The 82,305-nt window shown below is 63.1% G+C and carries 74 protein-coding genes and 3 pseudogenes (1 of these 77 only partly in view); 45 read left to right on the top strand and 32 right to left on the bottom strand.

All coding sequences use genetic code 11. The features are described from left to right. The first annotated feature begins 157 nt into the window (after positions 1-157). The 9 genes from N5D20_RS03625 to N5D20_RS03585 all read left to right on the top strand — a co-directional run bounded on the left by N5D20_RS03625 (position 158) and on the right by N5D20_RS03585 (position 6,414). A complete protein-coding gene (locus tag N5D20_RS03625) occupies positions 158-991 on the top strand; it encodes an RHS repeat-associated core domain-containing protein (protein ID WP_231298850.1) in 834 nt (277 codons plus the stop codon). Next, positions 988-1,455: a hypothetical protein gene (locus tag N5D20_RS03620; protein WP_019337102.1), complete on the top strand. Its 468-nt coding sequence runs from the start codon at positions 988-990 to the stop codon at positions 1,453-1,455. Before N5D20_RS03625 ends, N5D20_RS03620 begins: the two co-directional genes overlap by 4 nt. A gap of 485 nt (positions 1,456-1,940) precedes the next feature. Beyond that, positions 1,941-2,384, top strand: coding sequence for a hypothetical protein (locus tag N5D20_RS03615; RefSeq protein ID WP_279915087.1), 444 nt, complete (start codon positions 1,941-1,943; stop codon positions 2,382-2,384). Positions 2,385-2,454: 70 nt separating this feature from the next. After that, positions 2,455-2,649 (top strand): hypothetical protein, encoded by a 195-nt coding sequence (locus N5D20_RS03610; protein ID WP_019337101.1) that lies wholly within the window; start codon positions 2,455-2,457, stop codon positions 2,647-2,649. 540 nt (positions 2,650-3,189) lie between these two features. After that, positions 3,190-3,696 carry a hypothetical protein gene (locus N5D20_RS03605; protein WP_279915086.1) on the top strand — a complete coding sequence of 169 codons (507 nt, stop codon included), beginning with the start codon at positions 3,190-3,192 and terminating at the stop codon, positions 3,694-3,696. Positions 3,697-4,003: 307 nt separating this feature from the next. Then, positions 4,004-4,267 (top strand): hypothetical protein, encoded by a 264-nt coding sequence (locus tag N5D20_RS03600; RefSeq protein WP_138984351.1) that lies wholly within the window; start codon positions 4,004-4,006, stop codon positions 4,265-4,267. 113 nt (positions 4,268-4,380) lie between these two features. Beyond that, positions 4,381-4,863: a hypothetical protein gene (locus tag N5D20_RS03595; RefSeq protein WP_019337099.1), complete on the top strand. Its 483-nt coding sequence runs from the start codon at positions 4,381-4,383 to the stop codon at positions 4,861-4,863. A gap of 31 nt (positions 4,864-4,894) precedes the next feature. Further along, entirely contained in the window at positions 4,895-5,356 is a 462-nt protein-coding gene (locus tag N5D20_RS03590; RefSeq protein WP_279915085.1) for a hypothetical protein, read from the top strand. A 755-nt stretch (positions 5,357-6,111) separates the two neighbouring features. Then, on the top strand, positions 6,112-6,414 hold the full coding sequence (locus N5D20_RS03585; RefSeq protein ID WP_279915084.1) for a hypothetical protein: 303 nt from the start codon (positions 6,112-6,114) through the stop codon (positions 6,412-6,414). A gap of 176 nt (positions 6,415-6,590) precedes the next feature. On the opposite strand, the gene N5D20_RS03580 is transcribed toward N5D20_RS03585, so the two are convergent. The 5 genes from N5D20_RS03580 to N5D20_RS03560 all read right to left on the bottom strand — a co-directional run bounded on the left by N5D20_RS03580 (position 6,591) and on the right by N5D20_RS03560 (position 11,892). Then, complete coding sequence (locus N5D20_RS03580; protein ID WP_010483557.1) at positions 6,591-7,847, bottom strand: cysteine desulfurase; 1,257 nt, start codon at positions 7,845-7,847, stop codon at positions 6,591-6,593. Then, positions 7,844-9,106, bottom strand: coding sequence for a Fe-S cluster assembly protein SufD (sufD, locus tag N5D20_RS03575; RefSeq protein ID WP_043396957.1), 1,263 nt, complete (start codon positions 9,104-9,106; stop codon positions 7,844-7,846). Before sufD ends, N5D20_RS03580 begins: the two co-directional genes overlap by 4 nt. After that, on the bottom strand, positions 9,106-9,870 hold the full coding sequence (gene sufC, locus N5D20_RS03570; RefSeq protein WP_279915083.1) for a Fe-S cluster assembly ATPase SufC: 765 nt from the start codon (positions 9,868-9,870) through the stop codon (positions 9,106-9,108). The genes sufD and sufC overlap by 1 nt, the downstream gene beginning before the upstream one ends. 73 nt (positions 9,871-9,943) lie before the next feature. Next, positions 9,944-11,419 (bottom strand): Fe-S cluster assembly protein SufB, encoded by a 1,476-nt coding sequence (sufB, locus tag N5D20_RS03565; RefSeq protein ID WP_005408435.1) that lies wholly within the window; start codon positions 11,417-11,419, stop codon positions 9,944-9,946. A 17-nt stretch (positions 11,420-11,436) separates the two neighbouring features. Continuing rightward, a complete protein-coding gene (locus tag N5D20_RS03560) occupies positions 11,437-11,892 on the bottom strand; it encodes an SUF system Fe-S cluster assembly regulator (protein ID WP_005408436.1) in 456 nt (151 codons plus the stop codon). Between the two features lie 209 nt (positions 11,893-12,101). Here N5D20_RS03560 and N5D20_RS03555 point away from each other — a divergent pair, with 209 nt between their 5' ends. Both N5D20_RS03555 and N5D20_RS03550 read left to right on the top strand, forming a co-directional pair. Continuing rightward, complete coding sequence (locus tag N5D20_RS03555) at positions 12,102-12,569, top strand: SET domain-containing protein-lysine N-methyltransferase (protein ID WP_191862952.1); 468 nt, start codon at positions 12,102-12,104, stop codon at positions 12,567-12,569. Positions 12,570-12,698: 129 nt separating this feature from the next. Then, positions 12,699-13,241: a type 1 glutamine amidotransferase domain-containing protein gene (locus tag N5D20_RS03550; protein ID WP_010483547.1), complete on the top strand. Its 543-nt coding sequence runs from the start codon at positions 12,699-12,701 to the stop codon at positions 13,239-13,241. A gap of 38 nt (positions 13,242-13,279) precedes the next feature. Here N5D20_RS03550 and N5D20_RS03545 read toward each other — a convergent pair whose 3' ends face one another. The 4 genes from N5D20_RS03545 to N5D20_RS03530 form a co-directional block, all read right to left on the bottom strand. Further along, complete coding sequence (locus N5D20_RS03545; RefSeq protein ID WP_197653851.1) at positions 13,280-13,876, bottom strand: DUF1439 domain-containing protein; 597 nt, start codon at positions 13,874-13,876, stop codon at positions 13,280-13,282. A gap of 82 nt (positions 13,877-13,958) precedes the next feature. Next, positions 13,959-14,507, bottom strand: a complete 549-nt coding sequence (locus tag N5D20_RS03540; RefSeq protein WP_191862950.1) for a hypothetical protein — start codon at positions 14,505-14,507, stop codon at positions 13,959-13,961. 55 nt (positions 14,508-14,562) lie between these two features. Further along, a complete protein-coding gene (locus tag N5D20_RS03535) occupies positions 14,563-14,871 on the bottom strand; it encodes a DUF3861 family protein (RefSeq protein ID WP_010483541.1) in 309 nt (102 codons plus the stop codon). Positions 14,872-15,125: 254 nt separating this feature from the next. Next, complete coding sequence (locus N5D20_RS03530; protein ID WP_010483539.1) at positions 15,126-15,524, bottom strand: HU family DNA-binding protein; 399 nt, start codon at positions 15,522-15,524, stop codon at positions 15,126-15,128. Between the two features lie 372 nt (positions 15,525-15,896). Between N5D20_RS03530 and N5D20_RS03525 the strand changes: the two genes are divergently transcribed. After that, complete coding sequence (locus tag N5D20_RS03525) at positions 15,897-16,328, top strand: OsmC family protein (RefSeq protein WP_005408443.1); 432 nt, start codon at positions 15,897-15,899, stop codon at positions 16,326-16,328. Positions 16,329-16,427: 99 nt separating this feature from the next. Here N5D20_RS03525 and N5D20_RS03520 read toward each other — a convergent pair whose 3' ends face one another. Further along, positions 16,428-17,306, bottom strand: coding sequence for a PhzF family phenazine biosynthesis protein (locus N5D20_RS03520; protein ID WP_191862949.1), 879 nt, complete (start codon positions 17,304-17,306; stop codon positions 16,428-16,430). A 90-nt stretch (positions 17,307-17,396) separates the two neighbouring features. Continuing rightward, positions 17,397-18,269 (bottom strand): PhzF family phenazine biosynthesis protein, encoded by an 873-nt coding sequence (locus N5D20_RS03515; RefSeq protein WP_043396944.1) that lies wholly within the window; start codon positions 18,267-18,269, stop codon positions 17,397-17,399. Positions 18,270-18,344: 75 nt separating this feature from the next. On the opposite strand from N5D20_RS03515, the gene N5D20_RS03510 reads away from it, so the two are divergent. The 3 genes from N5D20_RS03510 (at position 18,345) to murD (ending at position 23,758) form a co-directional block, all read left to right on the top strand. After that, a complete protein-coding gene (locus N5D20_RS03510) occupies positions 18,345-20,939 on the top strand; it encodes a bifunctional aspartate kinase/diaminopimelate decarboxylase (protein WP_279914250.1) in 2,595 nt (864 codons plus the stop codon). 76 nt (positions 20,940-21,015) lie between these two features. Then, positions 21,016-22,368: a UDP-N-acetyl-alpha-D-muramoyl-L-alanyl-L-glutamate epimerase gene (murL, locus tag N5D20_RS03505; RefSeq protein ID WP_279914251.1), complete on the top strand. Its 1,353-nt coding sequence runs from the start codon at positions 21,016-21,018 to the stop codon at positions 22,366-22,368. Beyond that, positions 22,349-23,758: a UDP-N-acetylmuramoyl-L-alanine--D-glutamate ligase gene (gene murD / locus N5D20_RS03500; protein WP_279914252.1), complete on the top strand. Its 1,410-nt coding sequence runs from the start codon at positions 22,349-22,351 to the stop codon at positions 23,756-23,758. Before murL ends, murD begins: the two co-directional genes overlap by 20 nt. Before the next feature lie 124 nt (positions 23,759-23,882). Here murD and N5D20_RS03495 read toward each other — a convergent pair whose 3' ends face one another. After that, positions 23,883-24,479, bottom strand: coding sequence for an SMI1/KNR4 family protein (locus N5D20_RS03495; RefSeq protein WP_197579132.1), 597 nt, complete (start codon positions 24,477-24,479; stop codon positions 23,883-23,885). A gap of 133 nt (positions 24,480-24,612) precedes the next feature. Between N5D20_RS03495 and N5D20_RS03490 the strand changes: the two genes are divergently transcribed. Continuing rightward, the gene (locus N5D20_RS03490; protein WP_049434513.1) at positions 24,613-25,398 is read left to right on the top strand and encodes a dienelactone hydrolase family protein; all 786 of its coding nucleotides are present in this window, start codon (positions 24,613-24,615) and stop codon (positions 25,396-25,398) included. A gap of 114 nt (positions 25,399-25,512) precedes the next feature. Here the strand turns inward: N5D20_RS03490 and N5D20_RS03485 are convergent, their stop codons facing one another. After that, positions 25,513-26,511 (bottom strand): polyprenyl synthetase family protein, encoded by a 999-nt coding sequence (locus N5D20_RS03485; protein ID WP_054171191.1) that lies wholly within the window; start codon positions 26,509-26,511, stop codon positions 25,513-25,515. A 215-nt stretch (positions 26,512-26,726) separates the two neighbouring features. On the opposite strand from N5D20_RS03485, the gene N5D20_RS03480 reads away from it, so the two are divergent. Continuing rightward, positions 26,727-28,340, top strand: a complete 1,614-nt coding sequence (locus N5D20_RS03480) for an alpha glucosidase (RefSeq protein WP_279914253.1) — start codon at positions 26,727-26,729, stop codon at positions 28,338-28,340. Positions 28,341-28,630: 290 nt separating this feature from the next. Here N5D20_RS03480 and N5D20_RS03475 read toward each other — a convergent pair. Continuing rightward, positions 28,631-31,398: pseudogene (locus N5D20_RS03475) on the bottom strand (TonB-dependent receptor). A 277-nt stretch (positions 31,399-31,675) separates the two neighbouring features. Next, positions 31,676-33,730 carry a glycoside hydrolase family 97 protein gene (locus N5D20_RS03470; protein ID WP_279914298.1) on the bottom strand — a complete coding sequence of 685 codons (2,055 nt, stop codon included), beginning with the start codon at positions 33,728-33,730 and terminating at the stop codon, positions 31,676-31,678. A gap of 237 nt (positions 33,731-33,967) precedes the next feature. Between N5D20_RS03470 and N5D20_RS03465 the strand changes: the two genes are divergently transcribed. The 5 genes from N5D20_RS03465 (at position 33,968) to N5D20_RS03445 (ending at position 40,328) form a co-directional block, all read left to right on the top strand. Then, positions 33,968-36,160: a Six-hairpin glycosidase-like protein gene (locus N5D20_RS03465; protein WP_279914254.1), complete on the top strand. Its 2,193-nt coding sequence runs from the start codon at positions 33,968-33,970 to the stop codon at positions 36,158-36,160. Then, on the top strand, positions 36,157-37,644 hold the full coding sequence (locus N5D20_RS03460) for an MFS transporter (protein ID WP_279914255.1): 1,488 nt from the start codon (positions 36,157-36,159) through the stop codon (positions 37,642-37,644). The genes N5D20_RS03465 and N5D20_RS03460 overlap by 4 nt, the downstream gene beginning before the upstream one ends. Continuing rightward, entirely contained in the window at positions 37,644-39,356 is a 1,713-nt protein-coding gene (locus N5D20_RS03455; protein WP_279914256.1) for an alpha-amylase family glycosyl hydrolase, read from the top strand. Before N5D20_RS03460 ends, N5D20_RS03455 begins: the two co-directional genes overlap by 1 nt. Before the next feature lie 126 nt (positions 39,357-39,482). Beyond that, positions 39,483-39,869, top strand: coding sequence for an SseB family protein (locus tag N5D20_RS03450; RefSeq protein WP_010483507.1), 387 nt, complete (start codon positions 39,483-39,485; stop codon positions 39,867-39,869). Between the two features lie 141 nt (positions 39,870-40,010). Further along, positions 40,011-40,328, top strand: coding sequence for a hypothetical protein (locus tag N5D20_RS03445; RefSeq protein ID WP_279914257.1), 318 nt, complete (start codon positions 40,011-40,013; stop codon positions 40,326-40,328). 133 nt (positions 40,329-40,461) lie between these two features. Here N5D20_RS03445 and N5D20_RS03440 read toward each other — a convergent pair whose 3' ends face one another. From N5D20_RS03440 to N5D20_RS03430, 3 genes are all read right to left on the bottom strand, one after another. Further along, on the bottom strand, positions 40,462-44,046 hold the full coding sequence (locus N5D20_RS03440) for an ABC transporter permease subunit (RefSeq protein WP_279914258.1): 3,585 nt from the start codon (positions 44,044-44,046) through the stop codon (positions 40,462-40,464). Between the two features lie 12 nt (positions 44,047-44,058). Then, on the bottom strand, positions 44,059-44,961 hold the full coding sequence (locus N5D20_RS03435; protein WP_279914259.1) for an ABC transporter ATP-binding protein: 903 nt from the start codon (positions 44,959-44,961) through the stop codon (positions 44,059-44,061). A gap of 131 nt (positions 44,962-45,092) precedes the next feature. Further along, positions 45,093-46,124, bottom strand: a complete 1,032-nt coding sequence (locus N5D20_RS03430; RefSeq protein WP_191850814.1) for a LacI family DNA-binding transcriptional regulator — start codon at positions 46,122-46,124, stop codon at positions 45,093-45,095. A 138-nt stretch (positions 46,125-46,262) separates the two neighbouring features. On the opposite strand from N5D20_RS03430, the gene N5D20_RS03425 reads away from it, so the two are divergent. From N5D20_RS03425 to N5D20_RS03400, 6 genes are all read left to right on the top strand, one after another. Continuing rightward, positions 46,263-46,658, top strand: a complete 396-nt coding sequence (locus N5D20_RS03425) for a hypothetical protein (protein ID WP_197579141.1) — start codon at positions 46,263-46,265, stop codon at positions 46,656-46,658. Positions 46,659-46,828: 170 nt separating this feature from the next. Beyond that, positions 46,829-47,371: a single-stranded DNA-binding protein gene (locus N5D20_RS03420; RefSeq protein ID WP_279914260.1), complete on the top strand. Its 543-nt coding sequence runs from the start codon at positions 46,829-46,831 to the stop codon at positions 47,369-47,371. 163 nt (positions 47,372-47,534) lie between these two features. Next, positions 47,535-48,770: a site-specific integrase gene (locus N5D20_RS03415; RefSeq protein WP_180866789.1), complete on the top strand. Its 1,236-nt coding sequence runs from the start codon at positions 47,535-47,537 to the stop codon at positions 48,768-48,770. Further along, complete coding sequence (locus tag N5D20_RS03410; RefSeq protein ID WP_180866791.1) at positions 48,754-50,307, top strand: site-specific integrase; 1,554 nt, start codon at positions 48,754-48,756, stop codon at positions 50,305-50,307. The genes N5D20_RS03415 and N5D20_RS03410 overlap by 17 nt, the downstream gene beginning before the upstream one ends. A 128-nt stretch (positions 50,308-50,435) precedes the next feature. Beyond that, positions 50,436-52,250 carry a hypothetical protein gene (locus N5D20_RS03405; RefSeq protein ID WP_180866793.1) on the top strand — a complete coding sequence of 605 codons (1,815 nt, stop codon included), beginning with the start codon at positions 50,436-50,438 and terminating at the stop codon, positions 52,248-52,250. A 29-nt stretch (positions 52,251-52,279) separates the two neighbouring features. Then, positions 52,280-52,693 carry a hypothetical protein gene (locus N5D20_RS03400; RefSeq protein ID WP_180866795.1) on the top strand — a complete coding sequence of 138 codons (414 nt, stop codon included), beginning with the start codon at positions 52,280-52,282 and terminating at the stop codon, positions 52,691-52,693. Between the two features lie 287 nt (positions 52,694-52,980). On the opposite strand, the gene N5D20_RS03395 is transcribed toward N5D20_RS03400, so the two are convergent. After that, a complete protein-coding gene (locus N5D20_RS03395) occupies positions 52,981-53,118 on the bottom strand; it encodes an integrase core domain-containing protein (RefSeq protein ID WP_279914261.1) in 138 nt (45 codons plus the stop codon). A 137-nt stretch (positions 53,119-53,255) separates the two neighbouring features. Here N5D20_RS03395 and N5D20_RS03390 point away from each other — a divergent pair, with 137 nt between their 5' ends. From N5D20_RS03390 to N5D20_RS03380, 3 genes are all read left to right on the top strand, one after another. Then, positions 53,256-53,621: a dihydrodipicolinate synthase family protein gene (locus N5D20_RS03390; protein ID WP_219627931.1), complete on the top strand. Its 366-nt coding sequence runs from the start codon at positions 53,256-53,258 to the stop codon at positions 53,619-53,621. A gap of 105 nt (positions 53,622-53,726) precedes the next feature. Next, complete coding sequence (locus N5D20_RS03385; protein ID WP_180866797.1) at positions 53,727-54,452, top strand: hypothetical protein; 726 nt, start codon at positions 53,727-53,729, stop codon at positions 54,450-54,452. A gap of 257 nt (positions 54,453-54,709) precedes the next feature. Further along, the gene (locus N5D20_RS03380) at positions 54,710-56,056 is read left to right on the top strand and encodes a hypothetical protein (protein WP_279914262.1); all 1,347 of its coding nucleotides are present in this window, start codon (positions 54,710-54,712) and stop codon (positions 56,054-56,056) included. A gap of 393 nt (positions 56,057-56,449) precedes the next feature. Here N5D20_RS03380 and N5D20_RS03375 read toward each other — a convergent pair whose 3' ends face one another. After that, entirely contained in the window at positions 56,450-56,842 is a 393-nt protein-coding gene (locus tag N5D20_RS03375; RefSeq protein ID WP_180866800.1) for an antitoxin Xre/MbcA/ParS toxin-binding domain-containing protein, read from the bottom strand. Between the two features lie 434 nt (positions 56,843-57,276). Here N5D20_RS03375 and N5D20_RS03370 point away from each other — a divergent pair, with 434 nt between their 5' ends. After that, positions 57,277-57,717, top strand: a complete 441-nt coding sequence (locus N5D20_RS03370) for a cyclin-dependent kinase inhibitor 3 family protein (RefSeq protein ID WP_258010362.1) — start codon at positions 57,277-57,279, stop codon at positions 57,715-57,717. 1,087 nt (positions 57,718-58,804) lie between these two features. Then, a pseudogene (locus N5D20_RS03365) lies at positions 58,805-58,909 on the top strand (transposase); the annotation flags it as partial. A gap of 116 nt (positions 58,910-59,025) precedes the next feature. Here N5D20_RS03365 and N5D20_RS03360 read toward each other — a convergent pair. Together N5D20_RS03360 and N5D20_RS03355 are read right to left on the bottom strand one after the other, a co-directional pair. Next, positions 59,026-60,360, bottom strand: a complete 1,335-nt coding sequence (locus N5D20_RS03360) for a type II toxin-antitoxin system HipA family toxin (protein ID WP_180866802.1) — start codon at positions 60,358-60,360, stop codon at positions 59,026-59,028. After that, positions 60,357-60,617 carry a helix-turn-helix domain-containing protein gene (locus N5D20_RS03355; RefSeq protein ID WP_258010363.1) on the bottom strand — a complete coding sequence of 87 codons (261 nt, stop codon included), beginning with the start codon at positions 60,615-60,617 and terminating at the stop codon, positions 60,357-60,359. The genes N5D20_RS03360 and N5D20_RS03355 overlap by 4 nt, the downstream gene beginning before the upstream one ends. Before the next feature lie 155 nt (positions 60,618-60,772). Here N5D20_RS03355 and N5D20_RS03350 point away from each other — a divergent pair, with 155 nt between their 5' ends. The 6 genes from N5D20_RS03350 to N5D20_RS03325 all read left to right on the top strand — a co-directional run bounded on the left by N5D20_RS03350 (position 60,773) and on the right by N5D20_RS03325 (position 69,640). Then, positions 60,773-61,546 carry a hypothetical protein gene (locus tag N5D20_RS03350; protein WP_180866804.1) on the top strand — a complete coding sequence of 258 codons (774 nt, stop codon included), beginning with the start codon at positions 60,773-60,775 and terminating at the stop codon, positions 61,544-61,546. 554 nt (positions 61,547-62,100) lie between these two features. Further along, positions 62,101-64,221, top strand: a complete 2,121-nt coding sequence (locus N5D20_RS03345; protein WP_219627920.1) for an AAA family ATPase — start codon at positions 62,101-62,103, stop codon at positions 64,219-64,221. Next, positions 64,218-66,140 carry a UvrD-helicase domain-containing protein gene (locus N5D20_RS03340; RefSeq protein ID WP_279914263.1) on the top strand — a complete coding sequence of 641 codons (1,923 nt, stop codon included), beginning with the start codon at positions 64,218-64,220 and terminating at the stop codon, positions 66,138-66,140. Before N5D20_RS03345 ends, N5D20_RS03340 begins: the two co-directional genes overlap by 4 nt. 501 nt (positions 66,141-66,641) lie before the next feature. Beyond that, on the top strand, positions 66,642-67,100 hold the full coding sequence (locus N5D20_RS03335; protein WP_180866806.1) for a hypothetical protein: 459 nt from the start codon (positions 66,642-66,644) through the stop codon (positions 67,098-67,100). 416 nt (positions 67,101-67,516) lie between these two features. Further along, positions 67,517-68,995 carry a SulP family inorganic anion transporter gene (locus N5D20_RS03330; RefSeq protein WP_219627921.1) on the top strand — a complete coding sequence of 493 codons (1,479 nt, stop codon included), beginning with the start codon at positions 67,517-67,519 and terminating at the stop codon, positions 68,993-68,995. Positions 68,996-69,106: 111 nt separating this feature from the next. Continuing rightward, a complete protein-coding gene (locus N5D20_RS03325; RefSeq protein WP_180866807.1) occupies positions 69,107-69,640 on the top strand; it encodes an arsenate reductase ArsC in 534 nt (177 codons plus the stop codon). On the opposite strand, the gene N5D20_RS03320 is transcribed toward N5D20_RS03325, so the two are convergent. Genes N5D20_RS03320 through N5D20_RS03305 form a run of 4 tightly spaced genes read right to left on the bottom strand, consistent with a single transcriptional unit; the run spans position 69,601 to position 72,630 of the window. After that, positions 69,601-70,686 (bottom strand): ArsO family NAD(P)H-dependent flavin-containing monooxygenase, encoded by a 1,086-nt coding sequence (locus N5D20_RS03320; RefSeq protein ID WP_279914264.1) that lies wholly within the window; start codon positions 70,684-70,686, stop codon positions 69,601-69,603. The genes N5D20_RS03325 and N5D20_RS03320 overlap by 40 nt on opposite strands. A 33-nt stretch (positions 70,687-70,719) precedes the next feature. Beyond that, complete coding sequence (arsB, locus tag N5D20_RS03315) at positions 70,720-71,778, bottom strand: ACR3 family arsenite efflux transporter (RefSeq protein WP_180866811.1); 1,059 nt, start codon at positions 71,776-71,778, stop codon at positions 70,720-70,722. Between the two features lie 20 nt (positions 71,779-71,798). Next, positions 71,799-72,290 (bottom strand): arsenate reductase ArsC, encoded by a 492-nt coding sequence (locus N5D20_RS03310; protein WP_032954697.1) that lies wholly within the window; start codon positions 72,288-72,290, stop codon positions 71,799-71,801. Between the two features lie 25 nt (positions 72,291-72,315). Beyond that, entirely contained in the window at positions 72,316-72,630 is a 315-nt protein-coding gene (locus N5D20_RS03305) for a metalloregulator ArsR/SmtB family transcription factor (protein WP_005420865.1), read from the bottom strand. Positions 72,631-72,669: 39 nt separating this feature from the next. On the opposite strand from N5D20_RS03305, the gene arsH reads away from it, so the two are divergent. The 3 genes and pseudogenes from arsH to N5D20_RS03290 all read left to right on the top strand — a co-directional run. Beyond that, positions 72,670-73,410 carry an arsenical resistance protein ArsH gene (arsH, locus tag N5D20_RS03300; protein WP_031269347.1) on the top strand — a complete coding sequence of 247 codons (741 nt, stop codon included), beginning with the start codon at positions 72,670-72,672 and terminating at the stop codon, positions 73,408-73,410. After that, complete coding sequence (arsC, locus tag N5D20_RS03295; protein WP_065178723.1) at positions 73,407-73,826, top strand: arsenate reductase (glutaredoxin); 420 nt, start codon at positions 73,407-73,409, stop codon at positions 73,824-73,826. The genes arsH and arsC overlap by 4 nt, the downstream gene beginning before the upstream one ends. Positions 73,827-73,943: 117 nt before the next feature. Further along, positions 73,944-74,087 (top strand): annotated as a pseudogene (locus tag N5D20_RS03290) (chromate transporter); the annotation flags it as partial. 425 nt (positions 74,088-74,512) lie between these two features. Here the strand turns inward: N5D20_RS03290 and N5D20_RS03285 are convergent. Next, complete coding sequence (locus tag N5D20_RS03285) at positions 74,513-74,881, bottom strand: H-NS histone family protein (RefSeq protein WP_134967888.1); 369 nt, start codon at positions 74,879-74,881, stop codon at positions 74,513-74,515. Between the two features lie 298 nt (positions 74,882-75,179). Here N5D20_RS03285 and N5D20_RS03280 point away from each other — a divergent pair, with 298 nt between their 5' ends. From N5D20_RS03280 to N5D20_RS03270, 3 genes are all read left to right on the top strand, one after another. Then, positions 75,180-76,277 (top strand): hypothetical protein, encoded by a 1,098-nt coding sequence (locus N5D20_RS03280; RefSeq protein ID WP_180866813.1) that lies wholly within the window; start codon positions 75,180-75,182, stop codon positions 76,275-76,277. A gap of 51 nt (positions 76,278-76,328) precedes the next feature. Continuing rightward, positions 76,329-78,308, top strand: a complete 1,980-nt coding sequence (betT, locus tag N5D20_RS03275) for a choline BCCT transporter BetT (RefSeq protein WP_180866815.1) — start codon at positions 76,329-76,331, stop codon at positions 78,306-78,308. Between the two features lie 122 nt (positions 78,309-78,430). Further along, positions 78,431-79,702, top strand: a complete 1,272-nt coding sequence (locus tag N5D20_RS03270) for a DUF2254 domain-containing protein (protein ID WP_180866817.1) — start codon at positions 78,431-78,433, stop codon at positions 79,700-79,702. Positions 79,703-79,774: 72 nt separating this feature from the next. Here N5D20_RS03270 and N5D20_RS03265 read toward each other — a convergent pair whose 3' ends face one another. The 5 genes in view from N5D20_RS03265 to N5D20_RS03245 are tightly spaced (at most 18 nt apart) and all read right to left on the bottom strand, a layout consistent with a single transcriptional unit that may run on beyond the window. Beyond that, positions 79,775-80,536: a sulfite exporter TauE/SafE family protein gene (locus N5D20_RS03265; protein WP_279914300.1), complete on the bottom strand. Its 762-nt coding sequence runs from the start codon at positions 80,534-80,536 to the stop codon at positions 79,775-79,777. An 18-nt stretch (positions 80,537-80,554) separates the two neighbouring features. Then, entirely contained in the window at positions 80,555-80,992 is a 438-nt protein-coding gene (locus N5D20_RS03260; RefSeq protein ID WP_180866819.1) for a TIGR01244 family sulfur transferase, read from the bottom strand. After that, positions 80,989-81,420 (bottom strand): YeeE/YedE family protein, encoded by a 432-nt coding sequence (locus N5D20_RS03255; protein ID WP_180866821.1) that lies wholly within the window; start codon positions 81,418-81,420, stop codon positions 80,989-80,991. Before N5D20_RS03255 ends, N5D20_RS03260 begins: the two co-directional genes overlap by 4 nt. Then, positions 81,417-81,857 (bottom strand): YeeE/YedE family protein, encoded by a 441-nt coding sequence (locus N5D20_RS03250; protein ID WP_180866823.1) that lies wholly within the window; start codon positions 81,855-81,857, stop codon positions 81,417-81,419. The genes N5D20_RS03255 and N5D20_RS03250 overlap by 4 nt, the downstream gene beginning before the upstream one ends. Continuing rightward, on the bottom strand, positions 81,854-82,305 hold the final stretch of the coding sequence (locus tag N5D20_RS03245) for an MBL fold metallo-hydrolase (protein WP_258010364.1). The gene runs 490 nt beyond the window's last position; only the last 452 of its 942 coding nucleotides appear in the window; the start codon falls outside the window, past its right edge; the stop codon is at positions 81,854-81,856. Before N5D20_RS03245 ends, N5D20_RS03250 begins: the two co-directional genes overlap by 4 nt.

Raw genomic sequence — 82,305 nt, 5'->3', positions numbered from 1 at the left:
TCACCCGCGGCGTATTGAATTGGGACTAAGCCATGAATGGACTCTGTTCGCTGTTGATTCGGGCGGTGCCCACGGTGGTGCTGCTGGCGGCCTGTGTGGCTCCGGCGGTCGCACAGGAAGTCGTCGAGTACATCCACACTGACGCACTGGGTCACCTGTGGCGATCACCGATGCCAGCGGAAACGTCATCGAGCGTACGGTGTATGAGCCGTATGGGGCGGTGGTGAATCGGCCGTTGAAGGATGGGCCGGGATATACGGGGCATGTGACGGACTCCGGGACCGGGCTGAGTTACATGCAGCAGCGGTACTATGACTTCCAAACTGTCGCATTTCTGGGGGCTGATCCAGTTGCAGCTAGTTCGGAAGGGGCTTCATTCAATCGCTATCGCTACGCTTCTGCCAATCCGTATAAGTTCAAGGATCCGGACGGCAGGGCAGACATGAACGTGTTCAGTGAAGCTGATCCGAACGGGCTGAGAGCGGCAGGAGATGCGCTCAACATTCCGGGCAAGTTCACGGTCGGAGGGCACGCCAATAACATGGTCATTCAGGACCAGCGAGGGGGGCGCATGGAAAACTACTCCACAGTCAGCTCATGGAATATGGCTCGGACCCAGTTTGGGCTAAAACAGGGCCAGGAAATATTCATGGCAGGTTGCCACCTTGGGGCGGAAATCGGTCAGGCAAAGGCTTTTGCTCAGGGATGGGCGAACCTGAATAAGTCGTCCGTATATGCTCCCAACGGATTCGTTCGCTATCCAAAAAACTACAAGCCTGGAGATGACATGACGCTCCGTGTCAGTATGGGTGAGAACGGAACCGGAGGTGCAGGTGTATGGCAAAGGTTCTCGCCTGGAGGGACGGGGCCGACGGGTCCAGCTATTCGTTCGATTACGATCAAAGCTGATGGTTCAATATCCTATCAGTTTGCTGAGCCTGAATTGGGGTCCGGAATTCGTAGAATGGAAACGGTGAAGGTGAAGCAATGAAAATTCTTTCGAATTCCGTTGTTTTGTCTTTGCTGCTTGTTGGCTGCGGTAACGGGGAGCCCCAGGAAGAGCGGCTTTCCCGAAATGAGAAGCATGATGAAGCGCCAAGTTTGGCCCTTTCCGAGGAAGAGTTGGAACGTCAGATTTCGATGGCTGAAAACGGGAATGCAGGGGCCCGTCTTAAGCTTGAATGGCACTACTCGACGCGTGGCGACATGGAGCGGTATCGCTACTGGCTTGAGGAGGGGGTCGCACGAATGGACGTTAGTTCAATGCAGCGATTGGCACTGTTTCTCTCCCTTGAGCAAGGCGGGGGAGACTGTAAGCGCGCGATGCAAATCCTCGAGGAAGGTTTGCGTCTTGATCCGCCGGAGACTACGCGCGAACTGATGGAGATGGATCTTCAGAGATTGCGGCATGAACGGGTCGGGGTTCCACCTTGCGGGGTGGGGCTCTCCAATTAGAGGCAGCAGTTGCGCGAATGCCGATAATAATTCGTTTGGATTCGATGATAGGAACGGGTGGTGCGGAGCGCATTCTGGTTTGAACTCGAGGTTATTGGTTGGGCAGGTCTCGATGAAGATCATAATTTCTCTATCTGCTGCCTTACCGATGCTGCTTCTTGCCTCCTGTGTGCAGGACCGCGGTTGTCTTCTTCGGGTGGCCAACCAGGACCACGACAGCTCCTCATCTCAGAAGATCCATGCTGATATGGATGAACTCATACATTCGCGCCCTGTGGATGGGGAGCGGGAAGTGAATGCAGAGTTAGTGGTATCGCAGCTCGAACTCTCTCGGGAGGGGCGGAGAAATAGAAGGATTTTCTATGTATTGACTGATGGTAGCGGGAAACTCTTGACTGCGGGGACTTGTGGTATTGACGAACGCCAGTGTGCCTCGATCATTGTGAAGCGAATGCTCAGGTTCTGTGAAAGGATGTAGATTGCGGGTGCGCCAAGTTTTGGGAGGTATTTCAGTGAGAAATTCCCAAGTGCTTGATCGCTTTGGGTGGCTGGCCGGTATTATTGTGGCGGCGCTTTGTTTTTTAGGAATTGCCGCCTGTGGCGGAAGAGATGAAGGTTTGGGTGTGGTCATAAATCATGAGCCGGGAAACGCAGCGGCTAATCACTACGCACTTGCGCTTGAGTCAGTTTTTAGTGCTTCCGGGAGCGTGCCAGAAGCGCAAATATGCAGGGTACATTTAATTGATGTCAGGAAATCATTTGATCAGGCTGGAAGCGAAAGGGTGGGGGTATATTTCGTCTTGGCCGATCATCAAGGTGTCGTCAGGTCGGCGGACACCTGTGGGCTTCCTTTGAATGAGTGTGTGACGATTATTGCCGAGAGGTCGAGGGTGGGCTGTCGGAAGGAAAAAGGGCTGGCTTTCCACTGATTCGGGCGGCACTCGCGGTGTTGGTGCGCATAGCCTGTATATAGTGCTGGGCGCTGCCGATGAAGTGGTCATGTACACTTGCACCGATGCGTTGGCTTCACCGGCGGTGATTACCGCTGTCAATGGAAATGTCATCGAGCGTACGGTGTATGAGCTTTCTGGTGAGGTGGTTCGGATGGTCATGGCTGAAGGGGTGATGGGCGAATGGCTATCCCAAGTAGAATGGGAGCACGTTGTCGCCAAACAGTGGCTGACGCGCTATTGATAGAATCACCACCGCAAACGCGGGTGGACACGCGGCCCACGGTGTTCCTTCCTGGGTTTCTCGACAAGTGGCGGGAGTGCTGTGAAATCTACAAGTTCATCTCGATGCCGACGACCAGCGATGGTTCTTCAAGGGTTTGCGCGCACTTCAGTGCTATGTCTTGTATCTGTCGCTGGTTGTTCGCTACATGAAATAGGAAGCGGTCGGCTGGATGACAACTGTCTTTTGGTGGTGGCCGACTATGTAAAGTCGTCGCGGGGGTGGGGTGGGGATGTCTACGACATTGCTCCTGAGGGGACGGTGGCAGGGCTGCGAGGATATGCAGTAATGCATCGCTCGGACGACGGAAAACTGCCGTCCGGGGAGTTGAAATCATTTCATGTCGATTTGGATCCCGAGTGCAAGGCTATTGTTGATGAGCTTGGCTATCAATGATTCCGCGCACTTTTCGGCTGGCAGGAGGAGCTTGGGTTTATGGGTGTGGAGCGAAGAAGGTGAGCGGTATCCCATGGCGCTGGATGGCGACGCAGAGGTGTGGGCGTGAATGTTGATTTCCGGTTTTTCATGGTTATTTTTTTTATTTTCTACGGGGCTGGTTGCAGGCATCAAGAAGGCGGGGGCGAACCGTCTGGAAAGAGCTGTGGGGTCGAGGGCAGCTCCGCTTGCCGAGTCAGCTTCCGGGAACTAGCTGCTACGCCCCGGCTATTCAATGGAAAGTTGGTGCGGATGGAGGGCTATCTCGGGGTGAGCCGGGAGCTCTTTGTACTGAGTTCAAGCAAAGAGTTGTTTGAGGCCGGAGTGACTGAGGAGACTCAAGTTCGAATTAGAGGTCCAGTAGATATGCAGCAAGGCGTATTTGACGAATACGCGTATTCATGGGTTTCGATAATTGGGTTGTTCAGGACAAGAGAAGCTGACAATTCGACAGGTGATCTGCTGCTTGGCGAAATTCACGCCCCCCTTGAAGTTCGCTCCCTACGAATCCCTGGTCCCGTGCCACGTGCGAAATTTGGAGATGTGCTCGTCAATCTTGAAGATCTGAAGTGAGTGATAGGTTGTGGAAATGACGTCATGTGCTTTCATTTCTGCCTTCTATGGCAGGAAAGCGGGATGATTCAAAGGCGCGCCTAACATGTGATCACATGGTCCCCGTCTTAGGGGTGACACTTGCCAGGAAGGGGCTTCGGAACATTCTCGATCGCTGGTAGAGTCGCAGATGTCACATTACGCCATGGCACTCCTGGGCAGCTCAGTTCTCCTCGTTGCGCGATTGCGTCTGTGTCATTGCGAGCTGATCGATCACGTCGATAGGCTTTGGGGGGGGCGCCTTGGTTGAAGAATATGAGGTATCGCATTGAGCGCTATCGATGAAAAGAATCTCGTTTTAGCCTGTCTGTGGAGGCTGTTGGAATCCGAGCCTGCTTCCGAGGAACAGGTGTCTGGCTGGTACCAGAGGGCGCAATTTATCAAGAACGTGATTCGGTCAAGTTCGTATGAAATCGGGGTTCCTCACGTGATATGGCACTATCTTGATGATGCCGATATCCGTATTCGCGATCCCCGCTATGCCGAAGCACAGGTGTTGGCCGTTAGGCGGAGTATTGATGAGTGGGCTTGAGTGCACTCAGAGAAGCCATGAGCATTACATGTTGCTGGCCAGATTTCATTGCGGCATCCCTCTCGGATGCTAACCCTCCGGATCTCCCTCTCCTCCGGGAGGACTGGGCAGGGATGGCGTTTGATCGCAACCTGTATGAGGATTTTGCTCCGAACGATGTTTGGGCGGCGTGGCTGAGCGCACTTTCGGAGCACTTTGCAGATATCGCAATGTGCGCGGTTCGATGTTCAGAGTGCTCCGACGGTGGAAGCTCTGTGGAAATTGAGCGAGGGCTGGATAGCCTGCGCTTCTACTGGCTGGAAGATGGGAACTTCATGCGTGATCATTTCTTGTTTTCGCGTGATGGTCGCTGGGTCGTAAAGCTGGATCAGGACGTGACGTTATTTGCGGGAGATGTCACTTTCCTTGCGGATGTTGTCGCGCGACTTGGTGGTGTAGAGCATGTCGAGAAGATGATGCGACGGGACCTGATTGGTACAGCTGAGGACGTAGTTGGCCTCGGTGGGTACGTCAAGGGTCTTCTTGCGCCCTTGAACGCATCGACTCCTCAGCCCGGCTCAGCGCTGAACGAACCGGAACCAAGATTAAAGAGGTGATTAAGGTTGGACTTAAGGAGGAGTAGGTTGCATGTTTGGTGATGATTCCCTGCTTTTTATGAAATATGTGAAAGGGCGGAGCAACGCTGTATACCCGTGGTCGTTGTCAATTGTGGATTGCTATTTTATATGGCTCGCATTTTGCAAGGTCTCTGGCAGTGACCGGCCGCTGCTGTCGAGGATATCTGCGGACGGCGAGCAGATTGAGGATGTTCTCATTGCTGATGCCTACGATATTTACGAGATTGATAGTCGCGCTGAAGGTTTCGAAGTTGTGCTGCGCCACCATTCGTCCGGCTCACTGTGCTATTGGGATATTCATGAGCGTTTTGTTGTAGCTGTTGGTGGTCGTGATTTTCTTGAGGTGGTAAGCCCCTATCCTGGGGGCATAGAAAAACATCGCTATATTGAGGAGATGATGCATAGAGAGGCGTTCGGAATTGATGAGCCGCCTGAAGTGATTTATGCGGCCATCTCCAATCCGTTCTCTTGAAGGAGTGGCTAGCGTCGTTGTTCAGCACTTCAGTTGATCAACTCGCTGTGATAGTTAGGCTCGCCGGGTGAGAGACTAAACACCCGTGGGAGGGTGAACCCTGTCGGGCATCGTGAGAATCTCTGTCGCGCTTCCCGAGCTGATCAGTGCTCGCGAACGGTGCCAGCTTCTCGCTTCAGCTGAGCAGGGTGTAAGTGTGGCGGCTGAGTCATCGAGCGCCGTCGCGTTGTTGATGGCTTTGGAACACTGGCCGGGGCGGTACATCAGTTCGGGAGGTGCAGATTCTTCTCCATGTTCGGAGGCTGCAAGAAATGGCGAACTGCAAGTTGGATGCTGAGCACTCAGCCGCGTGGAGTGGTCGAATCCACTCATGCCTGGCTGCTGTGGTTCTTTCGCTGGGGTTGCAAGGTTGTGATTGGTTGTCGGATCCGGTGATTGTTGGAATGTTGGAAGGGAGGTGATTTATGACGTCAGCTTGGAGGTTGGCGCTGGTGGTAGGCGTAGGATCAATTCCTGTCGGTGAAAGCAGGGTTGTGAAGCCTGAGGTCGCTACTGATTCCTCACTTCTTTTAACTTACTACGAGAGCAGTGTCCGAGTGGTCTGCCATGGGGATGTGTATTTTACGAATAATCTCCACGTCAAGGTTGAGGCGGATGTGGGTGGAGGGGTTTGCCGTATTGCAGAAATTGCGGAATGATTTGATCTGCGGAGCGTGTTTGACGATTTTTATAGCGCGGTGCCAGGGTGAAGAACGATGAAAAGCCTTGTTGAGAGCTTCCCCATTTTGGCTTCCATCATTCTAGGCGCCATGTGGATAAACGCATTTGCGGCTCACAGGATGTTGCTGAAAATCGAGCGTGAACGGCCGGAAGTACTCGCTGCAGTCGGAATCATCAAGGTTGATTGGTGGATTAGGTGCTTGCGCGGTATTGCAGTGCTTGCCCTTACTTCAAAAGGGCAGACGCTCCATCAGGGGGAACGGTGGGTGCTGAGGGGCGTCGTGATGATGTACGTCTTCTTGATTGCATCCGGGGTATCCATGCTTGTTGGCATGTAGGAGACGGTGCCTCAAGGCCGTTGATGGTGGACGGATCGGCATTACGGTGAGATTGCCCGTTCCTGGCATCACTCGGTGCTTCCCGGTCACGCCTCTGCTTGGTTGCGTTCAGTGCGCAATAAAAAACGCCGCAGTTTCCTGCGGCGTTCTCATACTTCCTCGATTCTGGCGAATCTTCAGCCCAGCAGCTTTCGCACCTTCGTCAACGCCGTCATGAACCGCTCGATCTCGGCATGCGTGTTGTAGAACGCGAGCGAGGCGCGGCAGGTAGCCGCGACGCCGAAGTACTGCAGCAGCGGGTGTGCGCAGTGCTGACCCGAGCGCACGGCCACGCCTTCCAGATCCAGAAGGGTGGCCAGATCGTGCGCATGCGCGCCATCGATCAGGAACGAGACCACCGCAGCCTTCTCCGGCGCTTCGCCGATGATGCGCAGGCCGTCGACGCGGCGCAGTTCTTCGGTGAAGTGCGCCAGCAGTTCGGCTTCGCGTGCTTCCACGTTCTCCTGGCCAAGCTGCTGCAGGTAGTCGGCAGCCACACCCAGGCCGATGAAACCGGCGATGTTCGGGGTGCCGGCTTCGAATTTGTGCGGGGCATCGTTGAACACGGTGCCGTCGAAGCTGACTTCCTTGATCATCTCGCCGCCACCGAGGAACGGCGGCATCGCGTCCAGGTGCTCGCGGCGCGCCCACAGCGCACCGGTGCCGGTCGGGCCGCACATCTTGTGGCCGGTGATGGCGTAGAAGTCGCAGCCGATCGCGGCCACGTCGACCTTGCGGTGCGGTACGGCCTGCGAGCCATCGACCACGGTGATGATGCCGCGCTTGCGCGCTTCGCGGCAGATCTCGCGCACCGGATTGACCGTGCCCAGCACGTTGGAGACATGAGTAACCGCCAGCAGCTTGACCTCCGGGGTCATCGCCGCGCGCAGCGCATCCAGGTCCAGCGCGCCATCGGGGGTGATCTCGGCCACGCGGATGGTGGCGCCGGTACGCTGCGCGACCAGCTGCCACGGCACGATGTTGGCGTGGTGCTCCATGCGCGTGATCAGGATCACGTCGCCGGCCTTCAGCCGCGGCAGCGCCCACGAATAGGCCACCAGGTTGATGGCGAAGGTGGTGCCACTGCACAGCACCAGGTCGCTGGGCCGCACGTTGAGGAAGCGCGCCAGCGTGTTGCGTGCGCCTTCGTAGGCGTCGGTGGCTTCGCTGCCCAGTGCATGCACCGCGCGGCTGACGTTGGCGTTGTAGCGGCGGTAGAACTCGTCCACCGCGCCGATCACCTGCACCGGCTTCTGGCCGGTGTTGGCATTGTCGAAATAGACCAGCGGCTTGCCATGCACTTCACGCATCAGCAGCGGGAAGTCGAGGCGGACGCGGTCCCAGTCGGGGGCGCCGGTGCGTTCTTCGATCGGTCGCGGCGTGGACAGGTTCATGCCACACCTGCCTCGGCCAGCGCCTTGTCCAGACGGTGTGCCAGCTGCGCACGCAGTGCGTCCGGCAGGATCTTCAACGGCTCGTGGCAGAACGCGGCGCTCAGCAGTGCCTGCGCCTGTGCCTGCGGCAGGCCGCGCGAGCGCAGGTAGAACAGCGCGTTGGCATCGAGCTGGCCGACAGTCGCACCGTGCGCGGCCTTCACTTCATCGGCGTCGATCACCAGCGTTGGCTGGGTGTCGATCTCGGCATCGGCCGACAGCAGCAGGTTCTTGTTGGACAGGTTCGCGTCGGTGCCATCGGCGCCTTCGCGGATCTGGATGCCACCATGGAACACCACGCGGCTGCGGTTGGCGGCGACGCCGCGCCACAGCAGTTCGCAGCTGGTATCGCGCGCGATGTGGTCGATGCCCAGGCGGGTTTCGACGTGGCGGCGGCCATTGCCAAGCAGCACGCCGTTGGCGGTCAGCTGGGCATTGTCGCCTTCGAGGCGCACGTTCAGTTCATGGCGGCTGAGCGCGGCGCCCAGTTCCAGGTCCACGCGGTGGTACTGCGCGTCGCGGGCCAGCACGGCGTCGGTGCGCAGGAAGCTGGTCTGGCGCGCGCTGCCGGCCTGCACGCGGGCGTGCTTGAGCACGGCATCGCGAGCGACGTGGGCATGCAGCACGGTGTTGTCCAGGTGGGCGGAGTCACCCACGCTGAAGCGGTGCTCGACCACGCCCAGGCTGGCGCCGGCACGCAGTTCGATCAGGTGGCGGTGATGCCAGGCCAGGTCGGTGTCACCGGCGACGCTGGCGAACACCAGCTGCAGCGGCACGTCGACCTGCACGCCTTCATCCACGCGCAGCACCACGCCTTCATCGGCCAGCGCGGCATTCAGGCGGGCGAAGATCTCCTCGCTGCGCTCGTAGCGGCGGCCAAGGAAACGCACGGCGTCTTCGCCGGCGGCCAGTGCGGCCGACAGCGGCTGCAGCTGCACGCCGGCCGGCAAGGCCTGCACGTCGCTCAGCGCGGCGTCCAGGCGGCCGTTGACGAACACCAGGCGCGGTGCCGGGATGTCCTCCAGCAGCGCGGCATCCAGGGCCGGCGGGGACAGCGGTGCAGCCGCGAACGCACGGCGCTCCAGCTGGCGCAGCGAGGTGTACTTCCAGGCCTCGTTGCGGGCGGCCGGCAGGCCATCGCGCAGGGCCGCATCCAGCACTTCGCGGCGCGCATCGCTGCCGCAGAAGGCCTGGGCCATCGAATCAAGCAGGGCGCTCATCAGACCGCCGCCTCGGGCACGACCCGGTCCTTCAGGAAATCATAGCCGTGCGCTTCCAGTTCCAGTGCCAGCTCCGGGCCGCCACTTTTGACGATGCGGCCATCGGCCAGCACGTGCACCACGTCCGGCTTGATGTAGTCCAGCAGGCGCTGGTAGTGGGTGATGACCAGGAACGAGCGATCAGCAGCGCGCAGTGCGTTGACACCATCGGCCACGCTCTTCAGTGCATCGATGTCCAGGCCCGAGTCGGTTTCGTCCAGGATCGCCAGCTTCGGTTCCAGCACGGCCAGCTGGAAGATCTCGTTGCGCTTCTTCTCGCCACCGGAGAAGCCTTCGTTGACGCCACGGTGCAGCAGTTCGTCCTTCAGGTGCAGCACGGCCAGCTTCTGGCGCACCAGCTTGAGGAACTGCATGGAATCGAGTTCTTCCTCGCCGCGTGCCTTGCGCTGGGCGTTCAGTGCCGCGCGCAGGAAGTAGGTGTTGTTCACGCCCGGGATTTCCACCGGGTACTGGAACGCCAGGAACAGGCCGGCGGCGGCGCGTGCTTCCGGGTCCTGGTCGAGCAGGTTGACGCCGTCGAACTGCACGCTGCCTTCGGTCACTTCGTAGCCGTCGCGGCCGGCCAGGACATTGCCCAGGGTGGACTTGCCGGCGCCGTTCGGGCCCATGATGGCGTGCACCTGGCCCGGCTGGACGTCCAGCGACAGGCCCTTGAGGATTTCCTTGTCGCCGATGCGGGCGTGGAGGTTTTCGATCTTCAGCATGGTGGGGGTTTCCGTGGTGCGGGCCGGGGCCCGCCGGTAAAAAGAATGCGTTGTGCGAGGGCAGGGCGGGCGGTCAGCCCACCGAACCTTCCAGCGAGACTTCCAGCAGCTTCTTGGCTTCCACCGCGAACTCCATCGGCAGTTCGCGGAACACCTGCTTGCAGAAGCCGTCGACGATCATCGACACCGCGTCTTCCTGGCTGATGCCACGGGCGCGGCAGTAGAACAGCTGGTCGTCGGAAATCTTCGAGGTGGTGGCCTCGTGCTCGACGGTGGCGCCCGGGTTCTTCACCTCGATGTAGGGGAAGGTGTGCGCGCCGCACTGCTTGCCGATCAGCAGCGAATCGCACTGGGTGTAGTTGCGCGCGCCATCGGCATTGCGGTCCACACGCACCAGGCCGCGGTAGGTGTTCTGGCCGCGGCCGGCGCTGATGCCCTTGCTGACGATCTTGCTCTTGGTGCGCTTGCCAACGTGGATCATCTTGGTGCCGGTGTCGGCCTGCTGGCGGTGATGGGTCAGCGCCACCGAGTGGAACTCGCCCACCGAGTCGTCGCCCAGCAGCACGCAGGACGGGTACTTCCAGGTGATCGCCGAGCCGGTTTCGACCTGGGTCCAGGTGACCTTGCTGCGCGCGCCACGGCATTCGGCACGCTTGGTGACGAAGTTGTAGATGCCGCCGACGCCGTTCTCGTCGCCCGGGTACCAGTTCTGCACGGTGGAATACTTGATCTCCGCATCTTCCAGCGCGACCAGCTCGACCACGGCGGCGTGCAGCTGGTTCTCGTCGCGCATCGGCGCGGTGCAGCCTTCCAGGTAGGACACGTAGGCCTTGTCCTCGCACACGATCAGGGTACGCTCGAACTGGCCGGTGTGGCCGGCGTTGATGCGGAAGTAGGTGCTCAGCTCCATCGGGCAGCGCACGCCCTTGGGAATGAACACGAAGCTGCCATCGGAGAACACCGCCGAGTTGAGCGCGGCGAAGTAGTTGTCACCCACCGGCACCACGGTGCCCAGGTACTGGCGCACCAGCTCCGGGTGTTCCTTGATGGCCTCGGACATCGAGCAGAAGATGATGCCCTTCTCGGCCAGTTCCTTGCGGAAGGTGGTACCGACCGACACCGAGTCGAACACCGCATCCACCGCCACGCCGGCCAGCTTGGCGCGCTCGTGCAGCGGCACGCCCAGCTTGTCGTAGGTGTCCAGCAGCTCCTTGGGCACGTCATCCAGCGAGGCGTACTTCGGGCCCTTCGGCGCGGAGTAGTAGCTGAGCGCCTGCAGATCGATCGGCGCGATCTCCAGCTTGGCCCAGTCCGGCATCGGCATGGTCAGGAAGTGGCGGTAGGCGTCCAGGCGCCACTGCGTCATCCACTCCGGCTCATCCTTCTTGGCCGACAGGGCACGGATGGTGTCCTCGTCCAGGCCCGGCGGCAGGGAGTCCGATTCGATCTCGGTGATGAAGCCGGCCGAATACTTGCGGCCGAGCTGCTCGTGGATCTCGCGGTTGGGGGTGTCGTCGTGGGCGACGTTTTCGATGGTTTCGGTGGCCATGGGGGGCTGCCTACGGATCAGGAGACGACGTCGACAGCGATGGTGCGGCGCTGTTCGTCATCGGCAAGGGGGAGAGGGGGCAGGATCTGGGCGAGGGTGACATCGCGCAGGGCCTCGGAAACCACGTCGTTGATCAGCCGCCAGCTGCTGCGCGCGCCGCACTTGGGCGCCATGCCGCACTGGTGGTGGTCGTGGCTGCATTCGGTCAGGGCCAGCGGCCCTTCCATCGCTTCGACCACTTCGAACAGCGAGATCTCGATGGCCGGGCGGGTCAGCCGGTAGCCGCCACGCACGCCACGCAGGCCTTCCACCAGGCCGGCCTGGGCCAGCGGCTTGAGTACCTTGCTGACGGTGGGCGGCTCCAGACCGGTGAATTCGGCCAGCTCGGTGGCACTGAGCACCTCGCCCGGACGGGCGGCGAGCACGGTCAGTACGACGGTGGCGTAATCGGTGAGTTTGGTGACGCGCAACATGGGGATGCGAGTGGTTCTTAAAGCGGACTGAAATTGTACGCTTTTCTTCGCCGCCATCCAACCCGGGCATTCAGCCGGCGCTGGGGCCGGGCCGGGAGAACACACCGGGGCCGTTGCCAGGGCGCAATGCTGCGCCAACGGGGTGATTTTCGCAATCACCCGGAATGGGCGAGAATCAACGTTCCTTTCGCTGCAGACTTCCCTTGCCGATGCCCAAGAAGATCCAAGCCCGCAAGTCCGCCATCCATGGCAACGGCGTGTTCGCCGTGGCCCCGATCAAGCAGGGCGAGCGCGTGATCCAGTACAAGGGCCTGCTGCGCAGCCACGGCGATGTTGATGCCGATGACAGCGGCGACGTCGAAAGCGGCCACACCTTCCTGTTCACCCTCAATGACGACTGGGTGATCGATGCCAACTACAAGGGCAATGACGCGCGCTGGATCAACCACAGCTGCGACCCGAACTGCGAGGCGGTGATCGAGGAAGACGAAGACGGCGACAGCCGTGGCGACAAGGTGTTCATCGAGGCGCTGCGTGACATCAAGCCAGGTGAGGAACTGACCTACAACTACGGCATCACCCTGGCCGAACGCCATACCGCCAAGTTGAAGAAGATCTGGGAGTGCCGCTGCGGCTCGCCCAAGTGCACCGGCACCATGCTGCAGCCCAAGCGCTGATCGTTACCGGGTAGTGCCAGCCCCTGGCCGGCACTACCCGGAGGCTCTCCACCTGCCGTGCACGGCAGGGTCACCGCCGTGCAAGGGCCTTTCTTCCATTCTGTCGGCTCCCCCAACCGGAGTGCACCCATGGCAGAGCGATTGAAGGGCAAGCAGATTGCCATCCTGGCCACCCACGGCTTCGAACAGTCCGAATTGACCGAACCCAAGCGGCTGCTGGAAGCCGAGGGCGCGCGCGTCAGCGTGGTGTCGCCCGCAAAGGAGGCGACGATCAAGGGCTGGAAGGAGAAGAACTGGGGCGACGCCGTCGCGGTGGACATTCCGCTGGATGAAGCGGATCCGGCACGCTTCGATGCCTTGGTCCTGCCCGGAGGCGTCATCAATCCGGACACGCTGCGTACCGACGAGGTTGTACTCGGCTTCATCCGGGCAGTGGATGAAGCCGGCAAGCCTGTGGCGGCCATCTGCCACGGCCCGTGGTTGCTGATCAACAGCGGCCTTGCTGAGGGGCGCGACGTGACGTCCTGGCCGTCCCTGCAGCAGGATCTGGTCAACGCAGGTGCGAAATGGCGCGATACCGCGGTTGTGATCGATGGAAACCTGATCACCAGCCGCAAGCCGGACGACATTCCCGCCTTCAGTGAGGCGGTGGTCAAGGCACTTGCCGCCTGATGCGCTACGGGTAGTGCCGGCCAGCGGCCGGCACTACCTCATTTACCCAGCACGCCTGCCGGCACCAAGTTGCCCAGGTTCTGGTTGAAGGTGACCACCAGTTTGCCGTTCTTCACCTGTGCCGACTGCACCTGCAGTGCGCCGAGCAGGCCGGCCACGGCCGGGTCCAGCTTGTAGATCGGTTCGCGCTGGGCGTAGTCGCTCAGCCAGGCATTGAGCAGGCCGCGGGTGCGCGAATCGAGGCGACCGCCCTGGTTGGCCGGGGTGAAGTCATCCACGCTCGGCTGCTGCAGGTGGAAGCCCTGGGTCTGCGCGTCGTAGCGCAGGCCGCTGCTGAGCTTCACCGTTCCCAGCTTGGACGGGTTGCTACCGGCGGTGGCCAGTGCGACGTCCATGCCCAGGTTCAACCGTTCGCCGGCCGGAAGGCTCAGCTGCGGATGGCTCATGGTCAGGGCGATCAGGCCCCCCAGGGCGTCCTGGGTGCGCGGGAAGCTGCCATCGAGGTACTGCTGCACGTCGCTGGCACCGACCGACAGTTCGCGGCCGGAAATGGAAGGGGCGGCCTGGGCGCCGATCGCAGCAGCGATCAGCACGGTGGAGGCCGCGAGGCGGGTCATCAGGGAACGCAGGCGCATGGCGGTGACCGGTGAATGCGGAATGGATGGACCAAAGAGTAGCCTTGCCGGCTGAATCGCGCGTGCATGCCGCTGCAACGGTTCAGTCCAGCGATGGCCGCAGTTGCGCCGACTGGATCTGCCAGGCGCGGCCATCGCTGCTGGGCTGCACGCGGTACCAGCCGCCGAAGCGGAAGGTGCCCTCAGCGGTCACCGCGCGGATCTGCACCGGAACCTCCAGCAGCTGCGGTGGCTGGTGACCGTCGCGCGCGACTGGCAGTTCGCTGGTCAGGCGCAGGCTGCGCACGTCCGTGAGCTGGCGCAATGCGGCATCGTCGGCGCGTCGTGCATCGCTGGGCGGGAAGGTCCATGCGGCGTCGATGGCCTTGCGATCGCGATTGAGCAGGGCCATGACATAGGCATTGAGCATTCCCGCCGGCAGCTCGGCCTCGGCCGCGACGGCGGCAAACAGGGGATCGACATCGATGGCCTGCACGGCCGCTGCATCGCCTTCTGCGACGGCCTGTGGCTTCGCGCGGGCAGCCGCCTCGGTCGTGGCCGGCGGAGCGGCATCCGCAGGATGAGGTTGCGATGGCGGCCGGGAACAGGCCAGCAGCACCAGCGGTGCGATCAGTATCAGGAACCTGCGCATGTCTGCCTCCTCCCCGAGGCGAACGGAAGGAGGCAGTGTATCGGCTGTGCCGCGATCAGCGGGAGGAGGGCAGCTGTTCCAGTGCATCCAGCGCCGGCAGCACCTGCGCGGCGATGGCGGCCAAGGCATGGCCTTCGGTTTCGGCGTGGCGCTGCACGATGTCGCGCAGCAGCTGGGTGGCGATCACCAGGGTCGCGCGCTCGTCGCCGCTGATGCCTGCGGTGCGCGGCGCCGCTTCCAGCAGGCGCATCAGGTCGCGGCTGGCGCGATGTTCCAGTTCGATGGTGCAGCGCCCGGTGCACTGCAACCCGTCCTTTTCGATGGGGGTCACCGAGATCCGGTAGCGGGTGGAGGGGCTGGCCATGAGGGGACGCTCGCCGTAGCTGTGGAGGATGCGCCCACCTTAGGCAAGGCCGTGCCCGGCGGCGATGGCCGGGGCTGCACGCAGTGTTCCACCCGGTACGTTCCGGGGCCGCAACGCACCACGCCCAGCCAATGGCGACGGGCCTGTACGCGCATTCCCGGGGATGCGGCAACGCTGTGTTGCGGGCTGTGGTTGGGACAAAAAAAACGGGACGGCCAGAGCCGTCCCGTCGGAATCCGCGTTGGGGCGCGCGCTTACAGCGCGGCGTCCTTCAGCTTCTTCAGCGGACGCACCTTCAGCTTGGTGGTGGCCGGCTTGGCAGCGAACCACTGCTCTTCCTTGGTGAACGGGTTGATGCCCTTGCGCTTCGGCTTGGCCGGCACATTGACGGTGGTGATCTTCAGCAGGCCCGGCAGGGTGAACGAGCCAGCGCCCTTCTTGTGCACCGAGGAGGCGACGGCGCTTTCCAGCGAGGCCAGCACAGCGCGGACGTCCTTGGCGATGACGCCGGAGGCTTCAGCGATGTGTGCAACCAGGCCGGACTTGGTCAGCACTTCCTTGATCGGCTTCGGAGCGGCCGGCTTGGCGGCTGCCTTCGTCGCGACTTTCTTCACTGCCTTCTTCGGGGCAGCCTTCTTAGCGGTCTTTGCCATGGTTTCCTGTTCCGTGAACGGTTGGTTGTTTGGTCGGCGCCGAACCCCGTCGGCAAGCGCAATGTAGGGCAACTCTCGGGCGCCGCCAATAGCCCGAAGCGCGGAAAGTGCATGTTTTTTCATATCCAGGCCGATTCAGTACATGGCCGGCAGTGGGGGATGGGGGTGTGGCAGCGCACGCCATGGCCGGCGCCCGCCCATCGTCGGAATGCGCGAAACCACTGAAAACAAGAGGGAAATGCGTTTCCGGTTGGCGAGGAAGTGTCCACGCGCCGGGTTCGGAAGACGACCTCCAGCGTGCGGCGGAGCGACGCAGGGCTAACGCCTCCCGTGCGAGGGTGACCGTTCATCACCGTCACGCAGGAGCAGCACATGGGAATCTCGCGACACGCCACCGCGCACTGGGAAGGCGATCTGAAGTCGGGCAAGGGGCAGTTGAGCACGCCGCAGAGTGGCCTGCTGGACAAGACCCGCTACGGCTTCAACAGCCGTTTCGGCGACGAAAAGGGCACCAATCCGGAAGAGCTGATCGCTGCCGCGCACGCCGGTTGTTTCACTATGGCGCTGTCGGCCAAGCTCGGCGAAGCCGGCTTTACCCCGACCTCGCTGGATACCGAAGCCAAGGTCGATCTGTCGCTGGAAGGCGGCCCGCAGCTGTCGCAGATCCGGCTGAAGGTGAAGGCGGTAGTGCCGGGCATCGACGCCACGCAGTTCCGTGCGATTGCCGATGACGCCAAGCAGAACTGCCCGGTGTCCAAGGCACTGAGCGCCGTGCCGATCAGCCTGGAAGCCGAGCTGGGCTGAGCCGGCGCATCTGTAGAGCCGAGCCCAGGCTCGGCTTCTGCAGGTCCCGTGATCTGGCCGAAGAACAGCCGAGCGTGGGCTCGGCTCTACAGTGTCCCTTTACCAATCGATGGTGCCGGTGATGACGGTCTGCACCTGGCCGCCCGACCAGACCTCGCCGTCCTCGTCGACCAGCAGCGTCAGGCGCGCATCGTGGCCCACTTCGCGGCCCTGGCTGACTTCGAACGGTGCGCGGCCGCGCGGCAGCGCATCGCGCAGGTCCAGCCATGCGGCCAGCACGGCGTTGGCGGCGCCGGAGGCGGCGTCTTCGAAGCGGCGTCCATTGCCGACGAAGGCACGTACCGCCAGGTCGAAGCCCTCGCTGCCATCGCTGAAGGCATAGGCGAACACGCCCATGCTGTCGGTGGTCTCGGCCAGTGCGGCCACCGCATCCCAGTCCGGCTGCAGCGCGCGCAATGCGGCCTCATCGGCCACCTGCACCACCCACCAGCTGCGCCCGCCCTGCATGCGTGCCGGTGGCAGCGTGCCCAGCGGCCAGCCCTTCAGTGCGGCCTGCAGGCGAGGATCGGTCGCCTCGGCAGTCTCGGCCAGCTGCGCGCGCGGGGTGCGGATGGCGATGCGCTGCTGCGTACCCTCACCGCTGACGCGCAGCGGCAGGGCGCCGGCAATGCCGTCCTGCACCAGCACGCCATCGATCGGTGTGGCCAGGCCTGCCTGCAGCACCGCATGCGCCGTGCCGACGCTGGGGTGGCCGGCGAACGGCACTTCCTTCTGCGGGCTGAACATGCGCAGCCGGTAGCTGGCACCGGGTGCCTGCGGTGGAAACACGAAGGTGGTTTCGGGCAGTCGCGTCCAGCGGGCGATGGCCTGCATGCTGGCATCGTCCAGGCCCTCGGCATCGAGTACCACGGCCAGCGGGTTACCGGCGCCGGCGCGCGGGGAGAACACATCCAGCTGCAGGAAACGGCGGGTGGTCATAGGGGGCAAACTCCGTAGAACGAGAGGGGTACGGTAGCGCCGGGCCATGCCCGGCGTCCGTGTGCGGCGTTCGCCGGGCGTGGCCCGACGCTACCAATGGATGCTGCCGTCGATCACGCACTGCACCTGGCCGCCGATCCACACCGTGCCCTGCGCGTCGACCTGCACCTGCACGCGGCCATCGCGGCCCACTTCGCGGCCCTGGCTGGCCACGTAGCGGCCTTCGCGGCCGGGCAGGGCATCGCGCTGCCGCAGCCAGGCGCCGATCAGCGCATTGGCGCTGCCGGTCACCGGGTCTTCGGGTACGGCGGCCGCGTCAGCGGGGCAGAAGGCGCGCACCACGCGGGCGTGGTCGTCGCCGGGCTCGTCGGCGAACACGGCCAGGCCAGTAGCGTCGGTGGCCAGGCTCCAGTCGCGCAGGGCCGCCATGTCTGGCGCCAGTCCGCGCACGGCGGCGGCGTCGCGCAGCGGCAGCAGCCACCAGCGTGCACCGTTGTCCCACAGTTCGGGCACGTGCCCGTTGGCCGCCAGCGCCAGCAGCGTCTCCGGCGCGGCGTCCACCCTCGTGTCCAGTTGCCGTGCCGGTGGGCTGGCCAGCTGGATCTGCAGTGCCTCGGCCGGACCGCTCACCCGTACCGGCAGCAACCCCGCCGCGCATTGCTGCAGCAGGGCGCCGTCGCGCGGTTGCGCCAAGCCACAGCTCACCGCGGCCCAGGCGGCGCCGACGCTGGGGTGGCCAGCAAATGCCAGCTCGCGGGTCGGGGTGAAGATGCGGATGTGGTAGTCGGCACCCGGCGCGCTGGGGCGCAGGAAGAACACCGTCTCGGACAGATTCAGCCAGGCGGCCAGGGCCTGCATCTGGCGGCTGGAGAGCCCGTCGGCGTCCAGGATGACGCCCAGTGGGTTGCCGGTGCCGGGGCGGGGGGCGAAGACATCGAGCTGCAGGTAACGGAGGACGGCCATCTACGGGGATATTGCGCTTAGAATCAAAGGTTCCGCCCCCGAGGGCGGCTTCCCCACATTCTACATAGCCAATCCATGTCAGCTTCCCCCCTTGTCGATCGTTGGATCGTACTGAAGTTCGGCGGCACCTCGGTGTCGCGTCGTCATCGCTGGGACACGATCGGGAAGCTGGCGAAAAAACGTGCGGAAGAGACCGGCTCGCGCGTGCTGGTGGTGGTGTCGGCGTTGTCCGGGGTCACCAACGAACTGACCGCGATTGCCGACGGCGCACCGGACAGCCGTGATCGCGTGGCGGCGCTGGTCGAACGCCACGAGGGCTTCCTGGTTGAACTGGGCCTGGGCCGCGAGGTACTGGCCGAACGCCTGGCGGCGCTGCAGGGCCTGCTGGACGACGCGCGCGCCGCGACCCGTCCGCTGGACTGGCAGGCTGAAGTGCTGGGTCAGGGCGAGCTGCTGTCCTCCACCCTGGGCGCAGCCTACCTGCACGCCACGGGCCTGGACATGGGCTGGATGGATGCCCGCCAGTGGCTGGATGCGATGCCGCCGCAGCCGAACCAGAGCGACTGGTCGCAGCGCCTGTCGGTGAACTGCCGGTGGCGTGCCGATGCCGAGTGGATGCAGCGCTTCCGCGCGCAGCCGACCCGCCTGCTGATCACCCAGGGCTTCATTTCGCGGCATGCCGATGGCGGCACCGCCATCCTCGGCCGCGGTGGCTCGGATACCTCGGCGGCGTACTTCGGTGCGCTGCTCGGCGCCAGCCGCGTGGAGATCTGGACCGATGTGCCGGGCATGTTCAGCGCCAACCCGAAGGACGTGCCGGACGCGCGCCTGCTGACCCGCCTGGACTACTACGAGGCGCAGGAAATCGCCACCACCGGCGCCAAGGTGCTGCACCCGCGCTCGATCAAGCCGTGCCGCGATGCCGGCGTGCCGATGGCCATCCTCGACACCGAGCGCCCGGAACTGCCGGGCACCAGCATCGACGGCAGCGCCGCGCCGGTGCCGGGGGTAAAGGCGATCAGCCGCCGCAACGGCATCGTGCTGGTGTCGATGGAAGGCATCGGCATGTGGCAGCAGGTCGGCTTCCTGGCCGATGTGTTCAACCTGTTCAAGAAGCACGGCCTGTCGGTGGACCTGATCGGTTCGGCCGAGACCAACGTCACCGTGTCCCTGGACCCGTCCGAGAACCTGGTCAACACCGATGTGCTGGCCGCGCTGTCGGCCGACCTGTCGCAGATCTGCAAGGTGAAGGTGATCGTGCCGTGCGCGGCGATCACCCTGGTGGGCCGCGGCATGCGGTCGCTGCTGCACAAGCTGTCGGACGTGTGGGCCACCTTCGGCCGCGAGCGCGTGCACATGATCTCGCAGTCGTCCAACGACCTGAACTTGACCTTCGTCATCGACGAGGCCGATGCCGATGGCCTGCTGCCGATCCTGCACGCAGAGCTGATCGACAGCGGCGCGATGCCGGTGGAAGAGACCGAAGTGTTCGGCCCGCGCTGGCGCGAGATTGCCGGCACCGTGCGCCCGCGCGGCACGCCGTGGTGGCGCGGCCAGCGTGCGCACCTGCTGCAGCTGGCCGATGCCGGTACGCCGCGCTACGTCTACCACCTGCCGACGGTGCGCGCCCGCGCCCGTGCACTGGCCGCAATCAAGCCGATCGACCAGCGCTACTACGCGATCAAGGCCAACAGCCACCCGGCCATCCTGCAGCTGCTGGAAGCCGAAGGCTTCGGCCTGGAGTGCGTGTCGCACGGCGAGCTGAAGCATGTGTTCCAGCACCTGCCGGAACTGTCGCCCAAGCGCGTGCTGTTCACCCCCAGCTTTTGCCCGCGCAGCGAGTACGAGGCGGCGTTTGCGCTGGGCGTGACCGTGACCGTCGACAACGTGGAAGCGCTGCAGCGCTGGCCGGACCTGTTCCGTAACCGCGAGCTGTGGCTGCGCGTCGATCTGGGCCGGGGCGAGGGCCACCACGCCAAGGTCCGCACCGGTGGCAAGGAGTCCAAGTTCGGCCTGCCGATCGCCCGCGTCGACGAGTTCGTGCGCGCGGCCACCGAACTGGGCAGCCGCGTGGTGGGCCTGCATGCGCACCTGGGCAGCGGCGTGGAAACCGCGCAGCACTGGCGCCTGATGTGCGATGAGCTGGCCGGTTTCGCCCGCCGCATCGGCAGCGTACAGACCATCGATATCGGTGGCGGCCTGCCGATTCCGTACAGCGACGAAGACGAACCCTTCGACCTGGACGCCTGGGCCGAGGGCCTGGCCGAGGTAAAGGGACTGCACCCGGCATTCCGCCTGGCGATCGAGCCGGGCCGCTACCTGGTGGCCGAATCGGGCGTGCTGCTGACCCATGCCACCCAGGTGGTGGAAAAGGACGGCGTGCGCCGTGTCGGCCTGGACGCCGGCATGAACGCACTGATGCGCCCGGCGCTGTACGACGCCTGGCATGACATCGAGAACCTCAGCCGGCAGGGGGGGTATGCCGAAGCGGCGTTCGATGTGGTCGGGCCGATCTGTGAATCCAGCGATGTGTTCGGCAAGCGCCGCAAGCTGCCGGTGTCCACTGCGCCGGACGACGTGATGCTGATCGCCGATGCCGGTGCCTACGGCTATGTGATGGCCAACACCTACAACCAGCGGATGCTGCCGCGCGAAGACGTGATCGAATGACCACCGCGCGCGCCCTGCACCCGCCCACCGACACGCCCCGCGCCTTCGCGCGGGCCCGTGCCTGACCGGATACACCATGACTGCTTTCGACAAACACCAGGTTTCCCGCTTCCGCTTCGTCCGCTGCGACTTCGCAGCGGATACCGGCGTGGCCCGGCTGGTCTACGCCTTCGACGACGGCCCGGAGATGGTGGAAACCATCACCGTGCCCGGCGCCCCGTTCGTGCTGGACGAGGCGCGCGCCGCCGCCGTGCAGCGTGCGCTGCAGCTGCTGCACCTGATCGCCGGCGTCAGCTACTACAAGGCCGGCGTACCGGATACGGTCAGCATCGACAGTTACAGCATCGATGCCGATACCGCCGCACTGGTGGAGACCATTTACCTCAATGGCCTGGGCGAATTCGCCTACCGCAACGGCCTGAACCTGCGCGGCCGCTTCCGGTTGCCGGTGCAGGGCGAGGCCGTGCAGACGCCGGCGCTGGGCCTGCGGCCGCACGCGCTGGTGGCCATCGGCGGCGGCAAGGATTCGCTGGTCAGCATCGAAGCGCTGCGCCGTGCCGGCGTGGACGAGACGGTGACCTGGATCGGTGGCTCGCAGCTGATCCGTGCGTGCGCCGAGCGCACCGGCCTGCCGACATTGAACCTGGGCCGCACGCTGGCACCGGAACTGTTCGAGCTCAACCGCCAGGGCGCCTGGAACGGCCATATCCCGGTGACGGTGGTGAACTCGGCAATCATGGTGCTGGCCGCCCTGCTGCACGGCGTGGACCAGGTCGTGTTCTCCAACGAGCGTTCGGCCAGCTACGGCAGCCAGATTCCGGGCACCGGCGAAGTGAACCACCAGTGGTCCAAGGGCTGGGCCTGCGAGCAGGCGTTCGGCAGCCATGTGCGGAAGTACGTGGCGGCGGATCTGCAGTACTACTCGCTGCTGCGACCGATGTCGGAGCTGGCGGTGGCCCGCCAGTTCGCCAAGACCGATTTCTACGACGCGCATTTCTCCAGCTGCAACCGCAACTTCCACATCCTCGGCGAGCGCCCGGTGAACCGCTGGTGCGGCGTCTGCCCGAAGTGCCACTTCGTGTTCCTGGCGCTGGCCCCGTTCATGCCGAAGACGCGCCTGGTGCGCATCTTCGGCCGCAATCTGCTGGACGATGCCGAACAGGCCGGTGGCTTCGACGCGCTGCTGGAATTCCAGGACCACAAGCCGTTCGAGTGCGTGGGCGAAGGCCGCGAATCGCGTGCGGCGATGGCGACCCTGGCGCTGCGCCCGGAATGGAAGGAAGACGTGCTGGTGAAGCGCTTCTGCAATGAGATCCAGCCGCAGCTGGATGCCGCCGAACTGGAACTGGCACCGCTGCTGCAGCTGCAGGGCGAGCACCGCGTTCCGGCTGCGCTGTGGGAACGGGTGCGTGAAGATTTCGAAGCTTGAAGGAAAGCGCGTTGCGCTGTGGGGCTGGGGCCGCGAGGGCCGCGCCGCGTTTGCGGTACTGCGTGAGCGCCTGCCGTCGCTGGCGCTGAGCCTGTTCTGTCCGGCCGCCGAGGCCGAAGCCGCGCGTGCGGAAACGCAGGGGCTGCTGGAGGTGCGGGGTGAACCCACTGCCGAAGCGCTGGCCGCGTTCGATGTGGTGATCAAATCGCCTGGTATCAGCCCCTACCAGCCGATCGCACTGGCGGCGGCGGAGCAGGGCACTACGTTCATCGGCGGCACCGCGCTGTGGTTCGCCGAACACGCCGCCGACGATGGCATCGTGCACGACACCGTGTGCGTGACCGGCACCAAGGGCAAGAGCACCACCACCGCGCTGGTCGCGCACCTGCTGCGGGCGGCCGGCCACCGCACCGGCCTGGTCGGCAACATCGGCCTGCCGCTGCTGGAAGTGCTGGACCCGCAGCCCGCGCCGGAGTACTGGGCGGTGGAACTGTCCAGCTACCAGACCGGCGAAGTGGCGCGCAGTGGCGCCCGCCCGCAGGTGGCGGTGGTACTGAACCTGTTCCCCGAACACCTGGACTGGCACGGCAGCGAACAACGCTACATCGAAGACAAGCTGCGGCTGGTGACTGAAGCTGCGCCGAGCATCGCCGTGCTCAATGCCGCCGATCCGCATCTGGCCGCGCTGTCGTTGCCCGACAGTGAGGTGGTCTGGTTCAACCAGCCGCAGGGGTGGCACATGCGCGCTGACATCGTGCATCGCGGCGAACAGGCGGTGTTCGATACCCGCAACACGCCGCTGCCGGGCCGCCACAACCGCGGCAACCTGTGCGCGGTGCTGGCTGCACTGGAAGCGCTGGGCCTGGACGCGGTGGCGCTGGCACCGGCGGTGCAGGATTTCCGCCCGCTGCCGAACCGCCTGCAGCGGATTGGCGTGGCCGATGGCCTGACCTACGTCAACGATTCGATCAGCACCACGCCGCATGCCAGCCTGGCCGCGCTGGAATGCTTCGCCGGGCAGCGCATCGCGCTGCTGGTGGGCGGGCATGACCGCGGCCTGGACTGGACCGATTTCATGCAGCACATGGCGCACGACGTGCCGCCGGTGGAGATTGTGACCATGGGCAGCAACGGCCCGCGCATCCACGCGATGCTGCAGCCGCTGGCCGATGCCGGTCGCTTCGGCCTGCACGCCGCCGGCGACCTGCCCGAGGCGATGGCGCTTGCACGCGCGGCGCTGGGTGCGCAGGGCGGGGTGGTGCTGCTGTCGCCGGGCGCGCCCAGTTTTGGTGCCTACCGCGATTACGTGGCGCGTGGTCGCCATTTCGCCGAACTGGCCGGATTCGACCCGGACAGCATCAGCGCGATTCCGGGGTTGGGCATCGCCTGAGGGTAGTGCCGGCCGCTGGCCGGCAACCCAGCGGGGAATTCATCCACACATGGCGTGGATCTACTGCAGGGCCGAGCCCACGCCCGTCGCCGTTTGTAGAGCCGAGCCCATGCTCGGCTGGGTTTCAATCGTCGTCCTGATCGATGAACGCGTAATCGCGATCAATCAGCTCCTGCAGGTACGCATCGAAGCTCGGTGCGATCACCGCGTAGCTGTCCGGATCGTGCAGGTAGCGCACCACCTGGCCGACCGTGCCGCCCGGCGCGGGATCGAAATCCAGATACAGCATCGAGGTGCCGCCGTTGTTCATGCAGTGCGAGAAGCACAGGCGGCGGTTCATCGGCAGATCGGCGTCGATGCCTTCACCCAGGATCTCCGGTTCGTCATCCAGCCATTCCTCGTAGATGGAACGGATGCTGTCGTCCCACTGCTGCTGGTCCTCGAAGATCTGCGCCACCGAGCGCAGGTAGTACGGGTAGCCGCCGTCCTCGACGTCCGAGCCCAGCATGAGCACGCAGACCTCGCCATCGGGATACTCGCGGAAGTGCGTGCCATCCACGCGCGACAGCAGCTCCACCAGGCTGTCCGGCACCTGCGGCCACTGCGCCCGCAGGCGTTGCAGGTCTTCGGCGCTTGCGCCCTGCACGTGGGCCCATTGCGGGGCATCGTCAGCAGGCAGGCGCGGGATCAGGCCAGACAGAAAGCGATCAACAAGAGTCATGCGAAAAAAGGGGACGGAGGGGATTAAGTCGTATCCAACCACACCTGCGTCACGCCGCCAATGCAGAATGCGACGCGGGAGGGGCGATTACGGCTTAATCCCCTCCGTCCCCTTTTTCTTGCGGAGCAGGCGCATGAATCGTTGGCGATGCGGTGTGGCGGTGATCCTGGGGCTGGCGGCGATGCCGGCGTGGGCGGCGATGAAGACGCAGCCGGTGGAATGGAAACACCAGGGCACGACCTTCAGTGGCGTGCTGGTCTATGACGACGGCGAACATGACAAGCGCCCTGGCCTGGTGATGGTGCCGAACTGGAAGGGCGTGAACGAATCGGCCATCGAGAAGGCCAAGCAGCTGGCCGGTGACGACTACGTGGTGCTGGTGGCCGATGTCTACGGCAAGGGTGTGCGGCCGAAGACCGATGCCGAGGCCGGGCCGGTGGCGACCAAGCTGCGCAACGACCGGCCGTTGCTGCGTGCCCGCGCGCTGGAGGCGGTGAACGTGCTCAAGGCGCAGGCCGGCAAGGTGCCGCTGGATGCCAGCCGGATCGGCGCGGTGGGCTTCTGTTTTGGCGGCACCACGGTGCTGGAGCTGGCCCGGGCCGGTGCGCCGCTGGCCGGTGTGGTGAGCCTGCACGGTGGATTGGGCTCGCCGTTGCCGGCGCAGGCCGGTGGCAGCCATCCGTCGGTGCTGGTGCTCAATGGCGCCGACGACAAGAGCGTGACCGCCGAGGACATCGCCGGTTTCCAGAAGGAAATGAACGCGGCCAAGGTCGATTGGGAGTTCACCAACTACAGTGGTGCGGTGCACTGCTTTGCCGAGCGCGATGCCAACAGTCCGCCGGGCTGCCAGTACAACGAACGGGCGGCCAAGCGCGCATGGAAGGCGCTGGATGAGTTCTTCGAGGAGCGGTTCCGGTAAACAAAGGCGTGCCGACCAAGGTTGGCACCCACCCATGTTCCAGTGCCGACCAATGGTCGGCATCCACCCACAGCCGCGGTAGGTGCCGACCGTTGGTCGGCACACCTCAATCGATCAATGCGAGCGCTGCACCGCGTAGCGGGCCAGGCCGCGCAGGGCGGCGACCGCATCGTTGTCGCCCAGACCATCGAGCGCGCGCTCGGCGGCCTCAGCGTATTCCTCTGCACGCGCGCGGCTGTACTCCAGGCCGCCGGTAGCACGGATCGCCGCCAGCACTTCCGGCATCGCCGAGGCGTCGCCGTCCTGCACGATGGTGCGCAGGCGCTCACGGGTGGCGTCGTCGGAGTGCGCCATCGCGTGGATCAGCGGCAGCGTCGCCTTGCCTTCGGCCAGATCATCGCCCAGGTTCTTGCCCAGCTCGTCGGCGTTGGCCGAGTAGTCCAGCACGTCATCGGCGATCTGGAATGCGTAGCCCAGGTGCATGCCGTAGTCGAACAGGGCCTGCTGGGTGGTTTCGTCCACACCGCTGGCCAGGGCGCCCAGGCGGGTGCCGGCGGCGAACAGCACCGCGGTCTTGCGCTCGATCACGCGCAGGTACGCGGCTTCATCGGTATCGGGGTTGTGCACGTGCAGCAGCTGCAGCACCTCACCCTCGGCGATGCGGTTGGTGGCATCGGCCAGGATCTGCATCACCGACATGCGCTCCAGCTCGACCATCAGCTGGAAGCTGCGCGAGTACAGGAAGTCGCCGACCAGCACGCTCGGCGCGTTGCCCCACAGCGCGTTGGCGGTGCTGCGGCCACGCCGCAGGCTGGATTCGTCCACCACGTCGTCGTGCAGCAGGGTGGAGGTGTGGATGAACTCGATGATCGCGGCCAGCTGGTGGTGGTCCGCGCCGACATTGCCGACCGCGCGGCCGGCCAGCATCACCAGCATCGGGCGCAGGCGCTTGCCGCCGGCGGAAATGATGTGATCGGCGATCTGGTTGATCAGCACGACGTCCGAGGACAGCCGGCGCCGGATCAGGGCGTCGACGGCGGCCATGTCGGCCGCGGCAAGCGACTGGATCTGGGGCAGGCCCAGGGCGGGACGGGTGTCTTCGGTGATGGTCATGCGATCAGGCTTTCAGGCTCACCACTGATTATAGGCGCTGCCCGTGAATTCCGGGCGCAAACCGGGCGGGCCGGCGTCCGCGGCCCGGCCACGGCTGCCGCCTGCGTGAATACGTATGCAGGTTGCGCCATGCCCGGGAGGCCACCGCTAAGCTTGCCGGAACAGGATTTCGGCCCGCTTCCGGCGGGCGCTGCATGCCCGGAGGGGGGCTGTCGATGTCGCACTATCCATGGTGGCGCGGAGCCGTCATCTACCAGATCTACCCGCGCAGCTACCTCGATGCCAACGGCGACGGGGTGGGCGACCTGCCGGGCATCATCCAGCGCCTGGACCACATCGCCGCGCTGGGCGTGGACGCAATCTGGATCTCGCCGTTCTTCAAGTCCCCCATGGCCGACTTCGGCTACGACATCGCCGACTACCGCGACGTCGACCCGCTGTTCGGCAACCTGGATGACTTCGACCGCCTGCTGGCCAAGGCCCACGGCCTGGGCCTGAAGGTGATGATCGACCAGGTGCTGAGCCACACGTCGATCGAACATGCGTGGTTTCGTGAGAGCCGCCAGGACCGCAGCAACCCGAAGGCGGACTGGTACGTCTGGGCCGACCCGCGCGAGGACGGCACCCCGCCCAACAACTGGCTGTCGCTGTTCGGCGGCGGTGCCTGGCAGTGGGAGCCGCGCCGTGAGCAGTACTACCTGCACAACTTCCTGGTCGACCAGCCGGACCTGAACTTCCACCACCCGGACGTGCAGCAGGCCACCCTGGAAAACGTGCGGTTCTGGCTGGACCGCGGCGTGGATGGCTTCCGCCTGGATGCGATCAACTTCTGCTTCCACGATGCGCAGCTGCGCGACAACCCGGCCAAACCGGCGGAGAAGCGCTTCGGCCGCGGCTTCAGCCCGGACAATCCGTACGCCTACCAGTACCACTACTACAACAACACCCAGCCGGAGAACCTGCCGTTCCTGGAGCGCCTGCGCGCGCTGCTGGACGAGTATCCGGGGGCGGTCAGCCTGGGCGAGATCTCCTCGGAGGACTCGCTGGCCACCACGGCCGAGTACACCCGCGATGGCCGCCTGCACATGGGCTACAGCTTCGAGCTGCTGGTGGACGACTACAGCGCGGCCTATATCCGCGACACGGTCTCGCGGCTGGAAGCGGCGATGACGGAAGGCTGGCCGTGCTGGGCGGTGTCGAATCACGACGTGGAGCGGGCGGTCAGCCGCTGGGGCGGCCACCCGGCTGACCCGCGCCTGGCACGGATGCTGGTGGCGATGCTGTGCTCGCTGCGCGGCTCGGTCTGCCTGTACCAGGGCGAGGAGCTGGGCCTGGCTGAGGCCGAGGTGCCGTTCGAGGCGCTGCAGGACCCCTATGGCATCACCTTCTGGCCGAACTTCAAGGGCCGCGACGGCTGCCGCACCCCGTTGCCGTGGACTGATGCGCCGCTGGCCGGTTTCACCACGGGCCAGCCGTGGCTGCCGATCCCGGCCGAGCACCGCGCCGCGGCCGTGGCGGTGCAGGAGCGCGACCCGGGCTCGGTCCTGGCCGCATTCCGGGGGTTCCTGGCCTGGCGGCATAGCCAGCCGGCGCTCCTGCATGGCAGCATCCGGTTCATCGAAAGCGCCGAGCCAGTGCTGCTGTTCGAGCGTATGCTTGCAGATGAAACCCTCCTGCTGGCCTTCAACCTGTCGGCCGAGGCGGTGAGCCATCCGCTGCCGCCGGGCAACTGGCAGCAGGTGGCGGTACCGGGCCCGGATGCGGGCACGGTGCAGGGCAATGAACTCCAGCTGCCGCCGCGCGCGGTGTATTGCGCCCGACGCAGCTGACCGTTTTCTCCGGTGGCGGTACTTGCGGGGACGGGGCCGAAGCGCCCCGTCCCTTTTTTGTGGGTGGGATTCCGGAGAAGGGCATCCACGCATGGCGTGGATCTACTGGTTGGGGTGTCGCTGGGTAGATCCACGCCATGCGTGGATGGGCCTGGCCGACCAACGGCCGGCATCCGCGCAGAAGAAAACCCGCTGCCTGCGCAGCGGGCTTCCGGTCTTGCTTCCCATGTGTTGCCGGCCAGCGGCCGGCACTACCGGGTCCGGGCTGCCGGGCAGGGCCCGGCGCTACCTCAGAACTTGTAGTTCACGCCCAGCATGTAGGTGCGGCCCCACTCGATGTACTCCAGCGGGCGATCCTTGCTGCCGGCGTAGGTGCGGTACGGCTCGTTGGTCAGGTTGCTGCCCTGCAGCAGCAGGGTCAGCCCATGCAGGCTGCTGCTGTCGCTGAAGGTGTAGCTGACCTGTGCATCGGTCACGTTCTCGCCCACCACGTAACGCAGCGTGCGGTTGCCGTTGAAGTTGCCGATCTCACCGATGAAGTCCGAACGGCGGCGCTGGCTCACGCGTGCTTCAAAGCCACTGCGCTCGTAGTAGGCGGTGAAGTTGTACACGCGCTTGGACAGGCCCGGCAGGCTGATCGGGTCACTGCCCACGCTGGAGGCGCTTTCCGGATCCAGGATGGTGATGTCGCTCTTGTTGAAGGTTGCGCTGGCCTGCACGCCGAAGCCACGCAGGCTGTCGGTCAGCATCTCCAGCGGGAACGACCCGGTCAGTTCCAGCCCCTTCAACGTGCCGCCCTTGCCGTTCTGCGGCGTGGAGAAGGTGCCGGTGGTCAGCACCGGTGCGGTCATGCCCGGTGGCGGCACGTAGTTGCCCAGCAGGCCGCTGAAGTCGTAGTTGTCCACCGACTGCGTGTAGACGTAGCTTTTCAGGTCCTTGTAGAAGATCGCCGCTGCGACGTAGGCCTTCTCGCCGAAGTACTTCTCATAGGACAGGTCCAGTGCGGTTGCGCGCCACGGATCCAGCAGCGGATTGCCGCCGCTGCCACCGGGGCGGCCGTTGTTGGTATCCACACCGAATTCCAGGCCGGCACGCATCTGGTCCACGCGCGGGCGCGCAACCTGCTTGGCGGCGGCGAAGCGCAGCGTCTGCTGGTGCGGGAACATGAACACCAGGTTCAAGCTCGGCAACCAATCCTTGTAGGTCTTGCCGGCAGAGAAGGGCTGGATGTTGCTGCCCACCGGCTGCGAGCTGTCCCAGTAGCGCGAATCCGAGCTCTGGTCGGTGTGCTGCATCTGCACGCCGATATTGCCGCGCACGCCGACCACGCCGATGTCGGTGTTGATGTTCAGGCGTGCCCACGCGGTGGTGATCTTCTCCTCGACCGTCCACGACTTGGGAATCAGGTAGTCCAGGTTGTCGACCGGGTTGAAGGTCATGTAGCGACCCACCGCTGCCGGCACGTTCCACGACGGGATGTAGCCGATGCCGGCGAAACCGAGGTTGACCGGGCGGTACTGCAGGTCCGGGGCGATGGTGGATTCACCCTGAGCACCGAGCAGGATGTTGCCTTCGGCCTGGGCCTTCTGCTTGCGGCGGTCGGCATAGTTCACGCCCACGTCCACATCCGAGAACCAGCTGGACATGGCCTCGGGAACCGGCAGCGTCGCCGCCAGCTTGGCGCCTTTCAAGCGGTCTTCGACCTCCGGCACCTTGCCGTAGCCGGAACCATAGATCGTGTTGGTCAGGAACAGGCTGCCCGGATTGGAGTAGTCACGCCCCGGCGTGATCTGCGAGAAGCTGTTGTTGTTCACCACCAGGCCGATCGTGTCGAACTGCGGGCGCGGCACCAGCTGCAGGTTGTTTTCCAGGTTGATCTCGCGGCGGGTCGCCTTCGAGTAGTTCAGGTCGGCGACCAGCTTCACGCCGCCGACGTTGAACTCGTTGTTCCAGCCGAACGCGTCGATCTTGTCCTTGCGCTTGTTGTACATGCCGCGGACCAGCGGGTACGCATTGCTGATCGTGCCACCGGTGAAGCTGCCATCGGCATTGCGGCCGACATTGCTGAACACCGGCAGGATCGCGTTGGGATTGTTGCTGTCCTCGCCATTGCCACTGAGGCTCAGCTCGAACTGGTTGGCGGTGTCGATCTGCTCGGCTTCGGTGTGGAACGCGTCGAAGGTGCTGGTCCAGCTGTTGCTCGGGCGGAACTGGATCGTCGCCATCACACCGTCGCGCTTGTTGTTGCCGGTACGGCGCAGCGCCTTGATGCCATCGGTGAAGTAGGTGCCTGCGCGATTCCGCGACGCTCGCCCTTGTCGGTGTGTTCGGTGGTCCAGGGCTCGTAGAGGCCGACCTGGTTCTCCTGGATCGGCATGTCGCTGTGCGCGTAACCGATGGCGATGCCCAGGGTGTTGTCGAAGAACTGGTCGATGTAGCTGGCACTGAAGCGGTTGCCATACGGATCGATGTTGGCGGCGCGGCCCAGGGAGCTCTTCTGGTAGCGGCCGCTGACCGCGATCACGCGCTCGCCGAAGCTGAGCGGGCGTGCGGTCTGCATGTCGATGGTGCCCGACAGGCCCTGGCCGACCAGAGCCGCGTCCGGGGTCTTGTAGACAGTCACGCCGTTGACCAGCTCGGATGGGTACTGGTCGAACTCGACGCCGCGGTTGTCGCCGGTGCTGACCACTTCACGGCCATTGAGCAGGGTGGTGGCGAAGTCGGGTGACAGGCCGCGCACGCTGATCACCTGCGCACGGCCGGCAACGCGCTGGGCGGCCAGGCCGGGCAGGCGCGAAATGGACTCGGCGATGCTGACGTCGGGCAGCTTGCCGATGTCTTCGGCGGAAATCGCCTCGACCACCGAGGTGGCGTCCTGCTTGATTGCGATCGCGTTTTCGATGCCGCGGCGGATGCCGGTGACCTGCACCGTATCCAGGTTGGTGGCGGCGGTGGCGGCCGGCGTGGTGGTGCTCTGCGTGGACTGTGCAGACGCCAGCGTCGGCGCCAGCACAACGGCCAGCGCGAGACTCAGCGCACTGCGCTTGTGGTTCAACATTTTCCCCTCCCAGGCAATGTTGCAGATCGATTCGTGAGCGTCCCGGCGGGGCCGAGGACGTGCGACGCGGTGGCCGCTGTCGTCGCCGCTATGGTAGGCAGCGCATTCTTCGCGGGAATCACCCTGCATACGTATTCAATGGTGTTTGCAGGGGTGTAATCGCTTTCAGGTGCATCGTTCTGTAGAGCCGAGCCCATGCTCGGCTGCGTTCCGGCGCTGCGCACCGCCGCCCGAGCGTGGGCTCGGGCGCTACAGCGGCGCGCAGGGAGGAAGACGTTCAACGGATAGGCGTGAAGCGAATGGCCTGTCCACCGCCCGGTGCCAGCACCAGCGTCAGGGCATCGGCGCTGGTCACCTCCCGGGTTTCTCGTGCGAACGCGAACGGGTTGCTGCGGAAATCAGCGCCGTCACCATCGCGGTAGATCTCGGCGCGATAGCGCACGCCCGGCTCCAGGAAGCCCAGCGATACCGGCAGCATGCGGCCGTGCTCATCGGTGATGCTGCCGAGGAACCAGTCACGGCTGTTGCGGTCGCGGCGCACGATCGTCACGTAGTCGCCCACCTCGCCATCGAGCACGCGGCTCTGCTCCCAGTCCACCGCCACGTCTTCGATGAAGCGGAACGCCTCGCGATGCTGCAGGTAGTGCTCGGGCAGGTCGGCGGCCATCTGGATCGGGCTGTACAGCACCACGTACAGCGCCAGCTGGCGCGCCAGCGTGCTGGGAATGGCCTGGCCGTGGCGGCCCTTCAGGCTGAGGATGCCGGGGGTGTAATCCATCGGCCCGGCCAGCATCCGGGTGAACACCAGGTTGACCTCGTGCTCCGGCGGGTTCGGCGGCTGGCCCCAGGCGTTGTACTCCATGCCGCGTGCGCCTTCGCGCGAGATCCAGTTGGGGTAGGTGCGGCGCAGGCCGGTGTCCTTGATCGGCTCATGCGGGTTCACCGACAGATGGCGGCGCGCCGCTTCCTGCACCACCTTCAGATGGTGGCGGGCCATGAACTGCCCGTCATGCCACTCACGCCACAGCGGGCCACCGGCCGGATTGCGGCGGTCGACCTGGCCGTCGTCGCAGACGTAGCCGGTCTTGAACTGGTCCACACCCAGCCGTGCGTACAGGTCCAGCGCGGCGCCCAGCTGGTCCTCGTAGTGCTCGATGGCGCAGCCGGTTTCATGGTGGCCGATCAGGTGGACACCCTTTTTCAGGCCATACGCGGACAGCGCTTCGATGTCGAAATCGGGCGTGGCACGGGTGAAATCGAAGTCGTAGCCATTGCCCACCCACATGCCGTCCCAGCCCGGATTCCAGCCTTCCACCAGCACGCCACGGAAGCCGTGCGCGGCGGCGAAGTCGATCACCTTCTTCGTCTTGGCGGTGGTGGCCGCATGCTTCGGGCCGGTGGCCCAGCTCTCGTTGTCCAGGTGCATCGACCACCACACGCCCAGGTATTTGGCTGGCTTCACCCAGCTCACGTCGCCCAGCGCGTTGGGCTCGTTGAGGTTGAGGATCAGGTCCGATTCGACCAGCCCACCTGCGCGGTCAGCAACCTGCAGCGTGCGCCACGGTGTGGCGAAGGGCAGGGCGCGGCGCACCTTCCAGCCTTCGGCCGCAGGCGAAAGCTGCGCGCGCAGGCGCTGGCCCTCGGTGCGCCGCAGCCACATGCCGGCGTAGTCCACCAGTGCGGCCTCGTGGATCGCCACGTGCAGGCCATCGCGGCTGCGCAGGGTCATCGGCGTATGCACCAGCGGCACCTCGCGCAGTGGCGTGCGCTGGTACAGGTATTCGTAGTGGATCGGTTCGCCGGCGGGAATCCACCAGGCGGTGGAATCCTGCGCGATGGCGAACTCGGTCAATTCGTCATCGATGATGGCTTCGCGCAGGTTCGGCTGCTCGGGGAACACATAGCGGAAGCCAACGCCATCGTCGTAGACGCGGAACACCACATCCAGCCGGCGCCTGCTGCCGGTGGTCTCGGCCAGCTGCACGGTCAGCTCGTTGAAGTGGTTGCGGGTGAGCCGGCGCTCGCCCCACGGCTGCTTCCAGGTGTCATCGACGCTGCGCCGCTGCTGGCCAAGCAGGGCGAAATCGCGGTCCAGGCGGCCATCGCGCAGGGCGAAGCCGAGCTTCGAATCCTCCACCACGGGCTCGCCGAAACGCTCGACGCGGTAGCGGGCGGTGCCGCCGTCCAGCACGAGGCTGACCTTGAGCACCTTGCCCGGTGATTCGACGCTGGCGACCTGTGGCGCGGCCTGTGCCAGCGTGGCCCAGGCCAGCAGGGCCAGGCCGAGCAGGTGCGCGATTGCCGCGCGTACAGCAGTGGGTGACATCGGCAGTTCCCCTCCCAAGGCGCCGTTGGCAGACCCGGACCATAAGCCAGTGCGGCAGGCGCGCTACCGCGTGGCGCCATGAATACGTATGCAGCTGGACGCAGCCGACAGCCCCGCGTCTACCATGGGGCCAAGGCACCTTGAGGGAGGCGCCGCGCCCGCCCGCCGGCAACGACGGTGCGGACCTACAACGCGTGCAGAGAGGGAGGGAGGCCGACGGGCGCAAGCCGGTCCGCCGCTTCGATGCTGAAGATCATTTGCCTGACCGCTGCCCTGGGGGCAGCGCTGGGATCGACCGCGCAGGCGGCCGACCTGCAATTCGACGGCCGCCGTGCGCGCGCCGAAGCCGCTACCGGGGGCAGCTTCGTGCTGCATGTGCCGAAAGGTGAGGTGCATATCGCGCCCATGCCGATGCGCAGCCAGAGCGGCAGCGTGATGTTCGATGCGTTGTTCGCGCTGGCCCAGCAGGAGATGGACCAGGACCGCGTGGACGCGATCCGCGATCCGTCGTTCGATGAAGGCCGGCCGGTGCCGTGCGAATGCTTCCAGACCGGCGCGCGCTGGCCCTATGTGTGGACCCGCGATGTCAGCTTCGCCGCCGATCTGGCGCTGGCGCGGCTGGATCCGCAACGCACGCGGCAGTCGCTGCAGTTCAAGCTGTCGGCGGCGCGCGACGGGCACACGCCCGGCCTGTTCGTGGCGCAGGACACCGGTTCCGGCGGCAGCTGGCCGATCAGCAGCGACCGCGTGGTGTGGTTCCTGGCGGCACGTCACCTGCTGGAGGATCGCACGTTCGCCGAGCAGGTCTGGCAGGCACTGCAGGGCACGCTGGCGCAGGACCGCGCGATGGTGTTCGACGCGCAGGTGGGCCTGTACCGCGGCGAGACCTCGTTCCTGGACTGGCGCGAGCAGACCTATCCGGACTGGACCCGCGAGGACGTGCGCTTCATCGGTGATTCCTACGCGCTATCCACCAACGTGCTGCACTACCAGGCGCTGCGCCTGGCCGAACGTCTGGCCGGCCAGCGCGGCGATGCCCGCGCGGCCAACTATAAGGCGTGGGCCGATGCGCTGGCGCAGCAGATCGATGCACGCTTCTGGCGCGAGGATATCGGCCAGTACATGAGCTACATCGGCGAAGCCGCACACCCGGTGCCGTACGCCAAGGTCGATCTGCTCGGCCTGTCGCTGGGCATCCTGGCCGACGTGCTGCCGCCCGAGCGTGCGCGCCGTGCGCTGGCGGCGTACCCGATCGGGCCGGCTGGCAGCCCGGTGGTCTGGCCGCAGGAAGCGCAGCAGCCGATCTACCACAACCGTGCGATCTGGCCGTTTGTCAGCGCCTACTCGCTGCGTGCAGCGCGGCAGCTGGATGATGCACCGCGCATTGCCGCCGAAATCCGCTCGTTGATGCAGGGCGCCGCGCTGGCCGGTTCCAACATGGAGAACTACGAGCTGGTCAGCCAGGCCGTGCATGTGGACGAAGGTGCCTTGAGCGGCCCGGTGGTCAACTCCGAACGGCAGCTGTGGTCGGTGGCCGGATACCTGTCGATGGTGATCGAAGGCGTATTCGGCGTGCAGGACGATGGCCGCGTGCAGCCCAAGCTGCCGGCCGTGCTGGTGCCAGAACTGTTCGGCACGCATCCCCGCATCACGTTGGAAGCCAACGGCAAGCGTTATGTGCTGGAGCGCCCGCAGAACGTAGGCGATGGCCTGCTGGTGCCCGGCAGAACCACCACGCGTGGCAGCACCACGACGGTGCAGCTGGTCGCCGCCCCGGCAGCAGCCGGTTTCGCTGCCACGACTGCGGATGCCAACGCGCGTGCGCCGGCAACACCGGCGGCGCCGCAGGCCCTGCGCAAGGGCGCGGGCTGGAACGTTGCGGTGGCAGCCGATCAGGTGCTGTGGAAGGACGGCAAGGCGGTCACCGACAGCAACGGCGTGGCGCGCATCAGCGACGATGGCCTGCAGCATTGCCTCAGCCTGACCCGGCGCGAAGGCACGTTGGAATCGCTGCACAGCCCGATGCTCTGCGTCGGTCCGCAGCAGGTGCTGAAGGGCGAGGATCGCTGGCAGTTCACCTCGGCCAAGGCCGGGCAGGTGCGCCTGCGCCTGCAGTACCGCAACCCGAACGGGCCGATCAACACCGGCGTCACGGCTGCGGTCAAGCAGCTGGCACTGCAGTGCCCGGGCCAGCCATTGCAGCGGCATACGGTTGCGATGCCGCACAGCGTGGCAGTGCAGGACTCGACCTCGGCAGCGTTCGCTGTGCCCAAGGGGCCGTGCACGGTCGCGCTTGAAGAAGGCTTCAACATGAGCGCGCTGCAGCATTTCGCGCACTACACCGGCGGAAAGGGCGGGCGCGACGGCGGGCTCAACCAGGCGCAGGTGCAAGCGTTGAAGGTGACGCAGGTGGCGGCAGAAGAGGACGCACGATGAATCGTCCCGCCAAGCCACAACTGTCGTTCTGGCAGATCTGGAACATGTGTTTCGGCTTCCTCGGTATCCAGTTCGGATTCGCCCTGCAGAACGCCAACGCCAGCCGCATCTTCGAGACGCTGGGCGCGGACATTGATGCGGTGCCCGGGCTGTGGATCGCCGCACCGCTGACCGGTCTGCTGGTGCAGCCGGTGATCGGTTACCTGTCCGACCGCACCTGGACCCGCTGGGGGCGCCGTCGTCCATACTTCATGATCGGTGCGGTGCTGACCACGCTGGCGCTGCTGGTGATGCCGAACTCGCCGACGCTGTGGATCGCCGCCGGTACGCTGTGGGTGCTGGATGCCTCGATCAACGTATCGATGGAGCCGTTCCGCGCTTTCGTCGGCGACCAGCTGGCGCCACGCCAGCGCCCCACCGGCTATGCGATGCAGAGCTTCTTCATCGGCGTGGGCGCCATCGTCGCCAGCTTCCTGCCGTTCATCCTGGCCCACTTCGGCGTTGCCAACACGGCCGCTGCAGGTGAGGTGCCGGACACCGTTCGCTATGCGTTCTACTTCGGCGCGGTGGTGCTGCTGGCGGCGATCACCTGGACGGTGGTCAACACCCGCGAGTACTCACCGGCACAGCTGGCCGGCTTCGATGACGCCGAGCCGCCGGCACATCATGCAGCGGCGACGATCAGTGGTCCGGCGCGCTGGGCGCAGGTGGCCGTATGGCTGGGCCTGGGCGTGCTGCTGGCGCTGCTGATCGCGTGGCGGCAGGGCGACCGGATGCTGTACGTGCTGGCGGGGCTGTGTGCAGGCTACGGCCTGCTGCTGGCCGTGGCCCGCGTGCTGCCTGGCACGCATATGCTGGCCGCCATCGTCGGCGACCTGCGCGCGATGCCGGTGACCATGCGGCGGCTGGCCTGGGTGCAGTTCTTCTCGTGGTTCGCGCTGTTCGCCATGTGGATCTACACCACTGCGGCGGTGGCCGGTGTCCACTTCGGTTCGGACGACCCGAAGACGGCGGCCTACAACGAAGGCGCCAACTGGGTGGGCGTACTGTTTGGCGCCTATAACGGTTTCGCCGCGTTGGCGGCGGTGCTGATTCCACCGATGGTGCGTGCCATCGGCCTGCGCTGGAGCCACCTGCTCAACCTGTGGTTGGGTGGCGCCGGTCTGGTCTCGCTGATGTTCATCCGCGACCCGCACTGGCTGCTGCTGTCGATGGTCGGCGTCGGCTTCGCCTGGGCGTCGATCCTCTCACTGCCCTACGCACTGCTGTCCGACAGCGTGCCGGCGTCGAAGATGGGCGTGTACATGGGCATCTTCAATTTCTTCATCGTGATCCCGCAGCTGGTCGCGGCCAGCGCGCTCGGCTTTGCCCTGCGCGCCTGGCTGGGTGGTCAACCGATGCATGTGCTGGTGCTGGGCGGCTGCAGCCTGTTCGTCGCCGGCCTGTGCGTGCTGCGGGTTCCGTCCCGTCCGGAGGTGGTGTGATGCGTGGTGCGCTGTCTGTTGCTGTTTCCCTGGTGCTGGCTGGTCAGGCGGTGGCCGCGCCGCGTCCGGACTACGTCGGTACCACCGAACCGTTCGCCAGTGATGCGGTGTATTTCGTGGTCACCGACCGCTTCGTCAACGGCGATCCGTCCAACGATCACCGCGACCAGGGCGGCAAGCACCGCACCTTCGATATCCCGGTGCCGTGCCCGGACAAGGTGGATGGCAACATCGGCTACCTGGGCGGTGACTTCCGCGGCGTGCTGGACAACGCGCAGTACATCCGCAACCTGGGCTTCGGCGCGGTGTGGATCACGCCGATCGTGGACAACCCGGACGAAGCCTTTACCGGCAGCAAGCCGATCAGCTGCACCAGCACGCTGACCGACCGTGGCAAGACCGGCTACCACGGCTACTGGGGCATCAACTTCTACAGACTCGATGAGCACCTGCCCAGCAGGGACCTGGACTTCGCCGGACTGACCAAGGGCCTACACGGTGCCGGCTTGAAGGTGGTGCTGGACATCGTCGGCAACCACGGTTCGCCGGCCTGGACCATGCCGACACGGCAACCGCAGTTCGGTCAGATCTTCGACAAGGATGGAAAGTTGATCGCCGACCACCAGAACCTGCCGCCGCAGAAGCTGGACCCGAAGCACAACCCGCTGCACGCGTTCTACAACAACATCGGTCCGGTCGACAGCAAGGACGGCTCGATCTTCGACGGCAATCTGGCCGAGCTGTCCGACTTCAACCAGGACAATCCGGCGGTAATGGACTACCTGGTGGGTGCCTACCTGCAATGGACCGCGCAGGGCGTGGACGCGCTGCGCATCGACACCATCGGCTGGCTGCCGCACCCGTGGTGGCATGAATTCGTCAAGCGCATCCGCGCCGAGCATCCGGGCATGTTCATGTTTGGCGAAGCCTTCGACTACAACGCGGCGACCATTGCCGAGCACACCTGGCCGGCCAACGCCAATGTCAGCGTGCTCGACTTCCCGCTGCGCGGTGCACTGGAGCAGACCTTCGGCACCGCCGGCAAGGGCTTTGAAACGCTGGCCGAGCCGCTGCACCTGAGCGGGGGGCCGTACGCCAACCCGTACGAGCTGATGAGCTTCTACGACAACCACGACATGCCGCGCCTGCAGGCCAGCGACAGCGGTTTCATCGATGCGCACAACTGGCTGTTCACCGCGCGCGGCATTCCGGTGGTCTATTACGGCTCGGAGACCGGTTTCATGCGTGGCCGCGCCGAGCACGCCGGCAACCGCGCCTACTTCGGCCAGCCGCGTGTGGATGCGGCGCCGAAGAGCCCCATCTTCGCGCCGCTGCAGCGTATCGCGCGACTGCGTGAAGCCACCCCGGCGCTGCAGCGCGGCCTGCAGGTGAACGAGCGCCTGCAGGGTGATGAGGCGGTGTTCTTCCGTGTGCTGCAGCAGGGCGAGGTGGCGCAGACCGCGCTGGTGCTGCTGAACAAGGGCGACCAGGCCAGGAGCTTCACCGTGGCGCGTTACGTCCAGGCTGGCCGCTGGCGTGATGCGCTGGACGGCGGTTCGTTGCAGGTGGATGCCTCCCTGAAGGCCGAAGTGCCCGCGCATGGCGTGAAGGTGTACGTGCTGGATGCCGCCGTGCAGCAGCCAGCGCTGCAGGCCGAGCTGGACAAGGCGATGACCGACCAGAAGGCTCGGGACTTGCGTCTAGGGCGCTGACGGGCCTGGGTTGGGCGGCTGCAGAGCCGAGCCTATGCTCGGCTGCGCTTCTACGGAACGCAGACAGGGGCAGCCGAGCTTGGGCTCGGCTCTACAATAGCCCCCCCTACCTCCTGCCGTACCGCCATGACCGACCTCGCCCCGCAGACCCCGATCGAAACCCTGCTGAAGGCGGCGATGGACGGGGCGGTGCCGATCCGCGCCTTCATGGAGGCCTTCGTCGCTTCCGAGGTAGTGCTGCTGACCGGCAGCCTGGTCACGCCCGACGGCAGCGGCTTCGACCCGCTGCTGTTCGACAAGCAGGGCATCCTGCACGTGGCCGTGTTCACCGATCCATCGCGGGTGGGCATCTACAGCCAGCAGGCCCAACACCAGATCCGCTGGTTGATGCTGGACGTTCTGCGCCGCGTGCCGGGGGGCTACGGCGTGGTGATCAACCCAGGCACTCCGCTGGGCTTCGAGATCTCGCCCAGCGGCGTCGGCGAGATCCTGAAGGACTTCGCCCAAGGCTGATTGTCCTGTAGAGCCGAGCCCATGCTCGGCTGCCGTTCGCGCAATGCCGGATCAGTCGAGCACGGCCCGACCCTACAGAACGCTTCCCTTCGGGTGCCGTACGTGATCCCCTTTGGTTGACACCAGGATCGAGGCTCTGCCATGGAATTGAGGGAACTACCTGCCGGCTCACCAGCACGATCACGCCATTCCCGCTCCGCACTGATCTTCCTGATCTCAGCGATCGTTGCCGCGCTGGTGTCCGTGCCCCTGCTGCGCGCGGTAGGCATGGTGCTGTGGCCGGTGTTCGTCATTGCCTGGCTGATCAACCTGGGCGCGGCCTGGCATCTGGCCCAGTGGGCGCGCCAGCAGGGCCGTTCGGCGTGGGCGTTCGGGTTGCCGGCAGCGTTCGGCACCGTCGCCTCGATCGTGGTCTATGTGCTGCTGGCATTGCTGGGGCCGAAGGCCGCGGCGCACTGAATTTTCGCGGCTGCCGTAGACAATGTGCCGAGCATGGCTCGGCACTACAGTAGGGCCAAGCCAAACAGAAAGGCCGAGCCAAGCCCGCACGTGTTGCGTGGAGCGCCGGCGCACAGGCCGGCGCCCCGTTGCCTCACATCGTCACCTTGCGCCGGTTGTCGTCGCTCACCCGGTCGATCAACTTGTTATACGGATCGAAGCCCGCTTCATCCGGCTTTTCATCCACGGTCACCGTGATCTTCGGATCGGCGCTGGTGATGTGATGACGCTGCAGGTACAGCACTCTCTGGTCGCGTTCCTTGCCTGAAGGCCCGTTGGCGAACACGCCGATCTCGATCCAGTCATCCATCTTCCCGTCGCTTTCCTGGCCCTTGCCGTTGGCATATTGCTTGGCAGCATGCAGGTCCAGGGTCACGTCGTAGCGGCCGTCATCGCGCTGGCGGGCGCTGGCGGCCATCACCCGGTTGTCGTAGAAGCTGATCTTCTCGAACAGGTCGGTAACCAGCTGCTGGCGGTCGGCCGGGGTCTCGGCGCGGATGTAGGCCAGCAATTCGCGCGAGGTGGTGTAGGGCGGTTGCTGGTAACCCTTGTCCTGCAGGAAACGCTTCAATGCCCGGTTAAGCGCCTGCTCGCCGATCTCCTCGCGCAGCCGGTAGAACACCAGCGAACCCTTCTGGTAGTGGATGTACTGCTGGTTCTCCACACGTTCCAGCGGCTGTTCCTCGATGGCCTCGCCACCGCGCCCGGACAGGTAGCCGTCCAGCTCGCGCTTGAGGAACTGGCGCATGTGCTGGCGTCCGTACTCCTGCTCCATCACCATCAGTGCCGAATACTGCGACAGTGATTCGGACAGCACCGTGGCGCCCTGTACGTTGGCGCCGATCACCTGGTGCGCCCACCACTGGTGCGCGATCTCGTGTGCGGTCACATAGAACACGTAGTCCACCTTGTCCGGATCACGCAGGTCGGCGATGAAGCCGATCGCTTCGGAATACGGAATGGTGTTGGCGAACGACTGCGCGAAGCGGGCATAGCCCGGGAATTCGATGATGCGCACCTGGCGGTGCTGGTACGGGGTGAAGTTCGCTTCGTAGTAGGCCAGCGACTTCTGCACCGCTTCGATCATACGGTCCACGTTGTAGCCGTGCGCCGGGTCGAAGTAGACCTCCACCGGGATGTTCTTGTACTTCGCCTTGCGCACCTCCCAGCGTGCCGACAGATAGGCGTAGAAGTTCAGCATCGGCCGGTCCATGGCATAGCTGAAGCAGCGCCGGCCATTGACCGTGCTCTCATGCTGCAGATAGCCCGGGGCCAGCGCCACCTGGTCTGGTGCCGTGCAGATCGTGGTGCGGAAGTCGAGCCAGTCGGCGTCGTTGGAGATGTACGTGTTGGCACGCGCGGCTTCGTCTTCCAGCTTGGGCATGCGCCGCGGCTCACCCAGGTCGCGCTTGCGGCGTTCGTTGCGGTCGCTGATCTCGGCGCCTTCGTTGTAGCCGAAGGAAGGCAGCACGCGGCTGTTGAAGAACGTGCCGTTGTCCACGATGTTGCTCGGCGCCTGGCCGGCGGTGATGCCATTAGGCTTCTGCACCACCCGGAAATGCACGCTGCGGGTTTCACCCGGTTGCAGCGGTTTCTGCAGGCGGTAGATGCGGTAGCCGAGATCGGCGTCATGCATCGAAAGTGCCTGCCCACCCAGGTCGACCGCGATCAGCTGCTTGTCATCGCCCATCGAGACGTGCACGTCCTGGATCGGCGTGGCGTGGGTGTTGCGTACCGTCCAGTTCGCATCGATCACCATCGACTGCGATTCCGGGAACAGGTCCACGCGGTTGTCCACGGCGACAATGCGTGGTTGCGGCAGGTTGCGGTATTTCGACAGCTCGCGCTCGTAGCGGGCCTGCAGATCCAGCTGCTGGTCCGGAGAAAGGAACTCGTTGCGGATGTTGGTGCTCCAGTACAGCCAGCTCCCCACGCCGACGAACGCCAGCGCGGCCACCGCGGCGAAGGCACCGGTCGGACCACGCAGGCGGCGGCCGGCCAGGGCCAGGCGCTGGCGCAGGCCCTGGCTGACACCCCGTACCCAGAAGGCCGACGCCAGGCACATCAAGGTCAGCAGGAACAGCGCCCAGTAGCCCTGGAATGCCAGCTGCCCGGTCAGGAAGTGGCCGTAGCCGTTCATGTCCGAATAGGGTGCGTTGGGCCAGCTGCCGAAGTTGTACAGGTTCTGCGTGTAGTCGAGCATGCCCAGCACACCCTGACCGATCATCACCACGATCAGCAATGCGTAACCGACGAACTTGTTGTTGGTGAGCACCTGCAGCACCAGCGCCAGGCCCCCCATGAGGATGTAGACCACCGAATCCAGCGCCAGGCTGCGCAGGTACAGCAGCGGCTCCAGATGCGTGTAGCCCTTGGCCAGCTGCACGCCCATCGCCGCCAGCGCGCCGGCGGCCTGGAAACAGACGATCACGGCCAGCAGTGCGGTGAACTTGGCCAGCAGCGGCACCCAGTTCGGCACCGGCATGGCATCGGTCACTTCATTGATGCGCGCGCTGCGTTCCTTCCAGACCAGCTCACCGGCGAAGAACAACACGATGATCACCAGCAGCCAGCTGAAGGCGCCCTGCAGCCCCATGATCATCTGCGAGGTGACCGGCCAGATCGAGGTGCCGTACAGGGTCTGCCGGAACAGCGCGCTGGGCAGGAAGTTGGCCAGGCCCAGTACCAGCAGCACGATGAACGGCACGCTGCGCAGGACGCCGCGTGTATCGAAGCGCACCTGGCGCAGGAACTGCTGCCACGCGGTGGTGGCAGTGAACCCAGGTACCACGCGCGGCAGTGTCGCGCGGCTGGGGCGGATGCCGGTGGCATCGGCAACCGGTTGCGCCTGCCTGCGGCCCCAGCGCCGACGGCCACTGCCGCTGCGTTCGGTGCGGAACAACGCGAAGGTGGCGGCGAACAGTACGGCAGCCACACCCAACCACAGGGCGCGGTTGGCCAGCAGGTAACCGGCCAGCTCGGGGATCCCATTGTTGCGTTCGGCGGTGGACCAGTAGCGGATCGTGCGGCCCAGTGCGCGCATGCCCAGCGGTTCGCTCAGCACCGCGATCCACGTGTTGTCGATGTCGCGCAGCAGGGCCGCGCTGGCGCCGTACAGCACCAGGTAGGCCACCAGGCCGATGTAGACCCACAGGATCGAGCGGGTCAGCGCCGCCAGCAGCGACAGCAGCGCGGTGGTGAACAACAGGTTGGGAATGACGATGACTGCGAACGTCCACGCATAGCCCTGCCAGCTGATCGGGCCCATGCGTTCGGGATCGACCCACGGCATGAACGGTGCCAGCCATAGGCCGAACGCGATCAACACGTAGACCAGCAAGCCTGCCGCCAGGGCGGCGGCGATGCGTCCGGCCAGGTAGTCGCGGCGTTTCACCGGGCTGGCGAAGATCAGTTCGGCGGTGCCGAGTTCGAAGTCACGCAACAGCGCGTTGCTGACGAACAGTGCGGTGACCAGCATGCCGAGCAGGGTAAAGATGCCCAGCATCTGTGCGATCACGGTGGGCGCGTTGCTGTGCACGTTGCCGGCGCCACCACCGATCTGCACCGCGTCGCTGGACGCGGCGGCGAAGGCGAGCAGGGCGAACAGCCCGGCCAGCAGCCACAGCAGCGGGGAGCGCAGCTGCTCGCGCAGCTCGAAGCGGAAGAAGTTGAGGATCATGGCGTGCTCCGCTCAGGCTGCCGCGCGGGCACGGGCCTGCAGGCGCAGGCGCTGGAAGTACACGTCCTCGAGGTCGGGGGCTACGGCGGCGAAGCCGTCGCCGGGGTCATTGGCGCTGTGTACGTGAATCACCGGGCGACCACCGACCAGGCGGGTGGACAGCACCACGTAGCGTGCCTCGTGGTCGGCCAGTTCCGAAGGATCGACCTGCTTGCGCCAGACCTGGTGCTGCAACGCGTTGATGGCCTCGGTAGGCCGGCCGGTCAGCAGCACCTGGCCCTTGTTCATGATCGCCATCGTCGGGCACAGATCGGTCACGTCCTCGACGATATGGGTGGACAGGATGACTGCCACGTTCTCGCCGATGGCCGCCAGCAGGTTGAGGAAGCGGTTGCGTTCTTCCGGGTCGAGGCCGGCGGTGGGTTCATCGACGATCACCAGCCGCGGGTCACCCAGCAACGCCTGGGCAATGCCGAAGCGCTGGCGCATGCCGCCGGAGTACGTGCCGAGCGTGCGCTTGCGGGCGTCCCACAGGTTCACCTGCTGCAGCAGCCCATCGACCACCTCGCGGCGCTGCGCGCGCTGGGTCAGGCCCTTGAGCACCGCGAAATGTTCCAGCAGATCCAGCGCGCTGACTTTCGGGTACACGCCGAAATCCTGCGGCAGGTAGCCGAGCCGGCGGCGCACCGCGTCCTTGTCGCGCAGTACGTTGATCGGCGCCTCGCCTGGAATGGTGAGGGTGGCCGTGCCGCTGTCGGCTTCCTGCAGGGTGGACAGCGTGCGCATCAGCGACGACTTGCCGGCGCCGTTCGGCCCGAGCAGGCCGAACATGCCGCGCGGGATGTCCAGGGTGACGTTGTTGAGGGCATGCACGCCATTGGCGTACGTCTTGGACAGCGAATCGATCTTCAGCATGCGACGTACACCTTTCCATGGGCGATGTCTGCGCGTTATCCGCGCATCGGCTTCCGTGCGCATCCGCCGTTGGTCATGGGGGGAGAATTCCGCCGTCGCACGTTGGGGCGTGGCGGGAGGTCTGGCGGCGCTTACCGGCGCAGCGACGATTCCCGCACCACCAGCTTCACCGGGATGCTCTGGCTCTCCACCGGTTGCCGGCCGATCAGCGTCAGCAGGCGCTCCACCAGCAGCTGGCCGGCCTGTTTGGTGTCCTGCTGGACCGTGGTCAGCGCCGGGGATACCGAGGCCGCCAGCGGGATGTCGTCGAAGCCGGTCACCGCCACGTCCTGCGGCACCCGTAGCCCGGCCTCGCGCAGGGCGCGCATCGCACCGATGGCGATCAGGTCGCTGGCGGCGCAGATCGCATCGATCGGTTCGCCGCGCGCCAGCAGCGCCTGGCAGGCCTCCTGGCCGGAAGCCTCGGTGGTGATCGCATCGTGCTGCAGCGCCGGTTCGGCGGCCAGGCCGTGGTCCTGCAGGGCCGCGACATGGCCGCGGTAGCGCTCCTGGAATTCGGGGTAATGGCTGGAGGCATGGCCGAGGAAGGCGATGCGGCGGCAGCCCTGCTGCAGCAGGTGGGTGGTGATGTCGTGCCCGCCCTGGAAGTTGTCGCTGCCGATCGAGACACCGGGCTGGCCGGGCAGCGCGGCGCCCCAGCGCACGAAGTGCGTGCCCTGTTCGACCAGCCGCTGCAGGCGGTCGCGCGATTCGTGATAGTCGCCGTAGCCGAGCAGGATGATGCCGTCGGCCTTGTTGCTGTCCTCGTAATCGGCCTGCCAGTCGGTGGACAGCTGCTGGAACGAGACCAGCAGGTCCTGCCCGTGCAGGGCGCAGGCGCGGGTGATCGAGCCCAGCATCGAGTGGAAGAACGGGTTGATCAGCGAGTCGTCGTTGGTCGGGTCCTCGAAGAACAGCAGGGCCAGGGTGCCGGCGTTGCGCAGGCGCAGGCTGGAGGCGTTCTTGTCGACCTTGTAGTTCAGCTCGCGGGCGATGCGCAGGATGCGCTCGCGGGTCTCGGCATTGACCATCGGGCTGCCACGGAGCGCCCGCGACACGGTCGGCTGGGAGACCCCGGCCAGGTGGGCGATGTCCAGGGAGGTGGCTTTGCCTTTGATCGTCATGGGCGCGCGGAAGGGGCTGGGGGAAAGGTGCCTGGGCATGATGCCATGGGGTGGCTGCAGGCAGTCCCGCCCGATGCTGCTTGTGGTCAAGGTCGCAGGCATGCGACGGTCAGTGCCACAGCCTGATGGAGCCAAGCGGTGTCTTTTCGCCTGTACCCGAATGTTCCAGATGATTTCGAGGCGCGGATCCGTATCCTCGCGCCGGAGGAGGGCGGGCGACGCAGCCCGGCCCGGAACGGTATCCGCTGGGACTTCGCCTACGCCGATGACGCCGGGGCGCCAGAGCTGTTCATGATCTGGCCTGACTTCCGGCACGCCGAGGGCGACAGCTGGGCGACCGAGCTTCCTCTGCCGGTGGGCGAGCCCCTGTTGGCCGGCCTGACCGTGGTCAATGAGGTGCTCAGGGCGGGGCTGCACCGGGAGCGTATCCGGCCCGGCGTGCGCTTCCACTGCCATGAAGGGCCCAGGGTGGTGGCGGTGGGGGAGGTCACACGGGTCACCGGCCTGCTGCTGGATCGCCCCCTGCTTCGTTGAGGTCGGTTCCGACCCGGATCGGCCGGATTCCCGACGGGCCGGGGGCGAAGGGAATGGTAAGATGCATCGTTCCGATATCCCCCATTCGCAACCGTGGGAGGTCCAGCGTATCGGCACCCCGTCGGGTGTGCTATCACTGGTCCAGCCCCGGACAACGGAAGAATCCATCTATGGCGCGCGGCATCAACAAAGTCATCCTGGTCGGCAACCTCGGCAACGACCCGGACGTGAAGTACACCCAGAGCGGCATGGCGATCACCCGCATCAGCCTGGCCACCACCAGCGTCCGCAAGGACAAGGATGGCAACCAGCAGGAACGTACCGAATGGCACCGCGTGGTGTTCTTCGGCAAGCTCGGCGAGATCGCCGGTGAGTACCTGCGCAAGGGCAGCTCGGTCTACGTCGAAGGCAGCCTGCGCTACGACAAGTACACCGGCCAGGACGGCGTGGAGAAGTACTCCACCGACATCGTTGCAGATGAAATGCAGATGCTGGGCGGCCGCGGTGAAGGCGGTGGCGGTGGCGGTGGTGGCAACTACGGCGGCGATCGCCCGCAGCGTCAGCAGGCGCCGCGCCAGGAGTACGGCGGCGGTGGTGGTGGCCAGCGTGGCGGCCAGGGCGGCGGTTACGGCAACCAGGGTGGCAACCAGCGCCCGCAGCCGCAGCAGGCTCCGCCGATGGACGACTTCGCTGACGACGATATTCCGTTCTAGAACACTATGTAGTCTCAGTTGTACATTTACCAATGTGGCAGGGAACTTCGGTTTCCTGCCATTTTTTTTTGCCAGAGTTTGCTGGTAGATTTCTATCTAGACCAAGCTGTTCATAAAAGGACCGGCTGTGCGGTTGACTGGCGCGACAGCACCACGTTTCCGAGTGGTCAATGTGACCTTGCCGGCAGCGGGCCCGCAGGAGCAGGAGCTTGTGCCCACGCTGGTGGATGAGCGCACTGGATTACCTCCACGCTTGGCCTTGCGATGGGTGATGCGCTCGCGACGAAATGCGGTCAGTGAAAAGACGTTGGCAGATGGCCTGCGTGCAGCGGCCTTGCTCTACACGTTCTGCGAGGACCGGTTGAATGCATCGTTGGACGACCTGTTCGCTGACGGCCATCGATTGACGGCAAATGATCTTGAGCGGCTGATCGAGTACTTGAGAGTAGGGCAAGGGGATACCCGCGGCGTCCGGGCACTGGCCACGATCGGCCAATGCGTGCCCAACATTGAACGCTTCTTGCGTTGGCTTGCAAAGCCAATGGATCGAGGGGGGAAAGGCTATGTGCCCCCGTCGGAACTGACACTCTACGACGAGCAGCTCCGGCTGACATTCTCGGACTTGCGTGCCTTCAGGTCTCGTGGAAAGCGAATCGAGCCTCTTGCCGCCGGCGATGATGTTGCCCTGTGGGAGCTGATTGGTCCCATCAGGAGCAAGGATGGGCGCTACGAGACGCCGCTGCGCTTTCCCGATCATAACCCTTGGCATCCGAAAACCCGGTTGAGAAACTGGATTGGGGCTCTGCTTGGACGCTACTCAGGGCTTCGGCGGGGCGAAGTCGGGAAACTCCGTACGGACGATGTACGCAACGTAGACGGGCCATGCATCGCAGTGCTTCGGCGACCGCAGGATGTGTTGGATACACGCACCAGCGCTAACCGTCCGAAAGTGAAAACTGTCGAGCGTGAGCTTCCCATCTCCAATGTACTGGCGCTAGCCATTCGCCAGTACAGCCACACGCTGCTCCGTGATGGTGGTCGGCGTGGAGCGCGAACGCCCTATCTGCTCGTGACTGAAGAAGGCACGCCGATTTCCGGTTCGAGCTTGGATGCCATCTGGAAGGCCGTCAATGGACGTCTTTCGCGTCGAATGAGCTGGCACGTGCTGCGACACACCTGGGCCGAAGAAGTTGCGGACGATCTGCTGGAGCAGTATCTGGGCAGTCCGGATTCATCGGAAGTGGTGCTCGGAATGCTGCGCGAGATGGGGGGCTGGGCGCCCACATCGAACACGCCCTTCACTTACATCAAAAATGCGCTGAAGAAGCGCGGCAATGCCTACTTGCGAAAGCGCAATGCACGGTTCGATATGGAGTTAGGGAATGACTCCGACTCCTGACCGCCTTCTCACAGAGCAGCTCAGCGACTTGCCCGAGCTCCCAGAAACAGTGTTGACCAAGGATCGGCAGGAGCTGAGTACGCAAGGTGATATCTGGTCGTTGCGTGCCAATAGTGATGGTGGAGGATTGGTTGAGGTTGACTACCGGCCGCTGCGGAAGCTGTGTAGTGACCGATTCATTCTGATCGTCAAGCTGTTTGTTGCTAAGAAGGCAGCTACTTCGGCTGCGTGGAGCCTCAGAAATATTGTCCAAGCGGCAGCAAGATCTGTTAGATGCTTGCGCACCGGATCGCGAACGGGCAGTGTCAACTGGTCCGAACTGAGAATTTCGGACTTCCAAGCAGTTCTTTCGTCTGGTCTGGAATCACCACAGGGAGTTGGTGGAAATGACTTCGCCCATCTTCGTGCGATCTACGCGTGGGGAGCGCATGTTGCTAGGCTAACTGACTTCGATCCAGCACTCTCGCTGCAGTTGAAGGGCATGAAGGCGCCTGGGAATCTGAAGGGTCGTAAGGTGCTTGGCTCCGATCCTGAAGACGGTAGCTTCACGCCCGAAGAAGTGGAGCTTCTCGACAAAGCACTGAAGCGAGGCTTAGGCAATCCGAAGGGGGTGATCATTGCCCAGCTGTTTCAGGAACTGGGCCTGCGCCCGATCCAAGTGCTGCGAACGCGGTGGTCAGGGTTGCGCCGGTTTGAAGCCAACGTCGTTGAGTCGGGTGAGACAAGAACATTGGTGCGCTATGTGCTGTCAATCCCTCGCGCTAAGGAGCGTGGGGAACACCGGGTTGAGGAAGATCGACCCATCAGTACCTTGCTTGGCGAACGGCTGGACAAGCTCAAGCCGTCGATGCACGACGAAACAACACCGCTTTGTTGGTGGTTGGACCCGGATACGTCGAGCGCGGACCTGCGTCACCTGCTGCAAGGCTGGGTCGATGAGGTTGGTCTCGTCTCGCCTCGAACCGGTGATCTCTTAAAGGCAAATCCTTCCAGATTCCGCTACACGCTGGCAACTGAGGCTGCAAGAGATGGCGCCTCGCGCTTCGATATTGCGCATCTGCTGTTTCACGTAGATCTGCAGAACGTAGAGGTGTACTTCGATGCAGCTGGAACCGTCATGGACCAGATCGAGGAACGCCTGGAAAAGGCATTCGGAAATCACCTGCATCGATTTCATGGAAAGCTTGCTGGCGCCGCGGATGTTTCGCCATATGAGGGGCTGCAGCGAAGAGTGGTCCCTGGTGTGTTTCCTCAGCTTCCTGAAGCGCCCATTCTGCAGATGGGGCTTGGCGCCTGCGGCCATGATGTACAACGGTCCGGGATCTGTAAGTTGGCTCCCCCGATCACTTGCTACCGATGCCCAAAGTTTGCGGCGTTTCGGGAGGTGGATCACAAGGCGGTGGGTGATGCGCTTGAGGCAATGGCGCGCAGCAGGTTCGGTGATCGTGCTGATGACAGGATCGGGGGAGAGTTGGTCTTGACCATCCAAGCCATTCGCGACTTGGAACGGCAGATTGCTGAGGAGCGCGGATCGTGAAGGGTGTTAGGGCAGTTGCGACGCTATTGTCTCCAGCGGAGCGTGCCTACCTCGAACGAGGGAGGGCCGCATTTGCGGTCAGGTTTCCCGGGCAGGACTTCGCCGCTCCCTCATGGAACATTCGACATTTGAAGAAGTCCGGTTCGGGGGACGGCAGTGTCTCGCTGTTGTTCGCGGGCATTGCAAATAGACAGTACAGAAAGAATCTGCCGGATCGATTCGCGGAGGTACTCAAGGCTTACCTGGCCATTTGCGGGAAGGAGCCTGGGACGCTGTACAACAGGTCGACCGCAGCGCGCTGGCTATGGGAGGCACTTGAGGTACGTCTTGGCGGCCATGGTGAGCTGTTCAAATGGGAGAGCTTAGGGAAGGAGGATGCAGAGCGAGCAGAAGACATGATGCTCGAGTCTGGCATGAAGCCAAGCAGTGTCTATCGTCGGTGCGTGGACCTGCAAGTAATGCTGACAGGACTCGCCGAGGCGGGCGTGATCGCGACCGTATCGCCTGATTTCCGCACTCCTCGGCAGGAGAGCGCTGATCGAATGACGCTAGCTGGGCAGGAGGCGAGGTCGTCATTGCTTCCCAGCGAAGAAGCGATCACGGCATTGGCAGACGTTTTTGCTGGGAAATATGCGCTTAGTCCATTTGAGCAACTGGTGTCCTGTATCCCGGCACTGATGTTCGCCACAGGTCTGCGCGTCATTGAACCGCTTCAGCTCGCAACGGATCCCGTTCGAAAAGAGGGAGGGAGAGACTTCCTCTTCTACTTCAAGGCGAAGGGGCATGGGACGATTGAGGAGAAGATCCCTTTAAGCGCCGGGCAAGCAGCTCTGGCGCAGGAAGCAGTACGGCGAGCCTTGGAGCTAACTCGCGATGCGAGGGTTCGCGCAAAGGAGTTGGTCGCATCTCCGCATCAGTTCCCTCTGCCGAACTGGGCGATGGAGAAGGATTGGTTAACTGCTCGCGAGATCGGCGATTTGCTTGGAGCGCAGGGCGCGATGTACCTATCCAAACATGTCGAGACGAGGAAGGATCCGGTCGCTAAGGTCGTCGTGTTCAGTCGGCCATCGCTTCAGAATTATCTGCAAGAACTTCGTGAGAAGAATTTTCAGGAATCTATTCGCGGCGTGACAATGCGCGCGGATGGGACATGGCTTCCTTTAGATGAGGCGCTGTTCATCTGCTTCAAAAATGCCGGGCATAGCGAGAAAGGGACAAGCCCGCTGATGGTCTCCTTGATTCGTCAACAGCAAGTTGGAACTTTCCTAGGTGGGAGTGGGAACGGGCTGAAATCAGTTTTTGAGCGGTTGGGCCTACTGGAGAAGGATGGTCGTGCGATCAATGTCAATTCGCATCAGATCCGTCACTATGTCACCTCCAAAGCATCAGGTGCAGGTATCGCCGACACGTATCTTGTGCGGTGGCAGCGCAGGGCGAATGAGGGGGATCTCCTGGCGTACAAACACCTGACTTCTGAGGAGCGTCTCCGTAGGCTCAGAGAGCATATACGGGCTGGTCGCCTTAAAGGGGACATCGCTGCGATGTACTTTTCTCTTGCGACCGACGAACGCGATATCTTTCTTGAGACGGTGGTCCAGGCTGTTCATGTGACCCACTTGGGCTTCTGTGTCCACGACTTCAATGCTTCGCCGTGCCCCAGTGCTATGAACTGCGTGAAGCGGTGTGGTTCGTACTTGTTCGACACGAGCGATACTTCGCAGCGGCAACGATTGGTTGATCTTCAGCGACGGAACGAAAGAGCGCTCCAGGATGCTGAGGCTGCTCAGGAAGCAGGGGCCGGGTTGCTTGTCGCTGAGTGGGTGGATGAACTTAAGGCGACCGATGAGGGGTTGCGTATTATTCTAGCGACACTGCCAAAAGATGATTCTGCCATTGTTGCCCCGTTCGAGCACGATTCCTCCAAATTTAGGTCTTTGGATTAAACATGGCCAGGCCAACGATAGAAGTAGGAGTGACCGAGAAGGTTGCCAAGTACGTTGCGGATTCTGCATTGCTTCCCTATGGGGAAATGCCCCTTTCCGCGTTGGCGGTTGCGAAGGCTATTGGCCATGACCGCCGTGTCTTGAAGAAGTATGGACTGGATGTCGTCATCGCTGCTGCCGACAAGAGAGCTGCTCGAGACGCAAAGCTCGGTCGGTACACCAAGCGGAGATCTCTTGAAGAACGTGTTGATGCGGAAAAGTTGGAGGTGGATAAGCTGGGAAAGCAGGTGAACTCTCTTCTAGCTCAGCTTGCGTTGATTGAAGCCAACGCGAAACGGATTGGCATTGATCCTGAGGAACTCTATAGGCCGTTAACGCCGCCGGACCGAAGAGTGTCCAGCATCTACGGGAGCAAGAGGGGTCGTGCGCTTGGTGAGCGTTAGGGGCGGATAAGGGGAGAAGTCGCAGGAGCCTCCTTCGGCTTGCCTGACACTCCTCAAATGGAGAGGGTGATGAGCGCGTTTTGACGGGTTACGCTCGGTGCTGGTCCTATCTGGATGTTGGCTGTTGCTGTTCTACTTGCTGGCTGCGCAACCACATCCGAAACTAGGCGTGCCGTTCACACATGAGTCGCCCCTCTGTGGTCTTGAGGGTGCATGCAGCAACATAGTTGCTGCGCAGAATGCAGCCATCCAAGCACAATGTAATGACCCAGCGGTTTCTGCACAGGTCAGGCTGCTAAAGCATATGCCTCAGCAGGGGTCTTCATGCCCAGCGCCTGGTGCGGACGCCGGTGGTTGTAGAACTGGATCCAATCGCCGACCACGCGGGTCGCGTGCTGTTGGCTTTCAAAGCGATGGCGGTGCACCTGAGCGGGAAATCACTGGGTCATTACAAGACCACCCAGGTGGGGTTCGACGGGGCGCTCTACCTGCAGCACCCCGAACCGGGACTGGTGATCGAAGTGACGGGGGTTTGCAAGGCCCAGCTGCGCGCGTGGCTAGGTTGCGCGCCAAGGTCCCGTCCCACATCACCATCGGCATCAGCGGCGATTCGGTGGCGGCGCGCGGGCTGAATGCTGGTTGTGAAGTCTGGTACTCCGTCATTGGCGGCCTGTTCCCCGAGATCGCTCTGCAGATCACACGCTTGTCGGTGGCTGGCCGAGCGCAGGATGCACAGGAATGCTCCGACCGGCTGCAACCGCTGTGGGCGCTTTTTGACAAGCACGGCGGCAGCATCCGCGTGGTGGCAACCGCCGCAGAGCTACTGGGACTTTGCAGCGGCGGCAATCTGCCTCGCCCACTGCAGACACTGACCGGCAACGACAGAGCCGAGCTGGCGGCAGTACTTGCCGCAACGGGTCTGGCCTGAGTCCATGCACGGCAGCGGCACCTCCGACACCCCCGGTCGAACCGGGGGCTGGCCACCTACGTCACAGCGGCGATCCTCGCCCGATCGGCCGACGGTGGCGTGGTCGTGGCTGTCGTCCTGCTGGTCACGCTCTCCGGTGGTAGCGGTACCCTGGCCGGCGCCATGGCAGCGTGCGTGACAGCACCGCACCTGTTCGGGCCCTTCGTCGCTCGCCGTATCGACACCTCCGATGATCCGCGCCACTTCATCGCGGCGGCATGCGGCCTTTTCGCGCTGGTGTTCATGGCGACCGATAGCCGCTTACGGCGGACAGCCTACATGACCATGCTGGTGGCCTTCGGCGTCGCCGCGTTGCCGGTGGTAGCAGTCTACCTTGCGCCCGTGCTTGGCATTTCTGCAGCCAGCGCGGCCCTGCTGACCGCCGTGTACGGAATCGGGAATCTGGCGGGTTCCGCCGGTGTCATGGCACGGCCGATCCGGCTGACGCCCGACCAGGCCATGACGTGGTACGCCGGATTCCTTGGGTTGGCGCTTGTGCTTGTTGCGGCCAGCGGAAGCTTCCAATTCGCCTTGACCACCTACTTCGTCGCCGGGTGCATCGACGCCTACTTCTTTGCCGCTACGCTGGCAGCGCGTACCGAATATGCACCTGCACAGGGCAAGGGCCAGGTGTATCTATGGGTTGGCGCGCTGAAGATCGCAGCGGGGTCTGCCGGCACAGCGGTCGCGGGCATGGTGGTGACAGGCTCGGCGTCGTTGGCGTTGTGGATCGCGATCGCTGCGGTTGTGATCGCGCCTGTGGTGTCGCGGGTTGATCAGCGGGCACCGTAGGCAAGGAGCTGGAAATTGAGCAGCGGTGGGCGTCCGCTGTCGGCCAATAGCGGACCGACCTGGTCGCGGATCTGCACCGCGAAACGCAAGACTTATGGCTGGGACTTACCGGCGAGAGGTGGGCTGCAGGCAGGTGTGCGTTATGATCTGCGGCATTGCGAGCCCCCCCGGCCTGTCAGGCGACGGGTTGAATGAGGTTCTTATCGAATGCGTTCGCGAACTGGGGTGGGGGCGACGCCTTTACCTGCCCATTCGGAATGCTGAATCAGAAGCAGGAAAACTTCCTCACTATGCAGATAGGCCTCGAAAACGACTCCGACGTTGAGCGAACGCTAGCATGGATGCACCATGTGGCGGGTCCTGATCTTGTCCGAAGGATTGAAGCAGCCAAGGAACATTTTTCCAGCGCTTGTTTGCCAACGGCAGGGTCGATGCTCTGGCCTGACCCCATGGACCTCCTGCCACCTGGTGACTTGCCTGCGGGAATGCTACTCCAAGCGCATGCGCTGATCCGCGATCGGCGCTTCTTCGACGCGCGCCTCGCTTCGCGGACAATCCCGTTTTTGAAGCTCATCGGTGGCACCCTTCCCCAACTGCATCGGGTTGAAGGCGCCGAGGCCCGTGCAAGGGAGTTCCTGAACCCTCGAAATGACCATCCCGAAGGCGGCCTGCTTGAACTGACCACCGCCGCTCGTTATTTGCTGGAGGGGTACCGTCTGAGGTTCATCCCCGAATCGGACCGAAGGACTCCGGATATCGAGCTGCTCTCTGATCGAGGTAATGCCAAAATCGAGTGCAAACGTCTACGTCCCGGCCAGTACGAACTTTCAGAAACCACGAAAGTCCGAGGCATGTTCGCACTGGTGTGCGACCTAGTCGCAGCTAGAAATTCCTTTGTGCACCTGGATGTCACGTTCCTCGCGCCACTGGATTCTGTTCCTGCTAGCTACCTTATGGAGCACATGGAGTGTGCCTTGGGTGAAAATCCGATCGACTACGCGTGGGAAGATTCATTTGCCCGCGGAAGAATCGTGCAGGGCGACCACCAGGCTTTAAGTGAAGACACGGCTGATTCCTCGCTACTGGTCGGTCCCAAGCTCTTCCGTCTGTTCACTCAGACAGTCGTTCCATCGCAGCGGGTCCTGATGGGCGTCCGAGGAACTTCCCATGACCTGGACCCGCGCTACTTGGACAGATTCGAAGCAGTAGCGCTTTGCAGCTGGGACACGGAAAGCCCCGAATCAATTGAGGCCCGCGCCCGCCATGTTCGATCCAAGCTTGCGGAGATCGACCGGCAGCTTGAGGGCTGTGCACTCGGTGCAGCGCACATCGTGGCTGATGCCGAACGCGACGCAAACGCCGCCGACTTGCGCAGGAAGCGGATCCAAGAACAAATCACTGGCTTCCGCTTTGATTCCAACATTGGAGCCATAACCACGCACTATCTATTGACGCACACTGCCGAAACCAAGGCGTGGACCATGGATGAGACCGCCGACTACGCTTCGAGAATGCCTTTGCCTTTGCTGGGTGACCCCAGGCTCTTCATGAAAGGCGAGGAGCTAGGGACCGAGCCAGCTTGGCGATATCCCGCTCCGAACTGAGGACATTTGAACGGGCGTCCAGTGTCCACTTTGGGTCGATTGCAGCCGACGCGACGTCCCCCCGGTTTTGAGTAGCACAGCGATTTGGAGTCCAATCCCCAACAGCTGCATCGGAATTGGCGCGATGCCCTTATGGGCAGAAAAACCAAGCTGATCGCTACAGCTGCCGCTACCGCGATGGCAAGTCGTCCTATGAACGTGAACGACGCGGACTTGGCCTCAATTTACTTTGCTCAAGTGATCTCTGGTCGGCACTTTAAGCTCTGAGGCTCATGCTCAAACTAGCCAGCCGCAGTCAGACTGCAGCAATATCGACGGCTGAGCAACCAGTACCTCGTGACTTGGAGCCGGCGAGCATCAGTTTGCAGTAGGTCGCGAGAAAGCAATTGCACGCTAGGGCTCGACCAATACCTCAGCTTCCAGGTATTGTCGCACCGTCGCGAGGTCACTGAGCCGACCACTGCACATAAGCGCTAGCGCATTATCTCCACTGAACGGAGCAGCCGTATTGGGGCGGCGGACCCAGCCGTCAGCTTGCTGCTGATTGGGAAAGATGGTGCGTAGCGCGCGGTATATGCCAATCAGGTAGCTCACCCGTTCAAGGGTCTCGGGCCAAATATCATCCACAACGCCCGTCTTCAATACAGCGAAGGCGGCCTCCACAGGTTGCCCCAGAATCGCCGATTGCTCCAGTTCTGTCAGGGACCAAGCGTTGACAATTTGAACGAATGCCTGCAAGGCTGGCCCTGCAAGACCAGGGGCGTTCCTCACGAACGGCTGGCTCATGATATCGGGCTAGCCACGTGGGTTATCGGTTGTCGTCATGTGCATATCAGGATTGGCCTCGACCATTCGGCGGTTTCGTCGGCGCTGACATTGCTCTCAAAACTATTTCGTGTCTACATCGTGAGCCTACTGGTACGCGCGGCCAGATGCGCAGGCGTGAGCCTACTGGTACGCAGCTAATCTCAAGTGTTTGATTCTTCGGGAGGCGCCTCGCTTGCGCGCTTCATCAATTCCCATGAGCGCTGGCATCCACAGCAAAACCTCGTCGAGAGTGGGGTTCATTCCTACTAAACTTGCTCCCACTCTGGACGCAGGAGACCCGTGTGGTCAGGACAAGTGTTTCGGACCCCATCCGCATTGCGGAGCTGGCCGTAGGTACGCAAGGCGGTGCGATAGGAGTCACCTTTGCGCCGGGAAAATTCCAGGAATCGGCGATGACCGGCGCCTGGGCCAGGGATATCGACATAGACCTTGCCGCGATCCGCACCTGGGGAGCGGACCACCTCATCACGTTGATCGAGCCCTGGGAGTTCGAGGAGCTTCGGATCACGTCGCTGCCTGAACGCGCCGCTGCCCATGGACTCATCTGGCATGGCTTGCCAATCACCGATGGGGCTGCGCCGGACGCACGCTTGCTGGACCGATGGAAGGCGCTAGGACCCTTGTTGTCGCGGGAGCTACGTGCTGGTCGGAAGGTCGTCGTCCATTGCAAAGGTGGACTAGGTCGCGCTGGTACCGTCGCCTCAATGTTGCTCTTGGACACCGGAACCACCCAAGATGGCGAAGACGCTATACGAATGATCCGACTGGCGCGCCCAGGTGCCGTAGAGACACGGGAACAGGAAGCCTTCATTCGTGGGTGGACGTCGGGATGACCGAAACCAGCGTTCCGGCGTGGTGGCAAAATGGTTCAGCCACGCACTCTTCGACATCGGTACTCCAGAAGCCATTGAGGCGCTAAAGGCACTCTCAGCTCACTCGGAGACTGAGGTTCGTGACGAGATGGCCTGCCGCCTGACCAAACTAGAGGGCTCAAATTGAGACCCAACAAGTGGTTCCAGTAGGACTTCCCCGCCTATGGCTGGGACACTCCTGAACCCGGGCGTTGAACGTCCGCTACTGGCCGAAAGGGGGCATCGGTGCCATGTCAGGTGTCCAACTGGCTGGCGGCGGTGTCGAGTTCGTTTGGCGGCGCTGTCGGGGGGCGTTGATCTGATCAAAGTTCTCGGCGACCTATGGGAATGATGGTTCTGATCGAGCAACGATGCTGGTCACCAGGCTCGGTCGCGTGATCATCTTCTGCTGGTCCAGGCGATCAATCTCATCGGTACCCGCAGGTGCCTAACAAGCTGGTGGCGGTGTCCAGTTCACTTGGTGTCGCTGCCCAGTTCATTTGGTGGCAATGCCCAACTGGCTGGCTGTTTGTAAATGCCCTGACTCGAGGTATTCGCACTCGGATGAATGCCTTCAGCTTGGCGTCCGCATGCGGACCGCTGCCTTCACTATGGGGAGGGGTTGGTAGGCCAGTGGTTGGGCAGGGATACTGCGCCTGAAGCAAATGGTGATAGCCAGCATTTGACCACCTCCTGCCACAAGGACTGACAAGGACTGACCAGGACTGGCAGGACCGTGAGAGTAACGAAGCCCGCGACGTCTGCATGGGCCATTCATCGGAGAACGATGATCTGGGGTTCCGGTCGGGGTTGATCGCCAGGCAAGACCAGAAGTTCTCAACCCTTTTGCAACCGTCCGTGATTTCGGGTTAGAACCCTGGATCGCGTGGACGCCTAGAAGGCTGAGTGACTTCGGTCTACCACCAAGTGCCGGTATCATGTTGGAAAATGCGCAGCCGGCGCCCGGGCCGCACTAGTGCGATGTCTGAACCCATGCCTGCGGCGGTGAATCGCCCAGGATTTCGTAGACACCTCGCAGCCATAAACTATGGCTTAGGCGGAGGTGGTTATGAGCACGAAGCGTTACACGGATGAGTTCAAGATCGAGGCGGTACGGCAGATTGTCGAGTACGGCCGACCGGTAGCTGAGGTGGCTGAGCGACCAGGTGTGTCGATCCGCTGCTGTCCGATGTAGATCCCTCGTCGGTGTAGCCCACGCACTTCCGCCAGATGATGGCGCCGCCGGTCTAAATGTTCGGATCGGGGCCGGCAGGCCGGCCCCATTACTGCTCAGCCCATCGGATCCGAATCAGCAAGTTCAGATCGGCCAATCACAGCCCGCTGGGAGTTCACCGGCTCAGGGTCGGACAGGCCACGGAACGACTCGCCAAGGTCCAGCTCCCCCAGGTTGTACGTGCGCTTGTTTCGCAGCATGCCCAGGCCATCCTGCCACGCCAGGAGCATCCTCTTGCCGATTTCGCGGAAGCCCGGATGCTCATTGACTGCTTCACGCACCGCCGGTGCGACCTCGGAGATTGCCTGGCCAATCTGCTCCACGATCAGGGTTTGATCGCGCGCGGGCACCCCGAATACCGACACGATCGACTGCTGCAGGGTCCGGCCCGGATCCCAAGTCTTTCGACCACCCAAGCTGATGCCTGGCGGGTTCTTGGCGTATTGGCCATAGGCTGCCGTGGTGAGCATGTCGTAGACAGGCGTAGCCTCAACGTCGCGGCGGGATGTGTACCGAAGCGCCACGTTCTTCGCATGGCAGTCGGCATTCCTGAGCGCATAAGTCAACAGAACAACCGTGGCGAGATGTCGGTACGCCCTCATCCTGCGATCGGCAGGAACATGATCGCGAACAGCCCTGGCGATCCGCTCCCACGTGGTTTCGTACTTGTTCGCCGGCCGCATGCCGAGCAGCGCGCAGAAGTCCTCCATGCCCCATAGGGGCTGGCCGTCGTCATCCACGTCGAAGCGATCCACGACCAGCGCCTGTCCATCTCGCGAGATTTCAGTCTTGGCCGTGGGCAGCACCTTCGCCGCCACCTGCATCGACAGGTGCTCGTTGAGGGACACGAACGGCAGGTGCGGGGATGAGCCCTTGATGATGTGCCGGTGGGTGAACAGCGTTCCCTTCTTGTGGTTGCCCAGGCCGGTCAGCTTCTCCGTGTCCAGGAACTTGGGGACGACGCCAGAAACGCCGCTGGTGGCATGCTCGCGCACCAGTTCTGCGAAGGCTTCGGCGGAGTTGTCGCCCTGCAGGAGCGCGGCCACGTCAACCGGTTTGGCCGGCTCATTGAGCGCGGCGCCAGGGGGCGCGATCTGGATGCGCCCGATCATGTTCCTGCCGACCACCGACAGCAGGTTCATTGGGCTGCCGCCGATGTGGGGGCCGAACTGCTCCTGCAGCACCTGCAGCAAGTAGCCCTCGGGCAGGTTCATCTGGAAGATCGGGTGCAGCTGGTCGTCCCAGTCCCACGGCTCCCGCCGCACCGGCATGGTGAGCGACACGAAGTCGTCTTGCTCCACGTCATCGTGGTAACTGAGCCGGCTCGTGAAACTGTTCAGATCCTCCAGCGAGGCGACCTCACGCCCGTGCACATAGACGGACAGTTTCATCGGCGCGGCGCCATGTGCTCTTTCCGGAGCTCATCGAGGTTGCCGGCGGCCCCCTCTTCCTTGAACTCCAGCTCCATGCCCAGGGCGGACAGGACAGCAAGCAGCTTTCGGGATCCGAACTCGGAGACCCTCCCCAGCTCGAACCGAGACAGCGTGTCCGACGACACACCCGCTTGCGCGGCCACATCGGCCTGGGTCATGCGCAGGGCGCGCCGGCGATTGGCGACGGCCAACCCTAGTTCCGTGAGCGTTTGCATTAGACGTATGCACCTAACGAATGGGCGAACGGCCCGACTATTAGGGATATACGCCTAATTTGCAAGCGGCCAGCGCGGGCTTATGGATTCCGCCTTGCCGAGCACCTTTTGTGCTGATAACGTACGTGCCATATGCACACATAAGAATAACGGCTATGCAGGCACACCCCCGCGTGAACTCGTTCCGCCCCGTCGACGCTGAGTCCTTCCAGGAGAGCTCGCCGCACTTCGGCGACTTCGTGACCTGGAATCAGGGCCGATTGTGGCAGCTGATCAACTCCGAACCGGTGTACCGCCAGATGGCAGCGTTCTCCCTGCGTGGCTTGCCGGCGGTGGCCAGCATCACCCATCTGCTCGCCCCCATCCTGGCGCCGATCGACGAACTGGCCGAGACCGACCCGGAGGCGGGCAAGACGGCCGACCGCGCACGCCGGGCCATCGGGTCGATGGTACGCGCCGTCCTGGAGGCCAATGGCTTCCGGAAGACCGGGACGCAGCGAGCAGTACCACCGGAGCCGCGACGCCTGTTCGTCCGCGCCGAAGTCTACGAGCAGGCCCCGCCGGCACCGCCGGAGGAAGGGGAATCCTTCGACTGGGACAAGTACGCCGTGCAGGCCTCTTTTGCCAATGTGCGCAGCCTGTCACCCGACCTGGGCGGCCGGCCCCTGCCGTCGATGTACAGCCCCGACCGGCGCTGGTTCCTGTTGTCCTCCCTGGACATCGATGTCCCAACCGCTTCCGAGGACCAGCTGCGCATCGCGCTCGACGCGGTGAAGCGCAGCTACCAGGCCGAACGCAGCAAGCCGACGTTGAACTACCGCCGCCTGTGGGTGCACCAGATCGATTTCTACGAGCTGTGCAACCTGCTGTTCGGCCTGGTCAGTGATCCGGATGAATTCGCCGATCCTCAAGAACTACTCGAGTCCTGATGGCTAACTCCGGGGCTATCTCGCCGGGCTAGCAACTTTGTCGCGGTGCTTCCACTGGAACAATGGGTAAATCGCCCATTGCTACAAGGAAGTCCATGGAAGCTGTAAGCCCCGTCCTGGCAGACAACACCGATCACGACGCCCTCTTGGCCAGCTCCGCCAGGAGCTGGCGGAGAATGAGGCAGCCAGCAGGGCCTGGCGCGGACGCACCGAGCGCGCAGAAGCTGAAATCGAGCTTCTCCGTGCCCATGACGCTGCCCAGGAACTCGATGTGACCCAGTGGCGTTATGCGCTTCGCATCCTCCCTGTGCCCGATTGCACCCACTGATCCGCGAAGACCCATATTTGTTTCGCGTATTATCTATGTGTGTTACTGGCTTCTTCGGCTAAAGGCGGAAGTTCGCTTGGTTGATTTCAATGTTCAGGGGGCGGCTATACAGAGTCCTTCAAACAGCGATTTAAATGGCTGATATTAAGCGGCAAGCGAGAACTGAAGTCGGTATTGAGCCTGCAAATATTCGTAGGTGATGCCGTCGAACAATTGGGGGGAAAGCATGTATCTGAAGCACATCCGGGCGCGTAACTATCGCGCGTTTGGGGACGGCACAACTGCGCCTAAACTGGATTGGGAGCTCAATCCCGGGCTCAATATTCTTGTCGGCGAGAACGATGCGGGCAAGACCGGCATCGTAGATGCCATCCGGCAGGTGTTACTGACAACAAGCTATGAGCCCGTCAGGCTCTTCGAGCAGGACTTCCACATCGAAGGCAAGAGCCGTGCTCAAACGCTCAGCATCGAGGCTACGCTGTGTGGATTAAGCCCAGATCAAGAGGCATCGGTCCTCGAATGGCTCACCCTCGGTGTGGACGGAACCTGCTCGCTCATCCTCCATCTCGAGGCGCGCTACCACCCGCCACAAGCGACGAAGCGAGCGCGCGTCGAAACCGTCATTCGAACGGGCGCTGCTGGAACCGGACCGGAGGTCGGCTACGCAGTCAGGGAGCTTGTACGCGCGACCTATCTGAGACCACTGCGTGACGCCGAAGCGGAGCTGCGACCAGGCCGCCAATCACGTCTTTCGCAGATTCTTGGCGCTCACAACGACATCTCAGGCCAAGAGATGAACGACTTCGACAAGGCCTCGCCAAAGGACGTTCCTGAGCGCTTGGTCGGCTTGATGGCGTTTGCGCAGCACCACCTGGGTGAGCATGAGGTCGTCAAGGGCGTAGAGAAGGACATCAACGACAACTACCTCGGCCAGTTCGCGTTCTCGGGTGAGAAGCTTCAGTCGCGCATCCGCATCGCTCCCGACCTGTCGCTGACGCCAATTCTTGAAAGGTTTGAGCTGTCGTTGTTGCCCGGTGCGCACATCCATCCGGACGAACGCTGTGCGCGAGGCCTTGGTTACAACAACGCGCTGTTCATGGCCACCGAGCTGGTACTGCTTCGGGGCGGCGAGGAGCTTGCCCTGCTTCTCGTCGAAGAGCCCGAGGCTCACCTCCATCCACAATTGCAGGAACGCGTGATGGATCTGCTGAAGGAGCATTCCAGTGAGGAGCAGGCGGAGAAGCGCGTGCAGGTCATCATGACGACCCATAGCCCTTCGCTGGTCTCGACCGCACGCATCGAAGACATGACGCTGGTGCACAAGGCTCATACCTTTCCGCTGGCCGCCGGAAAGACAAAGCTCAACCGCACCGATTACTCGTTCCTACGCCGCTTCATCGACGCAACCAAGGCGAACTTATTCTTCGCCCGTGGCGTCATGATGGTTGAGGGGCCCGCCGAAGCCATCTTGGTTCCCGCTATCGCTGAGATGTGCGGGCGGTCATTCTCAAAACATGGTGTGTCGATGGTCAATGTCGGACACACGGGCCTGTATCACTACGCTCGTATCCTTCAGCGCGAGGGAGACGGTCCGGAAATTCCGATCCCTGTGGTCTGCCTGACAGACCGGGACATCGTTCCCGACGTCGCAAAGACATATGTCGCCAAACCCGCCAAGGGGAAGCGCTTCGATTCCGACTACTCGGCACTGGAGATGGCTGCAGCTGTGCAGAGGAAGAAAGAACGAGCTGAAGGCGGCAAGACTATCGTGTGTGTGTCAGACCGCTGGACGCTTGAGTTCGACCTAGCGTTACATGGCTGTGCGAAGCTGATGCACATGGCGATTTCGCTGGCAGCCAAGGCAAAGTCTCGCGATGAACGCCTTACAGAAACCGATGAGACAGCGACGTTGGTTGAAGCTGAGTTGAGCTGGACATCGCTGGAAGGTGCCGGGCACACCGAGGAGGAGCTGGCAGCGATCATTTACAAGCCGCTCCAAGAGAAGGACGCATCGAAGGCCATCGCCGCCCAGTACGCAGCCCAACTAGTCTGCACGGGAAAGTATGGAACAGGCGAAGACCTGTTCAAGGCTTTGCCTCCTTATCTGCAGGCAGCACTCTCCCACTTGACTATCGCTCCAGCCGCGAAGCCTGCAGCGACGGCTGACCCAGGAGCGGCAGTACCAACCGCGCTCACCGTGCCTGGAGCTGCAGCGGCAGTCCCGAGCTCCGCACTGCCCCCGGTGCCCGCAGCATTCCCTTCAGTTCCGTCGGCCATCCCGATCGTGGTGTCCCCAGTCGATCCGCCAAGCGCGTCGCCTGGTAGCACGCAGGAGAATGGAGCGTGAGCGCGGTCAGCCTTGAGTCGGTAGACCTAGCTGACCTCGCGACCTTAGCCAAGGACCTGAACTTCGATGACGTAGAACGCCGGAGCGCGCTACTAGAGAACGGTTCGCGTGACTTCAATGCGGTTCCGGGCAGCGGGAAGACTTCATTGCTCGCGGCCAAGCTGCTTTTGCTGGCCAGAAAGTGGCCACATGCGCGACGCGGCATCTGTGTTCTCAGCCACACCAACGTGGCTCGGGACGAGATTGCGCAGCGCCTGGCGGGGAGCACTGAGGGCGCGCAGCTCCTAAGCTATCCCCATTTCGTTGGCACCATCCATGCCTTTGTCAACCAGTTCTTCGCGATGCCTATGTTGCGAAGCCTGGGCCAGAAGGTCGATGTCATCGACGACGTCGTCTTCGCCGATAAGGCTAAGTCGCTTCTTCAGCTCGGCATGTTCTCGGGCCTTCGCGTGTATCTGGAGAACCAGAACAATGGCGACGGCATCGTCAATTCCTTGTTCTATCGGACGGCGGATCTGCAGGTGCAAGTTGAGAGCGGAACACTGCCCGGCACGCACACGGCATCATACAAGTCGCTAATGGCACTTAAGAAGATGCTGACTAAGGACGGCATCTTTCGGCATCGGGACATGTTCGCGTATGCCGACCGCGCGCTCAAGACCTGTCCGCATCTCGTGGATGTCGTTCACCGGCGGTTCCCGATGGTGTTTATAGACGAGATGCAGGACACGTCCTGGGACCAGGAGTCTTTCCTAAATCGCATCTTCGATGGAAAGTCGGTGATGCAAAGGTTCGGAGATGTAGACCAGAAGATTCTCTCAGACGAGGAGAACGCTGACCTTCTCACGTTCCCGCGGGGCGGTTACGGTTGCATCAGCACCAGTAAGCGGTTTGGTCCGGCCATCGCAAGTGCGGTGGGTAGCGTGCGCCTTAGCGGCAATGCCGTTGTTGGAGAGGGAACTGGCTCCCACGCGCCGGTCCTACTCCTGTACTGCACGGCAGATGTAGCCAAGGTGGTTCCGCACTATGGCCGCCTAGTCATCGAACGCTTGACCGAGGAAGACGCTGCGACACGGGTGGTGAAGGCAATGTGTACTCGAAAGTTGGGAGAAGGCAGGGTTGCGGCTGGACGTCACCTTGTGGATTATTGGCCGGCCTATGGTGAAGGCCAGCAAATCACCAGCATGCGTTCTGAGCGCTTCTGGGGGCTCGTCGGGGATGCAAAGAAGACCCTGCTGGAAGCATCGCTCAACTCGCGTGTTTCCGACGTCCGGAGAGCTCTGCTACTGGTGCTCCGCGCGGCAGGTGCGCCTCTGGTGGAGGGCGTTCGAGATGCACGTGCGCTGCCGCGGGCCGCAAGAGAGTTCGGGGCATCAATGCCGATTGAACGTCTTACCCGTCAACTGGCGATTTCTGGCGAGCAACTCTGTATCGTGGGCCAGCGCGATTCGACCATCCAGTTTGTGTATGAGGGACTCAAGTCGTACCTCCCGGATGGACTCGAGTTTGATGAGTTCTCAGCCCTGAGCGCATTTGATGAGCCAGGGCCGCAAGGAACGACGAGCCCGATCGTCTCTACGAAGTGTCAGGTCTCCCACTTGGGACGGAGTCTTGAATTTGGACTGGGCACGACAGCCGGAATGAAGGGCGAGACGCACTCCGCATCTCTGGTGATGGAGTCCTACGGAGGCACCAGCAGAAAATTTGACGTCGCGCTAGGGCTTGAATACATCGCCGGGATTGCCTCGAAGAAGCTCGACAAGCTCCCAAAGACACAGCAGGCCCAAATGCGGAATCTCTACGTTGCGATGTCCCGTCCAACTACGTTGCTGTGCCTAGCGGCAAACGAAGACCGAGTTCCGCCGGGATTGCGAACAGCGCTCTTGAACAAGGGCTGGCATATCGAGGCGGTGAGGTAAGAAGGAGACTGGGGTTAGCCCATGCACGTCTGCAGGCCAGCTACCTCGATGAGCAATTCGGCCGGAAGGTGGCAGGAGGTCGGTTGCTGGTTGGGTTCCTGCAGAAGGGGCAAGCCGTGCTCAAGGATCTAGGAGAGATTTAGGTTCAATTGCGATAGGGGCCGAATTCTGAGTTCAGCCCTGGCCGTAAGGGAAGAAGACCGCAATAGGCAAAGCTCACCCATGGACTAGGAAGATTCATCAGGGCAGGGTGGATGTCTGCTTCTGGCCGTATGGGGTCGTGCGACCCAAAGCGGCCATGGGTGCCGCCGCCGAGCCTACCGCTGGGTCCGGTTATACGCTGGCTTGTTAGCCGGGCCTCGCCGCCCTAAGATCGAACTGTATCAAGGGGAAAGCCACCATACGGTGCTTTGTGGATAAGCCGTATAGCCGGACCCACAAGTCTGTCTATTAGGTAGTTAGGCTTTTTGAGCATGTTTGTCGACATCAAATGGGGAAGTAATGACTAAGAATTCGTATGCAGCAGCCGGATCAGCTGCCGCAGCAATCGCAGCGGGAGCTGTTGCGTTCACGCCCGTAGGTATGGCGGGTGCGGCCGGCCTTGCTATTGCTGGCATAGTGGCTGCACTCGGAAAATCTCAGGAGGACTTGAAGGAGGCCGAGAATAAAGGAATCACGTCCCTCGAAGATGAGGCAAAGAAACAAAGAATTAATATGGAATTCCAAGCCCATCAGGCCCGGGTCGCGCAAGAGCTCGCCATATCCCAACGAATCTATTTCTCAGAATCAGTCGAGATAGAAGAGTTCTATGATGGGCAAGGAAAGGGATCCCTTGGCGTTAAGGGAGATGAATCTGGAATCACCCTTGGAGCTTCAGGCGAAGGACGTCGCGTTACCAAACGCGTCATCAAGTTCGCTGGGTGGGGCCTTTCGCCTCACCCAAACGAAGAAAAGGCCTAGCAGTTCATTCAAGCCGCCCCCGCTGCGCGGGTCGGCTTAATTCCAGAGTTGAATGTCCGCTCTCCTGGCCGATAGCGGACATAGGCCCCGCGGCGAATGTCAACCTCTTCTTTGGCGATTCGGCCAGAGCTCAATTCAATCTGATCAACTGCCTACCAGCTTGTCGACTTCGCCTGCGAAATGATCTTGGGATCTGGGAAGCTACCCTTGAGAATGCACCGAGGCGACCGCGATGCCGGCCGGATTTCCCCTCAGGCGCTATGCAAGTCTACAATATACCGTCAAATACCCAACGGATCGGCTAGCGATGACTCCACCCTGACGCTTGATTGAAGAAGCGACCCAGACACATAGGTCTGGAAGGGTGCCTGTTTCTTTCGTTTGGCGCGCACGGCTGTGCGCGGAGATCATTTTCTATGTCTGCAATTTATCCCCTGCGCCAGCAATGGCTCGGTAACATCCGTGGTGACCTGCTGTCGGGCATTGTCGTTGCGCTAGCCCTGATTCCTGAGGCAATCGCGTTTTCCATCATCGCCGGCGTCGACCCAAAGGTAGGTTTGTATGCCTCGTTCTGCATCGCCGTCATCACCGCCATCGCCGGTGGCCGCCCTGGCATGATCTCGGCTGCGACCGGCGCCATGGCGTTGGTGATGGTCACGCTGGTGCGCGAGCACGGCATTCAGTATCTGTTTGCCGCCACCATCCTGGCCGGCGTCCTGCAGATGCTGGCCGGCGCCCTGCGGTTGGGCTCGCTGATGCGCTTTGTGTCGCGCTCGGTGGTGACCGGATTTGTGAATGCACTGGCGATTCTCATTTTCATGGCGCAGCTTCCCGAGCTCATCGGCATGCCGTGGATGGTGTATGCGATCTGTGCTGTGGGTCTGGCAATCATCTACCTGCTGCCGCTGCTGACCAAAGCCGTTCCTTCGGCATTGGTGGCGATCGTGGTTCTCACGGCCGCTTCCATGTATTTCGGCTTCCAGGTACGCACCGTAGGCGACATGGGGGCGCTGCCTGACAGCCTGCCGTCGTTCCTGATTCCGGATGTGCCATTCACCTGGGAAACGCTCCAGATCCTGCTGCCGGTTTCGGCGACTTTGGCGGTCGTTGGCTTGTTGGAATCGCTGATGACCGCGCAGATCGTCGAAGACATGACCGTTACCCCGAGCCAGAAGAATCGCGAATGTGCGGGCCAAGGCTTGGCTAACACCGTAACGGGCTTCTTTGGGGGCATGGCAGGCTGTGCAATGATCGGCCAGTCGGTGATCAACTTCACTTCCGGTGGCCGGGGCCGTCTCTCGTGCCTTGTGGCCGGCGTGGTTTTGCTCCTTCTGGTTGTTTATGGGTCAAACCTGGTGAGTCAGATTCCAATGGCCGCACTGGTCGCGGTGATGATCATGGTCAGCATCGGCACCTTCAGCTGGCGCTCGCTGCGCGAGCTGGCCATTCATCCCAAGAGCTCTTCGGTCGTGATGATTGGCACGGTCATCGTGACCGTGGCTACCCACGACCTCGCCAAAGGCGTGTTGACAGGCGTGATCCTGTCGGCGGTGTTCTTCACCCGCAAGGTCGGCAAGATGCTGATCATCGACGACACCCAGGTCGAGACCGACTCGCGCGTCTACGTTGTGAAGGGGCAGGTGTTCTTTGCGTCTTCCGGACAGTTCGTGAGTAGCTTCAACTATCTGGATGTCCCCAAGGAGGTCATCATCGATCTGAAGGACGCACACTTCTGGGACCTGACCGCCGTTGATGCGCTCGACCGGGTAGTGATGAAGCTGCGCGAGCACGGCGCGACCGTTGAGGTGTTCGGTCTCAACGATGCAAGTGAGACCTTGGTAGACCGCTTGGGAAAGCATCGTACGCCAGGCGCCACACGGTCGTCGGGTCATTGAACAGATGAGCAAAGCGGGCACCGAGGGGTGCCCGCTTCCTTTTCGGCAGTCATCGAGTTGACATATGGCAAGGCAATACTTCGATTATTCTAGATAAATGGTTGCGATGACATGCGTCCCCTGAATGTTCTGTTCCTTTGCACAGGCAACTCGGCGCGCAGCATTCTTGCCGAAGCACTGGCCAGCCATTTAGGGCGTGACCGTATCCGCGCTTACAGTGCGGGCAGTCATCCCAAGGGCGTAGTTCATCCGGTGGCCCTGCAGGTGCTCGCCGAGATTGGCTTCGACGTTGCCGGGCTGTCGAGCAAGCCGTGGGATGCATTCGCAGGTCCGGAAGCACCGCAGATGGATCTCATCGTAACGGTGTGCGATCGTGCCGCGGGTGAAGCGTGTCCCGTGTGGCCAGGCCACCCGGCTACCGCCCACTGGGGCATCCCCGACCCGGCCGCAGTGCAGGGCAGTGCTGATCAGGTCCATAAGGCGTTCCTGAGCACGCTTCACCAGCTCCAGCACCGTCTCGGATTGCTGTTGGCGCTTAAGCCTGAAGCGCTGGACCGCATGGCCCTGCAATCGCAGGTGCGGGCGCTGGGCAATGGCGCCGAGGCTCACGCGCCAGATAACACCGGAGAAGCCTCCCCGATGTAGTCGCTGATCTGCCTTACTGCCTCGCGCGCGTATCGGGTCACCCCGATCAGCGTGGCCGATGCTGCGCCATTCCAGTCGCCATAGCCAAGCAGCCAAACCGATGGCGCTGCGACCGACCGAACCTGGGTGTCATCCACGTCGATCCGACCACGAGCGTTGACAATGCCCAGTCCTTCCAGGTGCGACAATGCCGGCCGGAAGCCGGTGCACCAGATCACCGCGTCGAAGTTGCGTTCGCTGCCATCTGCCCACTGCATGCCGGTGGCGGTGAAACGGACGGGTGGCGGCATGGAGACCAGTACACCGCGGCGCCGTGCGTCCACCACCGGCGGCACCATCACGATGTCGCCAAAACCATCCCGCGGAACATCCGGCTCGCGTCCTTCCTGCTGAGCCCTCCACTTCTCGGTTGCGCGTGCGAACAGAACGCGCCCGTCGACATCGTCGGCCAGGAAGGCTGGCTCCCACTGGGTGATCCACGTGGTCTTGGCCACCTTGGAGACCTCGGCCAGAATCTGTGCGCCTGAGTTGCCGCTGCCGATGATGGCCACGCGCATTCCGGCGAAGGGTTCGGGATGGCTGTAGTGGGCCGAGTGCAGCTGCACGCCGCCGAAAGCGTTCAGACCTTCATATCCGGGCGTGCAGGGATGCCGCCACGTACCCGTGGCGCTGATCACTGCACGTGTCTGCCACTGCCGGCCGTCATCTGCTTCCACCCGCAGCCGACTCCCCGAGCGGCTGATGCGTTTTACCTGCACGGGACGGATGACAGGCAGCGCATACTTATGCTCGTAGCGCGCGAGGTAGTCGAGCACTTCCGCCTGCGACGGGCACGGTTCCCGGGTAGCAGGCATCGGCCAACCGGGAATCGAGCTCCAGCCTGCCGGCGAGAACAGATGCAGGGATTTCCACGCGTGCTGCCACGCCCCGCCAGGTGACGTTTCGGCATCAAGAATCACATAGGACAGCCCGCTGCGACGCAGGAAGTAGCCAGCCGAAAGACCCGCCTGGCCACCTCCGATCACCACGACATCGACGCTGTCCATCGGGACTTCCTCATGCTGCAGCACCTAGGCGGTTCAGCGGCTCCGTGAATCGGCAGGAAAGTAGCTTTTGCCCAGGCGCAGGGCGACGTGGACCAGCAGAATCAGCACGGGCACTTCCACCAGCGGGCCGATAACAGCCGCGAAGGCTACCGGGGAAGCCAGCCCGAACGCCGCGATCGCCACGGCGATGGCCAGTTCGAAGTTGTTGCCTGCTGCGGTGAACGCGATCGCGGTGGTGCGGGGGTAGTCTTTGGCGATCAGCTTGCCCATGAAGAAGCTGATGACGAACTGGATGATGAAGTACAACGTCAGCGGGATCGCGATGCGTACCGCGTCCATCGGAATCCTCAGCACATCGCCTCCCTTCAGGCTGAACATCGCCACGATGGTAAACAGCAGTGCGGCGAGGGTTACCGGGCTGATGGCGGGCAGGAACGTCTCTTCATACCATTGCACGCCCTTGCGCGCCTTCAACCATCGGCGGGTGAGGAAGCCCGCCAGGAACGGGATACCAAGGTAGATCAGAACAGCCTCGGCGATGGTCCAGAAACTGACATCGATGACGCTGCCCTGCAGACCGAACACCGGCGGCAACCAGGACAGGAAGAACCACGCGTAGACGCTGAACAGCGCAATCTGGAAGATCGAGTTGAATGCCACCAGCCCAGCGACGTACTGGCCGTCACCGCGGGCAAGCTGATTCCAGACCAGCACCATGGCGATGCAGCGTGCCAGCCCGATCAGGATCAGGCCGGTCATGTACTCGGGGTAATCGCGCAGGAACAGCACGGCCAGGCCGAACATCAGGAACGGACCGACGATCCAGTTCTGCAGCAGCGAGAGCATCAGTACCCGTTTGTCGGCGAAGACCCGCGGCAGTTCCTCGTACTTCACTTTGGCCAGCGGCGGATACATCATCAGGATCAGACCAATCGCGATCGGGATGTTGGTCGACCCTATGGAGAGGCTGTTCAACGCGCTGGGCACACCCTCGAACAACGCCCCCATACCAACGCCGAGCGCCATGGCGGCGAAGATCCAGAGCGTGAGATACCGGTCCAGGAAGGACAGGCGGGAGGTATCAGTGGTCATGGGGATTTCCGGAAGGACGGTCAGTTGATCTGTGCGATCGGGTCGAGCCGGGCCTTGAGGGCCTCGCAGTCATCCCAGGCGCTGTCGGAGATCTCCAGGAAGGCCCTCAGGCGCGCCTTGATGATCTGGTGCGCGCGATCGAAGGCTTCGGCTTTCTCTCCGTCCGAGCCTTCAACGCCGGCCGGATCGAACAGGCCCCAGTGCACCCGTACAAAGTCGCCGAACACTACCGGGCATGCCTCGACCGCCGCGCTGTCGCAAACGGTGACGATCAGATCCATCGGCGCGGCATCCGCTTCGGCGAACTCGTCCCACGACTTGCTGCGAAGGCCGTCCACCGGGAAACCCTCGCGCTGCAACTGAGCAATGGCAAACGGGTTGACACGGCCGGCCGGCTGGCTGCCGGCGCTGAAGGACTCGTAGCGGTCTTGGCCCCACTTTTTCAGGGTCGATTCGGCCAACACACTGCGAGCGGAATTACCGGTACACAAGAACAGGACGCGACGGGTCATCTGAGCGATCTCTAAGGTGGGTTGGTCAGCAGCCTGCGGGGCGTTCACAGGCCTGTTCGTCGGCACAGCAGTTTTCAGTGAGGTAGGCCACCAGCTCGTTCATTGCCACGAACTCGGCCCGGTAGCAGATGGTCCGGCCACGTTGCTCGGCGCTGATCAGTCCCGCAGCCAGCAGTTCCTTCAGGTGGAAGGAGAGCGTGGCGCCAGGCAAGCAGAGCGTCTGGGCAATGTCACCGGCCAGCTTGCCGCCGCTGCCGGCCTGTACCAGCAGGCGGAAGATCGACAGGCGGGTGGCGTGGCCCAGGGCAGCAAGAGCGTGGGTTGCAGTGTTATGTTCCATAATTCTAGAATAATGGAATCGATATCGCAGGACAACCCCGTGCAGCAGATCCCCAACGTGGTCCCAGGTGCCTTGGACATCCCGACGGCCACCAAGCTCAACGACCCGGCCGCGCGGCCGCACCGCCCGCGCATCCTGATCCTGTACGGCTCGCTGCGGCCTCAGTCGTTCAGCCGCAAGCTGGCGCTGGAGGCGCAGCGGCTGCTGGAAAAGCTCGGGGCGGAAACCCGCCTGTTCGATCCACACGAGCTGCCGATGCTTGACTCGGTGCCAGCCACCCACCCAAAGGTGCAGGAGCTGCGCCAGGCCTCGCTGTGGTCGGAGGGCCACGTGTGGGTCAGCCCGGAACGCCATGGCACCCTTACCGCGGTATTCAAGAACCAGATCGACTGGCTGCCACTGGAAGAGGGCAGCGTGCGCCCCACCCAAGGCCGCACGCTGGCCGTGATGCAGGTCTGCGGCGGCTCGCAGTCGTTCAACGTCGTCAACGCGCTGCGTGTGCTCGGCCGGTGGATGCGGATGGTGACGATCCCCAACCAGTCCTCGGTCGCCAAGGCCTGGCAGGAGTTCGACGACGAAGGTCGAATGAAGCCTTCGGCGTACTACGATCGCGTGGTGGACGTCATGGAGGAACTGGTCAAGTTCACCCTGCTGGTGCGTGGGCGCAGCGACTACCTGGTGGACCGTTACAGCGAGCGCAAGGGGGCCATCGAGGCGGCGGCGCTGGCGGCCGCTGCAGGGGTGGTGGAAACTGTTTTTAACGAGGAGGAAAGTGCGTGAACGCGGTCATCTACCACAACCCCAAGTGCGGCACCTCGCGCAACACTCTGGCGATGATCCGCTTCGCCGGGATCGAGCCGGAAGTGATCGACTACCTGGCCCACCCGCCCAGCCGCGCGCGCCTGGTCGACCTCATCAGGGCCGCGGGCTTGAGCGTGCGCGACGCCATCCGGCAGAAGGGCACTCCTTATGACGAGCTAGCATTGGGCGATGCGGCACTGAGCGACGACGCGTTGCTTGATGCCATGCTGGCGCACCCAATACTCATCAATCGTCCTTTCGTGCAAACCGATAATGGCACGCGCCTGTGCCGGCCTTCCGAACTGGTGCTGGATATCCTGCCGAAGCTTCCCGGACCATTCCGGAAGGAAGATGGAGAGTTGGTGGCCGAGCACAGGGGAGGCCCGGCGACCTAATCTGGGTGCTGGGCCGGGCTGGCCGCCTTTGAGAACAACCGGAGATCCTGCCCCATGCCGACGCTCCATCCCGCAAAAAGCGAAAGTGCGTGGCGTGTCTTTCTGGTGTTCCTATGACTGGGACTGACCTCGTTCGGTGGCCATCTGAGCTACTTCCGCCTCGAGTTTGTCGAGCGCCGCCGGTGGCTGACGGACCGTAGCTACTCGGATCTGGTGGCCTTGTGCCAGTTGCTGCCAGGCCCAGCCAGCAGCCGGTTGGGATGTTGCTGGGCTTGGCTCGCGCCGGCTGGCCGCCTGGGCAGGTTAATCGCATGGGTCAGGTCGCGTTGGCGCTGCACCAGTTCGGCTACGCGCGCCGCCATGCGGTTGGAATGTTCGATGATGACCTGGATCTGCGAGCGCGGCGAGACCGGGCAGCGTCGAATCCCCGCTAGGAAGCGGATCCTGCCAGATCGGAGGGCAGCTGTCGGCCAGAAGTGGATGCTGCAATCATTGCTGCCTGAGCCCACTCTCCAAAGGCAAGGGGGAGCGCCTGCTGTTCGCCCGCTGTCACATCAACTGCGACTAGCTGAAATCTTTGATCGCCTACCTGGCAGGGCATTCCGCGCACCAGCATCCTGTTCGATCTGATGACTAATGATTCTCAGGACTTGCTGCGGTACCGGTGTGCGGCTACCTCGCTATCACTACTTGATCAGGAAGTCATTCAGTGATTTTCCACTTGCTACCAGCTCGGCTATCCATCGCGGTTGCCGTCCTCGACCGGACCACGTCTGGCCGCGCACTGCAGGATTGCGGTACTTGGGAGCGATCTTGGACACTGTCGATTTGGCAGGCCTCCGATCACCTCGCTTCTTGGCGGTTTCGGAGGGCACGATCACTGAAGCGCCGTAGAGTTCCTCTATCGTGTATCCATGATCCTTGACGTACTTGTTGATCTTGGCGCGCATCGCTGTGGCCTTAGGGCGTGACAGCACCTTGGACTGCTGCTTCTCCGCCTGAGCAATCAGTGAGCGAAGTTCCTTGGCAGAAAGGCCGCTGATATCAATAGTCATGAACTCTTCCCCGATGTCGAGGCCCTAGCCTATTCTCAAATGACATTGCGTGTCACTCCATGTCCACTATGAGTCGCTCAATCTCAGGATCGACTACTAAAAAGTGGATCGTGTTAGCTACTCTCTCACTACACATGATTTTCACGTGGCATATGGACCTGAGGACTAAAGACGCGCCGTGAGTGATTGCTGTGGCGTCGCCAAGAGTTCTTTGAGATCGCCAGTTTGAGGCATTGGATGAATCGACGTTAGACTCAAGCGCTTTCCGTAGCAGATCAGGGAGGCAAGGCGCATAACCGTGAGATCAATTCCCTTCATTGTCGCTGCCGCGTTGGCGGGAACTTCGCTGGCTGCAGATGCTTCTGAGGATAACCTCCATAGAGATCCTTACTTTGATCCAGGAGGCGCCGTCAGGTTCAACTATGGCTGGCTCGACTACGGGCCGACCAGCCGCCTGCAGCTTGAACTGCTGCGTGCAGACCTTGACGCTGGAACCGGACCGTTCTCCTTTTCTGCCCAGTACCGCTGGTATGACGGCTTCGACGCCGTGCATCACGCGTACGCGGGCTGGCAGTTCTCCGATGCTACCCAGCTGAAGGCAGGTATCCAGCAGATCCCGTTCGGGCTGCTCCCTACCGTTTCGCAGAGCTTCTGGTTCGGCTCCGGCTACTACTTGGGCATTGAGGATGATTACGATCCGGGCCTTGTAGTGATTCACCGCACCGGCAGCACGACCTGGCATCTCGGCTGGTTCTCCGGAGACGAATACGGGTCCGGGGCTCGCTATGATCGCTACTCCTTTGATGTCGCGCAGACCGAGGCGTTGCCGTATCGCGAGCGGCAGCGACTGCATGCACGCGTGGAGAGTGCGCGCGCCTGGGGCGGCGGCGAGCTGTTGCTGGGCGCATCAGCGTTTGCTGGCAAGGTGCAGAACACTCAGACACGGCGTCACTACGGTCATCAGGGCGCGGCCCTCCATGCACAGTGGCAGCGCGATGGTTGGACCGCGCAGTTGCAGTGGGCGCGGTACCGGTATGACGTGCCCGGAGATCGCATCGCAATGTCGGCGTTCCAATTCCCCTTCCAGGTTGCAGCGCAGGCGGATGTGCCAAGCGCCAACATCGCCTATTCGTTCGGCCAGAAGGGCTGGCTGGATGACATCACCTGCTATAACAACCTCAGCATGACCCGCCCGGTCGGGCACCGCGCGGGCCTTCGTGATTCGTGGCAGAACGTGACCGGTTGCAGCCTGCAGAAAGGCATCATGCTCACCTATGTCGACTGGATCGCTGGCCGCAACATGTGGTTTGCCGGTGGTGATGGTATCGGCATCGACGAGGGAGGACCTTCCCGCTGGCATTCACGGCTGAACTTCAACATCGGCTTCTACTTCTGATCGGCCTCGCGCAAGCCGGAGGCTTCTTCACCCAACAACACGGAGGTATCCATGCAGAGCACGGCTCCGCAACATCCCCCCGTTCGCCAGCGGATTCTTCCGCAGGTGTTCATTCCCACGGCAGCCATCGTCATCGCGCTGCTGGCGCTTGCTGCCATCGCGCCCGATATAGCCACGCGGTGGTTCACCGCGGCCAAGTCATGGGCTGCCAATGATGCAGGCTGGTTCACCATCCTTGCGGTGGCCGGCTTCCTGGTCTTCGTCGTCGGCGTCGCCATCAGCAGTTACGGTCGCATCAAACTCGGCCCTGACCACAGTACGCCGGACTACAGCTACGGCTCCTGGTTCGCCATGTTGTTCGCTGCCGGCATGGGCATCGGTCTGATGTTCTTCGGCGTTGCCGAGCCCATCATGCACTACGCCACGCCGCCGGTCGGCTCGCCCGAGTCAGCCGCCGCTGCCCGCCAAGCCATGCGCATCACCTTCTTCCACTGGGGCATCCACGCATGGGCGATCTACGCGGTGGTAGCGCTGTCGCTGGCGTACTTTGCGTACCGGCACAATCTCCCGCTGCGTGTCCGTTCCGCGCTGTATCCGCTCATCGGCGACCGTATTCACGGCCCGTTGGGCCATGCCGTAGACACGTTTGCCGCGCTGGGTACCATCTTCGGCCTGGCCACCTCGCTGGGACTGGGCGTCATGCAGATCAACGCCGGTCTGAATTACCTGTTCGGCCTGGAGGTCAGTACGCTCGCCCAGGTTGGCTTGATCACCGTCATCACACTGGTGGCCACCGGCTCCGTCGTGGCTGGCCTGGACAGCGGCGTACGCAGGCTGTCCGAGCTCAACATGATCCTGGCGGCGGCGCTGCTGGCCTTCGTGCTGGTCTGTGGACCCACCGTGCACCTGATGCAGGCACTGGTGCAGAACACCGGCATGTACGTTTCCCAGCTGTTCTCGATGACCTTCAACCTTTATGCCTACGAACCCACGGGTTGGCTGGGTGGCTGGACGCTGTTCTACTGGGGCTGGTGGATTGCCTGGTCGCCCTTCGTTGGCATGTTCATCGCGCGCATCTCACGTGGACGCACCGTCCGTGAGTTCGTGGTGGGGGTGTTGCTTGTGCCGCTTGGCTTCACATTCCTGTGGATGACCATCTACGGCAACACCGCGTTGCACATGGTGCGGGCGGAGGGCATCCAGCAGTTGGTGCAGGCGGTCTCAACCGACAGCTCGATGGCGCTCTTCGAGTTCCTGGAGCACCTGCCGCTGACCATGCTGACCTCTTCGCTGGCGGTCATCCTGGTTGCGCTGTTCTTCGTAACCTCAGCGGACTCCGGTGCCCTGGTAATCGACATGCTCACCTCGAAGGGTGAGGAGGAATCGCCGGTCTGGCAGCGGATCTTCTGGGCGCTGCTGGTCGGCGGCCTGGCGATTGCATTGCTGGTGGCTGGCGGGCTGGAATCGTTGCAGGCGGCCACCATTGCCAGCGCGTTGCCATTTACGATCGTCATGATCCTGATGTGCTGGGGACTGCTGAAGGCCATGCATCTGGATGCCACCAAGCGCTCGATCCTGCGCGAGGCACGTATCCTGCCAGGCACCAGCGAGGATTGGCGGGCGCGCCTGCGCCTGCTGGCGCACAACCCGTTGAAGATCGAGGTGACCGGCTTCATCGAGCAGCGCGTCATTCCTGCATTGGAAGAGGTTGCCGCTGAGCTTCGCAAGCAGGATCTGCCGGTCCAGGTCTCCAAAGGGGAGGACGGTCGTGCGTGGCTGCAGGTTGGCCATGGCGAGGAGATGGACTTCTTCTACTCCGTACGGCCCCAGCCCTATGAGGCGCCGACGTTCGCCCTGCAGGATCCCCGTCGAACGGTCAGCGAGGGTACCCGTCATTACCGTGCGGAGGTCTATCTGCGGGAGGGCGGGCAGGACTACGACGTCATGGGGTGGACCAAGGTTCAGCTCATCCACGATGTGCTCGATCAGTACGAGCGCCACCGTCAGTTCCTGGACAAGGTGCGCTCGTAGAATCCGTACACAGATGCCGCCCGGAGGAGCGGCATCTGCCTTGGGCCGGGCGTGACCCTGCGTTGACGTGTCCTCGGCGCCCGACCGTGTTATTGATGGCGCAATTGCCCAGGAAGTTGCCCGTGCTCACCAGATTGAGGCTTGCAGCCAGCAAAGTTACAAAGCGGATGTGGTTCCGCTCGACCCTGTATGGCGCCCTGGGCATCATCACGGCGTTGGCCGGCGCGTTCCTGAAGTTCCTCATTCCCACCGGCCTTGCCGCACGGATCGGCGCCGATTCCGTCGGTAACATTCTTGGCATACTTGCCGCGTCGATGCTGACGGTCACCACCTTCTCGCTGTCCACCATGGTCTCGGCCTACGGGTCCGCGTCGAGCAGCGCCACCCCGCGCGCGGCCCGCCTGCTGATCGAAGACACCCGGGCCCAAGGTGCGCTGGCCACCTTCATTGGTGCCTTCCTGTTCTCGATCGTGGGCCTCATCGCGCTCAGCACCGGCATCTACGGAGACAGCGGCCGGCTTGTGCTGTTCGGGGCAACCATCGCGGTCATCATCGTCATCACAGTGACGTTGCTCAGGGCTATCGAGCAGTTCTCACGCTTTGGCCGCGTTGGCGAAACCATCGATCTGGTGGAGCGGGCGACCAAAGCGTCAATGAAGCGCCGCTCCGAGGAGCCTCGGCTCGGCGGAGCCAGTGCGGTGCCGGTAGGGGAGGGGGCGGTACTGCTGGTTGGCGATCAGGTGGCCTACGTTGAACATGTGGACGTCGCCCGGATCGACGGCATTGCACAAGAACATGATCTGCGCGTTCATCTGCTCTGCCAGCCGGGTACGTTTGCGACCCCAGTCCGTCCTTTGATAGCCATCGAGGGAAATCCGCTTCCGGACGTGCAGAGTGAAGTGATCTCAGCCATTTCCTTCAGTGACGCGCGCTCCATCGAGAATGACCCACGGTTCGGGCTCGTCGTGCTTGCCGAAATTGCCCAGCGAGCCATGTCACCTGCGGTGAACGACCCTGGCACCTGCATCGACGTCATCGGGACCTGTGTCAGGCTGCTCTGCGCATGGTCCAGCCACACCGGGGACGCTGCGACGTGTGATGTGCTCTATCCGCGTGTGCACGTTCAGTGCCTCGATGTCCGCGACATGTTCGAGGATGCATTCACACCCATCTCCAGGGATGCGGCCGGCTCGCTGGAGGTCAACATCCGGCTGCAGAAGGCCTTCGCAGCGTTGGCAGGGTCCTCGAATGAAGCGACAAGAGTTGCATCACAGACCCATGCCCGCATCGCACTGGAGCGCGGCCTATTGGCCATGGATTTCGAAGCTGATCGCAAGGCGCTTCGAGTCGTCGCATCTTGTTTGACTCTGGAAGATGTGGACCAACGTTCGTAGTATCTTCCTATCAATGCCTTTGAAGCGCTGCGCTGGCTATCAGTGCTCGGCTGTGGTCTAGATCACAGCCGGTCAGCTCACCTTCCACAGCATGTATGCGGCAGTAATGAAGATCAGTATTGCAAATACCGTGTTCAGAGCTCCACGATAGTTGGCGAGCTTCGTCGAAGTTGCTGCACCTGCAACACCGCCAGCCATGCCGGCAACGACGAAAACTGCCGCGAGCTTCCAGTTGATCAGACCTGCATGCGCGTAGTTAAGTGCGGTGGTCATGCCAAATGCGGCGACGGCGACGAGCGAGCTTCCGACGGCGGCGATGATCGGCATTCCCGTCGCGGCCACCAGTGCGGGCACGATGAGGAAACCTCCACCAATGCCAAAGAAGCCGGAAAGCCCGCCGGCGGTGGCGCCCAGTCCAATCAGTGCTGGCGCGTTGCGTCTGCCGAGCCTAGCATCTGCGAGTCCAGGCGAGTTGCGCCTGCGAAGCATGGCGATGCCGACAACAACCATGACCACAGCAAACAGTGCCAGCAGTCTCTTGCCGTCGAACGCCTTGCCCAAGCTGGAACCGAGGTATGCGCCCGCGATCCCCACCAAGGCGAAGACCGAGGCACAGGGCCAACGAACATTCCCTCTACGGGCATGCATCACCAGATTCGACACCGCATTGACCGCCACTGCCAGGGCGCTGGTTCCGATTGCCACATGCGGATTTTCCACTCCGACCACGTAGAGCATCAGTGGTACCGCCAGGATGGATCCGCCTCCACCGACCACCCCCAGGACGAAGCCGACCAGGATGCCAGACAGGCCGCCCAGCACCAACTGCAGCAGAGATAGCGTTTCCATATGTCAGTCGCCGGACGCCGGTCCTTGCTGCAGCCGTGTTGCGATGGAGGAAAGGTCATAGCCCGCGTCCGAAGCAACAGACAGGACGTGGGCAAACGACGCTCCATTGTGAACGACTTCCGACAGCGCCCAAAGCATCGCAGCACGGGTGCCGGTTCTGCAGTACGCGGCAACAGGGCGTGGCAGCGCGTCGATCAAAGTGGCAAAGGTATGCACCTCATCATCGGTAATGACGCCAGGCACTACAGGAAGATAGGCAAACTGCATGCCCGCCTGGTGGCAGGCAGCCTGCAGCGCATGGTGGCTGGGCTGCTCCGGCTGTTCGTCGTCGGGCCGGTTGCAGATCACGCTGGCAAAGCCCAGCTCCTTCAGGGCTTCAATATCCTCCGGCAGGAGCTGACCGGACACCTTGAGGCTGGCAGAGAGTGGCTTGAGATTCATGGTTGTCCCGTAGTTGCAGTGGGGCGATGAATGAGTCCATGCAGGAGCACGCCAGCGATCATTGCCGTGGCGAAGATGATCGCGAAGGGCTGGCCGGTTCCCAGCAACGCGATGGCTGGGCCGGGACACACTCCGGCCAGTCCCCAACCCAGACCGAATATCGCCGCACCAATGACCAGGCGCCGATCGATGATGCGATGGGTGGGAATGTGCAGCGATGCGGCAAGTAGTGGTGTTCTGCGGGCGCGTATCCATAGGTAGGCTGCGCCGAAAGGAATCAGAGCGCCCAGCATGACCAGCGCCAGAGAGGGGTCCCAAGCGTCGCTCACATCAAGGAAAGCAAGCACGCGAGCTGGGTTGACCATATCGGATACGACCAGTCCCAATCCGAAGAGTGCGCCGCACAGGAACGCAGCGAGACGGATCATGCCGGGCCCCCGGCCACAATCTGCAACACGGTTGCCGTGGCCATGCCCATGAGCATGAACACGCAGGTCGCCACCACCGATCGCGGCGATGCCCGGCCCAGGCCGCAGACACCGTGCCCACTGGTACAGCCAGCACCAAGTCGAGTCCCGTAACCCACCAGCAGTCCGGCAATCACCAGTACCACAGCTCCATTTGCGGACAGCGCCGGCAGTGGTATTGGCCTTGCCGCCAATGCCAAGCCTGACGCCAGGCCAAGTCCTGCCAGGAACAGAGCAGCACTGCCGCGTCCGGCGTCACCGGACATGCCCAGTGTCCTGGCAAGCAGACCCGAGATGCCGGCAACGCGGCCGAGAAGGACTAGATAGGCTCCGGTCGCTGTTCCAATCATGGCGCCGCCAGCGAGCGGCCAATACCAAGCCAGATGAGAGAGCGTCATAGCAGGTCCACCGGCAGCTTGAGGTAGCGCACGCCGTTTTCCTCGGGCTCGGGCAGATGGCCGGCGCACATGTTGACCTGCACGGAAGGCAGGATCAGTCGCGGCATCGGGAGCGTCGCATCACGGGTTTCCCGCATTTCCACGAACATTGCTTCGGTCACGCCCTCGTGCACATGCAGGTTGGTTGTCCTTTCGGCACCGATGGTTGTTTCCCATGCGAAATGGTCCCGGCCGGTGGCTTTGTAGTCATGGCACAGGAATACGCGGGCGGCGTCGGGCAGGGACAGCAGGCGCTGGATCGAGCGATACAACTGGCGCGCCGAGCCACCTGGAAAGTCGCATCGGGCGGTGCCGTAGTCCGGCATGAACAGCGTGTCTCCAGGAAATACGGCGTCGCCGATCACGTACGCCAGACAAGCGGGGGTATGGCCTGGCACGTGCAGCGACA

Origin of the sequence: Stenotrophomonas sp. GD03877 (assembly GCF_029840555.1) — a bacterium.
Lineage (GTDB): Bacteria > Pseudomonadota > Gammaproteobacteria > Xanthomonadales > Xanthomonadaceae > Stenotrophomonas > Stenotrophomonas geniculata.
The sequence above is the reverse complement of the archived record's forward strand: the minus strand, read 5'-3'. Positions and strand labels throughout refer to the sequence as shown.

Coding starts and splice junctions, on each gene's coding strand:
- N5D20_RS03345 (WP_219627920.1), top strand. CDS start 62,101: ATGTATCTGAAGCACATCCGGGCGCGTAACTATCGCGCGTTTGGGGAC.
- N5D20_RS03375 (WP_180866800.1), bottom strand. CDS start 56,842: ATGAGCCAGCCGTTCGTGAGGAACGCCCCTGGTCTTGCAGGGCCAGCC.
- N5D20_RS03370 (WP_258010362.1), top strand. CDS start 57,277: ATGACCGGCGCCTGGGCCAGGGATATCGACATAGACCTTGCCGCGATC.
- N5D20_RS03420 (WP_279914260.1), top strand. CDS start 46,829: ATGGCGCGCGGCATCAACAAAGTCATCCTGGTCGGCAACCTCGGCAAC.
- N5D20_RS03515 (WP_043396944.1), bottom strand. CDS start 18,269: ATGGCCGTCCTCCGTTACCTGCAGCTCGATGTCTTCGCCCCCCGCCCC.
- N5D20_RS03540 (WP_191862950.1), bottom strand. CDS start 14,507: ATGCGCAGGTTCCTGATACTGATCGCACCGCTGGTGCTGCTGGCCTGT.
- N5D20_RS03325 (WP_180866807.1), top strand. CDS start 69,107: ATGCGTCCCCTGAATGTTCTGTTCCTTTGCACAGGCAACTCGGCGCGC.
- N5D20_RS03490 (WP_049434513.1), top strand. CDS start 24,613: ATGAATCGTTGGCGATGCGGTGTGGCGGTGATCCTGGGGCTGGCGGCG.
- sufD (WP_043396957.1), bottom strand. CDS start 9,106: ATGAGCGCCCTGCTTGATTCGATGGCCCAGGCCTTCTGCGGCAGCGAT.
- N5D20_RS03435 (WP_279914259.1), bottom strand. CDS start 44,961: ATGCTGAAGATCGATTCGCTGTCCAAGACGTACGCCAATGGCGTGCAT.
- N5D20_RS03485 (WP_054171191.1), bottom strand. CDS start 26,511: ATGACCATCACCGAAGACACCCGTCCCGCCCTGGGCCTGCCCCAGATC.
- sufC (WP_279915083.1), bottom strand. CDS start 9,870: ATGCTGAAGATCGAAAACCTCCACGCCCGCATCGGCGACAAGGAAATC.
- N5D20_RS03410 (WP_180866791.1), top strand. CDS start 48,754: ATGACTCCGACTCCTGACCGCCTTCTCACAGAGCAGCTCAGCGACTTG.
- N5D20_RS03455 (WP_279914256.1), top strand. CDS start 37,644: ATGCGTGGTGCGCTGTCTGTTGCTGTTTCCCTGGTGCTGGCTGGTCAG.
- N5D20_RS03335 (WP_180866806.1), top strand. CDS start 66,642: ATGACTAAGAATTCGTATGCAGCAGCCGGATCAGCTGCCGCAGCAATC.
- N5D20_RS03495 (WP_197579132.1), bottom strand. CDS start 24,479: ATGACTCTTGTTGATCGCTTTCTGTCTGGCCTGATCCCGCGCCTGCCT.
- N5D20_RS03360 (WP_180866802.1), bottom strand. CDS start 60,360: ATGAAACTGTCCGTCTATGTGCACGGGCGTGAGGTCGCCTCGCTGGAG.
- N5D20_RS03460 (WP_279914255.1), top strand. CDS start 36,157: ATGAATCGTCCCGCCAAGCCACAACTGTCGTTCTGGCAGATCTGGAAC.
- sufB (WP_005408435.1), bottom strand. CDS start 11,419: ATGGCCACCGAAACCATCGAAAACGTCGCCCACGACGACACCCCCAAC.
- N5D20_RS03535 (WP_010483541.1), bottom strand. CDS start 14,871: ATGGCCAGCCCCTCCACCCGCTACCGGATCTCGGTGACCCCCATCGAA.
- N5D20_RS03250 (WP_180866823.1), bottom strand. CDS start 81,857: ATGACGCTCTCTCATCTGGCTTGGTATTGGCCGCTCGCTGGCGGCGCC.
- N5D20_RS03480 (WP_279914253.1), top strand. CDS start 26,727: ATGTCGCACTATCCATGGTGGCGCGGAGCCGTCATCTACCAGATCTAC.
- N5D20_RS03465 (WP_279914254.1), top strand. CDS start 33,968: ATGCTGAAGATCATTTGCCTGACCGCTGCCCTGGGGGCAGCGCTGGGA.
- N5D20_RS03545 (WP_197653851.1), bottom strand. CDS start 13,876: ATGCGCCTGCGTTCCCTGATGACCCGCCTCGCGGCCTCCACCGTGCTG.
- N5D20_RS03330 (WP_219627921.1), top strand. CDS start 67,517: ATGTCTGCAATTTATCCCCTGCGCCAGCAATGGCTCGGTAACATCCGT.
- N5D20_RS03255 (WP_180866821.1), bottom strand. CDS start 81,420: ATGATCCGTCTCGCTGCGTTCCTGTGCGGCGCACTCTTCGGATTGGGA.
- murL (WP_279914251.1), top strand. CDS start 21,016: ATGACTGCTTTCGACAAACACCAGGTTTCCCGCTTCCGCTTCGTCCGC.
- N5D20_RS03430 (WP_191850814.1), bottom strand. CDS start 46,124: ATGACGATCAAAGGCAAAGCCACCTCCCTGGACATCGCCCACCTGGCC.
- betT (WP_180866815.1), top strand. CDS start 76,329: ATGCAGAGCACGGCTCCGCAACATCCCCCCGTTCGCCAGCGGATTCTT.
- N5D20_RS03530 (WP_010483539.1), bottom strand. CDS start 15,524: ATGGCAAAGACCGCTAAGAAGGCTGCCCCGAAGAAGGCAGTGAAGAAA.
- N5D20_RS03350 (WP_180866804.1), top strand. CDS start 60,773: ATGCAGGCACACCCCCGCGTGAACTCGTTCCGCCCCGTCGACGCTGAG.
- N5D20_RS03310 (WP_032954697.1), bottom strand. CDS start 72,290: ATGACCCGTCGCGTCCTGTTCTTGTGTACCGGTAATTCCGCTCGCAGT.
- N5D20_RS03610 (WP_019337101.1), top strand. CDS start 2,455: ATGTACACTTGCACCGATGCGTTGGCTTCACCGGCGGTGATTACCGCT.
- arsB (WP_180866811.1), bottom strand. CDS start 71,778: ATGACCACTGATACCTCCCGCCTGTCCTTCCTGGACCGGTATCTCACG.
- N5D20_RS03305 (WP_005420865.1), bottom strand. CDS start 72,630: ATGGAACATAACACTGCAACCCACGCTCTTGCTGCCCTGGGCCACGCC.
- N5D20_RS03590 (WP_279915085.1), top strand. CDS start 4,895: ATGTTTGGTGATGATTCCCTGCTTTTTATGAAATATGTGAAAGGGCGG.
- N5D20_RS03555 (WP_191862952.1), top strand. CDS start 12,102: ATGCCCAAGAAGATCCAAGCCCGCAAGTCCGCCATCCATGGCAACGGC.
- N5D20_RS03560 (WP_005408436.1), bottom strand. CDS start 11,892: ATGTTGCGCGTCACCAAACTCACCGATTACGCCACCGTCGTACTGACC.
- N5D20_RS03440 (WP_279914258.1), bottom strand. CDS start 44,046: ATGATCCTCAACTTCTTCCGCTTCGAGCTGCGCGAGCAGCTGCGCTCC.
- N5D20_RS03585 (WP_279915084.1), top strand. CDS start 6,112: ATGAAAAGCCTTGTTGAGAGCTTCCCCATTTTGGCTTCCATCATTCTA.
- N5D20_RS03285 (WP_134967888.1), bottom strand. CDS start 74,881: ATGACTATTGATATCAGCGGCCTTTCTGCCAAGGAACTTCGCTCACTG.
- N5D20_RS03620 (WP_019337102.1), top strand. CDS start 988: ATGAAAATTCTTTCGAATTCCGTTGTTTTGTCTTTGCTGCTTGTTGGC.
- N5D20_RS03450 (WP_010483507.1), top strand. CDS start 39,483: ATGACCGACCTCGCCCCGCAGACCCCGATCGAAACCCTGCTGAAGGCG.
- N5D20_RS03320 (WP_279914264.1), bottom strand. CDS start 70,686: ATGGACAGCGTCGATGTCGTGGTGATCGGAGGTGGCCAGGCGGGTCTT.
- N5D20_RS03525 (WP_005408443.1), top strand. CDS start 15,897: ATGGGAATCTCGCGACACGCCACCGCGCACTGGGAAGGCGATCTGAAG.
- N5D20_RS03520 (WP_191862949.1), bottom strand. CDS start 17,306: ATGACCACCCGCCGTTTCCTGCAGCTGGATGTGTTCTCCCCGCGCGCC.
- N5D20_RS03260 (WP_180866819.1), bottom strand. CDS start 80,992: ATGAATCTCAAGCCACTCTCTGCCAGCCTCAAGGTGTCCGGTCAGCTC.
- N5D20_RS03380 (WP_279914262.1), top strand. CDS start 54,710: ATGCTGAATCAGAAGCAGGAAAACTTCCTCACTATGCAGATAGGCCTC.
- N5D20_RS03510 (WP_279914250.1), top strand. CDS start 18,345: ATGTCAGCTTCCCCCCTTGTCGATCGTTGGATCGTACTGAAGTTCGGC.
- N5D20_RS03580 (WP_010483557.1), bottom strand. CDS start 7,847: ATGAACCTGTCCACGCCGCGACCGATCGAAGAACGCACCGGCGCCCCC.
- N5D20_RS03445 (WP_279914257.1), top strand. CDS start 40,011: ATGGAATTGAGGGAACTACCTGCCGGCTCACCAGCACGATCACGCCAT.
- N5D20_RS03550 (WP_010483547.1), top strand. CDS start 12,699: ATGGCAGAGCGATTGAAGGGCAAGCAGATTGCCATCCTGGCCACCCAC.
- N5D20_RS03595 (WP_019337099.1), top strand. CDS start 4,381: ATGGCGTTTGATCGCAACCTGTATGAGGATTTTGCTCCGAACGATGTT.
- N5D20_RS03355 (WP_258010363.1), bottom strand. CDS start 60,617: ATGCAAACGCTCACGGAACTAGGGTTGGCCGTCGCCAATCGCCGGCGC.